The sequence below is a fragment of the Spirosoma sp. 48-14 genome, from assembly GCF_001898575.1.
Classification (GTDB): Bacteria; Bacteroidota; Bacteroidia; order Cytophagales; family Spirosomataceae; genus Spirosoma.
The window spans coordinates 1-115343 of record NZ_MKUD01000009.1 but is presented as its reverse complement, the minus strand read 5'-3'; the positions used below and the strand labels follow the sequence as shown (position 1 = coordinate 115343).

Genomic DNA, 115343 nt, shown 5'->3' with positions numbered 1-115343 from the left:
TGGGCGAAGTGAAATACGAAAACAGGTTGGTCATAATCAGCGGTCCGAAAATCGACGTCGTGCTGGTCAGACTGGTTAACGCGCCCTGTAACTCGCCCTGCTCATTGGCCGGAACCTGTGTAGAAATAATGCCCTGAACTGACGGCCCTGCAATGCCGCCCATCGCATAAACGGCCATAAACGCGAACATCATCCAGCTTTGTGTGGCTAAGGCAAACAGCAGAAAACCAATGGCGCTGAACATCAGCCCGACGTATACCGAGCGCTCTTGACCCAGTTTGGGGATAATGATTCGGGTAAGGCCACCCTGCACAATGGCAAATGAGAGACCAATAGCCGCTAATGATAGACCGACTGTTTTTTCGTCCCACTTGAATTTCTCCATCGTATAGAACGTCCACGTACCCTGTACGGCAAAACCGGCTATATAGATCAAAACCAGCGATGCAACAAGTCCTAGAATCACCGGGTACTTACCTAGCTGCATCAGTGAGCCTACGGGGTTGGCTCGCTTCCAGTCGAACGGACGGCGGTGGGCTTCGTCAAGCGATTCGGGCAGGATGAACAGGCCATATAGGAAATTAATCATGGTAAGGCCAGCCGCTACAAAAAAGGGCACGCGTGGACCGTATTGTCCTAAAAAGCCACCAACCGCTGGGCCGAGAATGAAACCCACTCCAAAGGCTGCCCCTACCAGACCGAAGTTCTGCGCCCGCTTTTCTGGAGGACTCACATCGGCTATGTAAGCTGTAGCGGTTGTAAAGCTTGCTCCTGTAATACCAGCCAGAACCCGCCCTACAAACAACCAGCCAATGCTGGGTGCAAATCCCTGGAGCACATAATCTAAGCCAAAACCGAGCAGTGAAAACAGCAGGACTGGCCGACGGCCATAGCGGTCGCTCAATCCACCCAGAATAGGGGAAAACAGGAACTGCATGGCTGCGTAGGAAAACGTCAACCATCCCCCCCAGCTTGCCGCCTGACTGATGTTACCATGAATAAGCTGCTCAATCAGTTTCGGGAAAACGGGAATGATAATCCCCAGACCCGTCACATCGATCAGCAACGTGATAAAAATAAAAATCAGTGCAGGTGCGGTGCGCTTTTTCATGAGGGTATAAAGGAGTTAGGAGCGAGGAGCGAGAAGTGAGAATCCATCCGGCAGCAATCTTTTGCGTCCGCCATTCTCACTTCTCGCTCCTCGCTCCTAACTCCTTAAAAATTAAGCGTATGTATTCAACATCACGGGCATTACCAGCATCAGGATGTCTTCATTCTCTTCTTTGTCGGCTGGAATCAGCAGACCGGCGCGGTTCGGGGCCGACATCTCCAGCGAAATCATTTTCGCACTGAGGTTGCTCAGTACTTCCGACAGCAGTTTGGCATTGAAGCCAATTTCCATCGGATCGCCATCGTACTCGCAAAGGAGTTTTTCGTTCGCTTCGTTGGAATAGTCCAGGTCTTCGGCCGAAATGGTTAGTGAGTTTGCCTTTAGTGATAGCCGAATCTGGTGCGTAGTCCGGTTAGCGTAGATCATAATCCGCTTGAGCGAGTTCAGCAAGTCAGTCCGACCGATGGTCATCACATTCGGATTGTTGGTCGGGATAGCGTTTTCGTAATCCGGGAACCGCTCGTCGATCAGGCGGCAGATTAATTTAGTCGGGCCAAACGTAAAGGCCGCATTCGACTGGCTAAATTCAGCTGTCAAGGGTGTGTTCTCCGGCAACGAAGCTTTCAGCAGTTGCAGGGCTTTACGCGGAATAATAATCGACGTACTGCCCGACGCACTGAGGTCGGTCCGGCGGTAGCGAATGAGCCGGTGGCCATCGGTAGCTACGAACGTAGCATTTTCGCTGGTGAGTTGTAACAGCACCCCGGTCATGGCCGGGCGAAGGTCGTCGGTACTGGTCGCGAAAACCGTGTTATTGATAGCCCCCAGCAAGACATCCGAAGGCATGTCGACCGACATGTTTTTGTTGACTGTCGGCAGTTTGGGGAAGTCAATCGGATTCTCGCCCGACAGTTTATAGCGGCCGTTATCGGTCAGAATTTCGGTACCAAACGTATCTGTATCTATATTGATCGTAACCGGCTGTTCGGGCAGGCTACGGAGGGTATCAAGCAATAATTTGGCTGGAATCGCAATCGCTCCATTCTCGCTCGATTCAACCGGAATCTGAGTCGTCATGGTCGTTTGCAGATCCGAAGCGGTTACCGTAAGCGTCCCATCCTCAATGCGAAACAGGAAGTTTTCGAGGATTGGAACGATAGGATTGGTGGCCACGACGCCGTTAATATGCTGAAGGTTTTTTAGCAGGACAGACGAGGAAACTATAAATTTCATAGGCCAGGTATCTTAGTCAGTTTCTAGTTGATATATAAAAGCAAAAGTACGAAAAAAGCCGACAGCCTGTGTATGTTTTATCAGAACCTTTCAGGGCTAAATTGCCGTTGTAATGGATAATGTATAATGGGCAATGGATAATGTCTGTAGCTCCCATGTTCATTATACATTATCCATTATTCATTGAAAACGATGGAAGCTGAAATCGTTAATAGAGTTGCCAATAGCGGGCTAATCACGCTCGATCTGGAGGATTATTATCACCCTGGTGAACGGGTTGTCTACGACCTGAAAGATAATCTGTTCATGGGCCTAATCCTGAAAGAGAAAGATTTTCGCGCCTTTCTGAAAGAGCACGACTGGAGCCAGTACGCGGGTAAAAACGTGGCCATCACCTGCACTGAAGATGCGATCATACCCACTTGGGCGTATATGCTGCTAACACTACAATTACAGCCATATGCCCATGCTATTGTTTTCGGGAGTTTGACTGATCTGGAAGAAAAACTGTACTTCGATGCCATCGCGCGGATTAATCCTGAAGAATATCGGGATGTGCGGGTGGTGGTAAAAGGCTGCTCGAAAGTGCCGGTTCCTACAGCCGCTTATGTTGAACTGACCCGCGTGCTGCGCCCGGTCGTTCAGAGCCTGTTGTTTGGCGAACCGTGCAGCACCGTCCCCCTCTACAAACGCCCGAAGGGGTAGGTATAGTCCTCTAAATGGATGGCGCTTCAAGTGATTGAAGCGCTTTTTTTATGCCTTTCAAATCAAATTAGTACCGTCGGCAAAAGTTTGGGTTTGATATTCACAGACTTTCAACATATTTGCTCCTATTCCCTTCAACCAAATAGTCTTCTGCTTCCTATATGCAACTCGAAATTAAAGACCTAACCAAGACCTATTCCAACGGCGTTCGGGCGCTGAAAGGTGTTTCGCTGACCATTCCACAGGGTATGTTTGGTTTATTAGGCCCTAATGGGGCCGGTAAGTCATCGCTCATGCGAACGATTGCAACCTTACAGGAAGCCGACGGCGGAAGCGCTCGTTTGACTGGACTGCCCGAAGGAGACTTGGATATACTAACCCAGAAAGACGCTGTTCGGCGACTGCTGGGCTACTTGCCGCAGGAGTTCGGGGTTTATCCGCGCGTAACGGCCGAGGCCATGCTCGACCATATTGCTACGCTGAAAGGAATTGCCAACAGCAAAGAGCGAAAAGAGATTGTACAAGGCCTGCTTCAGAAAGTGAATTTGTATGAGGTGCGGAAGAAAAATCTGGGAACGTATTCGGGTGGGATGAAACAGCGCTTTGGCATTGCCCAGGCCCTGATCGGTAGCCCCCGCCTGATTATTGTCGATGAACCAACTGCCGGTCTTGACCCGGCCGAACGCAACCGGTTTCATAACCTGCTGTCGGAAATTGGTGAAAATACCATTGTCATTCTGTCGACGCACATTGTGGAAGATGTGACCAATCTCTGTTCCGACATGGCGATCATTTGTCTGGGCGAAGTCGTGGCTACGGGCAATCCGAACGATCTGGTGACTCAGTTGAATGGCAAGGTATGGCAGAAATCCGTTGAGAAGTCGGAAATCGATACCTATCGCCAAACGCATCAAATTATCTCCACACAATTGAAAGGTGGCAAAACAAGGCTACATGCGTACAGTGAAGTTCCCCTTGACGGGTTCACCCCCGTAACCCCCGACCTGGAGGACGTGTACTTTACGAAAATCACGGAGAAAATGGGGGTGATGAGTGTGTAAAAGAAGTGAGGAGCGAGGAGTTAGAAGTGAGGAGGTTCGGGCCACGTACGTTGACGCATATAAATCAAATACCCACCTTGTAAACATCTTTCAAATGGAGAAAACACGACATTTTAAGGAACTCATTGTCTGGCAAAAAGCTCATCAATTTGTCTTGAAAATCTATAAGCTGACCAAACATTTTCCGAAGGAAGAATTGTTCGGGCTGACTTCCCAGTTGCGACGAAGTGCTGTTTCAGTTCCTGGAAATATTGCAGAAGGTTATCGAAAACGGACGATACCCGATAAAGCCAAGTTTCTTAACACGGCACAGGGGTCATTAGATGAATCACATTATTATCTGATTTTGGCTCATGATTTAGAATACGCTGATACAGCCGATTTGCAAGCTGATTTAGAAGAAATAGCGCGTTTGCTTAACGCCTATTATACCGCAGTTAATAGCCAACGTTAGTAGCATGGGTACGTGAGCCTATGTAGCCCACCTCCTCACTTCTAGCTCCTAACTCCTAACTCCTTGAAACCCCATGTTCTCTGAAATTTTCCGCTTTGAACTCGCGTACCGGCTTAAACGGCCTGCCACTTACCTCTACGCCCTGATTCTGTTTCTGTTTACCTTTTTGTTTGTTATTTATGGGAGTGGACCGGCATCGGAGAAAACGAATGTCAATTCACCCTACGCCATCAGTCAGTTTGTGGTGGTAATGACTATTTTCGGGATGCTGGTAGCCTCAGCGGTGATGGGTGTGCCAGTCTATCGCGACATTGAACACAATACCAAAAATTACTTCTTCAGTTTCCCAATCACCGAGCGAGGCTACATCCTGGGCCGGTATTTCGGGTCGTTTGTCGTACTGTTGGGTATTATGGCGGTGGGGATGCTCGGCATCGTTATTGGCTCATTGCTGGGGCCGGTGTTTAATCTGGCTGACAATACCGAGCGGTTCGGACCCATTCGGTTTCGCGATTATGCCTATCCGTTTCTGCTGTTTGTGTTGCCCAATATGTTTCTGGTCGGCAGCATTTTCTTTGCATTAGTCGCTTTTTCACAGCAGGTGTTTACGACCTATGCGGGGAGTATTTTGCTGTTCATTGCGTATCTGCTCGGTACCACGCTCTCGCAGGATCTGGAAAACAAACACCTTGTCAACCTGCTCGATCCGTTCGGCTCGTTTGCTTATGACAATGCCACCAAATACTGGTCGCCAGTGGAGCAGAATACGCTGGTACCACCGCTCGAAGGCGATTTACTGACTAATCGCCTAATCTGGTTGGGCGTAGCACTGCTGGTGTTTTTGCTAACGGTGTTTCGGTTTAGTTTCGCGCGGTTTCTGGCCGTCAAACTGGGCAAAAAAGCCAAAGGAGAAGCTTCTACAGAGAAAGCACCTTCGCTGGCAAGTCTGCCAACGCCAACGCCTGTTTTTCAGGTCAGTACCTACATTGGGCAGATGGTTAAACAGGCCCGGATCGAGTTTAGCAACATCATCCGCGACCCGTATTTCATTGCCATTCTGCTCGGGGCGGTGCTGTTCCTGTTTCTGGATGGCTGGTTTGGCGTACAAACCTATGGTACGCCCTCCTTGCCAACTACCTATACCATGCTCGAAGCCCGGAACGGTACATTCTTCTTCTTCGTGCTGATTGTCATTATTTTCTACACGGGCGAGGTAGTTCACCGCGATAAAGTGGTCCATTACGATACCATTGCTGATGCCCTGCCCGTGCCCGACTGGATGAATTACGGGGCCAAGCTGTTGGCTATGACCTACATCTGTCTGCTGCTCTGTACACTCATCATTGTATCGGGCGTATTGGACCAGACGGTGAAGGGTTATTTCAACTACGAATTTCCGCTCTACTTCCGCGATGCGTATGGCATTGCCTTCACGCAGTATTTTCAGTTGGTGATGCTGGCCTTTTTCGTGCATACGATGGTCAACCAGAAGTTTGTGGGGCATATTGCTACCCTGGCTACGTACATTGTTATCTGGGCCGTACCGCAGTTTGCCGAGTTCAGTTACAAATTGGCGCTGCCCTTTTCGGGCGGTGGGGTCCAGCTCTCCGACATGAACGGATTTGGGCATTACCTGTCTTCGCTGGCATCGTTTCGGGTATACTGGTATGCCTTTGGCGGCATTCTGCTGGTGCTGGCCCTATGGTTCTGGAATCGGGGAGCCGATACGGGTTTCAAGTCGCGTTGGCAACTGGCCCGGCAGCGAATGGGCAAATTATCGATAGCACTGGTGGCGTTGTTGGTACTCGCCTTTGTGAGTATGGGCGCCTGGATTTATACCAACGTAAGTGTAAAAAACCGCTACTATTCGGCCGACGAGCAACGGGAACAACAGGCCGACTATGAGAAGAAATACCACAAATATGCGAACGTACTACAGCCGAAAATTACCAGCGTCAAACTAGCGGTCGATGTATTCCCCGATGAGTTTAAGGCGGTAGCAACCGGACAGTTCTCGATTGTGAATAAAGGTGATCAACCCATCGATTCGCTTCATCTGACCATTTCGCCTGATAATTTTCATCGGAAGCTCACGAAGTTTACCATCGATGGGCAGGCTCCGAAGCTGATTCTGAACGATACGGATTTTGGCTATTACATCTACAAGCTTCCGAAACCAATGAATCCGGGCGATACGGCACGGATGGAGATGGACGTGACTGGGCAATATACCGGGTTTCCGAACAGTGGTGATCAGCGTGAAGTGGTTTCTAATGGTACGTTCTTCAACGTGGGCATTTTTCCCGGTTTTGGGTACAATGTCGATGGTGAGCTGAGTAGTGACAAGTACCGGAAGAAGTACGGTTTACCTGTGAAAGAATGGACGGTTCCGGCTCAAAATGATCCGCGTGGCCTGCGCGATTTTCTATTCACCGACGATGCGGACTGGGTAACGTTTGAAGGCACTATTTCAACTACCCCCGACCAAACGGCTATTATGCCGGGCGAGTTGCTCAAGACCTGGACCGCCAATGGGCCTAATGGCAAACCCCGCAAGTATTTTCAGTACAAACTCCCTAGTTTCTCCGATTATTTCTTCAGCATGTGTTCAGCGAAGTACGCCGTAAAACGTGATTCGTGGACGGGGCCTGATGGCAAAAAGGTGGCGCTGGAAATTTACCATCATCCCGGCCATGACCGTAACCTCGACCGATTTATGGCCAGTATGAAAGCGTCGCTGAGTTATTACACCAAAAACTACGCGCCTTACCCATATCCGGTGCTGCGGGTGCTGGAGTTTCCGCGCTATGCTGCTTTTGCCCAGTCGTTTCCGACCACAGTGCCGTATTCTGAAGAGTTTGGCTGGGTGGGCGATTTCCGGGATGCCGACAAAACGGATTACGCGTATTACGTGACCGCGCACGAGGTTGCACACCAGTGGTGGGGGCACCAGATTATGCCCAGCCGGACACGGGGAGCCAACCAGATTTCGGAAACGATGGCTGAATATTCAGCGCTGATGGTTCTTAAGGAACGCTATGGTGTCGATGCCATGCCCAAGTTTTTGAAATATAGCCTGGATCGGTATTTGGGTGGTCGGGCGTTTGAGGATAAGTTTGAAGCCAATATGCTTGATAATGACACTCGTTCGTACGTCTGGTATCAGAAAGGGTCGATGCTGATGTATGCCTTGCAGGACTACATTGGCGAAGCCCGCGTCAATCAGGCCATGAACGACTACATGAAGGCAGCCCGGTTCCGGCAGGAAGCCCCATTCACCACCTCGCTCGAATGGTACAGTTTTCTGAAAGCCGCCACCCCCGATTCGCTGAAACCCTGGCTGGCCGATAACTTTGAGAAGCTGACGCTTTACGACAACCGGATCACCAAGGCCGAAGCAAAACCCATCGGGAAAGACCAATACCGTATTAAATTGAATGTACGCTCGGCAACAGAGTATTACGACAAATCGGGTAAGGAAATCAGCAAAGGCAAGGGGCCGGTTCTGGTCGACATTGCGGTTCTGACCAGCGACAGCAAAAACAAAGATGGTCTGACGATCAAAGTACCGCTTTACATGAAGAAGCACAGCCTCACACCCGGTGAGCATGTCATCGAGGTGACTGTAAAAGGTAAGCCGGTTAAAGCCGGAATCGATCCGTACAATAAGCTGATCGACCGCGTTGCCGACGATAATCTGGTAAACGTAGATATGCCGTAATGAAATTTACACGCCAGGTTGCTGGTTGAATTGTTTATTCCTCATAAACCATGAACTACTCCGTCTTTAGACATCGCCGGATGTACTGGCTTTTGGGCTTATGCATTTGCGTTGCTGGGTTGGTGGCTTTAGTGCCACCTTCCTACTGGCAGCCACCCGCCGATAGTCGGATACCTGCGGGTGCTAAAGGACAGCAAATTCGCTACGGTCGGGAATTGATTGCCCATACGGCCAAATACCTGGGTCCGAAAGGAAGCGTGAAGCAACTCTCGAATGGCATGAATTGCCAGAACTGCCATCTCGAAGCCGGAACTAAAGTATTGGGAAACAACTATTCGGCTGTGTACTCAACCTACCCAAAGTTTCGGGATCGTTCGGGAGCAGTAGAGTCGATTATCAAGCGCGTATCGGACTGTTTTGAGCGGAGTCTGGCGGGAAAAGCGCCTGATAGCAGCAGTAAGGAAATGAAAGCGATTGTGGCCTACATGCAATGGCTGGGAACGGATGTGCCGAAAGGGCAAAGACCCGAAGGAGTTGGCCTGGCAAAACTAGCCTATCTGAACCGGGCGGCCGACTCCACAAAAGGTCGGGCAGTGTATATGGCCAAATGTCAGGTTTGCCACGGAGCGAAAGGCGAAGGCATCCGGGCGGCTGGTGCGTCGGAGTATGTGTATCCGCCTTTATGGGGGCCGAAAAGCTACAACGATGGCGCAGGACTTTACCGACTGTCGAGCTTTGCGGGTTACGTAAAGAACAACATGCCGTTTGGGGCTACCTACGCCAGTCCGCAGCTAACCGACGAAGAAGCCTGGGATGTAGCGGCCTTTGTCAACTCCATGCCGCGTCCGCATAAAGACCAAAGCAACGACTGGCCCAATATCGCCACCAAACCGATTGACTTTCCTACGGGCCCGTATGCCGATGGCTTTAGTGAACAGCAGCATAAGTTTGGACCTTACCAACCCATTGCAGATGCGCGAAAACCGAAGTAGTTTTACTGTAAACAAACTGATCATGAAAAAACATATCTACTTACTGCTGGTAGCCTTTCTGGGAATGGTTGTATCGCTAAGGGCCCAGTCGAGCGAGACGGGTACATTCCACGGAGCCCAGCCTACCAAGTCCCGTTACAAAGCTATTTATCAGCTCAATACGGCCGATACGGCCACCATCCGGCATGCGCTGGCCAGCATCCAGAACGCGCTGAATGATCCCCGACTGAAAGGCAAACTGGATGTTGAACTGGTTGTATATGGTGGGGCCAACATCGTGTACCGGAAAGACAAGCCTTATTTCCAGAGTGATATTGAAAACCTGCACAAGCAGGGCGTCATTATGGCCATGTGCGAAAACACCATGCGGATGCGGAAAATCAGCAAGGATGAGTTATTCCCGATTGTGAGTTATGTACCCAGCGCCAACGGTGAACTCATCATCCGCGAACAGGAAGGCTGGACCATCATTCGACCTTGATTCAACTAAGCCGTTTTGACGAAACAGCCCGCTATCAACGAACTGGTGGCGGGCTGTTTGTGTAATAGCAATATTACCCCGTATTTTGAAATATAACTTTTTTGCGAACCTATGTTACGCTCGCTCGAAATCCGCAATTACCGCAACCTCCGCCACCTGACGATTGAAAAGTTAGGCCGAGTGAACTTGTTGGTCGGGAAAAATAATACCGGAAAAACGTCGGTGCTGGAAGCGGTTTACTTGTGGGCGAACCGTGGACGATATGAGCTAGTTTATAATATTCTCAGGCTACGTGGAGGCTTATTTGATTCTTCGGATGACCGTTATCAGTACAATAAGAATAGCTTATCTTCTCTTTTTCTCGATCAGAAAATTAAGCCCACCGATGAGGGAGATATTATAATAAATGATTCTGATGGTACAGAGCTACGTATGGGCTTCGAAATTATGAATGTAAGTGACCCTGAGGCCCCCGAGTTGCTTTTTTTTAAAATAGAACATACTGATTTTAAAAGACCAGTTAATGTGCTTATACATCAACCAATTAATCCTGCTGATCCAAGTTTTCCTCCCTTTGAGTGGCCTAAAAATATCAGGAATCAATTTGTAAATGCTAATGGATTTAGTTCGGTTGAAAATGGGGAGCTTTATGATAATGTCGTCACAACCGATGCTGAAGATTATATTATAAAAGCACTTAAAATAGTCAATCAAGATGTAACACGAATTGCGTTTAGGACAGATTCTTTGACTAAAAAAAGATATGCAGTTGTAAGGCTGAATGACAACTATCCTCAGCCATTGCAGTCAATGGGCGATGGTATCAACCGGATTCTTACAATTATTTTAGCAATGGTCAATTGCGAAAACGGCTACCTATTCATTGATGAATTTGAAAATGGCTTACATTATTCTGTTCAGGAAAAATTATGGGAGGTTATATTTTATCTCGCTGAACGGCTCAATATTCAGGTATTTGCCACAACGCATAGTAATGACGCAATTCGCTCTTTTACATCTGTATTAGCTAAGCAGGAAAAGCCTGATGAAGCGGGCAAAGCCATTCGTTTACAGCTTCACAACGGTGATGTTCGAGCCATAGATTACTCACCAGAGGAATTGGAAACAGCCGTAGAATATAACATCGAAGTGCGTTGACATGAAAGTAAGAGAGAAATTCAACGCCAAACTGTTAGTTGAGGGAAATGATGATCAACACGTAGTATGGGCCATTTGTGAAAAATACAATATCCCTGAAACTTTCGATGTGATTGATTGCGAAGGTATTAGTCGGATTTTAGAACGACTGCCCCTTGATCTAAAGCAGGAAAGTATTAAAGCCATTGGCGTGGTATTGGATGCTGACCAGGATTTGCAAAAACGTTGGAGAAATTTATCAGGAATTTTATCGTCATTCGGTTATGCAATCCCTGATCAACCTAGCCCAGAAGGCTTCACGCATTTGCCACATGATATTTACCCAACTATCGGTATCTGGCTTATGCCCGATAATTTGCAATCAGGCATGCTCGAAGATTTTATTCGCTTGCTAATTCGACCGAATGATCTGCTGAGTCCATTTGTAGAACAAGCCCTTGTTCAACTTGAAACCCAGCCAATTGATAGTCGGTACAGTGAAATTCATCGGGCTAAAGCCTATATCCATACTTGGCTAGCTTGGCAAAAAGACCCCGGCACGCCCATGGGGTTAGCAGTAACGAAAACCTATCTCGATCATAATACGGAACTCTGCCAGCTTTTTGTCAATTGGTTAAATCGCCTGTTCAATCCGTAGTGAACGTCTGTGTGCACTTCTGATCTGGCAACACAAGTAGGGTAGATTCCCAAATACTTTTCTTCTAATAAAGAGGGTTACTCTGCGTATGAAGGCTGAACAAATCGATGATGCACTCCTGTGGCAACGCTTCCGATCGGGCGATTCGGTGGCGTTCGACCAGCTTGTTCAGGCCTATTATCCGATTTTGTTCCGGTATGGTATCCGTTTCGACCCCGACGAGGAGTACATAAAAGACTGTATCCAGGATGTTTTCGTAGAGCTATGGCAGCGTCGGCAAACAGTCCGCGAAACGGGGTTCGTTAAATTTTACCTGCTGAAATCGTTACGACGACGCATTTTTCGGGGAAAAGCGAAATGGGGCACCAATTGGGAGTCGATTCAGGAGAATTATCTGTTTGAGGTTGAGTTTTCTATAGAGAACCAGCTCATTACGCAGGAGATCGCCCACGATCAGGTCCGGCAGTTGGAAACATTGCTCAATCAGCTCTCCAAACGGCAGAAAGAAGTCATCTTCCTTAAATTTTATCAGGGCCTCACGCATGAACAAATTGCCGAAGTGATGGTCCTGAATCGGCAGTCGGTCTACAATATTCTCCACGAAGCACTTCAGAAACTGCGCAATGCCTGGCAGGGTGATATGGCTTTTTCGGTGGCTTTATTGTCGCTTCTGGTTCGGTAAACCTGTTCGGTCGACTTTTTTCATCGGTTAAATTTTTTTGCAAAAAATGCAGTTTCTTCCAGTAGGATCGGTAGGGCGACTGCATGTTGGAGGTATAGGGCTAGTTTTTAGCTTATTCCTTCATGAAAAACTACCAGGATTACCAGATCGAGGATTTGCTGCTGGACGAGTCGTTCAACCGATGGGCCAGTAACCAAAGTTTGCCCGACGAACAGCTCTTCTGGCAACAATGGCTGGATCAGTACCCTGAAAAACGCGATATAGCCGAGCAGGCCAAAGTAATTATTGGTGGCCTGAGTGTGAAACCGTATCGGGATATTTCGGAGTCGGACGTACAGCAGCAACTTCAACAGATACAGTTCCGAACGCATAAACAACCTTCCGTATGGGTAGTGGCGAACCGCTCACTGGGCTGGTGGACCAGGGCTGCCGCTGTATTGGTTCTGGTACTCGGTATCGGCTGGACTGTCTGGTCGGTTCGACAGTCGGCCAGGCCAGCTACCTACGCAGAATTAGTCAATGCGTCGTCGACAAAACTGATTGAGAAAGTCAATACAACGAATACGCCTTTGGTGGTTGGGTTACCCGATGGGAGCCGGGTTACTCTGCAACCCGCCAGCCGGATCAGTTTCAGCAATCAATTTCAGGGAACGAAACGCGAAGTTTACCTAACCGGCGAGGCCTTTTTCGACGTTCACAAAAATCCGGCAAAACCTTTTTATGTGTATGCCAATGAGTTGGTAACCAAAGTGCTGGGTACCAGCTTTACCGTCAGGTCCTATGAAAGTCAGGCGAATGCGCAGGTGGTGGTACGCACTGGGCGCGTATCGGTTTTTGCCCGGAAAGACTGGCAACGCGCGGAGAAAGAAGCCAACAGCGATATTCCCGGCGTAGTGCTCACACCTAATCAGCAAGTCGTTTTCAGCCGACTGGAAGGGCATTTCCGACGGACCATTATTCCCAACCCAGCCATTATTGATTCCCGCTTTAGCCGTAATGTCTTCGTATACGACGACACGCCGGTTGCGCAGGCCTTTACCCAGCTTGAGGAAGCCTACGGGGTCGATATTGTTTTCGATGAGCAACTACTTAAACAGTGTACACTGACGGCCAAATTCCAGGACGAGCCCCTGCTGGAAAAACTGAATCTAATCTGTCAAACCATAAAAGCTTCTTACCAAATCGTTGATGCCCAAATCGTCATTAGCGCTCAAGGCTGCTATTGACCCTTCATTATCCCCCTTTACTCAATTTACTGTATGGAAAAGAATAGATGTCTACGAACTCTTGCCTTGTTTCTCATGAAAACTTCGCTCGTGCAAGGCTGTTTACTCATACTTTTTGCCGGTATGACGTATGCTACGACCGTCGATGCACAGTCACCACTAGATCGCCAGATTAGCCTGCAACTGACGGATGTGACCGTAAAAAATCTCCTCAAAACGATTGAGCGCGAAGCCGATGTCGAGTTTATGTACAGCGACCGGATTATTCAGTCGCGCCGGAAAGTATCGCTCAATGTAACCAATGAACGGCTAGCTACAGTGCTCGATAAACTGCTGCGCCCGCTGCAAATCAGTTATCAGTTGGCCGGAAAACGGATTCTGTTGAATGCGTCGGCTCCCGAAATGCTCTTACCCCTCCGAATGATTCAAACACCCGTGAGCGTTGCCGCCGACCGTACCGTTACGGGCTCGGTTACCGACGAAACGGGCGCTGGGATTCCGGGTGTAAGCGTCATCGTGAAAGGCACTCAGCGTGGTACCACGACCGATGTGCAGGGCGCCTACCGCCTGAATGTACCCGATGGCGGATCACCCATACTGGTATTCAGCTTTGTTGGTTATCAGACGAAGGAAGTTCCCCTGGGCAACAACAGCCAATTGTCGGTTCAGCTTCAAACGGACGATAAGACTCTGAGCGAAGTAGTTGTAGTAGGATACGGTACGCAAAAGCGGGAAGCCGTTACGGCGGCCATTGCGTCAGTGCCTATGTCGGAAGTGAAAGATATGCCTGTATCGAATGCGGCTACGGCTTTACAGGGTAAAATTGCCGGGGTTATCGTTCAGCAGAACAACGGTACACCAGGTAGTACCCCCGCCATCAAGGTCCGAGGGTTTGGCTCGATCAGCGCGGGTAATTCACCGCTAATTGTGGTCGATGGCAACATTGTCGATGCCAATATATTCGGGCTGCTGAACACAAGCGACATCGAAAGTATCGATGTGCTGAAGGATGCCTCTTCGGCGGCTATTTATGGATCTAAAGGCTCGAATGGGGTCATTCTGGTAACCACCAAACGTGGGAAAAACGGAAAGACCAATGTGAATCTGGATGTATATACCGGCTTTCAGCAGATAACCAAAAAACTTGACCTGCTCAACTCCCAGCAGTTTGTCGAGTTTGGTAAAGAGGCTTCCAATACGGCTTATCTGGATAACGTTCCCGGTGCTAAAATTACTGACCCCAACAGTGTCCGACCGAGTTCGTATCTACGGTATCGCTACCCACGGGGTGAACTGTACGATTGGTTCAATTTCGATGACCCAGCCAAGGTGGCTAATATGCCCTATTACGATTATCAGGACATGATCTTCCGCAAGGCCGCCATTAGCAATTACCAGCTTTCGGTTTCGGGTGGTACCGATAAAGCTCGTTATCTGGTCAGTGGAGGCTATCTCAAGCAGGATGGTATTATTAAAGGCTCAAGCCTGGATCGGTACACTGTACGGGCCAATGTCGATGTGAACATCACTCCCCAGCTTCGGGTCGGTCTGAACCTTAATCCATCGTTCAAGAATCAGCAGGAAGTACAGTCTGATGGGCACTGGGCCAATAACGGTATTATCAATGCGGCTCTGTCGGCCATGCCGATGGCTCCCATTTATGCAGCCGATGGCGTAACCTATTCGTCGCAAACCGAACTGGCGGCACCCTATAATTATCCCGGTATTACCAATCCGATTGCCAATATTACCGAATATCACAGCAACTATCAGCAGATCAATCTGTTAGGTAACTCGTATCTGGAATATAACTTCCTGAAGGATTTTAAATACCGGGCAACAGGTAACCTTAACTTCGCAGGCTACCGTCGTAATTCGTACCAGACCTCCCGGATGCCGCTCAATCAGTTGCTGCCACCAAATGCAGCGAAAGGGACGGCTACATCTGAGCAGGGGATTAGCTGGCTGTTCAACCAGACGCTGACCTACACCAAAACGTTGAATGAGGTGCATAATCTGGATGTGCTGGTGGGTATGGAAGCGACCCGTTTTCAGTATCAGTACAGTTCCGGCACGGGCAGCTCATACGCCAACGATGTGGTCGAAACGCTGAACGCCAGCGCCAATGGTACTACATCGACCATTACCTCTAGCCGCCGGGATAATGCCTCTACATCGTATTTCGCCCGGGTTAATTACAATTACAAAAGCAAGTACCTTTTGAATGTGTCGGTTCGTCGGGATGGGTCGTCGATCTTTGGGCCAGAGAATCGTTGGGGTACGTTCCCGGCGGCTTCGTTGGGCTGGCGATTTAGCGAGGAGAATTTCATGAAAGGTATTCCCAGCCTGTCGGAAGCCAAGCTCCGGGTAAGTTACGGCCTCTCTGGTAACAATGCGTTCCAATCGGGTGGTAGTCCTGATTATTACCCCTATGCCGCCACGTTGCGGTCGGACAATTACAGCTTTAATAACAACCTGGCGAATGGTTTAGCTCCTGGCACGTTAGGTAATGCCAATCTAGGTTGGGAAAAGAATCAACAATTTGATGCCGGTATTGATCTGGGTCTGTTCAACAACCGCATCTACCTGATTGTGGATTATTACAACCGGATTACCAAAGACCTGCTGCTGTCGGTCAACGTCCCTTCACTGACTGGGTTTACATCGGCTGTGAAGAACATTGGTAAAATGGAGAACAAAGGCTGGGAGTTTTCGATCAATACACGCAACATGACCGGGGCCTTTGTCTGGAATACCAGTGCCAACCTGTCGCTGAACCGCAACAAAGTGCTGGCACTTGGACCCACGGGCGATCCGATCCGAAGCAACAGTGGTGTGAACGAAACCAACATCACCCAGATTGGCTCGCCTATTGGTAGTTTCTATGGCTATAAGCAGATTGGTATTTTCAAGAATCAGGCTGATCTGGATAGCTACCCGCACGATGCCACCGCCCGACCCGGCGACGTGAAGTACGAGGATGTGAATGGCGATGGAAAAATCACGGCCGACGACCGGACCATCATCGGTAACAACCAGCCGAAGTTTATCTATGGAATGACCAATTCGTTTAGCTATAAAGGCTTTGACTTGAGCATTGCTATACAGGGAACACAGGGTGGACAGATTCTGAACTTAAGTCGTCGCTTTTTCGAGAACCTGGAAGGAAACGCGAACCAGATCACCACCGTGCTGACACGCTGGCGGTCGGAGAGTGACCCCGGCGATGGAGTAACCCCCCGCGCTAACGCCCGGACAACAGGGAACAACAATGCCGTTTCGTCGCGCTGGGTGGAGGATGGCTCGTACCTGCGGATTCAGAACCTGAGCCTGGGTTATCAACTGCCGAAGGCGTTACTGAACAAAGCAAAAATTCAGCAGGCCCGTATCTATCTGTCAGCGCAGAACCTGCATACCTGGACCAAGTACCTGAACTACAACCCGGAGGTTAGCAACTACGAAGGTCCGCTGACGGGTGGTGTCGATTACGGCTACTATCCACTGGCCAAGACGTTTACAGTAGGTCTGAACTTAGGATTTTGATGGAACGCGTTGGCGCTTAAGAGCCTCATCGGTAAACCCTAATGACAAAAACAATGAAAGTATCTAAAATTTATATATCGCTGCTGTTCAGCCTGACGCTCAGCTCATGCAGCAAAGAGTTTCTGGATTTAAAACCCATCTCATCGGCTACATCAGATAATTTTTACAAGACAGCTGATGATTTCAAGAATGCGGTCAATGGGGCATATGCCTCTTTACAATCGGGTGGTATTTTCGGGAATAGCTACGTTTTTGGTGATGTGGCTTCGGATAATACAGTGCCCCCGGCCTCCGGTTCGGTAACGGATCAGGATGAATTTGATCGGTTTTACATCAAAACGACGAACCCATTTATCTCCGGTCGCTGGAACGACAGCTATACCGCCATTGCCCGATACAATACCATTCTGGATAAAATTGGCGGAGTATCGATGGATGAAAACCTGAAGAACCGCTACATCGCTGAAACCAAATTTCTGCGGGCAATGGTCTATTTCAATCTGGTACGTACGTTCGGGGATGTGCCTCTGGTGCTGAAGGCCATTTCTAATCCTGACGAAGGGTATGAGTACGGTCGGTCGCCCAAAGCGGATGTATATGCTCAGATTGAGAAAGATCTGACCGATGCCGAAGGGGTGTTGCCGGTTTCGTATGCCACTGCCGAAGTCGGCCGGGCCACGAAAGGAGCGGCAAAAGCGTTACTGGGCAAAGTGTATCTGACCGAAAAGAAATACGCTCAGGCAGTTGCGAAGCTTAAAGAAGTGATCGATCTGGGTGTATACGATATTCTGCCAAACTATGCCGATGTTTTCAAAGTAAGCAATAAGAACAACAAGGAATCGGTGTTCGATGTGCAGTACAAATCGGGTGGGGCTGGCGAAGGAAACTCCTGGCCAAATTCGTTCGCACCCGAAAACTCAGGCAATGCCGTGATTGCATTTGGTGGTGGCGGCAACAACCAGCCCACAGCCGATCTGATCAATGCCTATGAATCGGGCGATAAGCGTAAAGACGTCTCGCTGGCAACCTCATACGTAAATGCCAGCGGGCAAACCATTCCGTACAACTTTGTGAAGAAGTACTATGACACGCCAGCCACTAATGGCGATAACGGCAACAACATTCCTGTGATCCGCTATGCCGATGTGTTGCTCATGTATGCAGAAAGCCTGAACGAAGTGGGCTATCAGTCCAATGGCGACGCATTTGCGTACCTGAACAAAATTCGTAACCGGGCAGGGCTGGCCAGCAAAACGGCTACGGATATTCCGACTCAGCAGGCATTCCGGCTGGCAATGGAGCAGGAACGTCGGGTCGAATTTGCTTTTGAAGGGCAGCGCTGGTATGATCTTGTCCGTACTGACCGGGCCATTCCGGTTCTGAACAGCAAAAAAGACCAGATACGACTCGTAAATGTGTTAACCGAAAACAATCTGGTCGATCCAATCCCCCAAAGCCAGATCGACATTAACCGATCAAAAATTCAGCAAAATCCGGGGTATTAATCTGTAACGCGGGTGGTAACCCGCGCTATGATACGCCAATCGTGGGTTACCACCCGCGTTACGAAAGGGAGCAGCCATTGCCTGTTCCCTTTTTTGCGTGACTTGCGTGGTGTCGGGTTTAAGAACCCGACACGGTGAGGTTTCTCAAAACCGAATCAAGAAATCTCACCGTAGCATCTGCCACCACGTTGAACAATCAAGATTTCTGAAAACCAATACAATCTATTGCCAATGAGGGGTTTATTTATAGCGATCTTCCTGTTTACCTGCTCTTTTATACCCACCCACGGGCAAACGGACCTATCGTCGTGCCAGGCCATTCGGAAGGGTGATACGCTCATTTTAGGCAACTCACTGATACAGCGTACCTACCTATTTCAGAATGGAAATCTCAGTTCATTCGCCCTTCAGGATAAACGAACCGGGAAGAAATGGGTATTGGCGAACAAAAACGCTGATTTTGCCTTGCCTGCTAAAGTGGGTAATCCGGCCAATGGCAGCTTTACGGTGAAACCCGTTGCCGAAACCAGCCGAACACCTGCCCATCTGGAAGCGCAGGTAGTCGTTTCATTAGGAGATGTATGGGTAAAACGGGTCTTTCGAATCTATCCCAACTGCCCGGCTATTGCCTGCGATTATTACCTGAAAGGGCGCGCTCCTGACTGGCAGCAACAGGTTCAACAAGCCTACGATTTACGTAATCTTGAATCCCTGGCAACCCAAAAAGAGGGCGAGGCCAATGCTGTCGTGCTGGACCGACTCGCCCTTCCCGGACTTCACTGGCGTGGAAAATCGGTGGAATTTTTCGATGCTACCGACCAGAATAACACACTGGTGCAGGAATATACCCGACTAGCGTATCGTCAGGAAGTACGATTGCGGGGTAACCTATTGTTTCTGGACGAAGTAGGAACCGATACGGGGATTTTCTGGCTCAAAGAAGCGCCTGTATCGGGCGTACAGCTCGCTTACCCTGGCTTCGATTTCTCGTTAAAATTCAACGAGATGCGGGCGGCTGGTATTGGTATAGGGCCAACTGACCTACGCGATGATGAATGGGTTCGTGGGTATAGCCTGGTGCTTGGCGTTTGGTTGGGTGGCGAAACGGGGCAACTGACAGCGCTCCGGTCGTATCAACAGAATTTGCGAATACGGCAGCCTAACCGCGATGAGATGATTCTGCTCAATACCTGGGGAGATCGGGGGCAGGATAAGAACATCAACGAAGCGTTTGTGCTACGCGAACTGAAATTAGGTGAAAAATTGGGTATCACTCATTTCCAGCTCGACGATGGCTGGCAGCAAGGGAAAAGTGCCAATTCGGCGTTTCAGGGAGGGAGCTTCAAAGACATCTGGCGCAAACCCAATTACTGGTTACCCGACCCTAAGAAGTTCCCGACGGGTTTTAGCCGGATTATGGAAGCGGGTAAAAAGCGAGGTATTACGCTTTCCACCTGGTTCAATCCGAGTGTCGATAGTAGCTTCAAATACTGGGATCGGGATGCGCAGGTGATGATTGACCAATACCGACACTATGGCATTCGGATGTGGAAGATCGACGGGGTGCGGATTGCCGATAAACAGGCCGAAATCAACTTCCGAAAAATGCTCGATACGGTTATGGCCAGCACAAACGGTGAAGCCGTATTTAACCTGGATGTGACGGCTGGCCGACGGTTTGGGTACCATTATTTTTATGAGTACGGTAATCTGTTTCTGGAAAACCGCTATACCGACTGGGGAAATTATTATCCGCATTTCACCTTGCGCAATTTGTGGATGCTGGCCCGGTATGTGCCGCCCCAGCGCTTGCAGATCGAGTTTTTGAACAAATGGCGTAATCAGGATCGCTATCCCCAGGGCGACTCATTTAGCCCGGCACACTACCCCTTCGATTACTTGTTTGCCATTACCATGCCTGCTCAGCCGTTGGCCTGGATGGAAGCCCGCAATTTGCCACCAGAGGCATTTGCCATTACCGGCCTGATTAATGCCTATAAAAAACAGTGGCGAGCGTGGCATAATGGCCAGCTATTTCCAATTGGTAATGAACCATCGGGTACAAGCTGGACAGGCTTTCAATCCATTTCGGAAAACCAGTCTGTCGGCTATGTATTAGTATTCCGGGAGCAGAATAAAGCGGGTGCTGCCAAAATGAAGCTCATGAACCTGTTACCCGGCACCTATCAGTTTACGCACTTAATGGGTCAGGGAAAAAGCTTCCGGATGGCCGTAGCGGCTGATGGAGCTGTGTCATTTGCATTACCGCAGCAAATGACATTTGGCTTTTATCAATACGAACGGGTTAAGTAAATCGCCGACAAATACGAGCCGACAACTACCTTTGTCCTAACTAATCGTAGTTCTGGACCCCCATATGCTATCCTTCCGCCTGAATGTCTTCTATACCGTGGCCAAACGGCTGAGTTTCACCAAAGCAGCCGCTGAGCTGTATGTTACGCAGCCTGCCGTGACCAAGCACATTCAGGAACTCGAACATCAGTTTGGAACCGCCCTGTTCGACCGGCGCGGGAATCAGATCAGTCTGACAGCCGCCGGAAATATTCTGCTTCGTCATGCCGAAACCATCATGGCTACCTATCGCCAACTGGAGTTCGATATGAACGCGCTCAAAGGGGAGTCGAGAGGGTCGTTGCGGGTAGGGGCCAGCACGACCGTAGCGCAGTATGTGATTCCGCCTGTGCTGGCACGGTTTCATGAACAATCGGCCGATGTAGCCATCTCGCTATTGAGTGGCAATACGGAACAGATTGAACAGCAGTTGCTCAACGACGAAATTGATCTGGGATTGGTGGAAGGCCGAACGCATCATAGCGACATTCGCTATACGCCATTTGTTAAAGATGAGCTGGTCCTGATCTGCCGGGCCGATCACCCGTTAGCCAACCGCGACGAGATTACGCTGGACGAATTACGTGCCGTCCCGATTGTGCTGCGTGAACGAGGCTCCGGTTCGCTTGAAGTAATTGAACATGCGTTGCGGGGAGTTGGTATTCGGTTGTCGGATCTGACTGTGGAAATGCATTTAGGAAGTACGGAAAGCATTAAATCGTATCTCAGTAATTCGCGCTGTATGGCGTTTATTTCCGTTTTCGCCGTTCAGCAGGAATTACAGGCTGGTACGCTAAAAGTGCTTGATGTACAGGGGCTTACTATCGAGAGGGATTTGTATTCCATTCAATTGCAGGGCGTCAGCGAAGGGCTTGCCGATACTTTCATGCGATTCGCCCGCCAGCATTATAAGCGAGGCTAATCTAGGGCAATCCTTACCCGTTTGCCCTAGACTACTTTATACAACCAGATTCGCCAATAGCTTTCCGGTTCATCAAAGACTTTTTTCAGATACAGTCGGTTAGCGGCAGCATTTAAAATCGGTACAGCCGAAATTACGTATTGGCCATTGAGCGACTTTAGTGCATTTGTATCGATCTGTAAATGGCTGACGGACCGATTTTGTGTTTTTCCGAAAAGGTAGTTCATCCCTAATTCAGCGGTGTATAGGTAGGCACGACAGGCGTAGGCATCGTAATAGACGCGCATTTGCCGGGTTCCTTTAGCGAGTTCTGCAGCAATAATTTTGCGGAATGCGTGCTTGTAGGGCAGGGGATAATTGTTCTGGTAACTATCAAGCGTGTAAAAGCCGTTGAACTGCGCAACGGACGGATGCATACCCAGACAGATGACCCGGTAGTTCGACGGTCGTTGACCAATGTAATTACGAATCTGAGCAAATTGCTTTTCGGCAAAAAAGGCCCGGAATGATGGGTATTGCGCTTCGGTAATCAGCCCAACCGACTTGCCGACATTAATGCGCCATTCTTTATTCGCAATAAGCATTAGCGCGAGTTGTAAGGCCAGAAACAATGAAACCACGTTCGATGGCTGACTGTTGCTGCCTGCCCCTCGCTCCCCTCGCCCATCCCCAAACTCCCGCAACGCCATAGCAAACAGAATAAACCAGAGTGTCGGAAGCAGAAAATAGAAACGATCAAACTGAAACACGCGAAATTTGAGACCTAGATCACTATCGCCCAGCGCAACGACGAGATAGTGGTAAAAGCCATGAATCAGACAAATAAGAGCCGCCAGCATTGGCAACCCGACCAGCCACCTGACCGACGTGTAACGTTCTCGTGAAAAGGCTTTCCAGGCACTCAATCCAGCTACTAGTAGAATACCCAGTGTAAAAAATGCACCCGTATTAAACATCGGCCAAACAAATAAATCCGCACTCCGGCGCAAACTATCCGCTACCTGCATCGAACGTAGCTGGCTATAGTCGAATTCAACGCGTTGGGAGATATACGTTTGATGGACAAAGCCATAAATCAGTTCCCACTCGCTGGCCAGGTAGAGCAGGGAAAGCGTGAGTAATCCATTCAGATACGGTCGGTTCAGTTGCCGGTTTCTGAGCATACTGACCAGTCCCAATACCCCTAAGGCAACACAGATAAACAGGCCCGACCAGACGAAGAACGAATAGAATGGAAATAAAATGATAATGGCCCAATCGGTCCAGCGAACCCGATTCGTCAATAGATTCAGAAAAGCAAACAACAGTAATGGCTGGCCCGTCACCGACACACCGTGAACGATGTAGCAGGGAACCAGAGCAAACAGAAAGGCAATAGCTACTCGGGTAAACGCCCAGACCGATTCGGGTAACATGTATCGACGCAGCAATAGATACATACCCCAGAAGCCAATGCCATGCACAGCCGCAAAATTGATAACCTGAGCTGCGTAAGGCGGAAACAACCAGAACGACAGTACTTCAACATTTAGACCTGTCCGAAATGCTGAGCGTGGTATACCCCGGAATGGCCCACCACTCATCATATTTGGAATGACGGTGTCCAGATCAAAATCGAAGGCGGTACGGGTGAATTTAAGCAGGTATAGGTACAGAAAATCACTGTCCAGATTATCGTGAATGGTTAGGTGGGCGCCTTCGCCGAGCCAGATGTATGGGAAAACATACAACCCGAACAACCCTATGGCAATGAACAGATATGTTCTTTCGGAAATAAAATAACTCGTTTTGGTAGAAGAGGGCATAAGCAACACAACCTGATAGATTTTCGGAATCTACTAGCTGTAAGGGGACGAAAATACTGAAATTTGATGAGATGGAAGGACTGCCGGTGGGCATCGGGCTTTTTCGTACTTTTATCCCAAATTCAATCATCATGCAAACAACTATCCGAGTAACCCTGTGGATGAGCCTACTGCTAACGGCATTGGGGGCTCATGCGCAAAGCCGACCTGCTAAAGTTGGCAAATCAACCCTTCCTGAAGCGTTACTCTCCCGAACTGAAGTTGAGGTACATACGCGATTTCTGGCATCTGATGAGTTGCAGGGCCGTCGGACGGGCGAGCCGGGCAACCGAACAGCCGCCCGATACATTGCCGAGCAGTTTCGTCTGCTAGGACTCAAACCTGCGGCCACGACCGATAATCAGCCGGACTATCTTCAGCATATCAATCTTGAAAAAGCAAAAACGGCTACCTCTGCCACACTCCTGATCGGAAAAGATACGCTTCAGCTGGGGAAGCAATTGATTGTGATGTCGGGCGACCCAACCAATCTGTCGGGCGAGGTAATCTATGTCGGTTATGGCCTCACTGATGGCGAAGATGGCTATAAGGGGCGGGATGTAAAAGGTCGGATTGTGGTGGCACAGGGTGGTTCGCCCGACGCTAAAAGCCCTGGCGACATTATTCGGGCTGCTGCTGAAAAACGGAAAATGGCAACCCAAAAAGGCGTGGCTGCTCTGATTGAACTGTACAGTGAAGCTACTCCCTGGGGGTTTGTGAGCCAGTATTTCAGCCGCGACCAGTTGACCATCGCCACCTCCACCGACGGCAAAGCGCCCATAACCCACCTTTGGGTCAACAACGCCAACAACCAGTACAAGCAGTTGAAAGAAGCAGGTCAAACCGTTACCTTGCGAACCTCCGGCCGCCCACACCTGACCACGTCCTCAGCCAATGTTGCCGGAATTATTGAAGGCACCGATCCAAAGCTGAAAAATGAATACGTCATTTTATCGGCCCACTTTGATCACATTGGGGTTGGGGCACAGGGTGGAAGCGCGTATCAGCCTACCGATAGTATCTTCAACGGGGCTCGTGACAATGCCATTGGTGCCGTAGCCTTACTTGAATCGGCCAAAGCGTTGATACAACAGCGGCCCAAGCGTTCTGTACTGGTGCTGGCGCTTACGGGCGAAGAAGTTGGTTTTCTGGGTAGCCGCTATTACGCCGAGCATCCCTTAGTGCCGCTAAAACAAACCATATTCGACCTGAATTCGGACGGAGCCGGGTATAACGATACCACCGTGGTATCGGTTATTGGTCTGGAACGGACTGGGGCAAAAGCCGAAATCGAAGCTGGCGCTAAAGCGTTTGGACTGAGCGTTTTTGCCGAACCTGCTCCTGAGCAGGGCTTATTCGACCGATCAGATAATGTTCAGTTTGCGGCAAAGGGTATCCCAGCCCCCACATTCTCAGCCGGTTTCAAGGCGTTCGATGCCGCTATTGGTAAATACTATCATCAGGCCATTGATAACCCCGAATCGCTGGACTTTAATTATGTGCTTCGCTTTTGTCAGGCCTATGCGCACGCAGCCCGGCTGATTGCCGACCGGCCTACGCGCCCCCAATGGTCGGCGGGCGATAAGTACGAAGCAGCCGGAAAAGCCTTGTACGGACAACAGTAGAGTTCTACCAATCACGCTTTTATCAACGTAGCGGACCGAATAACCTGGATTGAAACCGTTTGACGGGATAGAAAACTAAATGACTGACCGCTACGTTTATAAGGTAATAACGATACCCTGATATGCTACTTAAATATCTCTTCATTATCACGCTGATTATTCTGTTCGTTCCTCCAGTACGCCGATTTGTTTTTTATCTTTTGGTTGGTCGTCAACTGGTTAAGGAGCAAAAGAGGCAGGGTGATGTTCGCGGAGCCCGTCGGGAAGGCGACATTCGTGTGGATAACCGGCCGCAAGAAAACGGCTCCCGCTTTAAAGGGGGCGACTATGTTGACTATGAAGAGGTCAAATAAAAGATCAAAACCAATAAAAAAGTCCGCTAGGCTCTAACCTAGCGGACTTTTTTATTGTAGCATGCTTTTTTCGGCTATACGCTAATGGCCATTAACCAATTTTGCCCGAATTGACGTAAAAGTCTGACAGAAGGGCCAGAAATTCTTCCTTGCGCCGACGCGACACTTCTACTTCTGAGTTATCGCTCAACCAGACCTGACCACCATCGCCTTTTACGTATCGCTTGATGTGTTCGAGGTTAACGATGTTCGATTGGTGGACCCGGAAGAAATAATAGTTGTCCAGAATCTCTTCGTACTCCTTCAGCAAGCGCGAAACCACAATAGGTTTTCCGCTAATGAGGTGAAACTTGGTGTATGAACCCAGTGATTCACACTGGATGATGTCGGTCATTTGTATGAAGTGTATGCCTTCGGCCGTGGGTAGGGCAATGCGCTGGTTGGCATTTGAGTTCCGTTGCTTCAGACCGTGGGGCCGGGGTTCGTCAATATGCTCCTGCAGGATGCTCAGTTGCTGCGGGCTAACAGCGGACAACTGCGTTTTACACTTCTGAACAGCGGCCTGTAACTCCTCAGGGTCGATGGGTTTTAGCAGGTAGTCGATCGCACTGAACCGAAACGCCCGAATAGCATACTCCTGATAGGCCGTGGTGAAAATAACCCCAAAATCGGCTTTTTCTACACTCGACAACAGGTCGAAGCCAGTTTTGCCAGGCATCTGGATGTCGAGGAAAACCAGATTGGGATGCTGTTTCCGAATGAGTTCAAGTCCCGTATCGACATTCTTGGCTTCGCCACAAATCTCCACTTCAGGGCATAGCAGCTGGAGTAAGCTGATAATTGCCTGTCGGGCATTGGTTTCGTCGTCGATAACGACAGCGCGGAGTGCTTCCATGAGTTCAAGAGTTTTCGAGAGGAATAAGCATGTTAATACGGGTACCTATGGGCTGCCCTTCGGTATCCACCAGGTCAATCACTTCCAGGCGGGCATCGCTGTCTTTCCGGCGCAGGGAATCAAAAATACCCCTGGTCATCTCCTGTCCCCGCGAAATATGTCCCTCGGTTCGGGGAGCAAACTGCCGACCCACGCCATTGTCTTCAATCTGGCAAACAATATGGTCGTTTTCTGTGCGGGCAGAGATAGTAAGCTTCTTGAACCCTTCTTTGGGCATAAGACCGTGCCAGATGGCGTTCTCCACATAGGGTTGGAGTAACATAGGCGGTAAGAGGGCATCCATCAGGGTTTCATCGTCCTGATCGATGCAGAATTCGTACTGAAACTCGTGGTTAAAACGAAATGACTCGATCTCCACGTACATCTTTAGGGTTTCGATGATCTGCTCGAAGCGCAGGTACTGGTGATTGGAGTTCTCCATAATGCGCCGAACGAGTTTGGAGAATTTGGAGAGGTACCTGGCTCCTTCAATGCCCTGATTAGTAAGCAGGTAATGCTGAACCGAATTAAGCGAATTGAATAGGAAGTGGGGGTTCATCTGCGACTGGAGCGCCTTTAGCTTCAATTCGGTAATCTCAAGATCGAGCTTGTTTCGTTCACCGAGGGTATCAACCCGCCAGCGCATCAACCCGACCACAATGCCACTGAGAAGCAGTCCCAGCAAGCTTCTGAACCACCAGGTTTCTGAAAAATGGGGATTCACCGTAAACCTGACCATCAATGGTTTTGCGGACCAGATACCGGCCGCGTTACCACTTTTGAGCGCTAATTGGTACGTAGCAGGGGGCAGATTCGTGAACGACAAGGTATGCCGATCGCCCAGATCAACCCAGGCCGTATCGACCCCGTCGAGTTTGTATCGGTACTGATTTTTAGAGTCCGGTTCGTAGTTCAGGGCCGAGAAATTCAGCGTGATAGCGTTTTCGTCAGGTTGTAAACTAATTTCCTTTGATAAGTCCTGGTGCAGGGGCTTGCCTTTCACTTCTACGGAGCTGATTACGATATGGGGCACCGTCATCTGCCGGTCAATCTGCACCATGTTTAGTCGGTTCAGCACGTTCGTATGGCCTAGCAGGAGTTCGTTGGCTGGGCGGTTATAATAGAACCCAACGGGCGCGTTGCTATAGAGTCCTTCAATGGTGGTCAGGTACCGAATGGAGCGATTCTGAGGGTTGGCAATGTGAACACCTTCGTTTGTACTGAACCAGAGTTTATGATCAGGCGCTTCGGCAATGTTGGCGCAATAGGTATCCATCAGCGCGTCGGTCTGGAACTCGAAGGATGTCAGAATTTTACCCGTCGATGAAACTTTGGAGACCCCACCCCAACTGGCAATAAGAATTGACCCATCGGGCGTTTGCTGCATACCATTGACGCAGTCGCCCCCCAATATTTTGGTCTTGTCACCTGCTATCTGTTCAATATTGATGAATTTCGCCCGCTTTTCGTCAAAATGAAACAAAGCCCGTGTGCAGGTAGCAATCCAGATGCGCCCGTCGATGCCTTCCGTAATCCCCTTCATGTAGGTAAAATGGGTTAACTGACGGGTTTCCTTGTCCGACCAGAGTTTAATTTCTGACCCGGTTTTCGGATCAATGACGCGTGGCCCCTCGTTAAGATTCAGAATCCATAGCCGCCCCTTCCGGTCGAGCAGGCCATCACGGAAGTCGAGGCTTTTAAATAATCGAGTGGCGGGTTCCCAGGCCGAGAAATGACGCATTGACGGATCGCCTACAAATACGCCCTTCTCTGTAAACGCAAACGGACGCCCCATGATCCACCGAAGTTGTTGCGTATAGGTCTGCATTGGATACGGTACACGCCGAAACCGATTCGTAGCCGGATTCCAGTGCAACGCCCCCGAACGCGACAATCCCAGCAGATACGAACCTCCTGGTACGGGCAGAATACTGGTAATCTGCACAGGTAGGCGGACTACGTCTGGCGGAATGGCAACGGTGCGGATACCCGCATTCCGGTATCGATATTTGTAGATTCCTTCGCGGGTGCCGATCCAGAGAATACCGTTGGCTCGGTCGTCATGCATGTCTTTTACCTGAACACCTGTATTCGAGAATGTCGGCAGATTGTACAGTGCATTTCGGTCGGGGTAAAAAACACTAATCCCATCGTCGGTGCCTACAAACAGCATTTTTCGTCCATTCTCGTTCTGCGACTCCTGCGCACAGGTTACGTTGGTGTACTCAAACCCGGTCTTCCAGATTCGGAAAGTGCCCTTGTCGGGCGAGAACCAGACCAACCCGTATTCGTAGCCTCCTAGCCAGAGGTTTCCGGCTGCATCAACCGAGGCCCGGCACAGTCGAATTGGGATTCGGTTCTGGAGTTGGGTAGCTTCAGGTCCGAGTACACAGATGAGCCGATCGTGCGATCGGTCATACTGGTACAGCCCAATCTCTGAGACAATCCACAGTCGTTTCTGATTATCTTCTAAAAAACTGGCGTATTGATATACGTCGCCACCCGAAACTGTTCTGGAGAATGTATACCGATGAAGCTTGCCGGTGGCTGGGTTATACCGTTTGACCGACGAGTAGTCGCACACCCACACCTGATCGTGGCTATCGACTAAGCTCTGCTCGTGGAGATCATTAGTGGGGTCTGTGTCATCATAATTGTTGGTAACGACGGTGGTCATGGCCAGCGTTTTCGTGTCGATTTTGCACAGGCCTTTCGTATCATTGGACGTATAGAGATTGCCTTTAGAGTCGGAAGAAATACCCGAACAGTAGCCTAGTTTAAGGCTATCTAACCGTAGAAAGTCGTAGCCATCGTATCGGCAGATATTGCGCCCCGTTCCAATCCATAGAAACCCCTGCCGATCCTTGTGCAAACACCAGACATCATTGGAAGGTAACCCTTCGCGGATGGTCAGGTGTTCGAGTTTCAGGTTAGGCGGTTGAGCCTGAGCAACTCTTAGTACGAACAGCAGGAGCAGAACGGAACGCATTGAGTAAGCGGGTTCTTTTGTAGAGAAACGGGAATCCCGCAGAGCTACTTAGCAGTCCTACGGGATTGACTTTCAGGCCTTCAGCAAGGTAATAACGAGCCGATTAGTGGGCAAGCGTCGGGCCAACTTTATACGGTGACTACTACGTTATTCCCGAATGGTGACGTTAAAAGTGCCCTCGGTGAGTGTCCGCTTCTTAAGGCCAGTTGCGTCAACGGCCGTAAAACTGAACGTACCAACAAGATTAGTGGCGGTCTTTTTGGTAATTGTGATCGTGCCCGATCCGCCATTGATGGTCGAAAAGTCTTCTTTATTGTAGGTGAGCATGCCAAAGTTAACATTATCAATTGGGTGAGTACCTTCGCCAGCTGTTGCGGGTAGCGCCATCGCCACTACATCACTAGTTTTACTGTCGAGACCATAAATGGCGTAATAGGCGTTTTTACCTGGCATGGTAGCCAGTGCGTATGAAAAATCGGGGTTATAGTCGCTACCGTCGATTTTAACCCGGAATCCAGCGGCAGTCGTTGCAGAGCCATTGGTGGGGGATACATCTTCTGTTTTTTTGCTGCAAGAACTGAACAGGACACCGAAAGCGAACAGGATAAATAGGGAAGAGATTTTCATGATTGAACGAAGAATTTGGAAGTTGATTAAGAACAGGCTGTCGCAATGGGCTAGCTAGTGTACCGTTGCGGCCTGTTGATGAGTCAAAGGTATAGCGCCCGGAAGGGGGCTATGAGCAAGAATCGATAGCTGGTGGGTTTAGCTTCAGAAGCGGTGGTGCGTACTAGATATCTGGTGGCATAGACAGTTGCTGGCCAGTAAAGTCAACAAAAAGCCCCAGCCGGTCAGACTGGGGGTTCATTAGTACATACCTGGCTGTTTGTTGTCTCTACAGAAATATGGCGAGTAGGATAATCAGGGTGATAATTACCAGGAAGATCCAGTCGAACTTTTTGTCGAAAAATCGCAATAGGCCTTTTGGGCCGCTTTTTCGTACGTAACTTCCTCCTCTTCCCATCTAGCTATTGTTTACGTTAGACTAATCAATGGTTGTAAATGTTCCCTTTTCATACATAGAGTTAGGAACTAGTTTGTGAGTGGAAGGCCTCGGTTGATAGGTGGGGAAATGGTGTTGATAAATGGCAGATTTAGGAAAGCCACTACTTATACTGACTACCTGCTCAGCAGTTTTGAACAGACAACCGCTTTCTAAGGTAAGTCGTGACTATATCTGGGAAAACGTGTCTTTGGGAGGGCGGAATTCATCGAAAGCTCAATACGTAAATATCCGGTCACTATCGGTGGCGAGCCGGACCAGAACCGTCGGTAAGGCAAACTCCGCTGGCTTACCGGCAATGTCGACGTCAGTTAATCCCCTGGCTTTGGACGAATTGCCAGATAAATAAAAATGACCGCCGGTTTTCACAATGGCTTCATAATGATCACGCAGTTTGCCTGTGCCAAGTCCTACTACTTTATCTATCTCACTTTCTTTCAGCAACGTAACTGCATCGCCCGCTAAAAACAATCTGACGGTATGCCCTTCTTCCAAAGCCGTTCTGGCAACCAGAAAAGCCATTGCAGCCCGAGTTGGGTCGGCCGGGCCATGGGTAACATGGATCAGAAATTTCAGTTTCGGTGAGTTTGTCGTACTGGTGGTCATTGGCTGAGCCTGTAAAGACGCCCAACCTAAACAGGTCCATACAGCGATGAGCAGAAATCGTTTCCAGTTCATTAGGGACACGAAAAGATTATTCATCGTGAATGAGCGATTTGATCTGTTCAGCCATCTCAGGCGTAACGGTAACACCATGGGCAGCCTTAGCATGTTGGGCTGCCTGCTGTAGTACTTCCTCTTCGGAGCCTGCTTTCACTACTGCTTCGCAATCGAATCCTACATCTTTACAGGATAAGGTTTTCATTTTCTGAAACGTTTTAAGGTTTGTGTTTGGGTGACTGGCGAAAGTTACCGCCGACAGCAAGCGTTAAGGTTCAGACTATATAGTTGGCAGGTTGTAGTTTATATACGGGGCTAACGGCCACAAAACTGGCAGGTTTTACCTTTGATAGGAAAGCTAGTGAAGCTAGTGGATTAATCGACGAATTACCCGCTGAGCCATGATAAAGCTCTTTGGGGCGCTTTTCGAGAAAAACAAAGTCGAGTGTACCCTACAAGCGGTTTTAGAACAAGACCACTGGAACGGTTACACTTAGGAGTGAGTAAGAGCCATTAATCGAAGTAAGGAGCTATTTAGCGGTGGTTTCCTCTTCTTTCTTGTATTTCACGGCCAGTCCCGTCATAATGTAGCCGTTGTCGGTCACCGACGTGTAGTACGTGTATTTGACAGCTACCAAGGCATCGGCGCCGATATTCTTGGCCTGCATAGTTAGTCGGGCCAGCATTAGTTCTTTTTGCTGCATATCGTTTCCCCGGCTCAGCATCCGTTTGTTGCGTTCGTCAAGCTGCCTGGCCGAGAGTTGCACTTCCCCTTTGACTTCTAAATCCTGTAACGGGTCGAAAGGACGGGAAGGCCGCTGATTGTCGTAGAATACCTCAACCGGGTAATGCGTCTTATTCTGAAGATAAAGGACTGGTCGGAAGCAACTGGTCAGTATGGCTGAAACAACCAGTACCCCAGCTAGCCCAATGGCTTTATGTTTTGTAAAAATAGTCATCTCGTCAACACGTCTTCTACCACTTTTGGATAATGCAGATGTTCCAATACCTGAACTTTTTTGGCTACGTCTTCGGGCGTATCAGTCGGTGAAACCGGGCAGCTGGCCTGGAAAATGATCTGTCCTTCGTCGTAATGTTCGTTTACATAATGAATCGTGATCCCCGACTCTGTTTCATTGGCTGCTACTACTGCTTCGTGAACAAAGTGACCATACATGCCTTTCCCCCCAAATTTAGGTAATAATGCTGGGTGAATGTTAATGATTTTATTCGGAAATGCCTGCACCAATTTGCTGGGCATCAGCCACATAAAACCGGCTAATACGATTAAATCAATGTGCTGATTGAGCAACAGTTGGGTAATTCGGTCGGTATCATAAAATGTTTGTCGGTCGAAGAGCAAAACCGGGATGTGCAGCCGTCTTCCGAATCCACGGCGGGCCCGGTCAATAACCCCCGCTTTTGGGTTATTCGAGGCAATCAATGAAATCTCAACGCTGGTATCATCAGCAAAATAGGCAGCGATTTTCTCGGCATTCGAGCCAGATCCAGAAGCAAACAGAGCGATTCGTTTCAAATGTAGAATGTAGAATGGATAATAAATAATGCCTAACTGGGGAGTAAAATTATTCATTGTTCATCATCCATTCTATATTATTCTCATTGCCTGCCTATTTTTGTGTGTATTAGCTTCTGTTTCTATGCTGGCGACCAACCAACTTTCGTTTGCGTACAACCCCACAAAGCAGTTTACATTTCCCGATGTGTACTGCGCCAACCGGGAAGCACTCCTGATTCTGGGTCGGTCAGGAACGGGTAAAACAACATTCCTGCACTTGCTGGCCTTGTTGCTCAAGCCCAAAAGTGGTTCGGTTACCATCGACGAAACAGACCTGACAAAATTGAGTGTAGCCGAAACAGCCGCTTTTCGGGCCAAACACGTGGGTATCGTTTTTCAGAAACCTCACTTTGTCAGTTCGCTTTCGGTGCTTGATAACCTGTTGCTGGCTAATTATTTAGCAGATAAACCGCAGGATAAAGTGCGGGCAAAGGAACTGGCAGGCCAATTAGGATTCGGTGATCATCTGGACAAAAAAACGCATCAGCTAAGTCAGGGCGAACAGCAACGGGTGAGTATAGCACGGGCCGTTATGAATCAGCCGGGGGTTATTCTGGCCGATGAGCCAACGTCGAGCCTTGACGATGAAAATACAGAGCGTGTTGTGCAACTCCTGCGTGAGCAGTCGGAGCAGATAGGGGCCAGCCTCATTGTGGTTACCCACGACCAGCGTTTGAAAGATGCCTTTCAGAATCGCGTAGCTTTGTAATTATTTCTCGATTCTGATCGGCAACGAACCATGCGTATTTATCTCGTTCTCTTTTTATTAATTCCAACCACGCTTCTGGCCCAGAACCGGAAGAAAAAAGACTATCTGGTTACGTTGACAACAGCCTACGGCCCTATGCGGCTCGTTCTGTACGATCAGACACCTAAGCACAAGGAAAATTTTATCAAACTGGTCGATCAGAAATTTTACGATAGTCTGTTGTTTCATCGCATTATTCCTCTGTTCATGATTCAGGGGGGGGACCCAAACTCCCGTAAGGCAAAAGCTGGCGATCCTCTTGGAAGTGGTAGCATTGGCGAACGGATACCGGCCGAGTTTGTGCCCACACTCTTCCATAAGAAAGGGGCCTTAGCGGCTGCTCGCGATAATAATCCCGAAAAAGCGTCGAGTGCCTGCCAGTTTTACGTTGTACAAGGTCGGGTTTGGGATGATGCCACGTTGCAAAAGCAGGTCGAACGAATCCAGGCTATGAAAGGGCATGTACCGACTGATGAGCAGAAACAGGTATATAAAACCATTGGGGGTGCTCCGCATCTGGATGGCAACTACACCGTTTTTGGCGAGGTAATTGATGGGCTGGCCATTGTGGACAGCATTGCCAAACAACCCCGCGACGAAATGGACCGACCCGTTAAAGACGTTCGCATGACCATGACGGGCGATTGGGTCAAGAAAAAGAAGATTACAAAGCAGTTCGGATACAAATACCTGTAGAGACGCGATACCTCGTGTCTCCTAACCGGAGACTTTACCAACCGGATGGTTTATAGCTGACGCACTTGAGACGCCAGGTATGGCGTCTCTACCTATCAGATTATGAAAAAAATTCTTATCACTGGGGCCAATGGCCTGTTGGGGCAAAAACTGGTTGACTTGTTGACCAAACAGCCAAACATTGAATTAATTGCCACCGCCCGGGGCGATAATCGGTTGCCTTATGCCGATGGATATATATACCGATCAATGGACATTACCGATCGGCAGCAGGTATTGGATACCATTGGCGAGGTAAAACCCGATGTAGTTATCCACGGGGCCGCCATGACCGATGTGGATAAGTGCGAAGTACAGAAAGATGCGTGCTGGGCGCAGAATGTTCATGCGGTTGAATACATCGTTGAAGCCTGCCAGGCTACCAATGCCTTTCTGGTGCACGTGTCTACCGATTTCATATTCGACGGCACGGCGGGCCCTTACGACGAAACGGCCGAAGCTAATCCCATCAGTTTTTATGGCTGGAGCAAACAGGCTGGCGAATCAGTCGTTAAACATGCGAACCGGGCCGATGCGCCCTTGCGCTGGGCTATTGCCCGTACAGTACTCGTGTATGGCATTGCCCACGATATGAGCCGCAGCAACATCATTTTGTGGGTCAAAAAATCGCTGGAAGACGGTAAGAACATTAAAGTCGTCACCGACCAGTGGCGGAGTCCAACCCTGGCCGAAGATTTGGCGATGGGCTGCTATCTGATTGCCGATAAAGAAGCTGAAGGCATTTTCAATATATCGGGGAAAGAAGTTTTGACCCCGTATGACATGGCAATCAAAACCGCCGATTATTTCGGTCTCGATAAATCACTGATTGCGCAGGCCGATGCATCCACGTTCACGCAGGTAGCGCGTCGGCCACCGCGTACCGGATTTATTCTGGATAAAGCCAGAACCGTATTAGGTTACGATCCGCATAGTTTTGAAGAAGGCATTGCTGTGCTGGCCAGTCAGCTCAAGCCGTAGCAAACATGAGTCAGGTAAAGATTTACGGTGTGCGTGAACACCTGCTGCCCATTCGGGAAGTGCTTTCCGATACCATTCATGCGTGTGTGGTCGAAGCGCTCCAGTTTCCGGAAAACAAACGGGCGCACCGCTTTTTCTATCTTGATAAGGACGATTTCTTTCGACCGGCTACCGCATCAGAACGATATATCATTCTGGAGTTTATGATGATTGAAGGCCGCACGGTCGATACGAAGAAAAGGCTGATCCGTTTGCTCTATGAACGTGTCTGTACTCAGCTAAATTTGCCCCTTACCGACCTCGAAATCTGTATTCTGGAAAGTCCGGCGCATAACTGGGGGTTCCGAGGCATGACGGGCGATGAAATTACGCTGAATTATAAAGTCAACGTCTGATTCATGCCTGTTACGCTACATCTGAAAGTAAAACCCGGCAGTAAAGTAGACCAGTTATTCTATGATGCCGCCGGGATGCTTAACGCCAAGATTAAAGCTCCAGCGCAGGATGGGAAAGCCAATGCGTATCTGACCGAATTTTTGGCTAAACAAATCGGTGTTGCCAAGTCCAATGTGACGATTGTGGCTGGTTTTACCAATCCGCACAAACGGATCGAGCTAGACGTTGATCAAGAGACATACGACCGTTTTCTGACCAGGCTAAAGTCAGAATAGATAAGTCTTGCGTTGGTTCAGGCACTACGCCATTCAAAGACAACTCATATTGGGTTGTCTTTTTTGTTGTTAATTATTCATTGATTTATCAATTAGCCGTATCTTTAGCTAGTCAACTGCCCAATCATCATTATAAAATTTGGTAATACCAATGAGAAACTGTACAAATCTTTTATTGGCTCTTTTGCTCGTGCCAACGCTTCTAATAGCGCAGACGAAGAAAGGGGCTAAATCCGTCGACAAGCTTGATAAATTGAAGCAGGAAGCTGTTGCGGCTGTGGAAGCTAATTCGGCACTAGCGCAGCAAATCAACGACATGCTCTTCAGTTTTGCCGAACTGGGTTTCCAGGAAGAAGAGTCGTTTGAGTACTTAACCGGCTTGCTGAAAAACGAAGGGTTTACCGTAAAAACAGGTATATCTGGCATCCCAACGGCCTGGGTAGCTACCTGGGGATCAGGTAAACCGCTCATCGCAATCGGTTCCGATATCGACTGTATTCCAAAGGCTAGCCAGAAGCCCGGTGTAGCCTATAAAGACCCGATTGTGGAAGGCGCTCCTGGTCATGGTGAAGGGCACAATTCAGGGCAGGCGTTGAATATTGTGGCTGTACTGGCCGTGAAGAAACTAATGGAGCGTGAAAAAATTCCGGGTACGCTGATGCTATGGCCGGGTGTGGCTGAAGAACTCGTCGGTACAAAGGCTTTTTACGTTCGTGACGGGTATTTCAAGGATGTTGACGCCTGTATTTTCACGCACGTAGGCAATAACCTCGGTGTTTCCTGGGGCGATAATGGCAACAACGGCTTGGTGTCGGTGAAGTTCAGTTTTGAAGGGCAGGCGGCTCACGCGGCCGGCGCACCCTGGCGTGGACGGAGTGCACTGGATGCGGTTGAACTGATGAACGTAGGCTGGAATTTCCGTCGTGAGCACCTGGAGCTTACCCAACGTTCACACTATGTCATTTCCGATGGGGGCGATCAGCCTAATGTAGTGCCTTCAAAAGCCTCAGTCTGGTATTACTTCCGCGAACGAACGTATCCGAAAATCAAAAAACTGTTCGAAACGGGCGTCAAAATTGCCGAGGGAGCTGCGCTGATGACCGATACGAAATTCAGCTACGAAATTTTAGGCTCGGCCTGGCCAGTACATACCAATAAAGCGATGGCCATTGCGGCTTACGAGAATATCAAAAAGGTAGGCCTACCCACCTGGACGGAGGAAGATCAACTCCTGGCGCGTGCTTCGCAATTGGAACTTCAGGCACCCAAAATGAGTGGACTGGCTACCAAACTCGATTCGATGAGTCTGCCAACTTCGTCGGCTCCTGTAGTGATGATGGGTGGTCAGGCTATGACGTCTATGGGTGGTGGCTCCGACGATATTGCTGATATTTCGTGGTCGCTGCCAACGATTGTATTACGCTATCCAAGTAATATTCCAGGACTGCCGGGGCACCACTGGGCGAATGCCATTTCGATGGCGACACCAATTGCCCATAAAGGGGTTGTCTACGGCGCCAAAGCGGAAGCCATGACGTTGCTCGATCTGCTGATGAAGCCTGAGCTGATTAAAGATGCCTGGGCTTACTACCGGGATGAGCAGACCAAGGATATCAAATACGAACCGCTGATCTCCTCGAAGGAAAAACCCGCGATCTATCTAAATAAGAAGATCATGGACGAGTTCAAGCCGAAGCTCTCGACATTTTATTACGATCCTACGAAGTATAAAACGTATCTGGAGCAACTCGGCATCAAATACCCAACCGTTCGCGATGATCAGCGTGAGGCCGTAAAGAAGCAACTGGAGAAAGATAAAGCTGAAAAATCGACTCCAGCCGCCAAAGTTTCGTCTTCGCGGTCGGAGTAGGAACGGAACAATAGAGTCTATTACGACATCCCGAAAGTGCTATACTTTCGGGATGTCATGTTTATGCCGGGTCTTACTTCCCTTTTTGTTTTTCCAGATAGGCGATCATCTTAGCCAAGGCTCGGGAGCGGTGGCTCATCCCGTTCTTCTCTTCAATCCGCATTTCGGCAAATGTTCGGTTATGGCCATCTGGTAGGAATATAGGGTCATAGCCAAAGCCACCTTCGCCACGAGGCTCCGTTAGTATCTGGCCTTCAATAACGCCTTCAAACTGATGCTCAATACCTTGCAGGATCAGCGTGAATACTGTGATAAACCGGGCTTTCCGATTGCTGTTTCCGGCAAGTTTAGTGAGTAACTTTTCTATATTCTTACCTGCATCCCGACTACCTGAATAATGGGCCGAATCGACACCGGGCTCGCCGTTAATGGCCTCTACTTCCAGACCCGAATCATCGGCAAAGCACGATAGGCCAAAATGCGTCCAGACGTATTCGGCTTTCTGGCGTGAGTTACCAGCTATTGTACCCGTTGTTTCGGGTAATTCGTCGGTACAGCCAATGTCACGTAGCGTTTTCAGGGTAAACGAGCCGCTGAGTTGACCAGCCACTTCGTCGAGTTTGTGTTGATTGTTGGTAGCAAAGCAGAGTTCCATCATCAACAAAAAAAGCCGTTTACAGCTATAACTGCAAACGGCTTTCGGAATAAATAAAACTATCTTACCGACTGGGCTGTGGCATACCAGGCTGCATTCCTGGCTGTTGACCTTTCTGAATATCCAATAGCTCAATGTCGAACAACAGCACTGAGTTCGCTGGAATCTTCGGATTGGCACGTGAACCATAGGCCAGTGTCGAAGGAATGATCAGGGTTGCTTTCTCACCTTTGTGCATTTTCATAACCCCTTCTTCCCAGCCAGGAATAACCTGTCCTACACCAATCGGGAATTGAACAGGTTCACCGCTGGCTTGTGGATTAAGGCTTTTCTCGGAGCTGTCGAAAATCGTTCCGTTCAATAGTTTGCCTGTGTAACGGACTTTAACAATTTCACCGGCTTTAGGAGCTGGGCCGCTCGATGGCTGAGTCACGATATAATAAACCCCCGACTGAGTTTTCTGACCTTTTCCGGCTAAACCGTTTTTGGCTACGTAGCTATCAATGACTTTTGCGTCGATCCCTTTTTGTTTATCAAAATCGGCAGCCTGCTGTTTCTTATACTCGTCTTCAGTCTGAATATTCAGGACTTTTACGGCTATGCCAATATCACTACCTTTTTGAACTCCTGGCGGCAGGGGCTGCATTGCCCGGGTGAAAAGCGAATCGGCACTCACGTAGAATGTGGCACTATCGCCTTTGCCCAGCATAGCCAGACCTTCTTCATAAGATCCTTTGAAAGGGGGAACCTGTAGCAACATCTGGAAAGGAGCCCCTTCTTTGTGCGTATCGCGCAGAATCGAATCTTTGTTGTTCATCAGGGTAAGGTGCAGCGTCAGAATATCGCCAACTTTGCCCTTACGAGTGCCTTCTGATTGTTCGTGAATTTGGTACTTCAGGCCGTTGTCCGTTACCTGAACGCGGTTTTTACCGCAAGCCGCTACCACAGCGACGATCAGGGCGGCTTTCCCGAAATTTTTGAGAGACATGAGAGATTGTTAGTTGTTTATTTAAGATTGCTTCAGGTTCAAGGTTCCAGGCTTCTGACTTTCGGAGGCTAGTCAAAAGTTGAAATCCAGAAAGATTAAACAGTTTCCAGCAGTGATTGCTGATACAAAGGAATGATAGATAAAAGTTTCTTTTCTGTTTCGGCCATCGATAATTTAGAACGACCACCAGCAGCATTCCGATGCCCTCCACCATCAAAATGTGTACTGGCCAGATCTCTGACCGAAAAATCGCCAATTGAGCGAAACGACAGTCGAATTTCATCGACCCGGTCAATGAGAATGGCCGCCATCACGACACCTTCTACTGCCAGTGCATAATTGACCATGCCTTCCGTATCGCCGGTTTTTGATCGATACCGCTTTAGTTCTGCATCGGTCAGTGTAATGTAGGCAAACTTATACTCAGGCAATACCTTCAGCTTTTCGTTCAGGACATACCCGAGCATCCGAAACTTATCGAGTGATACATTGTCGAAAATACGTCGGTGAATGCTGCTCACATCAATGCCCAAATCAACCAGTTCGGCCGCCATGCGATGCACATTGCCCGTTGTATTGGAATGCCGGAATGAGCCTGTGTCGGTCATTAATCCCGAGTACAGACATTCGGCTATGGGGACATCGATCAAGGCTTTGTCACCCAGTTGTACAATCAGCTGAAAAATGAGTTCGGCCGTCGCAGCCGCTTTGGGATCCCAGAGTGCTAAATCGGCAAACGATTCAGGTTCAAGGTGATGGTCGATCAGTACTTTTCGGGCACGTGCCTGTCGTATCAGCGGGGCTAACTCACGAATACGGTCGAGGCTGGAAAAATCGAGGCAGAAAATAACGGTACTTTCTTCAACGAGCTGACTGACTGAAACCCGGACTTTTTCATCAAATGCGATGACGCCATCATTGCCCGGCATCCAATGGAGGCTTTGCGGATAATCTGTCGGCGTCACAACCGTAACCCGATGACCTTTCTTCCGAAGATAGCCCGCCAAACCCAGCGACGATCCCATAGCATCGGCATCAGGATTCTGGTGAGTTGTAATCAGCACTGTCTGTGGGTGTTCTAGCAACGTGCCGATTGCTTCAATGTCTTGCATACCTAAACGGCCCTGGCCGTAATCAAAACCCAAAAGTAAGAAATAATACGATTGGCGGTTGATCGTTTGCTGTATCTGATGAATAGTGGATTAATTATCAGGCTATTTATTGGGGTAATTAAACCCGCCCACCGCATCAATCATGATTAAATAGTTATAAGGAACTGCAGTGTTTTGACGAACAGCGTGGCATTTCGGATGGAAGTGTCTACCTTTGCAGCCAAATAAAATTTGGAGATTAATATCCATAATGGCAACGAATCGCACTTTCACCATGATCAAGCCCGATGCTGTAGAGGCCGGGCATTCTGGAGCAATTATCAAACTGATTGAGGAAGCGGGTTTCCGTATCGTCGCAATTAAAAAGACGCTGCTAACGAGTGAGCGCGCTGGCCAGTTCTACGCTGTTCACCGCGAGCGTCCTTTTTATAATGATCTGCGGGCTTACATGTCGTCGGGTCCTATTATTCCGATGATTCTGGAAAAAGAGAACGCCGTTGCTGACTTCCGTAAACTTATTGGCGCAACCAATCCGGCCAACGCTGAAGAAGGAACCATTCGGAAGCTATATGCTAAATCGATGGAAGCCAATGCTATTCATGGCTCGGACTCCGACGAAAACGCTGAAATCGAAAGCAATTTCTTCTTCGCCGGAACCGAACAGTACTAGTTGCAAGTAATTAGGAGTTAGGAGCGAGGAGTGAGAAGGCTGGCGCAAAAACTTATCGTCGGACGGAGGATTCTCACTCCTCGCTCCTAACTCCTAATTACTTTTTCATAATACTTACAAAAATCCTTCAGTTCGCAAACCTCACACTTGGGCGCACGGGCTAGGCAGATATATCGTCCGTGTAGAATCAGCCAGTGATGCGCTTTGGGCACGTACTGTTTCGGTATATGCGCCATCAACGCTTTCTCGACGGCCAGGGGAGTAGTTGCCGTAAGCGGAGCTAAACCCAACCGATGCGATACCCGGAAAACGTGCGTGTCTACCGCCATAGTCGGTTCGTTATACACTACCGATAAAATCACATGGGCCGTTTTACGACCTACCCCCGGCAGGGTTTGTAATTCTTCCACTGTAGCTGGAATGTCCCCTCCAAACCGCTCCATTAACGCCTTAGCCATGCCGACCAGGTGCTTTGCCTTATTATTCGGATAAGACACACTTCGGATATAGGAAAATACCTCATCGACCGATGCCGCTGCCAGAGATTCTGCTTCTGGAAAACGAGCAAATAGAGCGGGTGTGATCTGATTAATTCGTTTGTCGGTGCATTGTGCCGATAGGATCACAGCTACCAGTAACTCGTAAGGATTTGAAAAATTAAGCTCGGTCTTCGGTTCAGGGTAATGCACGGTAAAATAATCCAGGAAGTGCCGGAACCGTTCTTTCTTTACCATAATACGTACTAATTCACTCAGTGAGTAGGCATAAACAGATATAGCCGGAAGCTATCCTGCTGGTTAGCGTTACACAGCAAGATAGCTTTCGGCTACGCAGCTTTTAACTGCGCCCGTAAACTGCCCAATTACGAATGGCGTAATCGGGCAGGTGGGTTTAATGGATGGTTTTGGGAATAATCCAGAATAGTCTGAACAGTGTCGGGCCTGGGCTGGCGTTCGATCTTATTCATCAAAGCTCTTAATTCAAGGGCTTCGAGGAAGAACGTCATCAATTCCGGTTCCGACATCAGAGCGTCTTCAATGAGCAGATTTTCCTCGGCTGAGGTCTCCTCATAGACATACCGGATCACATCATCTTGAGTAAAGGTTTTTATCATAACTCGGCGAACGTTTGCTCAGTTGTTTGCGCAGATTGATCAGCGCATAACGCATACGTCCCAATGCCGTGTTAATACTGACGCCGGTTGCATCGGCAATCTCCTGGAAACTCATTTCCTCGTAGTGCCGCATGATAAGCACCTGGCGTTGTTGTTCTGGCAATCGCTGAATCAACTCGCGCAAATGCTCGTGTGTTTCCTGGCGAATTTGCATTGACTCAACGGAATCTTCTGCAAACTCAAGCGTATTAAACACACTGCTTCCGTCTTCAAACACCACACTGGGGTAGCGTTTATCTTTTCGGAAATAGTCAATGGCCAAGTTGTGAGCAATTCGAATAATCCAGGGTAGAAATTTTCCTTCCTCGTTGTATCTACCAGATTTGATAGTATCCACGGCCTTGATGAACGTGTCCTGCATCAAATCTTCTGCTATATACTGATCTTTTACAATCAGATAAATAGTGGTGTAAATCTTCGATTTGTGCCGTTGCACTAGTTTGGCAAAGGCTTTTTCATTACCACGGATATACAGGGAAATCAACTCACTGTCGTTTACCTGGGCTTTTTCCATTTTCAGTAAGACAATTAGGTAACGTAGAGTTGTGTTCCGATAGTGTATGAAGGGGTTATGTTTTTAAAAATATTTCCGTGATCCAGCCTTGAAGATACTAAGATTTTAGGGTTAAATCCAAATAAATCTCACAAAAAATCTGCCAAAAGAGACCATTTCTTCGAAAAATTCTATTTGCCGCCAGAAAATATACCGTAAGTTTCAATTTTTACCAAATCTAGCTTATTCGGGGAAATAATTGTACTTACGTTTGATAACACTAGTATAGATTCAATTTTAATACCAGTCGTTTAAAGCGGGCTTACTTTTTTTTAATGCAACATTAACAAAAACTTTTAAGTCATCGATTAACAGTAGGTAAATTTGTTAGGTAATGAACAGCCAATACCTACTAATAGGACATCGGTTGGTTTTTATTAACGGGAAGGAATCTGATCAATAATAAGTAAATAGTGTGTTTTAGGTTACACAGGGTTACTTTAGCTCTATACGTCATCTTATAATTGAGCGTATACATAGTCAATGTCTTGATTTACTGAGCTAAATCATTACTTTCGTACTTGGATCAGCTCTACATGAGATAGGTAAATATCTATGAGATCAGTTTGGATTGGAATAGCCATACTCAGCTGGTGTATCACCTGCTTGGCTCAGCCGTTTCCAAAATTGCCGGAACTGAACTTTGATCGGCGGAGCGACACCGCCTACATGGATAGTTTACTGACACTGGGCCGGGTACATCGGCAGATGGCAGCCCGCTTGCCGAGAGGGCGTATTAATGATACGCTACGCCTGGAGGGGTTGCGTTATATGGCCCTGGTGTTTAAGCAGATGAGAGGGGCTCAACGAGACAGTAGCTATAGCTACGCGAAGCAGTTGGAAGAACAGGCTTTGCTGCTTCATAATAACCTGTATGCGGTTCGGGCCATGATGCTGCAGGAGTATCACCTCCGGGTCGTAAAAGGCGATTACCCGCTGGCCCTTCAAATCAATCAGCGTGCCTCCGAATTATGTAGTAAACTGCCTCGCGAGAGCTCTCCGCGCTGGCAAGTGCAGATGAACATGGGCGATATCTACATGTTGCTCAAAGAATACGATAAGGCCTTAAGTAGCTATCAGCTTTCACAAACGCTGCTGGGTTATAATACGTCGGTGCCGCTTAAGAACCGGAAACTACTTACTAGCCAGGCCATAACGCAAATTGGTGAGATTTACGAAATTCGGGGGCAGTATGAGCAGGCGCGCCAGCAATATGAACTGAGCCGACAAATTGCCCGAGATACCCACTCGCAGATCAATGCAGCTTATGCAGGGGAACGACTCGGAGATTTTTATATAAGCCGGCAACAACCCGAACAGGCTATTCAGGTGTTTGAAGAGGCTTTGGCTGTCTGGACACAATTGAAAGATGTTCCAGGGCAAGCTGCGGTTTGGGCCCGACTTTCCGAATGTTATACCTTAATCAAACAGCCTAAATTGGCTATTGAGTTTGGTGAAAAAGCGGTGGCTGTAGCGCGGAATGCAGGTTATACCCGAATTCGGCAAATGGCTACGCAGTCCCTGTATCGGGCTTATCGTCAGGCAAATCAACCGGCACAGGCGTTAAGTATGTATGAAGAGTTCAGTATGCTGCGCGACAGTCTGACAAATCTTAAACGTATAGAGGAATTATCAGCCGTTCAGAAAAAATATGATGTTAACCAGGTGCGGATTGCTGCCGAAAAAGAACGGTTTATACAACAGCAGCAATTACTGAACGTCCGCAGACAGGCTGAGCTGGATCGGGTGCGGGCCGAGTCGGAGCGGGAACAGCTTGAAAGTGAAACCCGGATGAATCACTTAAAGCAATGGGTGGAGACAGAACGTCTACGCGCCGAATCGCAAAAGAGTCGGTTGGAGCAACGAGCCCATATTGACAAGCTTAGCCATGATATTGAGCAGGCTAACCTGATGCGAATTATCATGGTCGGTGGACTGACTATGCTGCTGGGCTTTGTTATTTTATATTACCGGAAAAATCGCCTGATTAATCGCCAGAAGCAGGAGATCGAAGCGTTGAATCATGATCTGGAAGACAAAGTCCTGGCCAGAACGGTTGAACTGAAACTGGCTAACGATCAGTTACGGGCCAAAAACAGGGAGATTGAAGAAGCGTTACTGCGTGGACAGACACTTGAACGGAAACGTATGGCTGCCGATTTGCACGATAGCCTGGGTGGTTTACTGGCCGCTATTAAAACCAGTTTGTCGGCCCTGAATCCAGCCAAAATGTCGGATCGGGAACAGCAGATCTACCTTAATCTTCTGAACATGAGTAAGGAGGCTTTTGCGGAAATCCGCTATTTATCGCACAACCTCCAACCCGACGAACTAGAGAAGCAAGGACTTTCGCAGGCGTTGACCCGATTGGTAACCAAGCTTAATCTGACGCAAAAGATTACATTCCGATTAGAAGCTGCAGAGCTGCCCCGACTGGATAAAACAGCCGAATTTAATCTCTATTCGATCTGCATTGAACTCTGTAGTAATATAATTCGTCACTCCGAAGCATCTGAAGCCGATATTTTGTTCCGGCGGTTCAACAACGAGTTGAATATGATTGTGAAAGATAATGGTTGTGGCATGAACCCGGCCGATGCTACAGGCATGGGGCTACACAATATTCAGGCCCGAATGGATTTGATCAAAGGGCGTTACGAAATTCACTCCGGGCCCAAAGAAGGAACAACGTTCATTTTTATTCTTCCTGTATCGACTAACCTGACAACGGCTTAGTTTATTGAACACGCCCTTCGACCAGAAAGCTGTTTTTATCGAAATACGGAAGTTTTTGATAGCCCGACAGCGTATAATGTTGCACGCGCCACTGCCCGCCTTTCGGCCCGCTTTCTAACAAAAGAGTACGTTCGGATGAATAGAGTGGGTTGCTGGTTTGTAGAACGGCAGTAATGCGACGAGGCTGACGGGTCACGGAATCAAGCTGAACGTTAAGCGACCGAACAGCCAGATGTTCTCCTGGATTTTTCAGCGTATACTGATAGGTGAGCGAATCAGGCCGTACAATCTGGTAGCTGGTTCGTAAGGCTGGCTTATTGATATCGGCCTGAGCGAATAATTCCAGTTCGCGTTCCCAGTTAATGTCGCGGGTAGACGCCTGGTTTCTTTTTTCGTTGATGGCGACTGACTTGGTCACAACGGGCTTCTGATCTGAAAGGTCGGTAATCTGACGTTTCACAAAGCCTAATACATCATAATAAACGGCTGGCTGATTTTGCTGAGTGGAGTCGGTGCAACTGCTGAGGATCAGCAAAGCAAGAAGATAAGTAAGTAAAACGAAGCGCATAAAATGGACCACAAGAGCCCCGAATGAGAAGGGCTTTACGAAACCACCAACACGATTTTTTGCAAATCGGTTTGGGTAATCAAATTCTGAACCAAATTTGCATTCATAATGCTATATATTAGATAGGTTTCGAGTTTCAATTTTTACTGTTGGGGGCCTCGTTAGCAGCGGTCTTACCAAGCTAAAAGATGGAAATAAGAGCCTGAAACTTAAGAACAACTGTTTCATGGAATACGATGTTATTATGATCGGTTCGGGGCCTGGTGGGTATACCGGCGCCATTCGTTGTGCACAACTGGGGCTGAAAACTGCCATTATCGAAAAATACCCTGCACTGGGCGGTACCTGCCTGAATGTTGGCTGCATTCCTTCAAAAGCACTACTTGACTCGACGGAGCATTATTATAATGCCGCCCATACCTTTGCCGAACATGGCATCAAACTGGAACACTTACAGGTCGATCTGGCCCAGATGATTGCCCGTAAAGCTAGTGTAGTCGATCAGACGACCAAGGGCATCACCTATCTGATGAAGAAAAATAAAATCGACGAATATCATGGCGTCGGTTCATTCGTTGATCCTCATACCATTAAAATTACCAAAACCGATGGGTCTGAACAGACCATTAGCGGGAAGAATATAATTATCGCGACCGGGTCAAAACCGTCATCGTTTCCATCGATGCCGATCGACAAAAAACGAGTGATTACATCGACGGAAGCGCTTACCCTTAAAGAAATTCCTAAGCACCTTATCGTGATTGGCGCGGGCGTTATCGGGGCCGAGTTGGGTTCCGTTTATGCTCGTATTGGGGCGAAGGTTTCGTTCGTTGAATTCTTCGATTCGATGATTCCAACCATGGACAAAACGATGGGCAAGGAGTTGCAGAAGGTGATCAAAAAACTGGGTGCTGATTTTTACTTCAGCCACAAAGTCACAAAAGTTGAAAACAAAGGCGATGAAGTAGTCGTGAGTATGGATACCCCCAAAGGTGAACAAACGACCCTTACCGGCGACTATTGTCTGGTATCGGTAGGGCGTCGTCCATACACCGAAGGGCTGAATCTGGAAGCGGCTGGCCTGAAAACGGACGAGCGTGGTCGGATCGAGGTCGATGAACACCTACGTACAAGCGTTCCGCACATCTACGCATTGGGCGACGTGATTCGCGGAGCTATGCTGGCGCATAAAGCGGAAGAAGAAGGTACATTCATTGCCGAGACCATTGTGGGTCAGAAGCCACATATTCACTACCGACTGATTCCGGGTGTTGTGTACACGTGGCCTGAAGTGGCTTCGGTAGGCTATACCGAAGAAGAAGTGAAGAAAGAAGGCATTCCGTATAAAGTCGGTTCGTTTCCATTCAAAGCGTTGGGGCGGGCGCGGGCCAGTATGGACGTTGATGGGCTGGTAAAAGTGCTTGCCCATAAAGACACCGACGAAATTCTAGGTGTCCACATGATTGGTGCTCGTGCGGCCGATATGATTGCGGAAGCCGTTACGGCGATGGAATTCCGGGCATCGGCCGAAGATGTGTCCCGTATGTCGCATGCTCACCCAACCTATACCGAAGCGTTTAAGGAAGCCTGTCTGGCGGCTACAGATAATCGGGCTATTAATATCTAAGGCACGAACTAGCGAGAAAAAAGAAGCGTCCGGTTGCTACACAGTGGCCGGACGCTTCTTTTTTAGGACTTCAGTTTATGGCGTAGCTTACTAACCAGTGATACATCGACATCAGCCAGATCGGCGATTAGTTCGTCACTGTGGTTGGTTTTGGTGAGCAGATTTTGAATGAAGAGTTTTTTGGTCTTTTCTATTCCTTTTTTCTCCCCTTTACGCTCACCTCTCTTTTCTCCCTGCCGTTCGGCTCGTTGTAGCAGAAATTCTTCAAGGCCCATTGTCTTTCTCTGGTTTGTAAGTATACTTATTTGCTCATCGAATTTGGTTCGTAGGGTATCAGAATGAAAACGGACATAGTGCCGTAAAAAATCCATCAATACCCGAATTTTAGCTTTGGCTATTTTTTTCACAAGTAGCCGTTTGGCTAAATCTAGTTTTAACTCAAGAAGCACTTCGCCATCTATTCCTCGTTTTCGGCCCTGTAAGGCTAATTTAACGGTTTGAACAACTATTGCAAAAGGATTGTCGGAACGATCGATTTCATCATCCGTTTGGGCGAGTACTTTGTAGGTGTTGAACTCGTAACGCAGATGAGTTCCTAAGAACGAACGTTCATAGACTTTAGGACGAAATTGGCGATTCGCGTCGGTCAAAATAGCGAAGGCCGTAATCGGGTGCTGGTATTTATCCAGAATGCGATAATAATAGGTAAACATACGATGAGCAAAATCAGTATCAACATAGCCCTGTACTTCGACATGGACCAGTATCCATTCTTCCTGGCCGTTTCGAGTAAACAGTTTAACCAGTTTATCGACATAACGTGGTTGAAATTCGTTTTCGCCGGGAGGGAAGAGTTGCTCTAGTTCTTTATCCAGAAACTCAAAGCCACGCTCCATATTGAAGATTTCGTCGGCATTGGGAATAAAAAATCGCAGGAAGTCGTCAAAAATATCTTCCAGAATAGCCTTCCAGAGCGTATCGTCTCGTTGCATCCGTTGTAATTAGGTGAATTGTACATAAGACGTAGACGTTGCTGACTAGTCTCTGAGACACTTCAATTTAGCGCGTAGTGATCTCGTCTTTTCTGTATATTGCCTTTTTAACCAATACAACCGTATGAAAAAAATAAGTACACTTCTTCTGAGCCTGATTGTGGGTTATGGCTATGCCCAGACTGCCGATTCGGTTACCATTCGAAAAATGTATGATGAAGCCCTTGCCCGTGGCAAATCATATGAATGGCTTCGGTATCTGACCAAACAGATAGGCCCTCGGTTAAGTGGTTCTGCTGGAGCCCAGAAAGCTGTCGACTGGACGAAACAGATTATGGAGCAACAGGGGTTCGATCGGGTCTTTTTGCAGGATGTGATGGTGCCTCACTGGGTAAGGGGAGCTAAAGAAGAGGCTTATATTCAGAATGGCAAACAAAAAATAACGGTACCTATTGCGGCTTTGGGTGGATCGGTGGCTACAGGCCCGAAAGGTGTCAATGCTGGCGTGATCGAGGTGAAAAGCTTTGCCGAACTGCGGGCCATGAGCACCGATAAAGTGAAGGGCAAAATTGTGTTTTATAACCGCCCAATGGACCCAACCAAAATCAACACGTTTGAAGCCTATGGGGGTGCCGTTGAACAACGAGCCAATGGCGCCACGGAAGCCGCCAAGCTTGGTGCTGTTGGGGCCATCGTGCGTTCCATGAATCCCCGGCATGATGATTACCCACACGTAGGCGGAATGCGGTATGCAACTGGCGTTCCACTGATTCCGACGGCAGCAATCAGTACGAATGGGGCCGACTTGCTTAGTAAACTGCTTCAGGAAAATCCGAACCTAACATTTTATTTTAAAGAGAACTGCGAAACCCTGCCCGATGCTAAATCCTACAATGTGGTTGGTGAAATTAAGGGTAGCGAGAAACCTGATGAAATTATTGTAGTGGGTGGGCATCTGGATTCGTGGGATTTGGCCGAAGGGGCGCAGGATGACGGTGCTGGTTGTATGCAATCCATTGAGGTGCTGCGGCTGTTTAAGGCGTTGGGCATTAAGCCAAAGCGTACGATTCGTGCAGTGATGTTTATGAATGAAGAAAACGGCCTTCGGGGGGGAGTTCAATATGCCGATCTGGCGAAGAAGAACAACGAAAAACATATGGCCGCTGTTGAGTCGGATGCCGGAGGGTTTACACCGCGTGGATTTGGCATTGTTGGTACACCGGAGCAGCGGGCCAAAGTAATGCCCTGGAAACCGCTGTTAGCTCCCTATGGACTGCTTGAAATAGGGCCTGGAGGTGGAGGGGCCGATATTGGCCCGCTGGCTCAGCTCGGTACAGTCTTATTTGGCTTCAAGCCCGACTCGCAGCGGTATTTCGATTACCACCATACGGCAGTCGATAATTTCGAAGCTGTTAGTCAGCGAGAGCTTGAGCTTGGGGCAGCCTCAATGGCAGCCCTGGTTTATCTGCTGGATCAATATGGATTATAAGTTTGAAGTACTTGTGGAGGCAGATACTTATATCTGCCTCCACAAGTACCTTACTTTAAGCCTATAAGTTTTTATCGATCACTTTCCGGGCCTCGTCGAAATCGGCTGGTAGGGGCGCATTGCGTTTCACAATTTTGCCTGTACGATTGATAACCGCTGCCGACAGGTCGTTCTCGGGCCGAAGCCGTTCGATGGCGTCGAAAAGCTGAGAATCGGTCAAGAGCAAATGGTCGCCAGTGAGGTTGTAACGGGTCGCTAATTCAGGCCATAGCGATTTGTCGGTACCACTCATGGGTACATATACCAGTGCAAAATCGCGGGCACTGTAGGTGTTGCGTAGCCGCTGAGCGTCCAGGGCTGCCTGACGGCCTCCATCATCGGTGGGGGAGACGACCAGCATATAAATTACCTTGCCCCGATTGGCATTGACCACCTTATCGAACAGTGAGGAGCCATTACCAAAATCATCGCGGGTAACAAAAATGCCTGGCGAAATTTCTAAGGCGTTATTGGTTCTTCCGCCGTTTCGCAATGTCTGCATAGCCGTTCGAATGCGGGTGCTATCTTTAACTTCAAGCCGATAGAGTTCATCCAGCGATTGTTCCAGTGCTGGGTCTTTCACCTGCGGACGGGCATAGTCGTACAGGAGCCGGGCAAAATCGAGTGTTACCGTTGGTAAGGTTGCCGCCAGCCAGTAAGCGGACAGATAATCAACCGTTGTGCTGTCGAATTGCCGGATAGCCCGCTGAATCAGCGTTTCATAGTTCACCAGGCGTTGCAGCGTATCAGGGTTGCGTTTTACCAGACCATCAAAAAAACGCAGATCGGCCTGCCGGGCTGAATTCGATTGTGCATAATCCTCAAGACGTAGCCGCTCACCTGCCGTTATATTTTTCCCATATCGTTCCAGAAGCAGTGCCAAAGCTCGTACCGTTAATCCGTTTGTTCGACCTGTTTCGGCTGTCAGCCGTTGGGAGGTGTAGGTAGCAAAACGATTCATAGCCGATGCCCGCGCAGCCGTTAAAAACTGGTCATTGGGTGGGCGTAACGAATCATTCAGTGCTTTACTGATATTCTCATTTTCGTACGTCGCCTTGTCATATACAAAGGCAGCAGCATTGTAGCGATTGACGAAGCCAACCCAACGTTTGAGTAGTGGAAATGGCTTTTCTTTGGCTGCAAAAGCCACAAATGGAGCCTGATAAGCGCTCGAAACAATCCGATAAGCCGCTTCATCGCCCAGATTGGCTATTTGCGTGGATAGCTTTCGACCATCTGGTTTGAGTGGATAGGTGGCTTCAAAGGCTTTATAGCGGGCAAACTGACTGTTTACCTGCGCATTGACACCGCCGAATTTAAACGGAACGGCTACAGAAAAGAGGGAATCGGCATCCAGTTCAATGTTGAGTGTACCTGCCGATGCCAGAAAGGCCGTCGAAATACGACCGTAGTTAAAATACATTTCTTCCTGCGGATAAATCAGCGGCAACGATACCCGAAAGGTGCCGTCCAGATTAAGCGGGGCCGGACGAACCAGCTCACGACTAGCCTGCAGAATATTATTTCGACTTATAAATACCGTTGGCGATTCGCGGTAGAGCTGTGCCGAAAGATGCCGGATTCGCCCCGTTACAATAACTGAATCGGTTTGGGCAGCACATCGATTGGTTAATAGACAGTAAGCCGTCAGTAGAAGGCTCAAAAAATAAACGTAAGGGTTTCTCATTGCTTTGAAGAACAGATAAAGCAATAACCAGTGAAATGGCTAAACAGTCAGTAAAGAACGAAAAAAGCGCTGGTATTTACTTGGTTTTGATACCGTGATACTGCTCCTGCTCCTCATAATCAGTGCGTAACGGATGGCCTTCCCAATCGGTTGGCAGGAGAATCCGACGAAGATCAGGGTGGTTTTCGAACTGAATACCGACAAGGTCAAAAGTTTCGCGTTCGTGCCAATCAGCCGTTCGCCAGATATGGGATACACTCGGTACCGACGGAAGTTTCGATGAATGGGTGTTGCGGGGTACGATCACTTTCAGCATCAGATCATGCGCATACGGGATCGAAGTCAGGTTGTAGATAACTTCCATCGTATTGGCTTCAACGCCGTTGTCGATACCCGTTACACAAGCCAGCAGGTCGAAAAACAACCGGTCATCGTCACGGAGAAACTGACAAACGTTGGTCAGTTGATTGGCCGGAATTGTAAGGTACGGTTGTGGGTTTTGGGTATTAGTCTGAAAATCAGAACTAAACTGGTTGTTAAGTAAGTCTGTGATTTCGAGGAAAGTCATGTATTAATTTAGATTCGAAATGCGGAATACGTGTAAACGTATTCAATTTGCGTATCGAAAGATACAAAAAAGTGGGAAATGCTTATGCCAGCCAGGCCAGCCACTGCATCCAGTTTTCGAGCCAGAATAAAAATTTGGTGGCAAATTTAGCAGCAGGTGTTTTGGATGGGTTCAAAGTTAAGCTGTTGTTGTTCAGATTAATGTCCATGTAAACCTTTTGCTTCGGATCAACAGTGGCCCAGGCAACGTTTGAGCCTTCCGATACTGTAAACTGCCGTTGTCTGGCCTGCCCGTTCCAGAAGAGCATCAACTCTTTCCCATTCTCGAAATGCACCAGAATATCGACGGGTATTTTTCCATCATTGTTTCGCTGGACGGTTATAACGGACTGATTGCCTTTGTTTTTGATGCCAAGCAACTGGTAGTCGACTACGTTATCGCCGTACAGGGCTTCATTGAAAAACCAGTTCATATCAGGGCCGTACTTGCTGCCCAGTCGTTTTGGAACGATTTCGTTAACAATGTCGATGAAATTCTGGCCGTTGGGGTGTTTAAATTGCCAGCGATTGAAATATGTTTGCATGATTTCGTCCATCACCAGCCGACCAACCAGCCCTTCCAGGGTGCGCATCCAGGTAGCTGTTTTTGAATAGGTCAGCACACCATATTGCCCTGGCGGTAGTTGCCAGGTATTGCCAAACGAAGAACCTAGTGCCGGGTTGTCCTGATGAACATAATTACTACGTGACTCTTCCAGATCGCCCGTTCGAAAACCAAATAAATCCAACTGCGAGGAGTGTGGACCGTAGGTTTCGTCCATGATTCGACCCTCGTAATATTGATTAAATCCCTCATCGAGCCAGGCTTCTTCAAATTCGTTGGTCGCCAAAAGTTGCATAAAATACTGGTGACCAAATTCATGAACGGTTACGCCTTCTGGAATACGGGCCGCGTCGGGTACGAACCAGGCGGTCCCGGCCGTAATCAATGTGGGGTATTCCATCCCAGCCGAACCACTGGCATGGAGCGGGGGATCAACAATGGTCAGGTTAGGAAACGGGTATTTTCCCAGATGTTTATCGAAATAGGCCAGCGCGGTTTTGGCTGCGTCCAGGTGGCGTTTAGCCTGATGCAGGTGTTCGGGCTGCATGATTAACTCAATACTGACCTCCCCGCCCGATGGTCGTTTCCAGGCATCGTTGATCACCTTAAAATGGGGCGAAGCTGTCCAGGCAAAATCAACTACGTCTTCAGCATGATAGAGGATGGTTTTGGTCCCATTCTGGTGCATTTTCTCAGACTGAAACAAGCCTGTAGCACTAACCCAATAGTCTTTAGGGGTAGTGATGTTCACATCATAAACGCCATAGTCGGCGTAGAATTCCGAGTGGGCGTGAAACTGATGGCAATTCCACTGGCCAACTTTGGCATAGCGTGTTCCTGTCGGTTCATACACGCCAATTTTCGGAAACCACTGGCCTACCAGAAAGAAGTCGCGGCTAAAACCCGTACGGGCAAAGATTTTTGGCAGTTTCGCCTGAAAGGCGATGTCTAAAACGATCGTTTCGCCCGGCCCGACGGGTTTGCTCAGTGGCACTCGGATCACCGTATGATCGTCGCGGTTCCGGTCGTCGGGCTGAATAAATTCATAGGCCAGCGCTTCGGTTGTATTGGCTGTTGGATTCCGGGCTTTCATCGATACGACATCTATCCAGCCGTATGGATTTTCTTTGGCATTCCGGTCCATCTGGTCTCCACGCAACTGGCCTCCCGATTCACGCATAAACGACGATTGCTCATTCCGAAAGGCATTGAGGTACAGGTGGAATTGCAAGTCACGAATAACATCGTTTGAGGGGTTACGCCAGGTGAGCGTTTCGCGGCCAGTCAACTTCTTTGTGGCTGGATCGAGATGCACATCGATCTGGTAATTCGCCAGGCGCGGGCTTAACGGCTTTGGGAAAATAGGCTTTGTCGATTGAGGAAAACCGATGGAGGTGATGCCCAAAAGCAGCAAAAACAGACTTAGTTTCATTGGGGCAGCCAGTAAAGTAGCGAGTGGTTTAGGTAGTAAAATACCTTCTGCAAAGTAAGTGAAAATGAGCAAAACACTACTGACATAGGGCTGTCACAGGGGCCGACGATCTTTGTATTGTCAATAAACCAACGACAAATCTTATGGAACTGATTCCCATTTTCTTGAAAGAGCTAGAGCAGGAAACCCAAACTACCCGTAAAATGCTCCAGCGAATCCCTGACGACAAATACGATTGGAAACCTCACCAGAAGAGTATGACAGTCCGGCAATTAGCCACACACATTGCCAATCTGCCCACCTGGATAACCATGGCGTTAACAACCGACGGACTGGATTTTACCAAAAATCCGTATGCCGAAGACTTTATTGCCAATACCGCTGAGCTGATGACCTATGCCGAAACGTGTTTAGCTGATGGAAAGTCGCAATTAGTACCGGAGAATGAAGCCGTTTTGAATCAACCCTGGACGCTACGGAATGGAGAACAAATCTATTTTGTAGAACCGAAGCATGAAGTGGTACGAACGACACTCTGCCAGATTGTGCATCATAGGGCGCAGTTGGGCGTTTATCTCCGGCTGCTCGATATTCCTATCCCGGGTAGCTACGGGCCAAGTGCCGATGAACAATAAATAGAACACGGATTTTTATGTTGCAGAGGAGTTGATTTTAACAGCGAAATCGATCATATTGATACCTGATTTCCTGTTTTTTATCTCCTCTGCAACCTGATGAAGCACCGTTATCTTTCTCTCATTTTCTTCCTGTTTTCAACCTGTTTGGTCAATGCCCAGCCGTATGATCTTGTTATCAAAAATGGCCGGGTGGTCGATGGTACGGGCAATCCCTGGGTATATGCTGATGTAGCTGTTCAAAATGGTCGTGTCGTTCGGATTGGCCCCATCGCATCTTCGGATGCCAAACGAACGATCGATGCCACAGGACTTATAGTTTCTCCAGGCTTTATCGACGTGCACGCACACGTAGAAGGCAGTCTGGAAGCGCAACCGGGTGCCCCTAACTTTATCCACGATGGTGTAACAACGGTCATTACGGGCAATTGTGGTGGGTCAAGCGCCAATCTGCGAACCTATTTCGATACGCTTCGGATGCAAGGCATGTCAATAAACGTTGGGTCGTTGATCGGTCATAATTCGGTTCGGATGAAAGTTATGAAAATGGCGTTCCGTGAACCAACTGCCAAAGAACAGGCCACTATGGAGGCTCTAGTTGAGCAGGCCATGAAAGACGGGGCCGTAGGCATTTCGACCGGATTGATTTATACGCCCGGCACCTATGCCCGTACGCCCGAAGTGGTTAACCTGGCCAAAGTTGCTTCGAAGTATGGCGGTGTATATGCATCGCACATTCGCAACGAGGGACAGAACGTAAAACAGGCTGTTGAAGAAGCCATTCAGATTAGTCGGGAAGCGCGTATCCCGGTCGAAATTTCGCACTTCAAAGTAGCTAGTAAGCCCCTATGGGGAAAAAGCACCGAAACCGTTGAACTGGTGGCCGCTGCCCGTCGCGAAGGACTCGACGTAACCGTTGATCAGTATCCTTATACCGCATCTAGTACGTCGTTAGAAAGTATTTTACCAACCTGGGCGTTGGCCGATGGAGATTCGGCGGTGCTGGTTCGATTTCATGATCCGGCTACCCGCTCGAGAATCCGGGCCGAAATGCTGGAAACACTATCGAAGAACCTTCGCAAAAATTACGAATACGCCGTTGTGGCCAGCTATAAACCCGACACGACCTTCAATGGTATGAGCATTAGTGCCATCAACCAGAAGCTGGGCCGTAAAAACAACCCTGAAACAGAGGCCGATCTGATTCTGGAATTAATGGAAAAAGCCGACCTGAAGCGTATTCAGATGATTTACCATACCATGTCGGAAACGGATGTGGAGAATATCCTGCGCTATCCCAATACCATGATCGCATCGGATGCTGGGGTTGCCAAATTTGGTTCGGGTATGCCGCACCCGCGTGCCTATGGAACCAACGCCCGTGTGCTGGGCCGTTACGTGCGTGAGCGACACATTATTCCGCTGGAAGAGGCTATTCGCCGGATGACCTCACTCCCTGCCCAACGTTTTCATTTGGCCGACCGTGGATTATTACGACCCGGCTATGCTGCTGATATTGTGGTTTTCGATGAGAAAACCGTATCCGATCTGGCAACCTACGACAAGCCTCATGCATACACGACCGGAATTGCCTATGTGTTGGTCAATGGATTGCCGGTTGTTGAAAATGGAAAACACAATGGCCAGCGTCCGGGGCAGTTATTGATGGGGCCGGGCTACGAAAAATAAGCGGTTGCGTATGGAACCGACGTGTACGTGTCTGACTCTTTCAGATAATCAGACGCGTACACGTCGGTTCTGCCGTAAGATATAATCGGTTACCATCAGAACACTCACCGCAAAAATGGTTAGAGCGTATTGAATTGGAAGGGCGTTGAGTGTCCCATCAAAGCCTGATAGAAGCTGATCCAGTCCAGAAGAGGTAGGTTGTGATGACCCGGAAGAGAGTAGGAGTAGGCAAGAAACAACAACGCACAGCAGCGATGCCGCAATCATATACCAAACCCGTGTACTGATGATCGGCTCTAACGGTTTGGATTGCCGAACCGTAAGCTGATTCATTACCCGACGGCTGAAATTGGCTGATGGGGTCTCGACAAGGGTATGCGATTGCAGGAGCTGAATCAGGGCTGCTTCTTTGGCCGAGTCCAACTCCGATGCTGCCTGTACCCGTTGCATAATAGCATTGGTAAAGGCAGCTCCCGGCTTCTCTGGCTGTGCTTTTTGAATTAGCTTTCTGAAATTATCTTCGTTTTCGTTCTCCATAGCTTAACGGACTCTTCAGATTCATTCCCAGCTCGTTTTATCCCTAAATTCCCTAAAGAGGACCTGGCACAAACCCAGGCAAAGCTCACTTTATGGGTAAAACGCATTGTAGTACTTTACAATAAAAAACGTAACTGCTCTTCCAATACTTTTCTGGCCCGGAATAATTTCACCTTGATATTGGATTCCGATAGGCCGGTAATCTCTTCGATCTCCCGGATGGACTTTTCATCCAGGTAATACAACGTGATCAATAACCCTTCTGTTGCAGGTAGCCGTTCAATCGCATCCTTGATGTATTTCTGCTGATCCGATACCTGAAGGCTCTCCAATTGATTGGTTTGATACGAATTGCTATAGGTTTCAGTTAGTTCTTCTTGGATCGGAACCGTGGCGACCCGCTGTTGCTCCAATTTAGTAATAGCCACCCGATATACAATCGTGTAAAGCCAGGTAGAGAACTTCGATTTACCTTCAAATCGGTGAAGTTGCTGATACGCTTTTACGAAACCTTCCTGGGCTGCGTCTTCGGCGTCTTCAGCATTTCGCATGATGCGTAGCGCAATCGTGTAGGCCATATGCTTGTATCGATCCACAAGAAACGCAAAAGAAGCCGAGTCGCCCTGTTTGACTTTGTCGATATAGACCTGATCGTCCGGTTGCTTCACGAGCCGCTTGGTTTGTTGGGAAATCTGTTCGCACACGTTGCCCGATTAGACCTGCGTTTTTAAAAGGAGGTTACAGCAAAAGACTATTTTATTTTTAGGGATAATTTTTTTGCGAATAACTGTAACCCCATTTCTATTTCGACGGTCATATGCAGCGAAATCAATTAGTAAGAAACAATAAACGAATAACCTTATGGATGGCGACGACATTAAACATATTCTTATATCTCTTGGCGCATTTGCGGGTATTTTCGGAATCGTATACGTATTCCTGATGACGCGCTCCCGCGAACGAATGGCGATGATTGAGCGGGGCGTCGATGCATCCATATTTTCGGGCAACAACTCAATTTCACCTACGCTGAAATTTGGGATGCTATTCGTCGGAATTGCCATAGGCATGATCGTGGGCAATGTACTTCACGAGTATTATGGAGTTGGCAGCGTCACATCCTTTCTGTCGATGGTATTTTTATTCGGTGGCCTTAGCCTGATTCTCAACTTCGTGATTGAGCAACGGCTGTCGAAGAATAAGTAACTCCTCTCGCTTTCCCTCTCTTGGTTTTTCATTGCTAGTAGCCCTGCTCTCTGCCGACAGCGCCTGATTGCTATTAGCACAACTACTCCGGTTCCATTCCTGTGATTTCGCTAAAAGAGCCTGAATCTCTTATCGGAATCGCTTTGCCTGTCCAAATCGATTAGCCAGTACATCTATGAAAATTCTCAACGCACTAGTGCTATTGATACTCCTATTGTGCTACCACATAGGTATTGCCCAGAAACAATCCGAAGCCTATTCGGTTCGTGGAATCATTGCGGATTCGGTAACTCATAAGGTGATGACATTCATAACCGTCAACTTACTAAAAGCGCCAAATACCGTTCTGAAAGTCGATTACTCTAAAGAGGACGGCTCATTTTCGTTTGTCGGTCTGGAAGCTGGACATTATTCCCTGGCTATGGTAGGCGTAGGGTATACGACGAAACGAATGGCCATTAACCTGACCGATTCGCTTCACAAGACAATAGACCTGGGTATGGTGCCGCTGGGCTCAGCCATGGTTGGCTTACAGGAAGTGGTTGTTACGGGTACAAAACAGATTGTAAAGCAGGAGATCGACCGTATTACCTACGACCTTCAGGCTGATCCCGAAAGTAAAGTGGTTAATGTGCTGGAAATGATGCGAAAAGTGCCACTGCTTTCGCTGGATGCGGATAATAACATCCTGCTGAAAGGCAACAGCGATTTCAAAATCCTGATCAATGGCAAGCCGTCGAGTATGATGGAACGAAGCTACAAGGATATTCTTCGGACTATGCCCGCTTCGTCTATTGAGCGAATTGAGGTGATTACATCGCCCCCCGCCAAATACGATGCAGAAGGGCTGGCGGGAATCATTAACATTATCACGGCGAAAAAGCTGGATAATGGCTACAATGGCTCCGTCAATATCAACGAGCGTTTTCCCAATGGAGGGCCTGGTCTGGGTGGATCGGTGTCGGCTAAGCTGGGTAAATTTGGTATTTCGGCGTTTGGTGGGGCCAATCTGTATACGAATCTTCCTGTTCGTGGTGGTATTCAGCGACTGGCTACCGGGCTGCAACCCACTACGCTGTTGCAGGAAGGCACTACCGAATCGAAGAACCGAACAGCTTATCTGGGCTATGAGATGAGTTATGAGCTGGATTCGCTGGACCTGATCTCGGCCCAGTTTAACCTGAATGGCAATCGCTCGGAAGGGTACACGATACAGACCAGTTCGCTGATGAACTCAGACGTTCGGTTTCAGGGATATAAGTTGGAAAATAACAACACTGGGAACGGCAATGGCGTAGATGCATCCGTGAATTATCAGCGGGGCTTTCGGGCCGATAAAAACCGCTTGCTGACATTTTCGTACCGCTATCTATCGTACGGTAGCCAGCAGAACGCTGATTTACACATCAGCGATCGACTGAACTATATCATGCCTGATTATCGGCAGGTAAACGACCAGCGTTTTGCCGAGCAAACCTTTCAGGTTGATTATGTTCATCCCGTTAAAAAACACCAGATCGAGGCAGGGTTGAAGGGTATCTTACGGGCTAATAAAAGTGATTTTCAATATGCAGTCGTTGATTCCATCACAGGCCAGTATAGCATTCTACCCGGCATCAGTAACCGCTTCAGGAACACCCAAAATGTGTTTGGAGCCTACACCACCTATCAGTATGCACTAAAAAACTGGGGCATAAAAGCAGGTATGCGTATAGAGCAAACCGTTATTGATGCCGATTTTATGTCGGTCGATTCCAGAGTGAAACGAACCTACATAAATCTGATTCCTTCTGTATCGATAAACCGAAAATTCAGGAACAATAGCGGGCTGATTCTGAGTTATACACAGCGGATTCAGCGGCCGGGCATTTATCAATTAAATCCCTTTGTGGATCGCTCCAACCCGAATTTCGAACGAACGGGTAATCCTGATCTCCGACCTGCCCTTGTCAATGATATTCAGTTGACGTTTAGTGGGTCAGGCAAAATTCAACTGAATACAGGACTAGGATTTACGTTTTTTCGGGATTTGATCTTTCCGGTTTCCGTGTATGATTCTACAACCAATATTACGCGTACATCGTACGGTAACACGGGTACAGCAAAGCTTCCAAGCCTATTCGTGAACGTCAACCTACCCATTACCAAGCGGTGGAACATGAGTATAAACAGTCGGGTTGCCTATGGCATAGTACAGGGCGTAGTAAATGGCGTATTGATTAAAAATGAAGGGTTCATGTATCAAGCCTCGCTGTCGACCAGTTATAAGCTACCCAAAGACTGGCGGCTGACGGCTAATTTACAGCCAAATGGACCAGGCATTAATCTGCAAGGAGCTACTAATCGAATAATAAGTTCGTCGTTTAGTATTAATAAAGACCTGGTCAAAGACAAACTTTCTGTTAGCGGTTCCATACACAATCCGTTTCGAAAATACCGTGAAAATCTGAGCACTACCTCCGGCCCCGATTTTCAGCAAACCAGTTTTCGCTGGGACTACTTCCGGTCATTTACCATGAGTCTGAACTACAAATTCGGGAAGCTCAGAGAGTCGATTAAAAAGAACAAACGAGGTATTCGGAACGATGATGTACAGAGCGGAAATTAGGAGAGAGAATTGGTACGGTTGCTTGGCTCAGAAGTTTTTGTTTAGCCAAATAACCAGTTAATTCTGGCTTCGGGTAGGGTTTTGGTCTGCAATATGCCCCAGCCGATAGGCAATTGACATTAGGTTGATGATACCGAAACGAGTTTTGCCTATACTGACAACAGGGTAGGATGTGATGTCGGTTACTAATAACCGACAGGGCGAGGTTACTTGTGCACTCGGTTTTGAGAAACCTCGCTGTGTCAGATGTAAGCATCTGACAACACAACCGAGGGCTTATTTTGAGAAAGGTACTGGAATATGTAATCCCAGCTTAGAACAAGGCCTGTTTCATTTTATCAGCCCTGAATAAGATTGTATAGACTAAAATTCTTTAGGAGTTCTGAGACACTAATGCCCTGCCATACTTGCCGTTTGTTTTACCTCGTACCCCGTTTTCCTTTGCATGCGGCTGAATACCGTAATGAATACTAGCAACAGACCGATTGGAACCAGCGAAAAATAGAAGGCTGTTTGCCCACCATAGGCTTCAAACACGTGACCAGTAATGATAGAGCCTGTGGTTCCACCGAGGGCCGAGAAAATAACAATCAAGCCTGCCATTGGCCCATGTTGACGGAGCGGTAAGCTACTCAGAATAGCGGAGTTAATGGCCGGGTAGATGGGGGCTATAAGCAGACCAATTAGTGGGAAAATAAAAGCAGCTACTGGTGCATCGCCCCAACCCGTGATGGTCCGCCCGTCAACATCGGCGGCCAGCGGTAAAGCAAGCAGGACAAGCCCCGCAGCGCCGACCAGGCAACTGATCAGAAGCCAGTACCAAGAAACCCGACTTAGCATCACTCCGGCCAGAAAGCGCCCGGCTGCCGTTGAAGCGGCCAGAATACTCGCCATTTGGATACTGAGTGAGGTAGGCAGATTCAGAATCTTACTGTTGAAAGTTGGTAACCAGCTCATAATACCCTGCTCCATCAGTACGTAGGTAAAGGCGGTAATGATAAAAACCAGTACGACGGGTTTGAGCGCCAGACGAAGCATATCGCCCAAATCTTCGGCCAGCGTCCGGGCTGCTTCCTGGCGAACCCTGGATTCATCAATAGGGGTACTCAGAAGTAGTAAAAAGGCTAGTAAGGCAATTCCCGCCAGCACGTAATAGGTATTCAGCCAGGCAGTTGACTTTAGGTTCGTGTCGTCTACAAAAAGGGTGAACAGAAAATAGCCTGATAATACACCAATCATGAAAAAGGATTCCAGAAAATTCATGAAACTAGCGTGCTCGTTTGAGTCGTTGGTAACTAGACCAATGGTAGCAAAAATCGATACTTTGATAAGTGCAAAACCCGCTCCGGTTGCCGCAAAAAGGAGTTTTGTTGTCCAGAAAGCCGGAACCTGTGGCATTAGCAGGCAAGCCAGCGTAACCATACCCAGCGCAACCAGCATCGCTCGTTTATAGCCGATCCGTGTGATGTAGGAGGCAACCAGAAACGAGACGAAAGCAATGGTTAAATCCTTAAAAGCTTCGAGCACACTGGCGGCCGATTCCGACACCCCATAGTTGTTCTGTACCTGCAAAATGACTGTACCAACACTGTTGAGAAGAATAGCAAAAACGAAGTAGTTGAGAAGCAGCGAGAGTTTAATACGCCAGTGGCTCATCGAATTACGGTGGTTAACGAGTTCTAAATCATAAACATACAAGTTTATTTGTATTATTTTTACCCGTATAAGTTGCGATTTTTGCATTTTTGTTTCCATAACTGGCTTGCGATCCTGACAAAGCAGCCACCTTGTGGTTACGTTTTCTGAACCTTTCTTCTATTTGCCTTGGCACCAGCGTTGTTTCCCCAATCTCCCGATGTACTATTTGGTAATTTGTTTCGCGATGTCCAGTTAGGCCACGTTTTTGCCGATTCTAAAACGTTTGTAGACTGCGTGCCGAAGTTGTCGCCAACGGATTTGGTGGCTTTATACGAAGCTGAAAAAGGTAAGCCAGGCTTCGACCTGAGTGCATTTGTTCATACTTATTTTATTGTTCCTCAGAAATTAGCCGATGATTACGTCAGCGATACGACCGTTACCACAACTGAGCACATTAATCGCCTGTGGGATCGACTGACCCGCCCCGAAGACACCCACGTTGAAGGGAGTTCGCGGGTGCCGCTGCCACATCCTTATGTAGTGCCGGGTGGCCGTTTTCGGGAAATTTTCTATTGGGATAGCTACTTTACTATGCTGGGTCTGAAAGAGTCGGGCGAAGCACAGATTAAGTTGATTCGGGCTATGCTCGACAATTTTGCGTACCTGATCGATACATTCGGATTCATCCCGAATGGAAACCGGACTTATTTTTTGAGTCGATCACAGCCACCTTATTTTGCTTTGATGATTAATCTGTTGGCGAAAATTGATGGCGACGACACGCTGAAGACGTATTCAAAACAGCTTCGTCGTGAATACGAATTCTGGATGGATGGCCAGCGGGACTTGACCGACGCCCAGCCTGTTTGTAAGCGGGTTGTGCGCTTAGCCAACAATCGACTACTGAATCGGTACTGGGATGATACCCCAACACCACGGCCAGAAGCCTATCGGCAGGAAATCGAGCTAACGGACGAAGCGACTCCTTTGGGCGTTCAGCCTGAAGCACTATACAATCACATCCGGGCGGCCTGTGAATCGGGCTGGGATTTTAGCAGTCGCTGGTTTACGGACGAGCGAACGATGGCGCTGATCGATACCGCCAGTATTATTTCTGTCGATCTGAATTGCCTGCTTTGGCAACTTGAAGTAACCCTGCATAATGCCGCTCTTCGGACGGGCGATTGGAAAATGGCCTATGATGACTATGACCCGTTGATCAAAGCGCGCGAGAAAGCCATTCAGCAAACATTCTGGAATGAAGAAACCGGCTTTTTTCACGATTTCGACTTCGTAAAAGGCTGCCAAACTGAAGCGCTGACACTGGCTGGCGCCTTCCCATTATTTTTCAAACTGGCCACCCCAGAGCAGGCTAGCCGGGTCCATGATCGCCTTAAAGCCGATTTCCTACAGGCTGGTGGTTGGGTTACTACACTAAGTCAGACGGGGCAGCAGTGGGATTGGCCAAATGGCTGGGCACCATTGCAATGGATTGTTTATCAGGGACTAATTAACTATGGGTTTACCGAAACCGCTAATGAAGGCCGCGATCGGTGGTTGGCCTTGAACGACAAAGTATTCCGGGCTACCGGTAAAATGATGGAAAAATATAACGTGGTCGATGCCGCTTTAACCACAGGGGGCGGTGAATACCCCAATCAGGATGGCTTTGGTTGGACGAATGGGGTGTATCTGGCGATGGATAAAGAGCGAAAGAGTGAAAGAGTGAAAGAGTGAAGAGGACGCGTCAGCTTTTTTCACTCTTTCACTCTTTCGCCAATCACTCAATCATAAGCTCCTTCACCAATTTGGCACTGTATTTGTTTGGTGGTCTGACAAGATACTAACTAGCATTTATCAGTAACAAATTGGCTATGAAAAAGCTCTTCTTAACCGTAATAGCGGCTGGAATGACTACCGCTTCCTTTTGCCAGAAGACGTTTATTTTATCGCATCAGGATAAAAAAGGTTTTTTTGCTGCATCTGCGGGTGCTAGTGTACCGGTTGGGCGGTTTGCCAGTTGCTCGCCAACCGATGGTCAGGCTTGCATGGCCGGTGAAGGTTTTGCCTTTAACGTGTCGGCCGGGTATCGGATTGCTGGCCCAGTTGGACTAATGGTTCGGGGAGAGCAGCATCGTAATTCGGTCAATACAGGCGCTATGCTCGGCGCAATTTCGCAGAGCAATTCAAGCAATTGGACAGCAAAAGCCGATAACTGGTCAGTCATGACGGTTATGGCTGGCCCTTATGTATCATTACCAATGGGCGGACGTTTTTCGATCGATGCCCGTTTGTTGGCAGGTCGGGCGCTGGCGGTATTACCCAATACATCGGTTGCTGGGCTGGTTGGGCGTTCGGAAATGTCGGTAAAGACCACGGGTTCGCAAAGTACAGCGATGGCTTATGGAGGAGGAGTGTCGTTACGGTATCGACTGGGGTTAAATACGGCTGTGTTGCTTAACGCCGATTATAGCCAGTCTGCGTTCACCTTCGATAACGTGACATCAACTACTACCAGTGGTACGAGCCGTCCCGAAAGTGCTACGTTTAGCAGTGATCGGACGGTGAATGTAGTCAGTGCTTCGGCAGGTATCGCTATTTTGTTTGGAACGAAGTACCGTCCGTTCTAGCAACCGTTAAGTAACCCCTACCAACAGTTCATCCTTATTCAGTTGTAACCCTCGCATAGGTGGTATAGCTTAGCGGTCAATTATCACTAAATCAGGCTATGACACCCCTTCGCCGACATGCCGTTCTCCGGCGCGTCAAAGATATTACGCTTAGTACGACACTCTCGCTGGCACTTCTTAACGGGGCTGCTGTGCTCCAAAGCTGCGGAAATAGTCGTTCTGAAGAGCAAACGGAAACTCGTTTTCAGCAAGGTGTACGGACATACATTACCGAAACCTCTCCCGGAAATTTCAAAATTACCGACGAAGTGCAGGCCAATCCTGGTCAGGCTGGGGCCATTGTGAGTTATTTCGACGGTCATCGGGATACGTTAAGTGTTGATGCTGCCAAACGACTTGTTGAGAATGACGAGTCAACCCGTACCTATCTGAACAATCCAAGTGCCTATCATACGCGCCACCATAATGGTTTAGCGAACGCTTTACTGTGGGGAAGCCTGGGCTACATGCTGGGTCGCTCAACTGCGCCACGATACGACGAATACGAACGTCGGTACAGTTCGGGCGTATATGCAAATTCGAGTCTGTATAATCGCTCAAGGTATGTGGGCGAAAGTGTTCGCAGTTCGCGGGTTACACGCACCACCCGGCCTTCCGGCGGTCGTAGTGGTTTTTTCAGCCGAATGGGGCGTGGTTTCTCAGGATAAGTGAGTGCGGTGTGCCCGCGCTGAATCGTAGAGTAAGTATATTCTACATTAACTTACTGTAATTACTACAGTCCAGAATCCCACTTTCACTATACTACTCCGCTAATTACCTTATCTTTACAACATGAAGCGGACAAAAAACTGGGAGCGGCTGAGGCAGGAAACATTCGACGTTTGTATTATCGGGGCGGGCGCTAGTGGGGCAGGTGCTGCCTTCGACGCTGCCTTAAGAGGGTACCGCGTTGCGCTGGTCGACCGGGGGGATTTTGCCAGTGAAACCTCCTCGCGATCCACTAAACTGATTCACGGAGGTGTCCGTTATCTGGAGCAAGCCATCAAAAAACTTGATTTGGCTCAGTTGAAGCAGGTACGTCATGGGTTGGCCGAGCGTCGGACAGTGATTCGTAATGCGCCCCATCTGGCTCATCCGCTGGCTATTCTTACCCCTGTTTTTAGTTGGTTTGAAGGGATGTACATGACCATTGGATTAACGCTTTATGACCTTATTTCGGGCCACGATGCATTTCCGAAAGGCAAGTGGCTGAGTCGGGTACAGGCGCTGGAAAAAAGCCCAAAGCTTACCCAGAAGATGCATAGTGCCGTGCTTTATTATGACGGCCAGTTCAACGATTCCCGTTATGCGCTGGCGTTGGCTCACTCGGCCGACGAAGCAGGCGCTGTGGTTGTGAACTATGCCACTGTCACGGATTTCGGTCGGCAGGATGGACGTATCACAACGGCCTTGGTAAAAGATCAGATTACTGGCGAAACCGTCGAAGTAAACGCGTCGGTGTTCCTGAATTGTACGGGGCCATATTCAGATGCGATTCGGTTATTGGCCAATCCAGAACTTGAACAACGTATCCGGCCCAGTAAAGGTGTTCACATCGTACTTCCGCGTGAAACGCTGGACAGCGATTTTGCCGTATTAATTCCTAAAACGGCCGATGGGCGAGTGATTTTTGCGATTCCGTTTGGCAATAAAGTGTTTGTCGGGACAACCGACAACGATTACGATAGCTTATCACGGGAACCACTTCTGGAACCTGATGAAGTGGATTACCTGCTGGAAACGGTTCGACCTTATCTGGCCAAAATGCCCGAGCGCTCACAGATACAGGCTGGCTTTGGCGGCATTCGTCCACTGATCGTTAGTAGTCGGGCCGATACCAAAACCTTGCTGCGCGACCATGAAGTGGAATATGATGCTACATCGGGTTTGCTTAGCCTGCTGGGCGGTAAATGGACTACCTACCGCCTGATGGCGCAGGATGCTATTGACCGGGTGGGAGCCTTGTTGAACAAGTCTACACCGAGTCGTACCGAAACGGCTTATCTGGTTGGTGGCGAGTCCTATCGTTTCGACGACTGGCAGCAGTTACAGGCTACGTTTAACCTTCCGGCTGATGTATGTCAGCATCTGATGCGAACGTACGGAAGCCGGATAAGTCAACTTAGTGCACTCATCAAGCATCAACCTGCGCTGGGGCAAAAATTAGTGGAAAACCAGCCCTATCTTCAAGCCGAAGTCGTTTATCAGGTACGCGAAGAAATGGCTATGACTCTTCGCGATGTACTGGCCCGCCGATGGCGTGTTGAGCTTTCTGACTGGCAGTTAACCATCCAACTCGCCCCAATCGTGGCGCATATAATGGCCGACGAATTAGGATGGAGTACATCGTATTGTACCGAACAAATTCAGGCTTACCAACAGCTTTTGAAAACCTTTATTCAGGAAGCCGGATTGTCGACTGAGCCATCGGAAATGGTATCGGCTTAGTTAGTTTTTATTTCGATGTGCGTGGCTTACTTCGCGTGCCATACCCATAATCCGTTTCCAGCATCGGCTAATCGTTTGTTTATCGTGCCCTTTTTGTTCTTTAGCCATAGCTACTGGCGCAGACGATTCGGGTTTTGAAGCGGATGTGCGGGTTGATGAAGAGGTATTGTCGGCTGGTTTATCCAACAGCACTGATGTCATGCGTTGCGGCATCGCCACGACAACTGATGATACAAATGGGCTGGCTAGCAGGCAGGCAACCGCCAGGCAGCGGGCTGCGTAATGCATCGAAGATTTCATGAGGTACTGGTTAAAGGGGTTAAAACGAGTAGAGTTACCTCATAGAATCGAATGACATGGGTTGGGAAAAGGGTCTGTTACTCCCTTATCAACTATAATGCCAAAAAAATATTGTGCTATAAAGCAAGCTGAAAACGGACTTGACAGGCATTGAAATCCAAGATACGCATCACCAATAACGGTTTGGTAATCATTGCCTGTCGGAAACTGTTATCTTTGTAGTAGATAATCAGTATTCCCATCAAACAAGTCTTGCATGGGAATCGAAATATGGCGAAAGGCATATTTTACACCATTTTAAAACAAGCCGGTACAGACCGGAGTGAGATTTAGGAGCATGTTTGAGAATCTTCAGGATAAGCTTAATAAAGCGATTAAGACCCTTAAGGGCCAGGGCCGCATTACCGAAATCAATGTTGCGGCTACCATAAAAGAAGTTCGTCGGGCACTTACGGATGCCGATGTAAACTACAAAGTGGCTAAAGACATTACCGATCGGATTCGCGACAAGGCACTTGATCGGAAAGTGTTGATTTCGGTTGAGCCAGGCCAACTCTTCGTCAAAATTGTTCAGGAAGAACTGACCGAGTTGATGGGGGGCGAAGCACAGGGCATCAACATCAAGGGTGATCCGGCAGTGATCCTGATAGCTGGTTTACAAGGTTCAGGTAAGACAACTTTTTCGGGTAAGTTGGCTTCATACCTGAAAAAACAGGGCCGTAATGTACTGCTAGTGGCGGCTGATATTTACCGCCCGGCGGCTATCGACCAGTTAAAAGTACTGGGCGAACAGGTTGGCGTAGATGTATACGCGGAGCCGGAGAACAAGAATGCAGTGGCAATTGCTAAAAATGCCATCGATCTGGCTCGTAAATCGGGTAAGCGCATTGTAATTGTCGATACGGCGGGTCGTCTGGCCGTTGACGAGGCTATGATGCAGGAGATCGAAGCCGTAAAGAAAGCCATTTCGCCAACCGAAACGTTGTTTGTCGTCGACTCCATGACGGGGCAGGATGCCGTTAATACGGCCAAGACCTTCAATGAGCGGCTCGATTTTGATGGCGTTGTGTTGACTAAGCTTGATGGCGATGCCCGTGGGGGAGCGGCTCTTTCGATCAAAACGGTTGTTAACAAGCCGATCAAGTTTATCAGTACGGGCGAAAAAATGGAAGCCCTCGATGTATTCTACCCCGATCGGATGGCCAGCCGGATTCTGGGTATGGGCGACGTTATTTCGCTGGTAGAACGTGCCCAGCAAGCGTTTGATGAAGAAGAGGCCCGCCGTATCAATGCCAAGATGCGGAAGAATCAGTTCGACTTCGACGATTTCCTGTCGCAGTTGCAGCAGATCAAAAAGATGGGTAACGTGAAAGACCTGCTTGGTATGATTCCGGGTATGGGCAAGATGATTAAAGACCTCGATATTGATAACGATTCATTCAAACCGATTGAGGCTATCATCAGCTCCATGACGCCTATTGAGCGGCAGCGTCCTGATATGATCGACGGTAGCCGGAAAAAACGCATCGCGGCTGGTAGTGGAACCAGTATTCAGCAAGTGAATAATCTGCTGAAGCAGTTTGACGAGATGCGGAAGATGATGAAGAAAATGAATACCATGCAGGCATCGGGTAAACTGAATAAGATGATGCGATAACCGCATTGGTGAGATAAAGTCGGTGGTTAATAATTCGGCAGGAGTTATTGACCACCGACTTCTGTTTTATAAAGCCAGATAATACTTGCGCCGGGCGGGGTCGAAGCGTTCTATGGCATAGCGGAGGGCAGTACGCGGCATTTCGCGCACATGATCATGTAAAAACTCTTCCAGCGCGTCGGTATTTCGCTTGCCTACTTCCCGCAGCATCCAGCCAACGGCTTTGTGAATCAGATCGTGTTTGTGCGTTAATAGGATTTCGGCAATGGCGAAGGTATCACTGAACTGCCATTTTCGAATCAGAGCCAGGGTCGATACGATAGCGATACGCTGGCTCCAGAGATGATCTTCATGAGCCAGATCATACAGAATTGACCGATCATTGTGTAAAAGTGGCTGGCCAACAATATGCGGGCAAGTAACGTCGACCAGATCCCAGTTGTTGATGTATTTCCGATTGGCCAGGTAGCGTTCCATAATCTCCGTCCGTTGAACAGGCCCCACTTTTTTGACTTGTTCTACCCAGATCAATAAGCCCACCATGCGACATTCGTGGTACGGGTCGTGGATTAAGCGTTCCGTTTCTGGTAGGGTAAGCCCTTTAAATTGTTTCGCGATTTCATGCTGTTGAGGCATTGATAAACCCAGGAACTGATCGCCTTCGCCGTATTGGCCTGGAGCCGTTTTAAAGAATCGGGCTACCAGAAGAGCCCGTTCGGGCTGGGCCAGTGCCAGTATTTCATTTTTCACGGTGGTGTAGGTAATTTCCATAGACGATAAAAAAAGCAGAGGCCCATGTGAGCCTCTGCTGCAAAAAGAACGTGTTTGTTCTGGTTAGTCGTTTAGTTTTGAGCGAACGAAATCCTGCTCAGCCAGTAAAGGGATCGAATAGAGAACCGTTTTATTCCGCTCGAACGCAGGTCGATCCAGGTCGGAGGCTAAGTATTGCCCTTTTACAAAAGCTTCTACCATTCGTTTGATCAAATCGGTATCGTCGGGCCGTTCTTCATCCAGTTCCAGAATGTCAACGTCAGAATCGTCTTTGAAGGGATCGACAAACACAGGCGGGTCTGGACGAACAATGGTTGAGCCTCCGTTATAACCGACCGTTGGGGTATGTATATCGTCAGACTTCGAATTTCCGGTTGGGGTAGGGTCAATATCGTCGTCATCGTTGTCTGCCAATACCAACTCCTCTTTTTCGGCAGCTTCTTGATTTACACCTTCTGGTTGGTCGCCAGCAATGTCTTCAGGAGGATTGATGCTATTGCTGGAGACATCCGTATCGAGTTTTTTATTCTGTTCAGCGGCATCGGCGGAGACTACACCTGCCGGATTGCCAAGCTTGTCCAGTAAGTCACCCGTTCCGTCGAAGCCAGCAGCAATGATCGTTACCCGCAGCTTTTCTCCAAGATTTTCGTCGGTAATAGCCCCAAACTTAAACATCTTGGCCTCGCTCTGGATTTTCCGGGCAACGTGTTCGGAAATAGCCATTTGCTCTTTCAGCTTCATGGCATGGTCTTTACTCGACGAAATGGTCAACAGAATCCGTTTGGCCCCACGAATATCGTGGTCATTCAGGAGCGGAGAGTTCAAGGCTGCTTCAATAGCACGGATAGCCCGGTCTTCGCCAGCAGCTTCGGCTGAACCCATTACCGACTGACCGGCTCCCTCTAATACTTTCTTTACGTCGGCAAAGTCAGCATTAATATCGCCCTGAGTCGTGATAATTTCGGCGATGCTTTTTACGGCATTCGCGAGTACATCGTCGGCATGTGCATAGGCTTCGGTCCAGGTAAGTTCGCTATACAGTTCTGCCAGTTTATCGTTCAGAACAACAAGCACAGTATCACAACTATCTTTCAGTCGTTCAATACCAACGCGAGCCTGCTCTTTTTTGTCGGTACCTTCATACCAGTAAGGAGCTGTTACGACAGCTACGGTTAGCAAGCCCATTTTTCGGGCTACTTCCGCAACAACTGGCGCTGCACCTGTACCTGTACCACCACCCATACCAGCGGTAATGAATACCATTTTGGTCGGTGGTGCCAGCAAATTCTCAATTTCTTCGATACTGGCGCGGGCGGCATCTTCACCCGCTTTCGATTCCGTACCCGCACCCAGTCCATCGCCCAATTGCAGCTTCGTTTTCACTGGATTACTCATGAGTGCCTGACGGTCTGTATTGCAAACAGCAAAACTGACATCCTGCATTTTCATTTTATCCATGTGCTTGACGGCATTTCCGCCCATGCCGCCCACCCCGACAACCTTGATAATAACCGGGTTGTCGTCTGGCATTTCGAATCTATAGCCTTGAGTATTCATCGTGTGGGTTGGAGTATCTATTCATTACTTTTACACTTCATATCGCCGATTCCGTTACTAGCAACCAATGGATGCCGATTTAATAGGGATCGGTTTCGTTGCCTCTGATTGGCCTGGTTAGTTTTCGTATCCAGCCAATCAGGCCCCCTTCTTCTTTAGATGGTTCAGGGTCAGGTGTTTTTTCAGGTACTTTCTGGCTTACTCGCCCACCATGCGATGTGCCGTAGCCGCCTGTGGTTGTGTGGCCATTACTGCTTCCATGTCCACCAGTCGTTCCGTTATGGGCGTGGATCGGTTGATTCTCTTCTTCTTTGATAGCCCGATTGGGGTCAGTAATGAAGGAGATGCGGTTATCGATGGTTTTATAACCAGCCCACACCAGCCCTACAGCAGTGGCATGTGCCGGATCGCCTACCAGATCGGCCCTTCCGTTTGGTTCAAGATGTTCGGGATACCCTACGCGTACTTCTTCAATGCCCGTTACCCGCCCAAAAATTTGCTCTACTCCCGGAATCAATGCAGACCCACCAGTTAATACGATACCTCCCAGGAGTTTGCCTTCATAGCCTGAACGAATAATTTCGGCCTGTACCAGGGCGGCTATTTCGCGTAGCCGATCTTCAATGATAACGGCAACATTTTTCAGTAGTACATCCTTCGGTTTGCGATTACTTAAGCCAGGTACGGCTACAACCTCATTCAGATTGTACTCGCCTGGATTTGCATTCCCAAATTTCTTTTTCAATAATTCGGCCTGATTAGGCAAAATTTTGCAACCTGCCTGAATATCCGATGTCAGACTGTTGCCAGCCCACGGGAAGACGGCCACATGACGTAGCACGTTCCGGTAGTAGATTGCCATTTCGGTGGTTCCACCGCCAATATCCACCAGGGCTACACCGGCATATTTCTCTTCGTCGGTAAGTACAGCCAAGCCCGATGCCAGTGCCGAAAGCATCATGGTATCCTGCGCCAGGTTATTGCGGGTAATGCATTTGCGAATGTTGCGGGCTGCATTGGCCTGAGCAGTAATAAGTTGAAAATCAGCGCCAAGTTTTACACCATTCCGACCAACAGGCTGGTTGATATTCGTTTCGGTATCGACCACAAAATCCATCGGCAGCACATGGATAATTTCCTTGTCGGCCGGAATGGACGTGCGGTACATGTCGTTCAGCAAGTGATCGATGTCTTCAACCTGTACTTCATCGCCTGAAGACGATCGGGTAATACTTCCGCTTGATTTTACCGAAGTAACATGGGACCCACTAAAGCTAACGTTGACTAAATGAATGTCGAGATTCGATTGATTAGAAGCCTCATGAATGGCTCTCCGAATAGCATTGACCGTATTATTGACATTAACAACCGACCCCTTGGCTACACCATCAGTCAGATTTGTTTCGCCTACGCCCAGCACTTCGAGCGTTTCCTGTTCTTTATTATTCCGTATCAACCGCCCAGCCACGGCGCATACTTTGGTGCTGCCGATGTCCAGACCCACTACAATTTTCTCGTCCATGCCCGTCTTAGTCATTCGCAAACAATTTGATTTCGGTACTCAACGTTTATCCGGCTGTAGCGATCCCAACCTTTAGCGGGTAAAACGTCGGTATATACTATTTTTAATTTTCTAAATTTAGCATCTAATTCGGTAGGCGGCCCAAATTCTATTTTGTGGTTACCCATTTGGGGCCACATCGTGATGTTGCCTTGGGTATCAACGGATAGTTCTGCTATCTGTGCCTGCCAAAATGGATCATCGTGGATTCGCTTTAACAGCTCCAGTAATGGTCTATTTCGTTCACTCGCCAACGAACGGTTCTGGGCAAAGTAATTGCCGGTAAGAACCGGAACTCGGGCTGAGTAGTTCATAGAGATTGGGAAAAAATACCCTTCCTCACTAATGTACTGCCCAGAAACAGGTCGGACACCATCGCCATTTACTACTAATCGAGCTAAAGGCCTGGGTTGTTCGATTACGACCAGTAAATCGCCGTCCAAATCACGTGAAATCTGACAGTTCTTCACCAATCCATGTTGTTTTAGCCGCTTTTCCAATTGCTGCAAATCTACATCGGCATAATTCTTGCCCGTAATTGGATCAGCACCCCCGTTTGTCAGGTAGCCCATCACATCACGTCGGGTCAGAAAACGGTGGTCGTCGATCGGATCAATTTGAACGATAACGTTCCGAACATGTTTCTGCCCATGCTGAATTTCGGTGAATGCAATGAGTCCAAACAGACTCAGCAGTCCTCCAAAGGCCAACAGCCACTTTTTGGATGATTTAAAGGTAGAAAACATCTGTAAATAAGCTCAATTGTTTCTCCAATATTTTTATCTATTGGTTGCTTAGAGTCGATTTTAGTACAGGAAGCAGTTGATCAATGTCACCAGCCCCTACGGTTACAAGTAAGGAAGGTTTCATTTTTCGCACAACGTCAATCAATTCGTCTTTGGTGCATTTTTGTTTGCTTTTCGAGTGTACGTTCTGGAAAATCAAATCAGACGTTACACCTTCTATGGGTAATTCTCGGGCCGGGTAGATGTCAAGCAGAATAACGTTATCAGCTAGTGACAGACTTTCGGCGAAGCCATCGGCAAAGTCGCGGGTGCGGCTAAACAGGTGTGGCTGAAACGCGACCGTCACTTCGCGATCAGGATACAGGGCTTTTACCGACGACAGAAATGCGTTTACTTCGGCGGGGTGATGGGCGTAATCGTCAATCAGAATGGCTTTATCTGTTTTGAGAATGTACTCAAATCGCCTACGGACGCCCTTGTACGTAGCCAGGGCCGAACGGATGGCATCTGGAGATACCCCAACTTCCAGGGCTACCGCGCCAGCCGCCACTGCATTCTCCACATTGTGAAACCCAGGAACTAGTAGCTGAATATCAGAAATAACTCCATTAGGATATACAATGTCGAAGATAAACGAGCCTTGCTCGATCCGCAGATTCTGGCTGTGATAATCTCCCGTTTGTAAAGAGTACTCCCGAATGGCCGCTTTTGTTTTGTCGGCTAACGACAACCCGGTTTTCATAAATAGGACACCGTCGGCTTCAATCTGGCTGACATACATACCAAATGAGGCAAGCACTGCTTCGTGCGCCCCATAAATATCCAGATGGTCGGCATCTGTGGAGGTGACGATGGCATACTTTGGAAATAAGGTCAAAAATGATCGGTCGAATTCGTCGGCTTCAACTACACAAATGACCGAACGCAGGTCGTCAGCGGGTTCGTTGAGCAGGAAGTTGGTGCCGTAGTTAGCGGTAATGCCGCCCAGAAAAGCCGCACAGTTTACGCCCGCATCACGTAGGATATGCGTAACCATCGACGAGGTAGTCGTTTTGCCATGCGTACCCGCTACACCGATCGTGGTCATTTGGCCCGCCAGCAGACCAAGCACCTGCGAGCGTTTCTGTAAGATGAACCGCTGTTCAGTCAGATAGATGTACTCCAGATGAGTACTGGGAATAGCTGGTGTATAAATGACGAGTGTCTGGGTTGGATGTTCCAGAAACGCAGCGGGTATTTGCGCTACATCTTCCGTAAAATGAATTGCAATACCCTCTGCCTGTAGGGCATCGGTCAGTGCCGTTGGTGTTCGGTCATACCCGGCTACTGTATATCCGTTAATACGAAACCAACGCGCTAACGCGCTCATGCCAATCCCACCAATACCGAGGAAATAAATATATTTGAATTGATCTAAAGTCATCTTTGTCATGGCCAGACGATAGCCTGGTCTAGTAAACTAAATTTAACGAGTCCGGCTGGAAGTTGATCCTGCCAACTTAATTACTTCATTCGCAATGTCGCGGGCGGCATTGGGTTTCGCTAATGTTTTAATTTGGGTTTTTAACTGAGTTTGTTGCATCGGATCATTCAGTAAGTTCAGCGCGGCAGTTACCAACTGTTCACGAGCAGCTTTATCAGTTACCAGCAAAGCAGCTTTATGGTCTACCAAGCTCATCGCGTTTTTGGTTTGGTGATCTTCCGAGGCAGCCGGAAATGGTACCAGAATGGCGGGACGGCCAACCAGACATAATTCCGATACGGATAGAGCCCCTGCACGTGAGACCACAACATCGGCAACGGCGTAAGCTTTATCCATTTCATAAATGAAGTCGTAGGGTTTTATCAGCGACGAACCTGTTGCGATAACAGCAGTTTTCGCTCGCTCGATGAATCCAGGGCCTGTTTGCCAAATCACTTGCACACCCGCTTCAACAAAACGCTGTAAGCCCCCTTCTATACTCTCATTGATGGTTCTTGCTCCCTGACTACCCCCAATAATCAGCAAGGTTGGCCGACTGGCGTCCAGATTGAACAGCGTTCGTCCGGCTTCTCGCTGCTGATCAGCAAATTGAATATCGCTTCGTACCGGATTCCCCGTTATGTTCAGTTTTTCGGCTGGAAAGAAGGCTTCCATACCCGGGTAGGCAACGCAGATGCGTTTGGCCCAGCGAGCCAGTACTTTATTGGTCAGGCCAGCATACGAGTTTTGTTCCTGGATAAGCGTAGGGACGCCTTTAAGGGAAGCCGCTAAAAGCAGTGGACCACTTGCATAGCCACCTACGCCGACAGCGGCATCGGGCTGGAAATCACGAACGATCTGGCGGGCCTTCAATAAACTTCTACCCAGTTTGATAGGAAACCCAAGGTTTTCCAAAGTAAGCTCGCGCTTAATGCCAACAACAGGTAACCCGACTATTGTATAGCCAGCACGGGGAACTTTCTCCATTTCCATTTTGCCTTCGGCTCCCACAAACAGAATTTCTGTAGAGGGGTCAATTGCTTTTAGTTCGTTGGCAATGGCAATGGCTGGGTAAATGTGGCCGCCGGTTCCACCTCCGCTGATAATTACTTTCATTCGATTGATTGTAAACCGTACTGTTTAAATTCGACTCTCATCGGCTTCCTCACGGCTAACGCTAAGAACAATGCCAATGGCTAAGCCTGTGAAAATCAAGGAAGTTCCGCCCATACTTAATAAAGGTAACGGCTGGCCTGTTACGGGTGCCATACCAATAGCTACACAAATACTGGCAAAGGCCTGAAAAACAATGCTGAATGTTAAACCTGCCGAGAGCAATCCACCAAACGGTCGGGTCGCCTTTTGAAGTGTTTTCATGCCGCGCCATAAAAACCATAGATAAGCCAGTACGACTGGAATGCCGCCTAACAGTAGTCCATATTCTTCAACGATTATGGCGTAAATGAAATCGGAGAAGGGGTTGGGCAGGGTGTTTCGCTGGTGGCTGTTACCGGGGCCCTGACCCGTTAATCCCCCATTGGCCAGCGCTATATACGACTGTTCTACCTGATAAAGAATGGTGTCGGAGTCCGAAAAGCTTTTGACTCGATTAACGGCTGTGCCTAACCGTTGCCCAGCTGCCAGGGCAATTCCACCAAATAAAACGCACACGGCTATCATGTAGCCAAGATACCGAACGGGTACTCGCCCAATATACATCAGCAGAAAGCAGGTGGCACCCAGCAAAAGGGCTGTCGATGTGTTTGTGAGGATAATGAGCGAGCAGATAAGACCAATCCAGAGAATCAGATTGAACAGAACCGTTGGGTCGTTCATGAACCGCTGCCTCTTGGCCAGCATGGCCGCCAGATTAGAAATAAGAGCCAGTTTGGCTAAATCGGACGGCTGAAACGTCTGGTTAATGATCGGAATCGTTACCCAGCGCGATGCATCATTCAACGTAGAGCCTTTAAAATAGGCCCATATTAGCAGAGGGACAGATAGCCAGAGACCATATTTCGACAGCCGGGCATAATAGACGTAGTTGATTTTATGGGCAAAATAGGTGCAGGCCAGCCCGATCAACAGCAAAGAGCCATGCTTAAGCAGGAAGATTTCGGTATTGCCATCAAGTTCCCGAAACGCTTTAGTGCCTGTTGCGCTATAAACAACCAGAACACTCATAATCGACAAATACAGGACGATCCACCAGATTTGGCGGTCACCTTTCAGATGCGTTCGAATCCATTCCCGTAGAGCCATGTTTTTGTAAGGTATGGTGTATGATGGGTGAAGTAGGTTGCCAGTATATGTTTCCTATAGTAGCTTTTGAACGGCGGCTTTAAACTGATTACCGCGATCTTCGTAATTTTTAAACAGATCAAAACTTGCACAAGCGGGGGACAAAAGTACGATTTCGCCCGGCTGCGCTAATTCCAGTCCCTTCGCAACGGCATCCGCAACTGATTGGGTCTCATAGATAGTCGGAATCTTCGAGCCGAAATAATCGACGAGTTTATGGTTGTCAATGCCCAGGCAAATGAGCGCCTTTACATGCTGTTTCACCAATTCGTCCAACTGGCTATAGTCATTTCCTTTGTCCAGACCGCCCGCTATCCAGACCGTTGGCGCATCCATGCTCGACAAGGCATAGAAAACCGAATCGACGTTCGTGGCTTTTGAGTCGTTGATAAACTGGATGCCATGAATCGTTCCCGCCGGTTCAAGTCGATGGGCGGCATTCTGGAACGTTTTTAGTCCTTGTGCCAGTGCTTCATTCGATACGCCAACCGACTGCGCGGCTAACATGGCCGATAGCATGTTTATGGCGTTATGCGGGCCTCGTAAAGGGGTATCGGCCTGAGCGATGGCAAACGAACGATTCTTGTTCGCGGTAATGAGCTGTCCATTTTCCAGGTAGCCGCCGGGCGAAACAGCCGTTAGCAACGAAACGGGCAGCCGATTCACCTCTGGGTGCCGTTTCTCGAACTCGGCCAGAATCGGTTGACTCTCGGCAAAAAAGATAAAGTCATCGTCTGGTCGCGCATTTTGGAGTATTCGAAATTTGGAATCGACGTAATTCTGGAAGTTATAGCCGTACCGATCCAGATGGTCAGGAGTGATATTGAGCAGCACCATAACATCGAGATGGGTGTTGTACATGTCATCCAGTTGGAAACTGCTTAGTTCAAGTACAAAATAGTCGAAGCGGTCCGTAATGACCTGTTCGGCAAAGCTATCGCCTATATTACCAGCCAGCCCCACATTAAAGCCAGCGGTTTTAAGCAGGTGATAGGTCAGTAACGTAGTAGTTGTTTTACCATTGCTACCCGTAATACCGATCAGTTTAGCGCGTGTATAACGGGCTGCAAATTCAATCTCTGAAATTACGGGCGTTCCCTGCGCTCTAAGTTTTTGCACCAGAGGAGCCGTTTCGGGAATACCTGGACTTTTAATGACCTCCGTAGCATCCAGAATAAGCTCTTCTGTATGTTTTCCTTCTTCAAATGGAATCTGCGCCGTTTGCAGAGTTGTTCGGTAACTCTCTTTGAGGGTACCTTTATCCGACAAAAACACACCAAAGCCTTTCGCTTGTGCCAATAAAGCGGCTCCTACACCGCTTTCGCCCCCGCCTAGAATAACTATTTTTTGCACTGACATGACAAGTACTTACACTTAGCAAAGTAACACATAAATGAAAAAGCCCCGGCTATGCGCCAGGGCTTTTCAAGTAAATTTCTCTACAAAACTTATTATTTAGATTGCATCGAATTGGATAGCCGTGCACGATTAGCCAACTTGACAATCAGGAAAACTACCCAGGCGATAATCAAAAACTGGATGATCGTATTCAGGAAGTTACCATATCGAATGGCCACTTCAGGTGTAGTGCCAACGGCTTCTTTAAGAACGTATTTCATTTGGCTGAAATCAACTCCGCCTAAAACAATCCCCAGAATTGGGTTTATAATGTCTTCAACTAGTGAGGTAGTAATTTTACCAAATGCAGCACCGATGATAACACCAACGGCCAGATCGATGACGTTGCCCTGAGCAATAAAGGTTCTAAATTCACTTAGCATAATGGTTAAGTTTTGGGTTGGAATATACTAATTGTAATTGTGAAGAGTAAAGTAGATAAAAGTTCCTGTAAATCAAAATCTGCCCGGCAAAGGATCACTGGCTTTTGCGGAGTCTTTTTTCTTTTTGAAGGAACTGATGTTATATACCAGTCCGATGGCTAATGTTTGCTGGATTTGTAAACTAGAACTAAAGTCTTTGTTATAAAGCGCAATCAGACCAAACGTAGTACTGATGTATCTGCTGGCTTTGGCGGTTATGATCAGATCGAGCCGATGGTTGATATTATCCAGATGGGAATATTCCGTAAATAGCTGATACCGTGTATTTATGGAAATGTTTTCGGTCAGATTACGATTAAGGGCTGCCTGTAGCTGAAACGCCAGCCATTCGGTTCGGCTGCTTTTTCCCGGATCGACACCGTATGCTTTCTGTGTGGGGTCGGGCACAAATGTACCGTCTGCCTGTTCGCGTACCCGCACACTCTGATCGCCCAGGAATGTGAACCGTGGAGCTATAGGACTCATTCGCAGGGCAAACCAGTCATTCGGTTTATACGCTATGCCAAGGGCTAGTGTGAGTTGTGCCGGCGCAAAAAAATTGGATACTTTCAGCTGTGTCTGATCGGCAGGAAGCTTATCGTAGCGGTAACCCGGCGCAAAAAATGTGTTGAAAGTTCCAGAAACAAAGAAGTCCCACTTAGGCGCAATCTGTTTGCCCAATACCGAAATAATCATGATCTGGTCTGCCGCTTTGCGGGTATTACCTAATTGCGTTACATAGCCCAGTTGCAGATCTGCCGTATTATCCCAGGATGTTTTCCCTTTTTCGTAGAGCGCACGAGCGGCTACAACAGCGCCAAGAGCCACCGAGTTAACCCCGCCACCCGACCAGTTGCTAAAAGAGGCCTGGTTAAAATTGACCCCGCCACTAAATGATTTCTGCCAGTACGACGTATCGGGTTTTACCGCAACGGTATCTTTAAAATTGGTGGTTACCCGCGTAGAGTCCTGGGCGAATAGTTGGTTCAGAGAAAGTCCGACTATAAGTATACAGAGCGCAGAATTTTTCATATCATTTTTGAAAACTTGATTGGCTCTTAAGACGCTTTAATGGATGTATAGTAACTTAATTAGGCAGCAGGAGCGTTGTCAAAAACCTCTACTTTTTTCATTTGTAGGGTCTGTAAAGGAATAACCGTAGTAGTTTGACCCGTGCGAAGGGTTAACGATAATGTATCTACTTTAATAATCTCACCTTTGGCGTCATCAATTTGAATAACCTGGCCCTCTTTGTATTTATTTTTCGTGTAGAAAGACGATATAATATTAGCCATTAAGTCGCGGGAAGCAATGCCATAACCGATAGCAAAGGCGAATATGACTCCACCAATGATGAGGTTGAAGCTGGATTCAAGTAATTCTGTATTGATGCCAGCCTGACCCAGAGCACTGATAACCGTAACAATTAGAAAGAAAATAAACACAATCATGCTTAGCAACCGACCCGATGCAATGTTAAACGATTGACACACGTTGATAACGGCTGCCCGTAAAGCGTCAGCGATCAGAACGCCAACCTGTAGCATGATGGCGGCTGCAATTAATTTAGGGATAAAGTTGATTAACGAAGACACCATCTCGGTGATCGCTCCAACCCCCAGTTTTTCCGTGGAGGCTTTGATAAATACCAGTAGAATGAAATAATAAAGAACCTTAGCTATAATTTCGCTTAACTTAATTTCGGTCTTTAGCTGCTTAATAATACTGATTTCATTCAGGCGGTTACCGATTTTATCGAACCCCACTTTTCCCAGTACCCGGCGCACGATCATAGCAACCAATCGGGCAAATCCAATACCAATTAGTAGGATGACAAAAGCACCTAGTAGACGAGGAACAAATTCGACAAATTGATTGATGAGGGTTTGAAATGTATTCCGAATAATTTCGGTCAGTTCTGGTAATTGATTCATACGGTAGGATTTGTATCGTCTGGTGTTAAATGCGGTGGGTTAACAAGTGCTGATGCTAACGCAAACAAATCACCGATATAGAGATCTATAACAGTAACGGCATTACGAATCAGATCAATCTCAGAGACTAACTCCGTTTTCAAATGCGGAGGGCAAAGGTCATCTGGCTCAAGTTGTTTAAATGGGTTTGTGGTTTCCATACCGATTGATTAACGAAAAGGCCAGCGTATAGAAAGTATCATTTTAATAGCCAGTAGGAGCCAGAATACAACTCCTTCGAGATAGTGTTTACGAAGTTTATCGCGTGATCGTTTCAAGCGCATTTTTACAGCGCTTTCAGTCAGGCCGTTTATATTGGCAATGTCCCGAATGCTAATATCATCCTGGTATTTCATCAAAAGCATCGACTGCTCTTCGGGAGGAAGTTGGTGCAGGGCACGCTCAAGTTGCTTTGCTTCCATTTCTGCCAGATCGCCCAGATCATCGTCCTGCTGTATATCTAGCCGCTCCCATCCATCTTCCATATACACCTCTTTACGCATATTCTGCGTTCGAATCTGGTCGGTGCAGTAATTATACGTGATTGAATATAGCCAGGTGGAGAATTTCGCCTGTTCACGAAAGCTCCCGAGTTTAATGACCAGTTTAAGGAAAATATCATGCGTCAAATCCTCTGCCCGAACAGGATCTTTTGTAAACGATAAACACTTTCTGTACACTTTATCGCAATAACGTTCGTATAGCCGTTCGAAATAAATATTTCGTTGCGTGTCGACATATAACCGAACTAACTCCTCGTCCGAATATTGCTCCATTTTATACGGTGGTGGCTCTTATGACCAGAAAGCGTTAAAAAAGTAACTCAACTTAAAAGGCAATATTAATAAAATATCAGCTACGAATTGATCCTTAAAAAATATTATCCAAATAGATATACTTTATAAAATAGTACGTTTATAAAATAGATTTTATTTCAATTAATTTACTTGGTAGAAGTTCAAAAATATTGTTGCTCTGCCTATTTCTGTTCAATCTATCTTTAGCCCATTTCAATTATATTTTGGAATATTTTTTGTTGGCAGCTATTAAATTCAGCAACAACTCGTTTTATGGCAAGCTACTCACTTTTAAGTTTGCCACAAGGTTAAAATTGGGTGAATAATGGCAAGATCAAAAACGTAGACAATAAAAAATACCCAGCCATATGGCTGGGTATACAAGCGATTTATTTGGTAAATTGCTAAACTGACTAACCAATAGCTACGCGTTTGAAAGCCGATACAGTCAGGCCCTTGCTGGTTTTATCCAGAAGTTGCGAGATCGTAATGGAAGGATCCTTTACAAACTCCTGGTTCAGCAGCGTATTATCTTTGTAGAATTTGTTCAGTTTACCCATGGCAATTTTTTCAAGCATTGCTTCAGGTTTGCCTTCTGCACGAGCCTGCTCTTTGCCAATTTCGATTTCACGTTGAACGATAGTAGCATCAACGCCGTCTTTGTCCAGGGCTACAGGCTTCATTGCCGCAATCTGCATAGCAACGTCGCGACCTACTTCGGCAACATCCGTACCATTGGTGTTAGTCAAACCAACCAGTACGCCCAGCTTGCCATTTGAGTGAATGTAGGATACCACTTTGTCGGCCGAAACGGTTTCGAAAGAGGCAACGTCGATTTTTTCGCCAATTTTACCCATCAGGTCGGTGATGTGGTCCTGAAGCGAACGACCGTCAGCCTGAGGAGTTGCCAGCAACGTAGCTTTATCGGCAGCATCAGTTGTAACCGCTGCGCTCATAACAGCCATCGCCAGATTCTGGAAATCAGCTACCTTGGATACTGGCTCTGTTTCGCAGGCCAGGGCAATTACTTTACCGGATTTACCATCGGGGCTAACATGAGCCAATACAATGCCTTCAGCCGTGGTGTTGTCGGCTCGCTTGTCAGCTATTTTCTGACCCTGCTTCCGCAGAATCTCTTTTGCTTTTTCAAAATCGCCATCAGCTTCGGTAAGGGCCTTTTTACAGTCCATCATACCGGCTCCGGTCTCTTGCCGAAGTTTGTTTACGTCAGCAGCAGTAATTGCCATAATAAAGGTTGTTAGTAAGTTGAATTACCAAACGTTATTTTGTGATCAAAAAATTTTCTGTTGAAATGGAATAGCCCATAGCGGCTGGCTACGGGCTATTTTTTAGTTTACAGTTTTCGGTTTACAGTTTTTGGTTGATTTATGCATTAAAAAAAGTCCGTGCTCACCAACTAAAACCGCGAACTGAAAACTGTAAACTCATTTATGCTTCCTGCTCATCTTCAGCAACAGGAGCTTCCGTCGCTTCCGCTTCTGGCTGAGTAGCGCCTTCGGCACGAGCCTGGGCAAGATCTTCAGCACGCTTCGCTTCTTCTTCCTCCTGGATACGCTGATCGTCTTTATCCTGCTTGCGCTCCATCAGCCCTTCTTCGATAGCCTTACCGATGGCAAGGGTAATCAGAGCAATGGATTTGTAAGCATCATCATTAGCTGGAATAGCGAAGTCAACTGCTTCGGGGTTCGAGTTCGTATCGCACATAGCGAATACAGGAATACCCAAACGGTGTGCTTCAGCAACAGCAATGTGTTCGCGTTTTACGTCGACAATGAACAGAGCGGCTGGCAAACGAGTCAGGTCGGCAATACCGCCCAACACACGCTCCAGTTTTTCTTTGTCACGCATCCGGGTCAAACGCTCACGCTTGGCAATACTTTTGACGGTCTCCTCGTCTTTCAGCATTTTGTCAAGCGTTTGCATTTTTTTCAACGACTTCCGAATAGTAGCGAAGTTGGTGAGCATACCACCCTGCCAACGATCGGTAACATACGGCATTTTCAGGCGACGTGCTTCTTCCGAAACAATTTCCTGAGCCTGTTTTTTAGTCGCTACGAACAACACTTTCCGACCCGAACGAACAATACCACGGATAGCATTGCAGGCTTCGTCGAGTGAAGCTAATGTTTTATTGAGGTCAATAATGTGGATGCCGTTCTTCTCCATGAAGATGTACGGAGCCATCCGGGGGTCCCACTTGCGCGTAAGGTGGCCAAAGTGCACACCAGCGTCGAGGAGATCTTTATATTCAATTTGTGCCATTTTCGTTATGAAAAATGAAGAATAAAAGTGTTGATTAGTACGCAGCACCACGCATCGGCATCATCTAAGCGCAGTCTGGACAATGTTTAATGAACAATGATTAATATAAAATGTATAATGAAGTCATTAAACATTAAACATTTCTCATTATACATTAATGGATTAACGTTTCGAGAACTGGAACCGACGACGGGCTTTCCGACGACCGTACTTCTTCCGTTCAACCATACGCGAATCGCGAGTCAGGAACCCTTCTTTCTTAAGGGCTGGACGGAACTCAGCGTTCAGTTCGACAAGAGCGCGGGCAATGGCCATACGAGTTGCCTCGGCCTGACCAGCTACACCACCACCACGAACGTTTACTTTTACGTCGTAACCACCAACGCCATTAACTGTAGCGAAGGGCTGGTTCAGAATGATTTGCAGAACCTCGGTTGGGAAATACTGTTTGTAATCTTTTCCGTTTACCGAGATGGCTCCGCTGCCCGCCGACAGATAGATCCGTGAGATGGCAGTTTTACGGCGGCCAATGGTATTAATACGATCCATTATGACTTAGAATTTAACTGCTTTGGGTTGCTGAGCCTCGTGCGGGTGCTGATCACCGGCGTAAACATACAGGTTGGTGTACAACCGCCGACCAAGCCGGTTTTTCGGCAACATGCCCTTCACAGCATGTTCAATGATGCGCTCGGGTTGTTTTTCGAGTAACAACCGGGGCGATGCGAACCGTTGACCACCGGGATAACCTGTGTGGCGAACGTAAACTTTGTCGGTCATCTTAGAGCCCGTCAGGCGCACCTTTTCGGCATTGATGACGATCACGTTATCTCCGCAATCAACATGCGGGGTGAAGTTGGTTTTGTGTTTGCCGCGGATCAGACGTGCAACTTGGCTAGCCAGACGGCCAAGTACTTCGCCCTGAGCGTCAACCACAACCCAATCCTTCTGCACCGTTTCTTTGTTGGCAGAGATGGTTTTGTAACTGAGCGTATTCACTTTATGGAGACTAATTGGTTGATTTCTAATGATTTGCCTATAAAAAAGCACTCCCGCTTCAAAACGGGAGTGCAAATATAGAAGATATAAGGCTGAAAAACAAGGCTCTGCCAAGAATTCCTGTTAGCGTAACTTCAACGTGGCCAGCGCCAATACCGCCAGGATAATTCCGACAATCCAGAAACGGGTCACTAGCTTGGCTTCGTGATAGCCTTTTTTCTGAAAATGGTGGTGCAAGGGCGACATCAGGAATATTCGCCTGCCTTCGCCATACTTGCGTTTCGTATATTTAAAATAGCTGACTTGCAGGATCACGGACACAAGTTCAACCAGAAAGATGCCGCAGATAATAGGAATCATCAGCTCTTTCCGAATGGCCAGAAACAACACGGCAATAACGCCACCGAGCATCAGGCTACCCGTATCTCCCATGAACACCTGCGCAGGGTAGGAGTTGTACCACAAAAAACCAACACAGGCTCCCACAAAAGCTGCGCAGAAGATTACTAGCTCGCCAGCATTGGGAATGTACATGATGTTGAGGTACTGAGAAAATACTTTATTGCCTGACAAATAAGCTAGTACGCCAATGGTTAAGCCAATAATGACGGAGGTGCCAGCCGCCAGTCCGTCGATACCATCGGTAATATTGGCTCCGTTCGAAACCGCAGTGATGATGAAAATGCAGACAATTACATAGATAATCCAGGTGTAGCTGTCAGGTAATACGCCAAAAAGCAGAGAACTGTAATCAAACTCGTTATTCTTAAGAAACGGAACCGTCGTCAGGGTCGATTTTATATCGGTATACACGTCGGGTACGTTGGAGGTGCTCAATAGGCGAGGAGCATACTTTCGAATTTTGACGTACTGGTTAAAATAGAGTGTCAGGCCGACAATCAGCCCCAGACCAATCTGACCAACTACTTTAAACTTGCCCTGTAGCCCTTCTTTGTTCTTTTTGAAAACCTTGATGTAATCATCCAGAAAGCCGATCAGGCCCGTCCAGACGGTTGACACCAGAGCCAGAATGACATACACGTTGGAAAGCTTTGCAAAAAGTAGTGCTGGAACCAGGAGTGAGGCTAAAATGATAAAACCTCCCATCGTGGGGGTGCCCCGTTTCTGCATCTGGCCTTCCAGTCCCAGATCACGAATCGATTCGCCAATCTGTAAATTACGAAGGGTGTCGATGATTCGGCGTCCGAAAATAGCGGCAATAAGTAGCGACGTGACGACAGCCCCCAACGCCCGGAACGAGATATATTGGAAAACTCCCGCCCCCGGGAAGTCATAGCGTTCGTCCAGAAACTGAAAGAGATAATAGAGCATAGAGGAGAATGATTGAATGACTGAATGATTGAATGATTGAATAACTGCCCAGGCTCTATTCAATCATTCAATCATTCAGTCATTCAAAATTATACATGTGCCAAAGTTACAGATTTCCGCGTTCTGAGAAAGCCTCCCGTAAGATGGCCCGGTCATCGAAATCGTATTTGATTCCTTGTATTTCCTGATAGGTTTCGTGGCCTTTTCCGGCTACCAGTATAATATCGTGCGGATTGGCGAGCGATACAGCCTTTCGAATGGCCTCGTGCCGATCTTCAATTGTGGTCGTTTTTTTATAATCGATGGGTGGGACACCTGCCTGCATCTGTTCCAGAATGGCCATTGGGTCTTCGTTTCGCGGATTATCAGACGTGAGAATCACCCTGTTGCTGAATCGGCAGGCAATTTCGGCCATGATAGGTCGCTTGGCTGCATCTCGATTACCTCCACAACCAACTACGGTAATGATTTGCTCATTTGCCTGACGCAGGCCATTGATGGTTTCCAGTACATTTTGGAGTGCATCAGGTGTATGGGCATAATCGACGATACCGACAATTTTATCGTCCGATACGACCTGTTCGAAACGGCCAGGAGGGGGCTTAATACCAGAAAGTAGCATTAAGACTTCGGCCGAATCTTCGCCCAGCAGCACAGCTGTCCCATATACGCTCAGTAGGTTGTAGGCATTGAAGCGGCCGATCAGCTTAAACCATACCTCATGTCCATCGAGCTGCATATGCAGGCCAAATAAACTATCGGCAATAACTTTGCCTTTAAAGGTCGCCAGCGTTTGCAGCGAGTAGGTTTCCTTGCGGGCAACCGTATTCTGGAGCATTACCAACCCCCGTTTGTCGTCGACATTAGTAAGGGCAAAAGCCGAAGAAGGAAGCTGGTCGAAGAAGCCTTTTTTGGCCCGTATGTAATTATCAAACGTACCGTGGAAATCGAGGTGGTCGTGGGTGATATTCGTAAAAATAGCCCCTGCGAACGTAAGCCCAGCGATACGCTCCTGAACGACCGCATGCGAGCTGACTTCCATGAACACATGCGTACATCCATGCGCCAGCATATTCACCAGTAACTGGTTGATCGTAATGACGTCGGGGGTTGTATGTGTTGTTGGGATTACCTCATCGTCAATTTGATTCTGTACAGTCGATAGCAATCCACAGCGGTAGCCAAGCGCACGAAACAACCGAAAAAGGAGTGTTGCCACAGAGGTTTTGCCGTTCGTGCCCGTTACGCCGACAAGCTTTACCTTTTGGGAAGGGTGATCGTAAAAATTAGCTGCAATCAGCCCCATACTTCGGGCCGTGTTTTGCACCTGAACATAGGTAGCTCCCGGCGAAGGATTGTCCGGTAGCTCTTCGCACAAAATTGCCGAAGCCCCCTGTTTTATTGCCGTTTCAATGTAATTATGCCCGTCGGTTACGGTTCCCCGAACTGCAATGAATAAACTACCCGGCCCAACTTTTCGCGAGTCCATTGTAAGGGCCGTAATGTCAGTTTCCATACTGCCCGACGTAGCCAGCAGCGGAATTTTATAGAGAAGGTTTTTGAGTTGCATACCGATAAACGATTCCTGGTCTCGTTTTACGGCTGCAAAAAAACAGGTTAGGGTCTGAATTGCCTAATTATTACAGTATGCACATGTTGCATAGCGTATCGACTATCAACTTAACCGAAGCGTAATGCTCTTACTACCAACCTGTTCGATAGCTATACCCGGTGAAATCGACTGCTCCTTTACTTTGCCTCGCCCTTCGACGGATACGCGAAGACCGCGATTTTCAAGCAGAAAAAGGGCATCACGTAAGGTCAGGCCGCGCACATCGGGAACCTGACCCGGCCGCGTCGAACGCTGTTTCCATCGCCCATTCCCTGTGGCCTCTACCCAGCCTTCGGTTGAGGGTTCGTTGGCAATATCCAATGTGGAACTGATGGTATGCAGGTCACCGGCATAGCCAGCCAGTAGGCCCGTTGTCGAGAGGGGTTTTGAACTGCCAGTTCGGATTGGTGCGTGCATGCGAATATCGTAGGCTACGATCCGGTCAGCAACAGCCTTAAATACGGGTGCCGATACAGCGCCAGCATACAATAGATCAATGTTATCGCCCTGGGGTGTATCAACCATCGTAATCATACTGTATTTGGGCTTGTCGGCAGGGAAGTAACCAATGAATGAGGTGTAATATTTACCGACCTGATACTGTCCGTTAATTATTTTTTGAGCCGTTCCGGTTTTACCTGCAATGGCATAATAAGGGTTATTGATGTGTTTGGCTGTACCATTGGTCACTACGCCCCGGAGTAAATCCTGCGCTTTCCGAGCGGTTTCCTTCGAGCAGATAGGTTCAGGGAGCACATTGGGTTTATTGTCTTCAATAATTTCGCCTGCGAGCCTAATCTGTTTCACAATGACCGGACGTACCCAATAGCCGTTATTGGCAACAGCGTTATAGAAAGCCAGCATCTGGAGCGGGGTAATCTGCATTTCATAGCCATACGACATAGAAGTCAGCGACACTTTGCTCCAGCCTTTCATATCTGGGTTACGAACGACCGGAATAGCTTCCCCTTTCATATGAATGCCCGTTGGTTGGGTCAGGTGGAATCGACGGAGGTACTGGCAGTACAGATCAGGGCGGCTGTAGAAATAGCTACGCATGAGTAGGTGTGTGCCTACATTCGATGATTTTTCGAAAACCTGCCGGGCTGTTATCGTTCCATGACCTACCCGGCTGGCATCATGAATGCCCAGGCCGTTGTAGCGTGCTGATCCACCGCCGGTCGCTACCAATTGATTCAGCGAAATTGCTTTCTCCTCCATCAGGGCCATCATCGTCGCCAACTTAAATGTTGAACCGGGGTCAGTCCGACCGGCCAGCGCATGGTTGAAGTTTTCGACATACTGATCCGGTCCGTCGCCACGGCCCTGTTTGGTTAGATTGGCCATTGCCCGGATTTCGCCGGTGGCTACTTCCATCACTATTACGCAACCTTTAGCCGCATTGTATTTGATCAAAGCGTCTCGCAGAGCGGATTCGGCCATGTCCTGGAAATTGACATCGATGGTGGTGTACAGATCCATGCCCGATTCAGGTTGCATATCGGGTCCATCGTTGACGGGTTTTCGGATGCCGCCCGCCAGCACTTCAACCAGGCCGACTGCATTTTTTCCCGCCAGTGCGGGTTGAAACGACGCTTCCAGACCGATCAGCCCCCGGCCAGTCTTGGCATCCAGATTTCCGATGGTTCGTTCGGCCATCTGCCCAAAGGGATGATAGCGTTCATAGAAAGGACGCAACACCCCCCCCCGCGCAGCTACTTTTGGCGTTGACCGGAAAAAAGGCCATTTCAGCATTTTTTGACGTTCCTGAAAAGTAACCCGTCGGCGGTTCAGCAATACATACCGACGTTTATGGGCGCGGGCATCCCGAACAAGATCAGCATATTCCTGCGGGGAGCGGTCGCGATAGATTTGAGATAATAATAAGCCTAATGAGTCTATTTTCTTTTTAAAATAGTCGGGCTTTGCCATTGTTGGGTCAAGGCCCACTACATACGTTGGTAAGGAAGTAGCGAGTAGTCGGCCGTCGTTGGCAAAAATATTGCCCCGCATGGCCCGGATGGTGTCGCGCTGAATCAGGGTAGCATCAACACGCTCGCGCCAGAACTGCCCTTTAAAGGTCTGGAAATATTGTACGTAAATCAGCCGAAAGACAACGCCAACGGCCAGGACAATAACGAAGTAATAAACGTTATTGGCCCGTTGAATGATGTCCTGCTTAATGTTCATTTGACTTGACGACGATTTTATGGGGTGGTGTTTGGCTATCCGAAAGGTTGAGTGCCGCTACGCGCTTGCTGATTTCTGACTGTTTTCCGCTTTTATCCAGGTCAGCCTGTAAAACGGTATACTGCGAGCGGAGTTCATCGACCTGGATTTTGGTCCGCTGAATCCGACGGACGAGCCGCTCAGCATTGTGGTTAAGACCAATGTATAGAATAAGCAGAAAAGTGACCCACAAAATCCGGTCGATGTGGTGGATGGGCCATGCATTGTCTTCACCAAAAAGGCGATCCAGGCCAATAAAGTCGTTGAGCCAGGTTGCCAGTTTGAGTTTGCGTCGCTGCTTCTTTTGCTGTTGCGTCGCGCGTGGTGATTCCCGAAATGTGTTTTTGGCCATAGCTTGGGTTAGGATGCTACAGAATTACAAAGAAACGAAAACCTGATCTCCTAATCCGGGCTGGAATCAAATTCTTTGATAAGATTTTATTCCTTCCAGCGCCATTCGTTGGCGATCTGTAAAGGCGTACGAAGCCCCTGTGCCACGAGGTAATCGCGGGTTTGGGTATCGGTTTGCCGCCGAGCAGGAATATCATCCGCATCGGCGAGGGCATAGAGAAGCATGGTCGAATAGCGAACGGTATTTCTCAACTGATCGGCATTTACCAGATTCATTCGGTCGCAATTGGCGTGATAACAGTCGAGTACGGATTTAGACAGATGCCCGTTCAGGCCCACTACCGGAACCCCTTCGAGCATAAAAGGCTGGTGGTCGGAATGTAGACCGGCCTGGTTCTGCATATCGTTTGAGAACGCAGACTCTACCGACTTTATGCTTTCGCCAACATTGTTAAAGAACGGTACCATGTCGGCCCGCCCGAACGCATTGAGGCCAGTAGGATCATTGGTCATGTCGAGATTCATCATATACCGAACATTATCCAGTTGTCCCGTCTTTTTCAGGTTTTCTACCATTGCTTTTGACCCTAGAAGCCCCTGTTCTTCGCCCATAAATAGAACAAATTCGATGGTGCGCTTGGGTTTCAGTTTCAACGCTTTAAACGTCCGGGCAATGTCGAGTACGGCAAAGGAGCCGATGCCATTGTCGATGGCTCCGGTCGCCAGATCCCATGAATCCAGGTGACCACCGACAATAATTTTTTCATCGGGATACTTCGACCCTTTCAGGGTGGCTACTACATTTCGGGCGCGAATTTTCCGACTCGTGTTGGTCATGTCGATCATCGCCCGCAACGGGCTGTGTTCCTCCTGCATCCACGAACGTATGGCTTCGCCACTCTCCAGCGAGATGCATACCGACGGAATTGGAATCAGTTTGCCTGTTACGGAAGCGGTTCCTGTCAGCAGTACATTACCGGGTACCAGATTGACCATAATCACCCCCGATGCCCCGTGCTGAATAGCCAGTGCTGTTTTTTCGGAACGATGCAAATTTCGGGCACCTTTGGTTGGAGCAGACAAACCTATATTGACCAGCGCAATTTTGCCTTTAAGTTTGCCTTTCAGGGCGGCAAAATCGCCCTCCAGACCATTGCCTACATCAATAATTTCTCCCTTTACGTGCGCTTCGACGGGTGAATGGGCCAGCGCTACCACGGGCACATCGCGGAAGTTATCACTTTTGGAGGGTACCACCGATAACGTTACCGTGTCGCGTGCCCAGGCTTCAACTTCAAATGGCTCATACCGAATCTCTTTGAAGCCATATGTCGACAGTAAATCGAATGCATACGCTTCTGCACGGCTACCATTAGGGCTGCCTGTGAGTCGGTGGCCGACCTGTTCAGATGCCTGAGCAAGCGTTTCGTAGGCACGACTATGAGCGGTTACTTCTTTAGTAATTCGGGCGAATGCTTTTTGAAGAGATAGTTTTTCAGGGTAAAAAGCAGTCAGTGTACCAGCGGTGCCGATACATAACAAAACGAGCCGAAAACGAGGCACGTAAAACGTCCGGGTCATGAGAGGATGGGTGGCAGAATTACTTGCTAAATATACGAAAAGGTTTGTTGCTTTCGATGCCGAATGATTAGACGCAATAAATGGACAAAGCGTTCGGAGAAACTGTAAAAAAATCAGATTTACCTATCTGTAACTAGTTCAGACTGACTTTTTTTATCTAACGATCAATTAGCGTGAACGTTGGCTGGCAGACTGGTACTTCATGGGTTTAAGCTGAACTGTTAGTCGATTAGCCAGCCAGTGCGGATCGATACCTGCAATGCCAAACACACGGTCCCAACTTCGTTCAAAACAGTGAGCTGCATCGGGAAAATCAATAGATACCCTCAAGGCCTGCTCATAAAAGGATACGGTTTTTTGCTGTAAAAGGTTGCGATGAATAGCAAACTGGGCGCCCAGCACAAAGGTATATTGCTCGGGGCCACCCGTACCAAAAAGAGACTGATGAAACCCCCGTAAATCCAGACCCCGCCCGTCGTCGTTTTTGCTCCACGGTCGGAATAGTCGATGGCCTCGGGCGTCGTCAGTATCGATCAGATGGCCCAGCCAGTAAAAATGCGGGTTCGAGTGCTGTTCGTTGGGGTTAGAAAACCAGGAGCCGTCAGCAAAAGCCCGTAGGGTTTTCTTGAAATCATACGCATGGTCGAAGGGTTTGCCCTGGCAGAAAATGGTCCACTCGGCCAGCGAATCGTATCGGCTTATGATGTGATGCAGATAGGTATGGGCTTCTCGCCCGACATTGGGTAGGGGAATGGCCGTAGGACCAGCGGCATGGTCTGGGCTTTTATCGTAGACCGTGATCTGTAGGTCTTTCGGTACATTTCGGAGCCAGCTCAGATCTTCGGTATAGTGAGCTACAACGAGTTCAGGCATTTAGTTAAGAGGATAAGCGCAAACGTTTCACAAAGAACGCAAAGCGGCTGTTAATTTCTTTACGTTCTTTGTATATCCTTTTTGCGCCTTTACGCTTGAGCTATTCTCTTCCTATGAAACGGACGTATTTTGCGCTTTTCTGTTTATTGACATCCCTTCGTATGACGCAGGCACAACCCGTTACGGCTCCTAAAGCCGCTGTAAAACCTAAAGAACTGATTACCAACGGCCATAAGCGAATTGATAACTATTATTACCTCAACGAGCGCGAAAACCCGGAGGTAATCGACTACCTGAACGCCGAAAATGCGTATCTCGAACAAGAGCTTGCGCCCGTGAAAAATCTGCGGGAAAAACTGTTCGATGAAATGAAGGGCCGTATTAAAGAACAGGATGAGTCGGTGCCTTACAAAGAGGGGAGCTATTTTTATTACAGTCGATACATCACGGGAGGGGAGTACCCGATTTATTGTCGTAAAAAAGGTTCGCTCGATGCCCCGGAAGAGATTCTCTTTGATGGTAATGCGCTGGCAAAAGGGCATACGTATTACCACCTGGGCGGATATGAAGTGTCGGACAATGAGGAGATGGCGATCTACGCTGAAGATGTGGTAAGCCGTCGGTTGTATACGCTGCGGATCAAAAACCTGAAAACCGGCAAAACCTATGCAGACAAGATACCGGATGTAGAAGCCGATAATTTTGCCTGGGCGGCTGATAATAAGACCTTATTCTATATCAAAAAAGATCCGCAGACGCTGCTGGGGTATCAGGTGTATCGGCATGTGCTGGGTACAAGCCCCCAGACCGACGCGCTGGTATATGAAGAAGCCGATAACCAGTTCTACATGGGCCTGGGTCGCTCAAAATCGAAGAAATACATCGCCATTGGCTCCGATCACAATGGCGTTGCAACCGAATATCGGCTATTGGAGGCTAGACAGCCGATGGGTCAGTTCAAGGTGTTTCTGCCGCGAGAGAAGGGCCACGAGTACGACATTGTACACTACCAGGATAAATTCTATGTCCGTACGAACTGGAAAGCCGAGAACTTCCGGCTGATGGAAGTGCCAGAAGGAAAAACAACTGACCGTACTGCCTGGAAGGAAGTGATCCCACACCGGCCCGATGTGTATCTGGCTACTATGGACGTGTTTGTCAACCATCTGGTGTTGGGCGAACGTAAGGCCGGTTTAACCAATATCCGGGTTATAAATCAGCAGACTAAAACTGACGAATACCTCGATTTTGGCGAGCCTGCTTACGTGGCCGGCATTGGCTATAACCCTGATTTCAACACCAATATTCTCCGGTTCGGCTATTCGTCACTGACAACGCCCAATTCAACCTTCGATTATAACATGGATACGAAGGAGAAAACGTTGAAAAAGCAGCAGGAGGTGTTAGGCGGTTTCGACAAGGCCAATTATGTATCGGAACGGGTCTATGTAACCGCCCGCGATGGCATACAGGTGCCCGTATCGCTGGTGTATCGCAAGGGAACACCCAAAGATGGTTCGGCGCCATTGCTACAATACGCCTACGGTTCCTACGGCTATTCGATTGATCCCAGCTTTAGCTCAACCCGGCTGAGTCTGCTGGACCGGGGTTTTATCTTCGCTATTGCCCACATTCGGGGTGGGCTGGAAATGGGGCGTCGGTGGTACGAAGATGGCAAGATGCTGAAAAAGAAGAACACCTTCAACGACTTTGTGGATGTATCGGAGTACCTGATTAATAACAAGTATACGAGTTCGGATAAGCTGTTTGCGATGGGCGGGAGTGCAGGTGGGTTGCTGATGGGCGCTGTGATCAATCAGGCACCGCAGCTTTACCGGGGCGTAGTGGCGTCGGTGCCGTTTGTGGATGTTGTGACGACCATGCTCGACGAAAGTATTCCGCTCACAACGGGTGAGTTTGAAGAGTGGGGCAATCCGAAAAATAAACCCTATTATGATTACATGCTCTCGTACTCACCCTACGATAACGTGGAGCAAAAAGCGTATCCGAATCTACTCGTGACCACGGGTTTACACGATTCGCAGGTACAGTACTGGGAGCCTGCCAAATGGGTGGCCAAACTGCGTGCGCTGAAAACGGATACGAATCAGTTGTTGCTCCATACCAACATGGATGCAGGTCACGGTGGTGCTTCGGGGCGTTTCCAGGTATTAAAGGAAATCGCGCTGGAATATGCGTTTATGCTCAATCTGGTCGGGATACAGCAATAAGTATAGCTCACAAACTCCTGGGGCCGATTTCCTGTTTTCCGTAACTTGTCTGATTAGCAGTTTGGAAAATGCGGTGATTAGGTGATATATTCACCGCAAAATATGCGGTGAATAAGGATGTACATTTATCAACGACGGGAATGGCCCCAGTTTCGATGGGATCAGGCTGAACTCATTATACCTCTCGCTGCTCTTCGGCATAAACAAGGAAAACTAATAGGGCAGATGACTGGGTTGGGATTTTCGCTTCAGTCCGAGGCAATGCTCCAAACAATGACGTTAGAAGTCTTAAAGTCAAACGAAATAGAAGGTGAAATTCTCGATCAGCATCTGGTACGTTCGTCTATTGCCCGGCGTTTAGGTATTGATACGTTTGGACTTTTGCCTCCAGATCGTCAGGTAGAAGGCGTTGTTGATGTGTTAGTGGATGCTACTCAGTACTTTAGTCAGCCTTTAACCAAAGAGCGCTTGTGCAGTTGGCATGCGGCTTTATTTCCAACGGGATATAGTGGAATGCATAAAATAACTGTGGCCGATTGGCGCAGTGGAGATGCAGGACCTATGCAAGTCGTTTCGGGAGCAATAGGACGGGAACAGGTACATTTTCAGGCCCCGGATGCATCAATATTGGACCGTGAAATGCAACTGTTTCTTACCTGGTTTAACGGAGAGTTTACGTTAGACCCAGTTCTTAAAGCGGCTGTTGCGCATCTATGGTTTGTCACTATTCACCCGTTTGATGATGGAAACGGACGGCTTGGGCGCACGATTGCCGATATGCAATTGGCAAGAGCCGACGGATTAAAACAACGATTTTATAGTATGTCGGCTCAAATTCGTAAAGAGCGAACTACGTACTATACGATGTTGGAAAAGACTCAAAAAGGGGCATTAGACATTACGGATTGGTTGAGCTGGTTTCTGGCCTGTTTGGATCGGGCACTGAGTGCTACCGAAAACATACTGGCAGGAGTATTGACAAAAGCACGTTATTGGGAGTGGTTATCCGAAAAAATGCTTAATGCACGTCAGCAACTGATGCTTAATAAATTGCTGGATGGATTCGAAGGGAAATTGACCACATCGAAGTGGGCTAAAATCACCAAAACGTCGCAGGATACGGCGCTACGGGACATTCAGAATTTACTTGATCAGGAAATACTTGTCAAAGAAGATTCGGGTGGGCGGAGTACTAATTATGCGTTGAGGACAATCTGACATGCAAAGGCATTCAAAAGCGACTAACTAAGGTTACCCGTTCTTAATCAGCCATATTACCCCTTGTTCGGGTTAGGTTGAATACCCAGATTCACAATAAACCCTGTGGGCCTACAGCCATATTAGTACTATATTTGTAGGTATCCGGTTGGCCTGGACGATGTATAGTCTGGGCCAATTACGTTAAATGCTTCTCACGATTAGTTGTTATGGCCCAACTTGTTCGTATTCCAACACCCGGCAAAGACAAAACTCCGCTCTCGAAGGCACAGAAGGAGTTTAATCGACTGACCAAAAAAATAGGGGAGCTGGAAACCGACCTGGAACAGTTTCGAGCAACCGCTACCCAGATTCAACAGCGGGTGTATTCCGAATATGAGCCCTTACTTCGGTCGTTCAATGCGCTTCGGGCCGATCTGGTACAGCTGTTTGACCGGGCTCATGACAGGCCCGAAACGACCAAGACGGAGCGGAAAAAACTGGTTGATATAATCCTCAATCTGGCTTACGAACTCATTAGTGAACATGGACTGGATGAGCTAAAGCCGGTTTTTGATAAATATGACAAGGCAGGGTATGACGCCACCGATACAGAAGCTGACCAGCAGGTTTCGGAAATCATGAAAGAAATGGTCGGGGCTATGTATGGCATTACGTTCGAAGAGGGTGTTGATGTCAGTACGCAGGAAAAGTTTATGGCATATATGCAGGAGCAGATGCAAGCCAAACAGGCCGAAGCGGAACAACGCCAGCAGGAAGCTCAGGAGCGACGCGCCCAAAAGCCTAAATCGGCAAAACAACAGGAGCGGGAGGCAAAAAAGCTGGTCGAAGAACGGAACATTACCAAAGCGGTCCGGACGCTTTATATGGATCTGGTGAAAGCGTTTCACCCTGACCGCGAACGTGATGAAGATGAAAAGGCCCGAAAAACCGAAATCATGAAGCGGGTGACCGAAGCCTATGAAAAAAGTGATCTGCTTTCGCTGTTAAGACTCCAGCTTGAGTTTAACCGAATCGATCAGCAGCACCTCGAAACCCTGGCCGACGATCAGCTTCGGTATTATAACAAAATACTCAAACAACAGGCCGACGAACTCTCCAACGAGTTGTATGGTCTACAGAGCCAGCTTTCGGCAGCCCTTAATAAACCTCTCATGATGGTTGGCTCGGCGCTTAGTCTGGAATTCAGCTTCAACAACGATATTCGGGAATTGAAAGGCAGTATAAAGGCGACCAGGAAAGATATTAAAGAGCTAACCAACCCAACCGTGCTGAAAGCATTTCTGAAAACCTATAAAGTTCGTAAGGCAAACGAGTTCGATATGTTAGGCGGACTTTTCGGCTGATTACAGCCGTTTTTGATTAACCTATTCCCGTTTTATTAACGCAGTAACCATGCGTACAATTAAGCGCTTCTTTTTCCCCGTTTATAGTTTTGTTGGTTTAGTTATTGCCGTCGGTAGCTGTCATTCGGGTAGTAACAGTGCGCTCGATAATCCAATCATCGCTGAAGGGAAAACGCTGGCCGAAAAGCACTGCGGTAGCTGCCATGTGCTGCCATCGCCCGAGTTGCTGGACAAAGAAACCTGGGTAAAATCGGTGTTGCCAGCCATGGCATCTAATCTGGGTCTTGAAGCGTATACGGATGGAAATTACTACGCAGGACCGAAATCGGCCATCTCGTTCGAAAACTGGCAAAAACTGATTGCCTACTACGAAACGCTGGCCCCACCAAAACTAAAAGGAGCCGACGTTCCTGTCGAACCTACCAGCGACTGGGCCATTTTTTCGCTCGAAAAGCCCCAGGCCGATATTTCTAAAACAGCGATGACGACGATGGTGGCAATCGACACGATTGGTCATCGACTGTACTCGAGTGATGCGTTCCGGTCAGATATTACCCAGTGGAATCAACAGTTGCAGGTGACGGGCAGTAAGCAATTGCAATCGGCCGCTGCGCAGGCTACCTTTTTTCGTGATAAGTCGGGGACCGAACAAGGGCTATTTACGTGTATGGGCACTATGCGAGCGGCCGATATATCGCGTGGGGAGCTGATAACCATGAGCCTGGCAGGTAAACAGCCAGCGGATACCTCGATTATTGCTTCTGGTTTGCCCCGCCCTTTACAGTCGGTTGCTGCCGATTTGAACAAAGATGGGCTGATGGATTGGGTGGTGTCTGGATTTGGTCATTTGCAGGGAGGGCTATATTGGCTGAAGCAGCAACCTAACCATAGCTATACAAAAGTTTCGATTCGGGAAGTGGCCGGGGCTATTCAGACGACGGTGGGGGACTACAATGCTGATGGCTGGCCCGATCTAGTCGTTCTATTTGCCCATGCCGATGAAGGTATCTGGTTATTTCTGAATGATAAAAAAGGCGGTTTTGTAGAGCGGAATCTACTTCGGTTTCCGTCGGTATATGGCTCTACGAGTTTTCAACTAGTCGATTTGAACAAAGACGGTCGATTGGATATCCTGTACACCTGTGGTGACAACAGCGATTATTCCAAAATTATGAAGCCCTATCATGGCCTCTATATCTACCTGAACGAAGGCGATTTTCGACTGAAACAAGCCTATTTCTACCCCATCAATGGATGTACAAAAGCGATGGCCTCTGATTTCGACCAGGATGGTGATCTGGATATTGCCACCATTGCCTTCTTTGCTGATTTTTTACACAATCCGGCGGAGAGCTTCCAGTACTTCGAGCAACAGAAGCCGTTGGCGTTTCGACCTCATGCGCTGCCCATTCATACGTATGGCCGCTGGATATGCATGGATGTAAACGATGTAGATCAGGATGGGGATGCGGATGTGGTGCTGGGTAATTTTTCGCAGACGTTTATTATTCAGAAGGAGTTAAAGCCAGCCTGGGACACACACCTGCCTCTGATCGTATTGAAAAATAAGACAAAATAACGGGCAGAAGTAGGTCTGAAAATTTGGTATAGAGCCGGGTACGTTTAAGCCCACAGGTCAGGCTGTGGGCTTATAGGGAAAGAGCGAGTTAACGATTTACACGGTCTTTACTTCAACCATCCTCCCGTAAATCCAGCGCGTTTCAGGCCTTTACGAATGTATGGATTGCGTTTCATCAGGTCCCAGATGAAAGCGGTCCGGGCGTTTTCGGCCATCAGTAGAATCGGCCCCTGATCGATACCAAGGTAATCTTTGTCAAACCAGCCAGGTCTGGATTCGCTACGTTTTGCCGGTACGTACGCATAGGCAGATGGATACCGGTAAGTTGGATTAAAGGCATCCCGGAAACCATATTCGCCATAGAGGGCAGGACCATAGCTGGCTTTCATGGCCCGTAGGGTAGGCAGGCAGATTTCGGGGGCAAATGCGATAGAGCCACCAGCCGCCGTTGGGGCTAATGTGCCATCGTCAACAATCTGGGTAGAGGCCGCCCCCCGCGCCCGATACGAAAAGAATGTTCGACCGGCTACCGTCGTGTCTTTGGGCCCATCGCAGGCTGTCAGGCCCCAGATTGTTGCGCTGTAGTCCTTCCACTTGCCCGGATTTTCGATGCAGTAGGCACGGTTGGCGTACGTTGCCCGACGCGAATTTTCGGCATAATCTATGCCTTTCTCTTTCATGTACGTATCTTGAATACCTCGAAAGTCGATCCAGATGTGTGAATACTGATGCCCGAAAAGTGGGTCGAAGTTGACATGCTGTTGCCCCTGAAAACGAGCCCAGGGATAGGTTTTCGTCCAGGCGTTCCAGACGGTTTCTTCGACTGGGTGGGTAGGGGAGCCCAGAGCCAGTACATATAGTAGCATGGCTTCGTTATACCCTTTCCAGTCGGCCGGGATAAATCCCTTTTCGGGATGCCAGCCCATCGACACGTAGGGCTTATGGTTCTGAATCCAGGTCCAGTCGACACGGCTATAAATCTGATCGGCCAGTTGCCGGATTTCTGCTTCAATGGGCGTGTTCTTGTCGAAATAGGTCTGGCAGCTGAGTATGCCGCCGAGTAGTAAAGCTGTATCGATGGTCGAAAGCTCCACTTCTTTGAAACGTTCGCCGGTTTTCATATCCAGAAAGTGGTAGAAAAACCCTTTGTAGCCAGTGACACCCGTTGCCTTGTCCGATTGGGGGGCATTGGCAAAAAAACGTAATGTGCTGAGGGTACGCTCGGTAGCTTGTGTGCGGGTGATATACCCCCGCTCGACGCCAACCAGATACGAGCTAAGTCCGAATCCCACAGCGGCAATACTGGCAAACGAACGGGTAGGGGCTCGATCGGGAACAAGGCCATTTTCGGCATTGGTTGTATTCCAGAAATACCGGAATGTATCCCGTTCAAGACTATCCAGAAACGCATTGTCGGCCGTCGTAAATGGATACGGTCTAGGCTGCGCAAAGCCAACGGATAGAGTTAACAGAAAGAGGATAAACGATTTCATACAAGAGAGGGTAATCTGATGCAGGGGATGTCCGTGTAGCCGCAGGCTGGGTGGTAGCTGAAAGGTTTTAGCCTGCGGTTATACGGTTTCTTCCCGCGTTACTAATTCAGGTTTGGACTTTGAAAACCGAGGTTTTTCATGCCTTTTTTGACTTCGGGACAGCTCATGAAAAGCTTCCAGAGTAGCCCAGACCGCTGGTTTTCGATCATGACGATAATCGGCCCCTGATCGATGGCCAGGAAGGAGTCGGCAAACCAGATATTGGTCAGGTTGAAAGCATCGACAAACCCGTAATTTTTCCAGATGCGGTCTCCGAGTTTGTAATAAAAGAACCGCAACGCTTGCATCGACTCCGTTGGCGTATAAGGCATGGCCGATAAAGCGGCTGTAGGAGCAATTGTGCCGTTGTCATTGGTAGGGTCGCGGGCGGAGTAGCCGTCCTGCTGGTCGCTGGCGGTTAAGCCCCAGCAATCCTGACTATACCCGGCATATTGCTTTGCATTGGTTTTACAGTAGGTGTAGTTAATGAGCGTATGGGCGGTATTCTGCTGCCAGTAGTCGGCATAGGCATCTTTCAGATCGTGCGGATTGATACCCAGAAAGGAGTATTGCGAGAAGAAGAGCGGGCCACCATAGGCCGGCCCCAGTGGGAGCTTGATGCCATAATAGCTGTTGCCGTTGACCATCTTACCGTTTTGCGCCCAGCTATTGTCATAAACCGTTCTGGAAATGGGAGTTGTGTTCGATGAAGCTGCCAGTACGTAGGTAATGAGGGCTTCATTCCAGCCACGAATTGGCAGGTTCATATCCCAGTTATACGTGGGCGACCAATGCCAGTATAGGTTTGTTTCAGCTCCATTTTTCGTGAACCAGTTCCATTCTACGCCGTCCCAAAGAGCGTTGATCGTTTTGCGAAGGGCAATTTCATCGGCACTGGTTGTGCTGTTGAAATATTGCCGGGCCGTTAATAGCCCCTGCATCAGATACGATGTTTCGACCAGATCGGCACCGTCGTCTTTCTGACTGAAGGGAATGGTAGCGCCGGTTGCCCCGTTGAGCCAATGCGGAAATGCACCGTGATAACGTTTGGCGTTATTAGCCAGAAAGTTAGTCAGGGTTGTCAGGCGGGTCAAGGCTTGCTGGCGGGTAATAAAATTGCGGTTAACGGCCACCAGAATCGCCATGATGCCGAAGCCCGTTCCGCCGGTAGTGACCACGTCGCCGGAAGAGTTGCGCTCACGAGCCATGCCCGACACGGGATGCCCAAAATCCCAGAAGTAGGCAAACGTCTGTTTCTGAACCAGATCGAGCAGGAGTGAATCGCTGATGCGGGTAAATTTGTCGGAGTTGTCGAGTGAGGTTGTCAGGTTAACGCTTATCGTCGAATTCAGGGGTGTGCTCCGCTGTGATAGTAAGGTAGGCTGAACGGTGAACTGGTAAGCTGTGAGTGAACTCAGCGCACTCTTAGGGGTTAGGGTAATGAGTGTATCTCCACTCGAAACGGTATAATTGAGTGGCACAGATGCTGACGTTGATTTCTGAATAAGCTGAATCGCGCTTGCTGCCGACTCCCTATTGACCGGGGCTGAGAACGAAACCGATATGACTGGATTGGCGCCCACGTTCTGAAAACTCATACTGGACGACGATTGACCCGCTACCTGCACCGACTTATAATAGAATTGTTCGGCAGGTTGGGTATCCTGTTCTTTTTTGCAACTCAGGCAAAGAAGCAGGCAGAATAAGCTTAGAAGATAAGACGTTGAGTTTAGTGGCATCGTACTGGCTGGATAATCTGACCGTTGGGCTAACCTTCTGGAAGTAGGGGCTGTAGTCCAGAAGGTCAACAGCCCCTACACTTTAATTTTTAATGCTTAGCGTCCTGCCGACTCTAATTGGTATAGGTAGCCGATGTCTGTTCCAGACAATGCTTTGTTATACACGCGAACTTCATCGATTCCACCGGTATACAGACCCTGCCAGGTCTGAGCTGTTGATTTTGTATATCCTGTAGCAGCATTAGGCCAGCCTCCAATAAGTACCTGGGTAGGAGTTGACAAGGTAATAGGGCCAATACCTACCGGAGGAGTTCCCGTTGTTCTGTTACGGAAGTTCTTGTTCGATACTAACACGCCATTGGCATACAGATCGATATTTGAGCCTGCTCCATCATAAACCATTACGTAATGAACCCAGGTATTTTTGGTTTTAACGATCTGGAAGTCTGTGCCAGCGGTTCCGTAATCATTGATGTTGTCGCCACCCAAGCTATAGTTTCCACCAGAATAGGTATGGAAAGCACTGTGTAATGCCAGCGTGTCGCCTTTGGTTGTTGCACGACCCGTTTCCAGGTACATATTGATCGGTCCCTGGTTCCAGTCGGCCTGGGTTGCCACTGCCTGTGTAAGGGCAAATACAGAAGAGGCCGTTTTTCCGTTATTAGCCGTATTTATCCAGGCACTTACCGTTACGCTGGGTATCGCGCTGGTACTGCTTAGAGCAGAAATGGTTGGATAAAGTACATAGCCTGAGTTCAATTGGAGTGCCTGTCCTTTAGGGCCATTCGTAAACGAAGTATTGCTACTGTTCGATGGTGCTGTGCCTGACTTGTCCTCATTGTTTGTGCCGTCAAACGTCCAGTGAGCCAGTAAATTAGTGGCTGCAACATCATTGGAGGTATTATATCCACCGATCGGTGGTAACGTAGTTCCGCCATCATCCTTTTTGCAGGAAGTAAACACAGTGCTCATTAGTACACCGGCCATTACCCACGCTGTGATTTTCGTCGTTTTCATGTTTAGTTGTTTTAATTGAATTGGATTTATTGGACTTGTAATCGAAAATGCTTGGTTTATCTTAGTACCCTGGATTCTGGTCCAGTTGCCCTCCACTGAGCTGTATCTGTAAGCTTGGTACAGGTAGTAGTTCGTTTTTACCTGCTACGAAATTTTTGCCCGCTGCCTGCATCACCTGTGCAGCACGGCCTGTCCGAACCAGATCGAAAAAGCGGTCGTGTTCCATCGCCAGTTCTATCCGGCGTTCTTTCCAGATAGCCTGCTTTAGGTCGGTCTGAGAAGCCGCTTTTGTGGCTGTTAGTCCCGCTCGGTTGCGGACCATGTTCAGATACGTAATGGCCTGCGCACTTTGGCCGAGTTCGTTGCTGGCTTCGGCGGCCATCAGCAGCACATCGGCGTAGCGTAGGAGCCGTACATTTTTCTGCTTTTTATCGCGATTACCTAAGTAGGGTTCGACATTTGGGTTTTCACTCGCGTAGGCTTTGTAGTTGTAATACAGGTTCTGAACTGAATCGGCACTGGGAATGCGGAATCCGTCGTACAGGACTGTCCCTTTATGTTGCGGGCTGGTGTCGATGAAAATGATGGTAGCCGGTTTTCGCTTATCGCCCGATTCGTAGGCATTGACCAGATCGGCAGAAGGCGTATCGAAACCAAAGCCTAAATCGGTCCATCCTCCTTTTCCGCCTACACGGGGTCCTTGCCAGGTGCAATAACCTCCTACCGCAATATCGCCGTTGTTGAATGTTCCACTCTGCGTTTCGAAAATGGATTCGCTGCTGTTGTTCCCTGCATATCGCCAGATAATCGAATAGTCGGGCAACAGAGCATACTGTCCTGAGTTGATAACTTCCTGCGTAAGAGCCTGTACCTGTTGCCAGTTTTTGCGGTAGAGGTATGTTTTGGCCAGTAACGCCTGTGCAGCTCCTTTGTTGGCGTGACCAGCGCCCGCTTGTGCCCGCAAAGGCAGATTACTGATGGCGTATTGCAGGTCTTGTGTAATCACATTGTAAATCGTATCGACTGGGGCTCTGGTCTGGAAAGCAGGATCCGTATTGGCATCCTGTGCATCGTTCGGTACGCGAACGACTTTAGGCACTTTCCCGAAAAACCGAACCAGGTTGAAGTAATAGTACCCCCGGATGAAGCGAACTTCGCCCATTAGCCGGCTTTTCGTACTGGCATCGATAGAAGCGGTTTGCAGCGCTGCCAGGGCCTGATTGGCGCGAGCAATACCACTGTAATAGCCATTCCAGAGAGCTGCTACGAAATTGTTGGTGGGCGTCGTGGTAAAATTATCGATGTCTTTCAGGCTAGGCTGATCACCATCAAAGCTCCCTTTGTCGGCATCGTCAGAAATGATATTGGTAGCCGCAATAAAGCTAATGCCGTGAATGTCGCCCCCGGCACCGCCAAACGCTTCACTGTTGTAAAGACTGTTGTAAACACCCGTCACCAGGTTGACCGCCAGATTTGGGTCGGTAGCTGTAGTAGCCTGGCCCTGAATGGGTACATCCAGAAAGCTCTTCTGGCAGGAAGCCGTCAGCAAAACGGCTGTAAAACCGATACTGAGTGAGATATAGGTAGTCCGTTTCATTTGTGTCGAGTCAGGTTAAAAGCCCACGTTCAGCCCCAGGGCGTACGTTTGGGTGGTTGGATACGCGTTCAGTTCAATTCCCTGATTGGTTGGATTGCCCGATAGTTCGGCTGTAAAACCGCTGTACTTCTTGATCGTCAGAATGTTCTGCGCCGTAACAAACACCCGCACACTGCTTATCCTGACCTTTTCGAGCAGCTTGTCGGGAAGTTTGTAGCCCAGCGTGGCATTGTTGATGCGCACAAACGAACCCGATTCAACGAAATAGGTAGAGGCAGGCAGGTTGCCACTGTTGGCACCGGGCTCATTCTGGATGCCGCTACCCGGCGACCAGCGCCCATACGCCATCGACCGTTCGACGTTGTCCAGTTGGTTCTGACGGAATCCACGCTTACCATTGTAAACCTGATTGCCGACGTTCCCGTAAAAATCAACGCTGAAATCGAGGCCTTTCCAGGTCAGTCCGGCATTCAGGCCGAAGTAAGCTTTCGGTTGGTAGGAGCCGGCAAACACCCGATCGTTATCATCGATTTTGCCATCGCCATTTGTATCCTGGTATTTAAAATCACCCGGATTGGCCGACGGCTGAATGACCTGGCCGGTTGCACTTTTATAGTTGGCAACCTCATCGGCAGTCTGGAAAACGCCCAGTACCTGTAGGACGTAAAAGCTTCCGACAGGCTGTCCATTGTCGGTTCGGGTCGTGTACTGCTGGTTGGCGCCCACGCCACCATCCAGAATCGGTTGCCCACCATTTAAGCCAATGACTTTGTTCTGGTTGAGGGTAGCATTGGCCCCTACGCGGTAGGAAATATTGTTAGTAATTTTGCCCCGCCAGTTTAGGGTAACTTCCAGTCCCTGGTTCTGAATCGAAGCCGCATTGGTCAGCACAACGCCATCGGCATCACCCGTCACGGAAGGTACTTTAACGTTGATCAGCAGGTCTCGGGCTTTTTTGTTGTAATAGTTGACCTCGCCCGACAGCCGCCCATTAAGCGCCGAGAATTCAACACCCAGATCCGCTTCTTCGGTAGTTTCCCACTTCAGATTAGGGTCTTTAATTTGGGTAATCGCACTACCTGGCGTAGCAATACCTCCTCCGAACGGATAGGCAAGGTTAGGCTGTACCGTAACCGTATAGGAATCGGAGGGTATGCGGTCATTACCAACGCGTCCCCAGCTGGCCCGCAGTTTCAGAATATCGAAAATCTGCTGGCTTTGCATGAATGGTTCGCTGGTTAGTAGCCAGCCTGCTCCCACTGACGGGAAATAACCCCAGCGGTTCCGGCTCGGGAACCGGGAAGAGCCGTCGGCCCGAAGGGTAGCCGTGAGTAAATATTTGTCGTTGAAGTTATAATTGACACGCCCGATGTAGGAATTGCGGGTGTATTTGTCGCCTGTCCCGTCGTTAGTCGACGTATTGGCATTGCCGGTGCCGATGTACCATAAGTTCTGTGCCGCCGGAACATCTTTCCGGAAAGCTGAGAACTTGACCTGCGTATATTGTTCGGCAGTTGTACCGACCAGTACGGTTAGGTTATGTTTATCGAACTTCTTACTAAAGGTTGCTAAATTGTTCCAGGTCCAGTGAAAGGTCCGTGTATTTTCGAAGGTGAGATTACTATTCGGATTACGCTGATTACCACCGGGAGTAATAAACGATGTAGTATCGTTATTAAACTGATAATTATAAACCCGGCTATTCTGATTCAGCCAGTCGCCCCCCATTTCACTGCGTAGAGTAAGCCACTCAATGGGCTTGATATCCAGATACGCAGAACCCAAAAGACGATTATCCGTTGCTTTATTGTTGTTCTTCTCAATATCCATGATCGGGTTGCCTACGTTCTGGTATACAGACGTATTGCCGTATTTAGTCCCTGCTTTCGATGGTATAATCGGGGCGGCCCGATAGGCATCATTGTAGGCTGAATTCAGGTTAGCGATCTGGTTATCGCCATTCGAGTACGAAGCGGAAATACCGGCTTTAACGTATTTGCTGAAGGTGAAATCGTTATTGGCCCGAAGGGTAAACCGCTTGTAGATATTGTCGATCACAATACCCTGATCGGTAAAATACCCTGCACTCAGGAAGTAGGTGGCTTTGTCGGTACCACCGTTGACGGACAGGCCGTGGTTTTGCTGGAAGCCGTTCCGAATAATTTGTCCGTACCAGTCGGTGGATGTGGTACCTGGGTTAACAACATTACCACTCGCAGCACTCACATAGTTGGCATATTCAGTTGCATTGGCCATCCTGACCAGGCTGGCTGGCATGCGGAAACCGGCGTTGCCCGAATAGTTGACCGTCATTTTTCCTGTGGTCCCTTTCTTTGTGGTGATTATAACCACACCATTGGCACCCCGAGCCCCGTAAATGGCGGTTGCCGATGCGTCTTTCAGTACATCGATGTTGGTAATATCAGCCGTGTTGATGTTTGAAATGTCGTCCGTTAGCACACCGTCCACGACAAACAGGGCTGCTGTTCCTGCCAGGGCCGTACTTGTACCCCGGATACGTATCGTGGGAGATGTTCCAGGCTGGCCGCTACTGATAATCTGCACCCCTGCCGCTTTTCCCTGCAAGGCCTGTGTAGCTGTAAGAACGGGCTGCTTTGCCAGTTCTTCCCCTTTTATCGTTACGGTAGCCCCGGTAACGTCGGCCTTCCGCTGGGTGCCATACCCAATGACGACTACTTCGGTCAGAGACCGGGTATCTTCCTGCAACGATACATTGATGGTTGTCTGCCCATTCACTGCAATTTCCTGTTTCTGATAGCCAATGCTCGAAACGATCAGGGTTGCGGTATCATCTGCCTGAATTGAAAAGGCTCCGTTGGCATCGGTAACGGTACCAGTATTTGTGCCTTTGACCTGTACAGTTACTCCCGGCAGACCTACAGTCGTTGCGCCATCGGTCACTTTACCCGTTATGCGTATGGGGGGGGCATGCCTGGCCCATGCCAGGTTTATGAATGAGTAGAAAACCAGGCATAGTACCAGATTAATTACCCATTTTGTTCTCCAACCAAGAAAAATGTAATCCATAGTTGATCTGGTTAAGATTGCTTGCGTGGCGTTTCTGTAAAGCTGTTTTTGCTGATGTACAGCTATGTGTTATAACAGAGATCCGCAATAACTTTCTAATATTTTTTTGCACAAAAGTAGGTGAACACTAACTTAGCCTATAAAAAAGGGGTACATCATTACCACATCATTCTGGCTTTTTTAGCCAGTAATCAATGTTTTTTAATACATCACAGCGTATCAGGCGCTGTTTTTATGCAAAACGGGATGTATGTAAGCAGAACTGTCTTTGGACGTTGGGTGGTTGGTATTTGGGGATGCTATGTCCTCCTCATCATGCCTGCCATAGCCCAGTCGCCTTACGGTTTTTGTCGTCCTGAGCTTATGCCGTATAGCCGTCAACAGTACGGAGCCTATAACCAGAACTGGAGTGTGGCACAGAATTACCGGAGCCGATTCATGTATTTTGCCAACTCGAAGGGATTACTCGAATTTGATGGCAGTAACTGGCGCGTGTATGAACTCCCCCGAAAACAACGAGTGCGATCTGTCGCTATCGATCAGGAAGGTCGAATCTATACGGGTGCTTTGGGCGAGTTCGGATACTGGTTTCCCGGAAAGAATGGCGAATTAGTCTACCATTCACTCGTGCCCCTGATTCGGGAAAAGGGTTTTTTACGGGAAGAAATCTGGAATATTCAGATCACAACCGATGGCGTTTTATTTCAGTCTTTTGCTTACGTATATAGATACAGGCAGGGACGTATCCAGTTCTTACCACCACCGGCCACGATTCTGTTTATTCACCAGGTATACAATCGATCCTTGCTGGAAGTGTTGGGTAAAGGATTGTATGAGTTACAGGGGGATCAGTATCAGTTGATACAGGGGAGTGAGTTTCTGGGCCGCGAAACGATCAATACGATTCTGCCCATTGGTAGTCAGGATATACTTATTGGTACCGAACGAGGTGTATATCGGTACGATGGCCAGCGATTTATGCCGTTTAATGCGCAGCTCAATACCTTTTTTCAGCAAAATCGCCTGAACCGGGGTGTTCGGTTAACGTCGGAGCTGTATGCCTTTGGAACCTTGCTGAATGGTGTTGTAATTACCACCGCCGACGGGCGTATCCGCGACCATTTCAACCAGCGGAATGGGTTGCAGAATAATACGGTACTAGCCATGTGCCGTGATAATGATGGAGATTTATGGCTTGGTCTGGATAAAGGTATTGATCGTATCAATATAAGTTCGCCAGTACGGTACTTTACGGATAATGAGGGTAATTTAGGGACTCCTTACGACATGGCTCGGTATGGTGAGAATCTGTATTTGGGAACGAATCGTGGAATATATTATCGGCCGTTGCACCAGCCTGACATACCGTTTAAACTGATTCCGGGAACGCAGGGTCAGGTCTGGGATCTGGCTGTGATTGATGATCAGTTACTATGCGGGCATAACAAAGGAACGTTCCGAATAGAGGGAGCTCAGGCGCAGCTTATCTGTTCCATTACGGGTGGGTGGGTGTTGAGTCGTTTGAAGAATCACCCCGACAAACTTATTCAGGGGACCTATACAAATCTCTGCATTTACCAGAAAGACAAACAGGGGAAATGGGCTTTTTCGCACACGGTCGACGGTTTTTCAGCGCCTGTTCGTCAGTTGGAGGAAGATGCAGCAGGTAGTATATGGGTGAATAAAGCATCGAATCTGGGCCTCCAACGGTTGACGCTCACCGCCGACCTGCATAAGGTAGCCAGTAACAAAGAGTATACGGATGATGCGTTTCATAGCCCCGTGTTAAACCTTTGCCGGGTCAGTAATCGGATCGTGCTGACTATGTCGGAGGGGTTGCGTATATATGACGCTTCAAACGACCGCTTTATTCCTGCTTCGGTCGTTTATGCCTGGGCCGATCATACCATCCGAAAAATTTTCCCCATGCCAGATTCCAGTTTGTTTTTGCTTCGTAAGGATGGAACGGTGGGGTGGACACAGCCGCAGGGGCGGGTGTCGGGCGATATGCCAATACAAACGAATCAGTGGGTAGAGGATTTCGAAAAAATTGTTCAGCTGGACCCAGGGTATATTGCTTTCTGCCGCGAGAATGGATTTGCGATTTTGCCTCGTTCTATGGTAAATCACCCAACTAGAGCTGTACCCCCACCCATCATTCGAACTGTTACACCTGTAGATGATCCAGGTAGTCGTTATATGTCGAATGAAAAGCTACCGGCAATCCATTTAACCTTCTCTCACGATCAGTCTAATCTGTTATTTACCTATTCGACCCCTTACTATGCTCAACCCGTAAAGTACAGTTACTGGCTTGAAAATAGCACTCGCGAGTGGTCGCCTTATACGCCCTTACATCAGAAAGAATTTAATAACCTGCCTCCTGGCCAGTACACGTTTCATCTGAAATCGAACCTGAATCCAACTGAAAGCAGTCTGACATTTGAGATTCGACCACCCTGGTACTGGAACATATGGGCTAAACTGATCTATTTAGGCCTGTTGGTAGGGGCAGGCTGGCTGGCTTATCTGTTACACCTTCGCCGGATAGCTATTCAGCAGAACCGAATGCGAAAGCGGATGGCCACAAAGTTGCGTCAACAGGAAGAGCAGAATCAGCGTGAAATTATCATGCTTCAGAAAGAACAGTTGGAACAAGGCTTGATTCAAAAATCAGAAGAATTGGCTAATTCAACGATGGCGCTGATTCAGAAAAACGAACTCCTCATTCAATTAAAAGAGGAACTGAATCGGGCGAAGGCACGTGCTGGTACTCGCGTGCCGGGTGATGATTTTCAGCGGATTACAACCTTGATTGATACGAATATTTCGAGTGAACAGGACTGGAAGCTCTTCGAGACAAATTTCAATAAAGTACATGAGCAGTTTCTGAAGCGACTACTCGAACAGTACCCCGATTTAGGACAGGGTGATCTAAAACTGGCAGCTTATCTGCGTATGAACCTGTCGACGAAGGAAATTGCCCAGTTGCTGAACATCACTCACCGGAGCGTAGAGTTAAAACGGTACCGACTTCGTAAAAAGCTTGATCTCGAAGCCGATATGAACCTGAGCGAGTTTATGATGAAGTATTAGTAAGTCTCTGATTTGTCGTTTGATAGTATTTACTTAGAAGTTGTTTGAGTTAGTCAACGTAAAACGTTTGGCACAGGTAGGGTGAGGGCAGGTTGTAGGAACCGGCCCTCACGAACTCAAAAAGCCTCTTAATCAACGTCAAACGACAAATCGAATTCAACTTATAGTAAATTCCAGCCTTTACGATAGTCTCTTGACAGCAGTGCGTTGGCATCGGCATTATGCCTGAATTTCTCTTTGTGAGCATTCCACTCCAGCGGTTCGCCAAGCCGATACGAAATCAAACCCAGGTGCATAGGCATAGTCATTTGACGGGCGTAGGCCAGATTAGATTCGGGCTGTTTTCGGGATTTAACCGAGTCTATAAAATTTTGCTGGTGGCCGGGCGACCGTTCAAGGGTAATGGGGATTTCGGCTATGTCGGGCATAGTTACGCCGTTTATCGTAATCTCGCGAGTGTTGTAGTCGCAGAGAAGCGTGCCCTTATCACCTTCAAAGTAGGCGCCTATACCTCGCTTAGCGGCTCCTGGTACATCAGGCGGAGTACTAGTCCAGTGTAGGTTCAGGCCATCAAATTCGTAATCGATATCGATCCATTTGGGAGCATCGCCGATGCCTTCAGGGGCTTCGCCTTTCGCCTGAATCCGTTTTAAACCCGTAGGATTGATCGACCACCAGACCACATCGGCAATATGACACCAAAAGTCCTGAAACACACCGCCTGAGTAGTCCAGAAAATAACGGTAGGTAAAGTGACAACGTTCGGGGGTGTAGAGTGATACAGGAGCAGGCCCTTGCCACATATCCCAGTTCAGCGTAGCCGGTGGAGTCTGGTAATTGGCTGGACCAAGCACAGGCGGGAAGCCGGTTTTCCAGAGTCGGACAGTATGCACTTTGCCGATAGCGCCCGCTTTGATAAGTTCGACAACCCGGTGGTAATTGTCGCCAGCATGGATCTGGGTACCTAATTGAAAAATTCGATCGTAGCGGTTCAGCGCCTTCAGCATTTTCTGCCCTTCGCGCACGCTGTAGGATAGCGGTTTTTCTCCGTAAACATCTTTGCCTGCCTGAAACGCCATAATCGCGATCTGTGCGTGCCAGTGGTCGGGGGTTGCACAGGTGATGGCATCAATGTCATGTCGGTCGAGCAGGTATCGGAAATCAGAATACGTTTTAGCCGTTGTGTTGGGTTGCAGGGTTTGTAAGGTTGAAAGTGCTTTAGCCAGATGAGTCTCATCGACATCACATAAGCCTACCACCTCAACCTCTGGTAATTTGGCAAACCAGTTCAGGTGATTGGTCCCCATGCCGTTCAGACCAATATGGGCAACTCGAACCCGGTCGCTTGGGGCTACCTTACGGTTCGGGCTGTACCCGAAAGCCAGACTAAGGGCGGCCGTACTACTCTGTTTTAAAAAATCACGGCGGTTAAGATGGTGGTTCATAAGAAAAGATAAAACCTAGCAGTTTACCACCATAATACCAATATGCTACTGAATCTACTTTTCTGGTTATCATAAAAATATGTACAATAAGCCCCAATTCCTGTTCTATGGGTTTTAATAGATACTACACCCATACATTCCTAACGGCTTATGCCAGCATACTCACCCAAGATAAACAAGATAAATGTAATGGGGCAGGTATCAACGGTTGCTTCAACGAGTTCGAAATGAACAATCGTCAATAAGTTGTCTGATCGGTAGTTTACGAAAAAACAGCGATCGACAGATTATGGCTGCTATTCTAGTCCGGGTAGCAGAAAACACTGAAATTACCTGGTATATCAATGTACATAATGATACTGTGAGCAATATGACAAAGACCCATTAAATAATCTTTATACCATAATCACAAATACGCAACACTAATTTTACTTGTGCCAAATGTCTTTTTTAGGATATTTGACTTACGATTTATTCCCTTAGTATGGGATACTTTAAACTTATAATTATCAATTATGATAAAGAAACTTTTACTTTTCATGCTATTGGGAATGTGTACTGGCTTTACGGCCTTTGCCCAAGACCCATACATCGTCAAAGATGGAGTGATTGTTAGTCCATATAGCTTATCAGTAGGTACATACACTAGTGTAACTATTGGTTTTGGGAATGCATCTACCTCGAGTAGTATCCCTCAAAGCGCAAATGCTACCTACACCATAAATGTACCTCCAGTAGTGGGCGTAACCAGTGCTTCAATTACGGTCCCATCTGGTACCACGGCCAACCTGACATTAACTTTAGGTAGTTACACCGCATCTAAAGGAACCACTGTGATTGTAAATAGTAATAAAGGTGATGTTCCTATTAATACTACTTATACCTTGGTGATGTCGTTACGCGGTGTAATTGCAAATGAACCCGGTGTTGAATCAAATGTTATAGCAAATGCAGTTGCTTCTGGCTTATCTACAAATAATTCTAGTAACGATAACGGTAATAGTGCGCTAAAAGTATTTGCAGGCCCTATACAGCCGGTAAGTCTAGTGTCGTTCACGGCCAAACCCCAGGAAGACCAAACCATCGCCCTGGCCTGGACTACCTCCTGGGAAACTAACAACAAAGGCTTCCT

General features: G+C 48.3%; 94 protein-coding genes and 1 pseudogene (1 of these 95 running past the window's edge). 41 read left to right on the top strand and 54 right to left on the bottom strand.

What is annotated here, in order from left to right:
- Positions 1 to 1111, bottom strand: partial view of a TCR/Tet family MFS transporter gene (locus tag BGO59_RS07165; protein WP_293682658.1) — the 5' portion only. It extends 197 nt beyond the left edge of the window; the window shows 1111 of its 1308 coding nt (coding positions 1-1111); it begins with the start codon at positions 1109 to 1111; the stop codon falls past the left edge of the window.
- A 111-nt stretch (positions 1112 to 1222) separates the two neighbouring features.
- Entirely contained in the window at positions 1223 to 2344 is a 1122-nt protein-coding gene (gene dnaN, locus BGO59_RS07160) for a DNA polymerase III subunit beta (RefSeq protein ID WP_293682656.1), read from the bottom strand.
- Positions 2345 to 2536: 192 nt separating this feature from the next.
- Here dnaN and BGO59_RS07155 point away from each other — a divergent pair, with 192 nt between their 5' ends.
- The 14 genes from BGO59_RS07155 (at position 2537) to BGO59_RS07090 (ending at position 21783) form a co-directional block, all read left to right on the top strand.
- Positions 2537 to 3049, top strand: a complete 513-nt coding sequence (locus tag BGO59_RS07155; protein ID WP_293682654.1) for a DUF2480 family protein — start codon at positions 2537 to 2539, stop codon at positions 3047 to 3049.
- A 161-nt stretch (positions 3050 to 3210) separates the two neighbouring features.
- Positions 3211 to 4110 (top strand): ABC transporter ATP-binding protein, encoded by a 900-nt coding sequence (locus BGO59_RS07150; protein WP_293682652.1) that lies wholly within the window; start codon positions 3211 to 3213, stop codon positions 4108 to 4110.
- Positions 4111 to 4204: 94 nt separating this feature from the next.
- Positions 4205 to 4564, top strand: a complete 360-nt coding sequence (locus tag BGO59_RS07145) for a four helix bundle protein (RefSeq protein WP_293682650.1) — start codon at positions 4205 to 4207, stop codon at positions 4562 to 4564.
- A 73-nt stretch (positions 4565 to 4637) separates the two neighbouring features.
- Positions 4638 to 8285, top strand: coding sequence for a M1 family aminopeptidase (locus BGO59_RS07140; RefSeq protein ID WP_293682648.1), 3648 nt, complete (start codon positions 4638 to 4640; stop codon positions 8283 to 8285).
- 80 nt (positions 8286 to 8365) lie between these two features.
- A complete protein-coding gene (locus tag BGO59_RS07135) occupies positions 8366 to 9277 on the top strand; it encodes a c-type cytochrome (RefSeq protein WP_293683131.1) in 912 nt (303 codons plus the stop codon).
- A 22-nt stretch (positions 9278 to 9299) separates the two neighbouring features.
- Positions 9300 to 9758, top strand: coding sequence for a DsrE family protein (locus BGO59_RS07130; protein WP_293682646.1), 459 nt, complete (start codon positions 9300 to 9302; stop codon positions 9756 to 9758).
- 111 nt (positions 9759 to 9869) lie between these two features.
- A complete protein-coding gene (locus tag BGO59_RS07125) occupies positions 9870 to 10916 on the top strand; it encodes an ATP/GTP-binding protein (protein WP_293682644.1) in 1047 nt (348 codons plus the stop codon).
- 1 nt (position 10917) lies between these two features.
- Complete coding sequence (locus BGO59_RS07120; protein ID WP_293682642.1) at positions 10918 to 11553, top strand: DUF3226 domain-containing protein; 636 nt, start codon at positions 10918 to 10920, stop codon at positions 11551 to 11553.
- Between the two features lie 88 nt (positions 11554 to 11641).
- Positions 11642 to 12235 carry a sigma-70 family RNA polymerase sigma factor gene (locus tag BGO59_RS07115; protein WP_293682640.1) on the top strand — a complete coding sequence of 198 codons (594 nt, stop codon included), beginning with the start codon at positions 11642 to 11644 and terminating at the stop codon, positions 12233 to 12235.
- Positions 12236 to 12357: 122 nt separating this feature from the next.
- The gene (locus tag BGO59_RS07110; RefSeq protein WP_293682638.1) at positions 12358 to 13461 is read left to right on the top strand and encodes a FecR family protein; all 1104 of its coding nucleotides are present in this window, start codon (positions 12358 to 12360) and stop codon (positions 13459 to 13461) included.
- Between the two features lie 75 nt (positions 13462 to 13536).
- Entirely contained in the window at positions 13537 to 17004 is a 3468-nt protein-coding gene (locus BGO59_RS07105; protein ID WP_293682636.1) for a TonB-dependent receptor, read from the top strand.
- A gap of 53 nt (positions 17005 to 17057) precedes the next feature.
- Positions 17058 to 18509: a RagB/SusD family nutrient uptake outer membrane protein gene (locus BGO59_RS07100; RefSeq protein WP_293682634.1), complete on the top strand. Its 1452-nt coding sequence runs from the start codon at positions 17058 to 17060 to the stop codon at positions 18507 to 18509.
- Positions 18510 to 18740: 231 nt separating this feature from the next.
- Positions 18741 to 20822 (top strand): alpha-galactosidase, encoded by a 2082-nt coding sequence (locus BGO59_RS07095; RefSeq protein ID WP_293682632.1) that lies wholly within the window; start codon positions 18741 to 18743, stop codon positions 20820 to 20822.
- Positions 20823 to 20886: 64 nt separating this feature from the next.
- Positions 20887 to 21783 (top strand): LysR family transcriptional regulator, encoded by an 897-nt coding sequence (locus BGO59_RS07090; RefSeq protein WP_293682630.1) that lies wholly within the window; start codon positions 20887 to 20889, stop codon positions 21781 to 21783.
- 26 nt (positions 21784 to 21809) lie between these two features.
- Here the strand turns inward: BGO59_RS07090 and BGO59_RS07085 are convergent, their stop codons facing one another.
- Complete coding sequence (locus BGO59_RS07085) at positions 21810 to 23588, bottom strand: DUF6044 family protein (RefSeq protein ID WP_293682628.1); 1779 nt, start codon at positions 23586 to 23588, stop codon at positions 21810 to 21812.
- Between the two features lie 131 nt (positions 23589 to 23719).
- On the opposite strand from BGO59_RS07085, the gene BGO59_RS07080 reads away from it, so the two are divergent.
- The gene (locus tag BGO59_RS07080; RefSeq protein ID WP_293682626.1) at positions 23720 to 25252 is read left to right on the top strand and encodes a M28 family peptidase; all 1533 of its coding nucleotides are present in this window, start codon (positions 23720 to 23722) and stop codon (positions 25250 to 25252) included.
- A 122-nt stretch (positions 25253 to 25374) separates the two neighbouring features.
- Positions 25375 to 25605: a DUF4834 domain-containing protein gene (locus BGO59_RS07075; RefSeq protein ID WP_293682624.1), complete on the top strand. Its 231-nt coding sequence runs from the start codon at positions 25375 to 25377 to the stop codon at positions 25603 to 25605.
- Between the two features lie 91 nt (positions 25606 to 25696).
- On the opposite strand, the gene BGO59_RS07070 is transcribed toward BGO59_RS07075, so the two are convergent.
- From BGO59_RS07070 to BGO59_RS07040, 7 genes are all read right to left on the bottom strand, one after another.
- The gene (locus tag BGO59_RS07070) at positions 25697 to 26500 is read right to left on the bottom strand and encodes a LytTR family DNA-binding domain-containing protein (protein WP_293682622.1); all 804 of its coding nucleotides are present in this window, start codon (positions 26498 to 26500) and stop codon (positions 25697 to 25699) included.
- A 4-nt stretch (positions 26501 to 26504) separates the two neighbouring features.
- Entirely contained in the window at positions 26505 to 29528 is a 3024-nt protein-coding gene (locus BGO59_RS07065; protein ID WP_293682620.1) for a histidine kinase, read from the bottom strand.
- 147 nt (positions 29529 to 29675) lie between these two features.
- Positions 29676 to 30155 carry a DUF6252 family protein gene (locus BGO59_RS07060; RefSeq protein ID WP_293682618.1) on the bottom strand — a complete coding sequence of 160 codons (480 nt, stop codon included), beginning with the start codon at positions 30153 to 30155 and terminating at the stop codon, positions 29676 to 29678.
- A 652-nt stretch (positions 30156 to 30807) separates the two neighbouring features.
- Positions 30808 to 31293 (bottom strand): DsrE family protein, encoded by a 486-nt coding sequence (locus tag BGO59_RS07055; RefSeq protein ID WP_293682616.1) that lies wholly within the window; start codon positions 31291 to 31293, stop codon positions 30808 to 30810.
- Positions 31286 to 31456 (bottom strand): DUF1059 domain-containing protein, encoded by a 171-nt coding sequence (locus BGO59_RS07050; RefSeq protein ID WP_293682614.1) that lies wholly within the window; start codon positions 31454 to 31456, stop codon positions 31286 to 31288. Before BGO59_RS07050 ends, BGO59_RS07055 begins: the two co-directional genes overlap by 8 nt.
- Positions 31457 to 31781: 325 nt before the next feature.
- Positions 31782 to 32210 carry a hypothetical protein gene (locus BGO59_RS07045; protein ID WP_293682612.1) on the bottom strand — a complete coding sequence of 143 codons (429 nt, stop codon included), beginning with the start codon at positions 32208 to 32210 and terminating at the stop codon, positions 31782 to 31784.
- Complete coding sequence (locus BGO59_RS07040) at positions 32207 to 32788, bottom strand: phosphoribosylglycinamide formyltransferase (RefSeq protein WP_293683129.1); 582 nt, start codon at positions 32786 to 32788, stop codon at positions 32207 to 32209. Before BGO59_RS07040 ends, BGO59_RS07045 begins: the two co-directional genes overlap by 4 nt.
- Before the next feature lie 124 nt (positions 32789 to 32912).
- Here BGO59_RS07040 and BGO59_RS07035 point away from each other — a divergent pair, with 124 nt between their 5' ends.
- The 6 genes from BGO59_RS07035 (at position 32913) to BGO59_RS07010 (ending at position 37835) form a co-directional block, all read left to right on the top strand.
- A complete protein-coding gene (locus BGO59_RS07035; protein WP_293682610.1) occupies positions 32913 to 33539 on the top strand; it encodes an ATP-binding cassette domain-containing protein in 627 nt (208 codons plus the stop codon).
- A 30-nt stretch (positions 33540 to 33569) separates the two neighbouring features.
- On the top strand, positions 33570 to 34274 hold the full coding sequence (locus BGO59_RS07030; RefSeq protein ID WP_293682608.1) for a peptidylprolyl isomerase: 705 nt from the start codon (positions 33570 to 33572) through the stop codon (positions 34272 to 34274).
- A 102-nt stretch (positions 34275 to 34376) separates the two neighbouring features.
- Positions 34377 to 35294: an NAD(P)-dependent oxidoreductase gene (locus BGO59_RS07025; RefSeq protein WP_293682606.1), complete on the top strand. Its 918-nt coding sequence runs from the start codon at positions 34377 to 34379 to the stop codon at positions 35292 to 35294.
- 5 nt (positions 35295 to 35299) lie between these two features.
- Positions 35300 to 35689 carry a tautomerase family protein gene (locus BGO59_RS07020; RefSeq protein WP_293682604.1) on the top strand — a complete coding sequence of 130 codons (390 nt, stop codon included), beginning with the start codon at positions 35300 to 35302 and terminating at the stop codon, positions 35687 to 35689.
- Positions 35690 to 35692: 3 nt separating this feature from the next.
- Positions 35693 to 35965 (top strand): DUF167 domain-containing protein, encoded by a 273-nt coding sequence (locus BGO59_RS07015; RefSeq protein WP_293682602.1) that lies wholly within the window; start codon positions 35693 to 35695, stop codon positions 35963 to 35965.
- Between the two features lie 151 nt (positions 35966 to 36116).
- Positions 36117 to 37835 (top strand): amidohydrolase, encoded by a 1719-nt coding sequence (locus tag BGO59_RS07010; RefSeq protein ID WP_293682600.1) that lies wholly within the window; start codon positions 36117 to 36119, stop codon positions 37833 to 37835.
- A 73-nt stretch (positions 37836 to 37908) separates the two neighbouring features.
- On the opposite strand, the gene rdgB is transcribed toward BGO59_RS07010, so the two are convergent.
- The 3 genes from rdgB to BGO59_RS06995 all read right to left on the bottom strand — a co-directional run bounded on the left by rdgB (position 37909) and on the right by BGO59_RS06995 (position 40590).
- Positions 37909 to 38490 carry an RdgB/HAM1 family non-canonical purine NTP pyrophosphatase gene (gene rdgB / locus BGO59_RS07005; RefSeq protein WP_293683128.1) on the bottom strand — a complete coding sequence of 194 codons (582 nt, stop codon included), beginning with the start codon at positions 38488 to 38490 and terminating at the stop codon, positions 37909 to 37911.
- A gap of 64 nt (positions 38491 to 38554) precedes the next feature.
- Positions 38555 to 39478, bottom strand: a complete 924-nt coding sequence (locus BGO59_RS07000) for an FKBP-type peptidyl-prolyl cis-trans isomerase (protein ID WP_293682598.1) — start codon at positions 39476 to 39478, stop codon at positions 38555 to 38557.
- A gap of 95 nt (positions 39479 to 39573) precedes the next feature.
- Positions 39574 to 40590, bottom strand: coding sequence for a bifunctional oligoribonuclease/PAP phosphatase NrnA (locus BGO59_RS06995; RefSeq protein WP_293682596.1), 1017 nt, complete (start codon positions 40588 to 40590; stop codon positions 39574 to 39576).
- Positions 40591 to 40840: 250 nt separating this feature from the next.
- On the opposite strand from BGO59_RS06995, the gene BGO59_RS06990 reads away from it, so the two are divergent.
- Positions 40841 to 41260, top strand: a complete 420-nt coding sequence (locus BGO59_RS06990; protein WP_020597064.1) for a nucleoside-diphosphate kinase — start codon at positions 40841 to 40843, stop codon at positions 41258 to 41260.
- A gap of 86 nt (positions 41261 to 41346) precedes the next feature.
- On the opposite strand, the gene nth is transcribed toward BGO59_RS06990, so the two are convergent.
- The 3 genes from nth to BGO59_RS06975 form a co-directional block, all read right to left on the bottom strand.
- A complete protein-coding gene (gene nth / locus BGO59_RS06985; RefSeq protein ID WP_293682592.1) occupies positions 41347 to 41994 on the bottom strand; it encodes an endonuclease III in 648 nt (215 codons plus the stop codon).
- A gap of 128 nt (positions 41995 to 42122) precedes the next feature.
- Positions 42123 to 42374, bottom strand: a complete 252-nt coding sequence (locus BGO59_RS06980) for a hypothetical protein (RefSeq protein ID WP_020597066.1) — start codon at positions 42372 to 42374, stop codon at positions 42123 to 42125.
- On the bottom strand, positions 42349 to 42948 hold the full coding sequence (locus BGO59_RS06975) for an RNA polymerase sigma factor (RefSeq protein WP_293682588.1): 600 nt from the start codon (positions 42946 to 42948) through the stop codon (positions 42349 to 42351). Before BGO59_RS06975 ends, BGO59_RS06980 begins: the two co-directional genes overlap by 26 nt.
- Before the next feature lie 666 nt (positions 42949 to 43614).
- On the opposite strand from BGO59_RS06975, the gene BGO59_RS06970 reads away from it, so the two are divergent.
- On the top strand, positions 43615 to 45723 hold the full coding sequence (locus BGO59_RS06970) for a tetratricopeptide repeat protein (RefSeq protein ID WP_293682586.1): 2109 nt from the start codon (positions 43615 to 43617) through the stop codon (positions 45721 to 45723).
- A gap of 1 nt (position 45724) precedes the next feature.
- On the opposite strand, the gene BGO59_RS06965 is transcribed toward BGO59_RS06970, so the two are convergent.
- Positions 45725 to 46291: a hypothetical protein gene (locus BGO59_RS06965; RefSeq protein ID WP_293682585.1), complete on the bottom strand. Its 567-nt coding sequence runs from the start codon at positions 46289 to 46291 to the stop codon at positions 45725 to 45727.
- Positions 46292 to 46517: 226 nt separating this feature from the next.
- On the opposite strand from BGO59_RS06965, the gene lpdA reads away from it, so the two are divergent.
- Positions 46518 to 47918: a dihydrolipoyl dehydrogenase gene (gene lpdA, locus BGO59_RS06960; protein ID WP_293682583.1), complete on the top strand. Its 1401-nt coding sequence runs from the start codon at positions 46518 to 46520 to the stop codon at positions 47916 to 47918.
- Between the two features lie 62 nt (positions 47919 to 47980).
- Here lpdA and BGO59_RS06955 read toward each other — a convergent pair whose 3' ends face one another.
- Positions 47981 to 48910, bottom strand: coding sequence for an Rpn family recombination-promoting nuclease/putative transposase (locus BGO59_RS06955; RefSeq protein ID WP_293682581.1), 930 nt, complete (start codon positions 48908 to 48910; stop codon positions 47981 to 47983).
- Positions 48911 to 49034: 124 nt separating this feature from the next.
- Between BGO59_RS06955 and BGO59_RS06950 the strand changes: the two genes are divergently transcribed.
- On the top strand, positions 49035 to 50399 hold the full coding sequence (locus BGO59_RS06950; protein WP_293682579.1) for a M20/M25/M40 family metallo-hydrolase: 1365 nt from the start codon (positions 49035 to 49037) through the stop codon (positions 50397 to 50399).
- A 61-nt stretch (positions 50400 to 50460) separates the two neighbouring features.
- Here the strand turns inward: BGO59_RS06950 and BGO59_RS06945 are convergent, their stop codons facing one another.
- From BGO59_RS06945 to BGO59_RS06935, 3 genes are all read right to left on the bottom strand, one after another.
- Positions 50461 to 52101 carry a hypothetical protein gene (locus tag BGO59_RS06945; protein ID WP_293682577.1) on the bottom strand — a complete coding sequence of 547 codons (1641 nt, stop codon included), beginning with the start codon at positions 52099 to 52101 and terminating at the stop codon, positions 50461 to 50463.
- A gap of 100 nt (positions 52102 to 52201) precedes the next feature.
- Positions 52202 to 52693 (bottom strand): NADH-quinone oxidoreductase subunit C, encoded by a 492-nt coding sequence (locus BGO59_RS06940; RefSeq protein ID WP_293682575.1) that lies wholly within the window; start codon positions 52691 to 52693, stop codon positions 52202 to 52204.
- Between the two features lie 82 nt (positions 52694 to 52775).
- The gene (locus BGO59_RS06935) at positions 52776 to 54728 is read right to left on the bottom strand and encodes a M1 family metallopeptidase (RefSeq protein WP_293683126.1); all 1953 of its coding nucleotides are present in this window, start codon (positions 54726 to 54728) and stop codon (positions 52776 to 52778) included.
- 143 nt (positions 54729 to 54871) lie between these two features.
- Here BGO59_RS06935 and BGO59_RS06930 point away from each other — a divergent pair, with 143 nt between their 5' ends.
- On the top strand, positions 54872 to 55363 hold the full coding sequence (locus BGO59_RS06930; protein ID WP_293682573.1) for a DinB family protein: 492 nt from the start codon (positions 54872 to 54874) through the stop codon (positions 55361 to 55363).
- A 99-nt stretch (positions 55364 to 55462) separates the two neighbouring features.
- On the top strand, positions 55463 to 57052 hold the full coding sequence (locus BGO59_RS06925) for an amidohydrolase family protein (protein ID WP_293682571.1): 1590 nt from the start codon (positions 55463 to 55465) through the stop codon (positions 57050 to 57052).
- 48 nt (positions 57053 to 57100) lie between these two features.
- Here the strand turns inward: BGO59_RS06925 and BGO59_RS06920 are convergent, their stop codons facing one another.
- On the bottom strand, positions 57101 to 57589 hold the full coding sequence (locus tag BGO59_RS06920; protein WP_293682569.1) for a hypothetical protein: 489 nt from the start codon (positions 57587 to 57589) through the stop codon (positions 57101 to 57103).
- Between the two features lie 116 nt (positions 57590 to 57705).
- On the bottom strand, positions 57706 to 58257 hold the full coding sequence (locus BGO59_RS06915) for a sigma-70 family RNA polymerase sigma factor (RefSeq protein WP_293682567.1): 552 nt from the start codon (positions 58255 to 58257) through the stop codon (positions 57706 to 57708).
- 193 nt (positions 58258 to 58450) lie between these two features.
- On the opposite strand from BGO59_RS06915, the gene BGO59_RS06910 reads away from it, so the two are divergent.
- Together BGO59_RS06910 and BGO59_RS06905 are read left to right on the top strand one after the other, a co-directional pair.
- On the top strand, positions 58451 to 58795 hold the full coding sequence (locus tag BGO59_RS06910) for a DUF6249 domain-containing protein (RefSeq protein ID WP_293682565.1): 345 nt from the start codon (positions 58451 to 58453) through the stop codon (positions 58793 to 58795).
- Positions 58796 to 58970: 175 nt separating this feature from the next.
- Positions 58971 to 61403 carry an outer membrane beta-barrel protein gene (locus BGO59_RS06905; RefSeq protein ID WP_293682563.1) on the top strand — a complete coding sequence of 811 codons (2433 nt, stop codon included), beginning with the start codon at positions 58971 to 58973 and terminating at the stop codon, positions 61401 to 61403.
- A 390-nt stretch (positions 61404 to 61793) separates the two neighbouring features.
- On the opposite strand, the gene BGO59_RS06900 is transcribed toward BGO59_RS06905, so the two are convergent.
- A complete protein-coding gene (locus BGO59_RS06900) occupies positions 61794 to 63059 on the bottom strand; it encodes a sugar MFS transporter (RefSeq protein ID WP_293682561.1) in 1266 nt (421 codons plus the stop codon).
- A gap of 168 nt (positions 63060 to 63227) precedes the next feature.
- Between BGO59_RS06900 and treF the strand changes: the two genes are divergently transcribed.
- The 4 genes from treF to BGO59_RS06880 all read left to right on the top strand — a co-directional run bounded on the left by treF (position 63228) and on the right by BGO59_RS06880 (position 68158).
- Entirely contained in the window at positions 63228 to 64778 is a 1551-nt protein-coding gene (gene treF, locus BGO59_RS06895) for an alpha,alpha-trehalase TreF (RefSeq protein WP_293682559.1), read from the top strand.
- Between the two features lie 137 nt (positions 64779 to 64915).
- Positions 64916 to 65671 carry an outer membrane beta-barrel protein gene (locus BGO59_RS06890; RefSeq protein ID WP_293682557.1) on the top strand — a complete coding sequence of 252 codons (756 nt, stop codon included), beginning with the start codon at positions 64916 to 64918 and terminating at the stop codon, positions 65669 to 65671.
- 98 nt (positions 65672 to 65769) lie between these two features.
- Complete coding sequence (locus BGO59_RS06885) at positions 65770 to 66378, top strand: hypothetical protein (protein WP_293682555.1); 609 nt, start codon at positions 65770 to 65772, stop codon at positions 66376 to 66378.
- 124 nt (positions 66379 to 66502) lie between these two features.
- Positions 66503 to 68158 carry a glycerol-3-phosphate dehydrogenase/oxidase gene (locus BGO59_RS06880; protein ID WP_293682552.1) on the top strand — a complete coding sequence of 552 codons (1656 nt, stop codon included), beginning with the start codon at positions 66503 to 66505 and terminating at the stop codon, positions 68156 to 68158.
- Here BGO59_RS06880 and BGO59_RS06875 read toward each other — a convergent pair whose 3' ends face one another.
- On the bottom strand, positions 68159 to 68458 hold the full coding sequence (locus BGO59_RS06875; RefSeq protein ID WP_293682551.1) for a hypothetical protein: 300 nt from the start codon (positions 68456 to 68458) through the stop codon (positions 68159 to 68161).
- A gap of 337 nt (positions 68459 to 68795) precedes the next feature.
- Here BGO59_RS06875 and ffh point away from each other — a divergent pair, with 337 nt between their 5' ends.
- On the top strand, positions 68796 to 70115 hold the full coding sequence (gene ffh, locus BGO59_RS06870; protein WP_293682549.1) for a signal recognition particle protein: 1320 nt from the start codon (positions 68796 to 68798) through the stop codon (positions 70113 to 70115).
- Positions 70116 to 70181: 66 nt separating this feature from the next.
- On the opposite strand, the gene BGO59_RS06865 is transcribed toward ffh, so the two are convergent.
- The 23 genes from BGO59_RS06865 to BGO59_RS06755 all read right to left on the bottom strand — a co-directional run bounded on the left by BGO59_RS06865 (position 70182) and on the right by BGO59_RS06755 (position 94363).
- The gene (locus tag BGO59_RS06865; RefSeq protein WP_293682548.1) at positions 70182 to 70886 is read right to left on the bottom strand and encodes a DNA alkylation repair protein; all 705 of its coding nucleotides are present in this window, start codon (positions 70884 to 70886) and stop codon (positions 70182 to 70184) included.
- A 63-nt stretch (positions 70887 to 70949) separates the two neighbouring features.
- Positions 70950 to 72443 (bottom strand): cell division protein FtsZ, encoded by a 1494-nt coding sequence (ftsZ, locus tag BGO59_RS06860; RefSeq protein WP_293682547.1) that lies wholly within the window; start codon positions 72441 to 72443, stop codon positions 70950 to 70952.
- A 79-nt stretch (positions 72444 to 72522) separates the two neighbouring features.
- Positions 72523 to 73980: a cell division protein FtsA gene (gene ftsA, locus BGO59_RS06855; protein WP_293682546.1), complete on the bottom strand. Its 1458-nt coding sequence runs from the start codon at positions 73978 to 73980 to the stop codon at positions 72523 to 72525.
- A complete protein-coding gene (locus tag BGO59_RS06850) occupies positions 73977 to 74750 on the bottom strand; it encodes a cell division protein FtsQ/DivIB (RefSeq protein ID WP_293682545.1) in 774 nt (257 codons plus the stop codon). The genes ftsA and BGO59_RS06850 overlap by 4 nt, the downstream gene beginning before the upstream one ends.
- Positions 74751 to 74787: 37 nt before the next feature.
- Positions 74788 to 76173 (bottom strand): UDP-N-acetylmuramate--L-alanine ligase, encoded by a 1386-nt coding sequence (gene murC, locus BGO59_RS06845; protein WP_293682543.1) that lies wholly within the window; start codon positions 76171 to 76173, stop codon positions 74788 to 74790.
- Positions 76174 to 76215: 42 nt separating this feature from the next.
- The gene (gene murG / locus BGO59_RS06840; RefSeq protein ID WP_293682541.1) at positions 76216 to 77328 is read right to left on the bottom strand and encodes an undecaprenyldiphospho-muramoylpentapeptide beta-N-acetylglucosaminyltransferase; all 1113 of its coding nucleotides are present in this window, start codon (positions 77326 to 77328) and stop codon (positions 76216 to 76218) included.
- Between the two features lie 24 nt (positions 77329 to 77352).
- Positions 77353 to 78474 (bottom strand): FtsW/RodA/SpoVE family cell cycle protein, encoded by a 1122-nt coding sequence (locus BGO59_RS06835; RefSeq protein ID WP_080058876.1) that lies wholly within the window; start codon positions 78472 to 78474, stop codon positions 77353 to 77355.
- A 54-nt stretch (positions 78475 to 78528) separates the two neighbouring features.
- On the bottom strand, positions 78529 to 79872 hold the full coding sequence (gene murD, locus BGO59_RS06830) for a UDP-N-acetylmuramoyl-L-alanine--D-glutamate ligase (RefSeq protein ID WP_293682538.1): 1344 nt from the start codon (positions 79870 to 79872) through the stop codon (positions 78529 to 78531).
- Between the two features lie 92 nt (positions 79873 to 79964).
- The gene (mscL, locus tag BGO59_RS06825; RefSeq protein WP_293682536.1) at positions 79965 to 80294 is read right to left on the bottom strand and encodes a large-conductance mechanosensitive channel protein MscL; all 330 of its coding nucleotides are present in this window, start codon (positions 80292 to 80294) and stop codon (positions 79965 to 79967) included.
- 72 nt (positions 80295 to 80366) lie between these two features.
- Positions 80367 to 81365 (bottom strand): DUF3078 domain-containing protein, encoded by a 999-nt coding sequence (locus tag BGO59_RS06820; RefSeq protein ID WP_293682534.1) that lies wholly within the window; start codon positions 81363 to 81365, stop codon positions 80367 to 80369.
- 59 nt (positions 81366 to 81424) lie between these two features.
- Positions 81425 to 82267: a mechanosensitive ion channel domain-containing protein gene (locus BGO59_RS06815; RefSeq protein ID WP_293682532.1), complete on the bottom strand. Its 843-nt coding sequence runs from the start codon at positions 82265 to 82267 to the stop codon at positions 81425 to 81427.
- On the bottom strand, positions 82264 to 82467 hold the full coding sequence (locus BGO59_RS06810; protein ID WP_293682530.1) for a hypothetical protein: 204 nt from the start codon (positions 82465 to 82467) through the stop codon (positions 82264 to 82266). The genes BGO59_RS06815 and BGO59_RS06810 overlap by 4 nt, the downstream gene beginning before the upstream one ends.
- 9 nt (positions 82468 to 82476) lie before the next feature.
- Positions 82477 to 83082: an RNA polymerase sigma factor gene (locus tag BGO59_RS06805; RefSeq protein ID WP_293682528.1), complete on the bottom strand. Its 606-nt coding sequence runs from the start codon at positions 83080 to 83082 to the stop codon at positions 82477 to 82479.
- Positions 83083 to 83516: 434 nt separating this feature from the next.
- The gene (gene tsf, locus BGO59_RS06800) at positions 83517 to 84350 is read right to left on the bottom strand and encodes a translation elongation factor Ts (RefSeq protein ID WP_293682526.1); all 834 of its coding nucleotides are present in this window, start codon (positions 84348 to 84350) and stop codon (positions 83517 to 83519) included.
- Positions 84351 to 84552: 202 nt separating this feature from the next.
- A complete protein-coding gene (rpsB, locus tag BGO59_RS06795) occupies positions 84553 to 85386 on the bottom strand; it encodes a 30S ribosomal protein S2 (protein WP_020597104.1) in 834 nt (277 codons plus the stop codon).
- Between the two features lie 162 nt (positions 85387 to 85548).
- Positions 85549 to 85935: a 30S ribosomal protein S9 gene (gene rpsI / locus BGO59_RS06790; protein ID WP_293682523.1), complete on the bottom strand. Its 387-nt coding sequence runs from the start codon at positions 85933 to 85935 to the stop codon at positions 85549 to 85551.
- 6 nt (positions 85936 to 85941) lie between these two features.
- Positions 85942 to 86385 (bottom strand): 50S ribosomal protein L13, encoded by a 444-nt coding sequence (gene rplM / locus BGO59_RS06785; protein ID WP_020597106.1) that lies wholly within the window; start codon positions 86383 to 86385, stop codon positions 85942 to 85944.
- A 123-nt stretch (positions 86386 to 86508) separates the two neighbouring features.
- Complete coding sequence (gene mraY / locus BGO59_RS06780; protein WP_293682521.1) at positions 86509 to 87717, bottom strand: phospho-N-acetylmuramoyl-pentapeptide-transferase; 1209 nt, start codon at positions 87715 to 87717, stop codon at positions 86509 to 86511.
- Between the two features lie 106 nt (positions 87718 to 87823).
- Entirely contained in the window at positions 87824 to 89287 is a 1464-nt protein-coding gene (locus BGO59_RS06775; RefSeq protein ID WP_293682519.1) for a UDP-N-acetylmuramoyl-L-alanyl-D-glutamate--2,6-diaminopimelate ligase, read from the bottom strand.
- A 105-nt stretch (positions 89288 to 89392) separates the two neighbouring features.
- Positions 89393 to 91519, bottom strand: a complete 2127-nt coding sequence (locus BGO59_RS06770; protein ID WP_293682517.1) for a penicillin-binding protein — start codon at positions 91517 to 91519, stop codon at positions 89393 to 89395.
- Positions 91509 to 91910 (bottom strand): FtsL-like putative cell division protein, encoded by a 402-nt coding sequence (locus BGO59_RS06765; RefSeq protein WP_293682515.1) that lies wholly within the window; start codon positions 91908 to 91910, stop codon positions 91509 to 91511. Before BGO59_RS06765 ends, BGO59_RS06770 begins: the two co-directional genes overlap by 11 nt.
- Before the next feature lie 86 nt (positions 91911 to 91996).
- Positions 91997 to 93490 carry a M20/M25/M40 family metallo-hydrolase gene (locus tag BGO59_RS06760; RefSeq protein WP_293682513.1) on the bottom strand — a complete coding sequence of 498 codons (1494 nt, stop codon included), beginning with the start codon at positions 93488 to 93490 and terminating at the stop codon, positions 91997 to 91999.
- Positions 93491 to 93658: 168 nt separating this feature from the next.
- Positions 93659 to 94363: a DUF3431 domain-containing protein gene (locus BGO59_RS06755; protein WP_293682511.1), complete on the bottom strand. Its 705-nt coding sequence runs from the start codon at positions 94361 to 94363 to the stop codon at positions 93659 to 93661.
- A gap of 113 nt (positions 94364 to 94476) precedes the next feature.
- Here BGO59_RS06755 and BGO59_RS06750 point away from each other — a divergent pair, with 113 nt between their 5' ends.
- The 4 genes from BGO59_RS06750 to BGO59_RS06735 all read left to right on the top strand — a co-directional run bounded on the left by BGO59_RS06750 (position 94477) and on the right by BGO59_RS06735 (position 100737).
- Positions 94477 to 96594 carry a S9 family peptidase gene (locus BGO59_RS06750; protein WP_293682509.1) on the top strand — a complete coding sequence of 706 codons (2118 nt, stop codon included), beginning with the start codon at positions 94477 to 94479 and terminating at the stop codon, positions 96592 to 96594.
- Between the two features lie 117 nt (positions 96595 to 96711).
- Positions 96712 to 97812, top strand: a complete 1101-nt coding sequence (locus tag BGO59_RS06745) for a Fic family protein (protein ID WP_293682507.1) — start codon at positions 96712 to 96714, stop codon at positions 97810 to 97812.
- Between the two features lie 209 nt (positions 97813 to 98021).
- Positions 98022 to 99158, top strand: coding sequence for a hypothetical protein (locus BGO59_RS06740; RefSeq protein ID WP_293682505.1), 1137 nt, complete (start codon positions 98022 to 98024; stop codon positions 99156 to 99158).
- 49 nt (positions 99159 to 99207) lie between these two features.
- Entirely contained in the window at positions 99208 to 100737 is a 1530-nt protein-coding gene (locus BGO59_RS06735) for a VCBS repeat-containing protein (RefSeq protein WP_293682503.1), read from the top strand.
- Positions 100738 to 100844: 107 nt separating this feature from the next.
- Here the strand turns inward: BGO59_RS06735 and BGO59_RS06730 are convergent, their stop codons facing one another.
- The 5 genes from BGO59_RS06730 to BGO59_RS06710 form a co-directional block, all read right to left on the bottom strand.
- Positions 100845 to 102230: a glucoamylase family protein gene (locus tag BGO59_RS06730; RefSeq protein WP_293682501.1), complete on the bottom strand. Its 1386-nt coding sequence runs from the start codon at positions 102228 to 102230 to the stop codon at positions 100845 to 100847.
- 101 nt (positions 102231 to 102331) lie between these two features.
- Positions 102332 to 104008, bottom strand: a complete 1677-nt coding sequence (locus tag BGO59_RS06725; RefSeq protein ID WP_293682499.1) for a glucoamylase family protein — start codon at positions 104006 to 104008, stop codon at positions 102332 to 102334.
- A 96-nt stretch (positions 104009 to 104104) separates the two neighbouring features.
- Positions 104105 to 105025 (bottom strand): LamG-like jellyroll fold domain-containing protein, encoded by a 921-nt coding sequence (locus BGO59_RS06720; protein WP_293682497.1) that lies wholly within the window; start codon positions 105023 to 105025, stop codon positions 104105 to 104107.
- A gap of 61 nt (positions 105026 to 105086) precedes the next feature.
- A complete protein-coding gene (locus BGO59_RS06715) occupies positions 105087 to 106622 on the bottom strand; it encodes a RagB/SusD family nutrient uptake outer membrane protein (protein ID WP_293682495.1) in 1536 nt (511 codons plus the stop codon).
- Between the two features lie 15 nt (positions 106623 to 106637).
- Positions 106638 to 109670, bottom strand: a complete 3033-nt coding sequence (locus tag BGO59_RS06710) for a TonB-dependent receptor (protein ID WP_293682493.1) — start codon at positions 109668 to 109670, stop codon at positions 106638 to 106640.
- Between the two features lie 315 nt (positions 109671 to 109985).
- Here BGO59_RS06710 and BGO59_RS06705 point away from each other — a divergent pair, with 315 nt between their 5' ends.
- On the top strand, positions 109986 to 112766 hold the full coding sequence (locus tag BGO59_RS06705) for a two-component regulator propeller domain-containing protein (RefSeq protein WP_293682491.1): 2781 nt from the start codon (positions 109986 to 109988) through the stop codon (positions 112764 to 112766).
- A 161-nt stretch (positions 112767 to 112927) separates the two neighbouring features.
- Here BGO59_RS06705 and BGO59_RS06700 read toward each other — a convergent pair whose 3' ends face one another.
- Positions 112928 to 114211: a Gfo/Idh/MocA family oxidoreductase gene (locus tag BGO59_RS06700; protein ID WP_293682489.1), complete on the bottom strand. Its 1284-nt coding sequence runs from the start codon at positions 114209 to 114211 to the stop codon at positions 112928 to 112930.
- 515 nt (positions 114212 to 114726) lie between these two features.
- Here BGO59_RS06700 and BGO59_RS06695 point away from each other — a divergent pair.
- A pseudogene (locus BGO59_RS06695) lies at positions 114727 to 115343 on the top strand (hypothetical protein); the annotation flags it as partial.

What these genes read in the sequence shown, in the direction of transcription:
- dnaN (WP_293682656.1), bottom strand. Translation starts at nt 2,344, where the DNA reads ATGAAATTTATAGTTTCCTCGTCTGTCCTGCTAAAAAACCTTCAGCAT.
- BGO59_RS07155 (WP_293682654.1), top strand. Translation starts at nt 2,537, where the DNA reads ATGGAAGCTGAAATCGTTAATAGAGTTGCCAATAGCGGGCTAATCACG.
- BGO59_RS07150 (WP_293682652.1), top strand. Translation starts at nt 3,211, where the DNA reads ATGCAACTCGAAATTAAAGACCTAACCAAGACCTATTCCAACGGCGTT.
- BGO59_RS07145 (WP_293682650.1), top strand. Translation starts at nt 4,205, where the DNA reads ATGGAGAAAACACGACATTTTAAGGAACTCATTGTCTGGCAAAAAGCT.
- BGO59_RS07140 (WP_293682648.1), top strand. Translation starts at nt 4,638, where the DNA reads ATGTTCTCTGAAATTTTCCGCTTTGAACTCGCGTACCGGCTTAAACGG.
- BGO59_RS07135 (WP_293683131.1), top strand. Translation starts at nt 8,366, where the DNA reads ATGTACTGGCTTTTGGGCTTATGCATTTGCGTTGCTGGGTTGGTGGCT.
- BGO59_RS07130 (WP_293682646.1), top strand. Translation starts at nt 9,300, where the DNA reads ATGAAAAAACATATCTACTTACTGCTGGTAGCCTTTCTGGGAATGGTT.
- BGO59_RS07125 (WP_293682644.1), top strand. Translation starts at nt 9,870, where the DNA reads ATGTTACGCTCGCTCGAAATCCGCAATTACCGCAACCTCCGCCACCTG.
- BGO59_RS07120 (WP_293682642.1), top strand. Translation starts at nt 10,918, where the DNA reads ATGAAAGTAAGAGAGAAATTCAACGCCAAACTGTTAGTTGAGGGAAAT.
- BGO59_RS07115 (WP_293682640.1), top strand. Translation starts at nt 11,642, where the DNA reads ATGAAGGCTGAACAAATCGATGATGCACTCCTGTGGCAACGCTTCCGA.
- BGO59_RS07110 (WP_293682638.1), top strand. Translation starts at nt 12,358, where the DNA reads ATGAAAAACTACCAGGATTACCAGATCGAGGATTTGCTGCTGGACGAG.
- BGO59_RS07105 (WP_293682636.1), top strand. Translation starts at nt 13,537, where the DNA reads ATGAAAACTTCGCTCGTGCAAGGCTGTTTACTCATACTTTTTGCCGGT.
- BGO59_RS07100 (WP_293682634.1), top strand. Translation starts at nt 17,058, where the DNA reads ATGAAAGTATCTAAAATTTATATATCGCTGCTGTTCAGCCTGACGCTC.
- BGO59_RS07095 (WP_293682632.1), top strand. Translation starts at nt 18,741, where the DNA reads ATGAGGGGTTTATTTATAGCGATCTTCCTGTTTACCTGCTCTTTTATA.
- BGO59_RS07090 (WP_293682630.1), top strand. Translation starts at nt 20,887, where the DNA reads ATGCTATCCTTCCGCCTGAATGTCTTCTATACCGTGGCCAAACGGCTG.
- BGO59_RS07085 (WP_293682628.1), bottom strand. Translation starts at nt 23,588, where the DNA reads ATGCCCTCTTCTACCAAAACGAGTTATTTTATTTCCGAAAGAACATAT.
- BGO59_RS07080 (WP_293682626.1), top strand. Translation starts at nt 23,720, where the DNA reads ATGCAAACAACTATCCGAGTAACCCTGTGGATGAGCCTACTGCTAACG.
- BGO59_RS07075 (WP_293682624.1), top strand. Translation starts at nt 25,375, where the DNA reads ATGCTACTTAAATATCTCTTCATTATCACGCTGATTATTCTGTTCGTT.
- BGO59_RS07070 (WP_293682622.1), bottom strand. Translation starts at nt 26,500, where the DNA reads ATGGAAGCACTCCGCGCTGTCGTTATCGACGACGAAACCAATGCCCGA.
- BGO59_RS07065 (WP_293682620.1), bottom strand. Translation starts at nt 29,528, where the DNA reads ATGCGTTCCGTTCTGCTCCTGCTGTTCGTACTAAGAGTTGCTCAGGCT.
- BGO59_RS07060 (WP_293682618.1), bottom strand. Translation starts at nt 30,155, where the DNA reads ATGAAAATCTCTTCCCTATTTATCCTGTTCGCTTTCGGTGTCCTGTTC.
- BGO59_RS07055 (WP_293682616.1), bottom strand. Translation starts at nt 31,293, where the DNA reads ATGAATAATCTTTTCGTGTCCCTAATGAACTGGAAACGATTTCTGCTC.
- BGO59_RS07050 (WP_293682614.1), bottom strand. Translation starts at nt 31,456, where the DNA reads ATGAAAACCTTATCCTGTAAAGATGTAGGATTCGATTGCGAAGCAGTA.
- BGO59_RS07045 (WP_293682612.1), bottom strand. Translation starts at nt 32,210, where the DNA reads ATGACTATTTTTACAAAACATAAAGCCATTGGGCTAGCTGGGGTACTG.
- BGO59_RS07035 (WP_293682610.1), top strand. Translation starts at nt 32,913, where the DNA reads ATGCTGGCGACCAACCAACTTTCGTTTGCGTACAACCCCACAAAGCAG.
- BGO59_RS07030 (WP_293682608.1), top strand. Translation starts at nt 33,570, where the DNA reads ATGCGTATTTATCTCGTTCTCTTTTTATTAATTCCAACCACGCTTCTG.
- BGO59_RS07025 (WP_293682606.1), top strand. Translation starts at nt 34,377, where the DNA reads ATGAAAAAAATTCTTATCACTGGGGCCAATGGCCTGTTGGGGCAAAAA.
- BGO59_RS07020 (WP_293682604.1), top strand. Translation starts at nt 35,300, where the DNA reads ATGAGTCAGGTAAAGATTTACGGTGTGCGTGAACACCTGCTGCCCATT.
- BGO59_RS07015 (WP_293682602.1), top strand. Translation starts at nt 35,693, where the DNA reads ATGCCTGTTACGCTACATCTGAAAGTAAAACCCGGCAGTAAAGTAGAC.
- BGO59_RS07010 (WP_293682600.1), top strand. Translation starts at nt 36,117, where the DNA reads ATGAGAAACTGTACAAATCTTTTATTGGCTCTTTTGCTCGTGCCAACG.
- rdgB (WP_293683128.1), bottom strand. Translation starts at nt 38,490, where the DNA reads ATGGAACTCTGCTTTGCTACCAACAATCAACACAAACTCGACGAAGTG.
- BGO59_RS07000 (WP_293682598.1), bottom strand. Translation starts at nt 39,478, where the DNA reads ATGTCTCTCAAAAATTTCGGGAAAGCCGCCCTGATCGTCGCTGTGGTA.
- BGO59_RS06995 (WP_293682596.1), bottom strand. Translation starts at nt 40,590, where the DNA reads ATGCAAGACATTGAAGCAATCGGCACGTTGCTAGAACACCCACAGACA.
- BGO59_RS06990 (WP_020597064.1), top strand. Translation starts at nt 40,841, where the DNA reads ATGGCAACGAATCGCACTTTCACCATGATCAAGCCCGATGCTGTAGAG.
- nth (WP_293682592.1), bottom strand. Translation starts at nt 41,994, where the DNA reads ATGGTAAAGAAAGAACGGTTCCGGCACTTCCTGGATTATTTTACCGTG.
- BGO59_RS06980 (WP_020597066.1), bottom strand. Translation starts at nt 42,374, where the DNA reads ATGATAAAAACCTTTACTCAAGATGATGTGATCCGGTATGTCTATGAG.
- BGO59_RS06975 (WP_293682588.1), bottom strand. Translation starts at nt 42,948, where the DNA reads ATGGAAAAAGCCCAGGTAAACGACAGTGAGTTGATTTCCCTGTATATC.
- BGO59_RS06965 (WP_293682585.1), bottom strand. Translation starts at nt 46,291, where the DNA reads ATGCGCTTCGTTTTACTTACTTATCTTCTTGCTTTGCTGATCCTCAGC.
- lpdA (WP_293682583.1), top strand. Translation starts at nt 46,518, where the DNA reads ATGGAATACGATGTTATTATGATCGGTTCGGGGCCTGGTGGGTATACC.
- BGO59_RS06955 (WP_293682581.1), bottom strand. Translation starts at nt 48,910, where the DNA reads ATGCAACGAGACGATACGCTCTGGAAGGCTATTCTGGAAGATATTTTT.
- BGO59_RS06950 (WP_293682579.1), top strand. Translation starts at nt 49,035, where the DNA reads ATGAAAAAAATAAGTACACTTCTTCTGAGCCTGATTGTGGGTTATGGC.
- BGO59_RS06940 (WP_293682575.1), bottom strand. Translation starts at nt 52,693, where the DNA reads ATGACTTTCCTCGAAATCACAGACTTACTTAACAACCAGTTTAGTTCT.
- BGO59_RS06935 (WP_293683126.1), bottom strand. Translation starts at nt 54,728, where the DNA reads ATGAAACTAAGTCTGTTTTTGCTGCTTTTGGGCATCACCTCCATCGGT.
- BGO59_RS06930 (WP_293682573.1), top strand. Translation starts at nt 54,872, where the DNA reads ATGGAACTGATTCCCATTTTCTTGAAAGAGCTAGAGCAGGAAACCCAA.
- BGO59_RS06925 (WP_293682571.1), top strand. Translation starts at nt 55,463, where the DNA reads ATGAAGCACCGTTATCTTTCTCTCATTTTCTTCCTGTTTTCAACCTGT.
- BGO59_RS06920 (WP_293682569.1), bottom strand. Translation starts at nt 57,589, where the DNA reads ATGGAGAACGAAAACGAAGATAATTTCAGAAAGCTAATTCAAAAAGCA.
- BGO59_RS06910 (WP_293682565.1), top strand. Translation starts at nt 58,451, where the DNA reads ATGGATGGCGACGACATTAAACATATTCTTATATCTCTTGGCGCATTT.
- BGO59_RS06905 (WP_293682563.1), top strand. Translation starts at nt 58,971, where the DNA reads ATGAAAATTCTCAACGCACTAGTGCTATTGATACTCCTATTGTGCTAC.
- BGO59_RS06900 (WP_293682561.1), bottom strand. Translation starts at nt 63,059, where the DNA reads ATGAGCCACTGGCGTATTAAACTCTCGCTGCTTCTCAACTACTTCGTT.
- BGO59_RS06890 (WP_293682557.1), top strand. Translation starts at nt 64,916, where the DNA reads ATGAAAAAGCTCTTCTTAACCGTAATAGCGGCTGGAATGACTACCGCT.
- BGO59_RS06885 (WP_293682555.1), top strand. Translation starts at nt 65,770, where the DNA reads ATGACACCCCTTCGCCGACATGCCGTTCTCCGGCGCGTCAAAGATATT.
- BGO59_RS06880 (WP_293682552.1), top strand. Translation starts at nt 66,503, where the DNA reads ATGAAGCGGACAAAAAACTGGGAGCGGCTGAGGCAGGAAACATTCGAC.
- BGO59_RS06875 (WP_293682551.1), bottom strand. Translation starts at nt 68,458, where the DNA reads ATGAAATCTTCGATGCATTACGCAGCCCGCTGCCTGGCGGTTGCCTGC.
- ffh (WP_293682549.1), top strand. Translation starts at nt 68,796, where the DNA reads ATGTTTGAGAATCTTCAGGATAAGCTTAATAAAGCGATTAAGACCCTT.
- BGO59_RS06865 (WP_293682548.1), bottom strand. Translation starts at nt 70,886, where the DNA reads ATGGAAATTACCTACACCACCGTGAAAAATGAAATACTGGCACTGGCC.
- ftsZ (WP_293682547.1), bottom strand. Translation starts at nt 72,443, where the DNA reads ATGAATACTCAAGGCTATAGATTCGAAATGCCAGACGACAACCCGGTT.
- ftsA (WP_293682546.1), bottom strand. Translation starts at nt 73,980, where the DNA reads ATGACTAAGACGGGCATGGACGAGAAAATTGTAGTGGGTCTGGACATC.
- BGO59_RS06850 (WP_293682545.1), bottom strand. Translation starts at nt 74,750, where the DNA reads ATGTTTTCTACCTTTAAATCATCCAAAAAGTGGCTGTTGGCCTTTGGA.
- murC (WP_293682543.1), bottom strand. Translation starts at nt 76,173, where the DNA reads ATGACTTTAGATCAATTCAAATATATTTATTTCCTCGGTATTGGTGGG.
- murG (WP_293682541.1), bottom strand. Translation starts at nt 77,328, where the DNA reads ATGAAAGTAATTATCAGCGGAGGTGGAACCGGCGGCCACATTTACCCA.
- BGO59_RS06835 (WP_080058876.1), bottom strand. Translation starts at nt 78,474, where the DNA reads ATGGCTCTACGGGAATGGATTCGAACGCATCTGAAAGGTGACCGCCAA.
- murD (WP_293682538.1), bottom strand. Translation starts at nt 79,872, where the DNA reads ATGTCAGTGCAAAAAATAGTTATTCTAGGCGGGGGCGAAAGCGGTGTA.
- mscL (WP_293682536.1), bottom strand. Translation starts at nt 80,294, where the DNA reads ATGCTAAGTGAATTTAGAACCTTTATTGCTCAGGGCAACGTCATCGAT.
- BGO59_RS06820 (WP_293682534.1), bottom strand. Translation starts at nt 81,365, where the DNA reads ATGAAAAATTCTGCGCTCTGTATACTTATAGTCGGACTTTCTCTGAAC.
- BGO59_RS06815 (WP_293682532.1), bottom strand. Translation starts at nt 82,267, where the DNA reads ATGAATCAATTACCAGAACTGACCGAAATTATTCGGAATACATTTCAA.
- BGO59_RS06810 (WP_293682530.1), bottom strand. Translation starts at nt 82,467, where the DNA reads ATGGAAACCACAAACCCATTTAAACAACTTGAGCCAGATGACCTTTGC.
- BGO59_RS06805 (WP_293682528.1), bottom strand. Translation starts at nt 83,082, where the DNA reads ATGGAGCAATATTCGGACGAGGAGTTAGTTCGGTTATATGTCGACACG.
- tsf (WP_293682526.1), bottom strand. Translation starts at nt 84,350, where the DNA reads ATGGCAATTACTGCTGCTGACGTAAACAAACTTCGGCAAGAGACCGGA.
- rpsB (WP_020597104.1), bottom strand. Translation starts at nt 85,386, where the DNA reads ATGGCACAAATTGAATATAAAGATCTCCTCGACGCTGGTGTGCACTTT.
- rpsI (WP_293682523.1), bottom strand. Translation starts at nt 85,935, where the DNA reads ATGGATCGTATTAATACCATTGGCCGCCGTAAAACTGCCATCTCACGG.
- mraY (WP_293682521.1), bottom strand. Translation starts at nt 87,717, where the DNA reads ATGCTCTATTATCTCTTTCAGTTTCTGGACGAACGCTATGACTTCCCG.
- BGO59_RS06775 (WP_293682519.1), bottom strand. Translation starts at nt 89,287, where the DNA reads ATGCAACTCAAAAACCTTCTCTATAAAATTCCGCTGCTGGCTACGTCG.
- BGO59_RS06770 (WP_293682517.1), bottom strand. Translation starts at nt 91,519, where the DNA reads ATGAACATTAAGCAGGACATCATTCAACGGGCCAATAACGTTTATTAC.
- BGO59_RS06765 (WP_293682515.1), bottom strand. Translation starts at nt 91,910, where the DNA reads ATGGCCAAAAACACATTTCGGGAATCACCACGCGCGACGCAACAGCAA.
- BGO59_RS06760 (WP_293682513.1), bottom strand. Translation starts at nt 93,490, where the DNA reads ATGACCCGGACGTTTTACGTGCCTCGTTTTCGGCTCGTTTTGTTATGT.
- BGO59_RS06755 (WP_293682511.1), bottom strand. Translation starts at nt 94,363, where the DNA reads ATGCCTGAACTCGTTGTAGCTCACTATACCGAAGATCTGAGCTGGCTC.
- BGO59_RS06750 (WP_293682509.1), top strand. Translation starts at nt 94,477, where the DNA reads ATGAAACGGACGTATTTTGCGCTTTTCTGTTTATTGACATCCCTTCGT.
- BGO59_RS06745 (WP_293682507.1), top strand. Translation starts at nt 96,712, where the DNA reads ATGTACATTTATCAACGACGGGAATGGCCCCAGTTTCGATGGGATCAG.
- BGO59_RS06740 (WP_293682505.1), top strand. Translation starts at nt 98,022, where the DNA reads ATGGCCCAACTTGTTCGTATTCCAACACCCGGCAAAGACAAAACTCCG.
- BGO59_RS06735 (WP_293682503.1), top strand. Translation starts at nt 99,208, where the DNA reads ATGCGTACAATTAAGCGCTTCTTTTTCCCCGTTTATAGTTTTGTTGGT.
- BGO59_RS06730 (WP_293682501.1), bottom strand. Translation starts at nt 102,230, where the DNA reads ATGAAATCGTTTATCCTCTTTCTGTTAACTCTATCCGTTGGCTTTGCG.
- BGO59_RS06725 (WP_293682499.1), bottom strand. Translation starts at nt 104,008, where the DNA reads ATGCCACTAAACTCAACGTCTTATCTTCTAAGCTTATTCTGCCTGCTT.
- BGO59_RS06720 (WP_293682497.1), bottom strand. Translation starts at nt 105,025, where the DNA reads ATGAAAACGACGAAAATCACAGCGTGGGTAATGGCCGGTGTACTAATG.
- BGO59_RS06715 (WP_293682495.1), bottom strand. Translation starts at nt 106,622, where the DNA reads ATGAAACGGACTACCTATATCTCACTCAGTATCGGTTTTACAGCCGTT.
- BGO59_RS06710 (WP_293682493.1), bottom strand. Translation starts at nt 109,670, where the DNA reads ATGGATTACATTTTTCTTGGTTGGAGAACAAAATGGGTAATTAATCTG.
- BGO59_RS06705 (WP_293682491.1), top strand. Translation starts at nt 109,986, where the DNA reads ATGCCTGCCATAGCCCAGTCGCCTTACGGTTTTTGTCGTCCTGAGCTT.
- BGO59_RS06700 (WP_293682489.1), bottom strand. Translation starts at nt 114,211, where the DNA reads ATGAACCACCATCTTAACCGCCGTGATTTTTTAAAACAGAGTAGTACG.